Genomic DNA, 113,339 nt, shown 5'->3' with positions numbered 1-113,339 from the left:
AGATCCGGCGGGCTCCCAAGGTGCTGCTGCACGATCACCTCGACGGCGGGCTCCGCGCCGAGACGATCGTCGAGCTGGCCAGGGAGACAGGCTACGGCCGGCTGCCCACCGACGACCCGGACAACCTGCGCCAGTGGTTCGAGGAGGCGTCCGATTCGGGCTCGCTCGAACGCTACCTGGAGACGTTCGACCACACGGTCGGCGTCATGCAGACCCGTGAGTCGCTCGTGCGCGTGGCCGCGGAATGCGCCGAGGACCTCGCCGACGACGGCGTCGTCTACGCCGAGGTACGCTTCGCGCCCGAGCAGCACACCACCACAGGGCTGAGCCTCGACCAGGTGGTCGAGGCGGTGCTGGAAGGTTTCGAGCAGGGCTCGCGGGGACGCGCGGTCCGGGTCGGCACGCTGCTGACGGCCATGCGGCACCAGGCCCGCTCCAGGGAGATCGCCGAGCTGGCGGTGCGCTACCGCGACGGCGGCGTGGTGGGGTTCGACATCGCGGGGGCCGAGGCCGGCTACCCGCCCACCAGGCACCTGGACGCCTTCGAATACCTGCAGCGGGAGAACGCCCACTTCACCATCCACGCCGGAGAGGCGTTCGGGCTGCCGTCGATCTGGCAGGCCATCCAGTGGTGCGGCGCCGACCGGCTCGGGCACGGGGTGCGCATCATCGACGACATCTCCGTGGCCGGCGACGGGACGGCCAAGCTGGGGCGGCTGGCGGCGTACGTTCGCGACAAGCGCATCCCGCTGGAGATGTGCCCCACCTCCAACCTGCAGACCGGCGCCGCCGCCTCGATCGCCGAGCACCCGATCGGGCTGCTGCGGCGGCTGCACTTCCGGGTCACGGTCAACACCGACAACCGGCTGATGAGCTCGACCAGCCAGTCGCTGGAGTTCCACAAGCTGGTCGAGGCGTTCGGCTACGACTGGGACGACCTGCAGTGGTTCACGGTCAACGCGATGAAGTCGGCGTTCATCCCGTTCGACGAGCGGCTGGCGCTGATCAACGGCGTGATCAAGCCGGGCTTCGCCCAGATCAAGTGGCAGCAGTGAAGCAGGTCTACCGCTCCCGATTCGCGTACGTGATGGCGTGGGTGTGGCTGGTGTTCGTCGCGTTCAACGTCTGGGACCTGATCGCCCGCTTCAACGGCAGGCCCTCGCTGGTGGCGCTGGCCGTGCTCGGGGCGCTGACGGCGATCGTGTACGCGGTCGCCCTGCGCCCCGCCACCGTGTTCACCGAGGCGGGGTTGCTGGGCCGCAACCCGTTCCGTACCACGTTGTTGCCGTGGGCCTCGATCGAGGACGTCACGGTGTCGCACGCCATCAACGTGCACTACGGCGAGGAGCAGGTGCTGCGGTTGTGGACGCCGATGAGCAGCGCGCGGGAGCGGGCCAAGGCGCAGCGGCGCGGCACGCCCAGGCAGGAGCGGGGCCGCTTCCGGACCGAGCCGACGGTGACGCGGGGCGAGCAGGCGGCGCTGGAGGCGTTCGCGGGCAAGACGCACGCCGACTATGTGGGCGAGCAGATCCGCGACCGCGCGGAGTCGGCCAGGCGCCGTGACGAGGAGGCGACGCCGGCCCGGGTGAGCTGGTCCTACGACTCGATCGCGGTGCTGGCGGTCGCGGTGGCGCTGGTGATCGCGGCGCTCGTCATCGCCTAGAGGCCCATGTTCGGCATCGGAGACTTCGCCAGGCTGGGGCTGGTGTCGGTACGCATGCTCCGCCACTACGACGCCATCGGCCTGCTGCGGCCCGCCCACGTGGACCCGGTCACCGGCTACCGCTCCTACCAGGCGGAACAGCTCTCCAGGCTGAACCGGATCGTCGCCATCAAGGACCTCGGATTCACGCTGGAGCAGGTCGGGGCCATCCTCGACGAGCAGGTCGGCACGCAGGAGCTGCACGGCATGGTACGCCTGCGCCGCGCCCAGCTCGAAGCTCAGATCAACGCCGACCTGGCCAGGCTGCGCAGCGTCGAGGCCCGGCTGCGGACGATCGAGACGGAGGGGCGGATGCGCACGGCCGAGGTCGTGCTGAAGAAGGTGGATCCGGTCAGGGTCGCCCAGCTCTCCGCCAGGGCGGCCAGCTACGAGAGCCGGGACATCGAGCCGGTCATCGTGCCCCTGTTCGACGAGATCTGCCGGCGGGTGGAGGCCGCCTCCGTACGGATCACCGGACCGGGCCTGGCCCACTACCTGCCGGACGACGACGGCGCGGTCATCGTGCACGCCTGCCTGCCGGTGAACGTGCCGCCCGGCGGTCACGGCCTCGATGGCGGCCTCGATGGCGGCTTCGATGGCGGCTTCGACGTGGTGGACCTGCCCGCCATCGAGACCGCCGCCACGATCATCCACCGCGGCCCGATGATGGCGGTCGGCTCCACGTTCCAGGCGCTGGCCCACTGGATCGAGGAGAACGGCTACCGCTCCAGCACCCTGGCCAGGGAGATCTCCCTGCACGTGCCGGTGAACCACGACGAATGGGTGACCGAGTTGCAGATCGAGGTGGTCCCGTGCTGAACGCGGAAACCGATGGGCCCGCCCTGGGCTCCGAGGCGGACCTGGAACGGCACAGGATCGAGCTGACCGGCTACTGCTACCGCATGCTGGGCTCCGGCTTCGAGGCCGAGGACGCGGTGCAGGAGACGTTCGTACGGGCGTGGCGGACCTACGACCCGGCCAGGGGGCCGCTGCGGCCGTGGTTGTTCCACCTGGCCACCAACATCTGCGTGGACATGCTCAGGGGCCCGCAGCGCCGCGCCCGCGCCATGGACCTGAGCCCCGCCGTCGTCCCCGGGGCCGCGCTGGGAGCGCCGCTCCCGGAGAGCCACTGGGTCCAGCCCGTCCCTGACGCCCGCGTACTGGACCCCGCCGACCTGGCGGTGACGAGGGAGACGGTACGGCTGGCGTTCGTGGCCGCCCTGCAACACCTGCCGCCCCGGCAGCGGGCCGTGCTCATCCTGCGCGACGTGCTGAAGTGGAGCGCCGCCGAGACCGCCGCCCTCCTGGCCACCACGGTCACCTCGGTCAACAGCATCCTGCAACGCGCCAGATCCCGGCTGCCCGCCACCGCACCCCTGGACGCGGAGGTGGACGAGAAGCTGCTGGCCCGCTATGTCACCGCGTTCGAGAGCTACGACGTGGACACGCTGGTGTCGCTGCTGCACGAGGACGCGACGTCCTCCATGCCGCCGTTCACGTGGTGGCTGCGTGGCCGCGCCGACATCCGCGCGGTGCTGCTCGGCGCCGCCCCCGACGCGGCGTGCAGCGGCGCCCGCCTGGTCCCGACCCGGGCCAACGGCTGTCCGGCGTTCGGCCAGTACTCCAGCGACGGCGAGCCGTTCGCCCTGGTCGTGCTGGAGGTCTCCGGAGGCGTGATCGTGGGGGAGACCACCTATCTCGACCCCGGACTGTTCCCGATCTTCGGATTGCCGATGAGTTTCGAGGCCGAGATCCGTACCACGGGGTGAAGGAGGAAACAGAACATGCCACAGATCGTCGAGTTCCCCGAGCGTCCGTACGTCGGGGTGCGCCGTACCATCACCATGACCACCTTCGGGCTGGTCGCGGACCGCATCGGAGAGATCATCGGCTGGCTGGCCGAACGCGGCCAGGCCCCGGCAGGAGCGCCGTTCCTGCGCTACGAGACCATTGACATGGCCAACGACCGGCTGGTGGTGCAGGCGGGGGTGCCGGTGGCCGAACCGATGGCGGCCGAGGGCGACCTCTTCGCCGACACGTTGCCCGCCGGCCGCTACGCCGCCACCACCCACCACGGCCACCCCGACGGCCTGTTCGAGGTCATCACGCAACTGCTGAAGTGGGGCGAGGAGCAGGGCCTGACCTTCGACAGAACCGACAAGGACGGGACCGAGCACTGGGGCTGCCGCCTTGAGCTCTTCATGACGGACCCGCGCGCCGAACCCGACATGAACAACTGGGACACCGACCTGCAGTTCCGCCTGGCCTGACACCATCCTGAGCCAGGGGGCCGGCCCTCTGGCTCAGCGCCAGACGTCGATCAACTGCTCAGGAGTGACGTGCGTGACGCCTCCCACCTTGCAACCACTGCGGGACACCGCATAGAGCGGCGTGGAGGTGTCCGCTCCCGGCATTTGTGACTGGTGGACGATCAGCTCACGTAGATCATGGTCGTCGAACGGCCGATTCTCCAGCCACTTCACAGATCCGACGAACGTGATCTTCTTCGCGACGGGTTCCCGATCGGCTCCGATCAGGTCGATCTCGGGGTTGTTCGTCCTCGTCCAATAGCCGCCGATCGCCCCGGTCTCCTCTGGCAGGCCGTCCATTCGGCGAAGCGACTCGTGAACCAGGGGTTCGACGGCTGTTCCTCGCCATGAGGTCCACGAGTTGCGGATCCGCTCCAGCACCTTGTCCCCGCGGTCGCGCTCGATCTCGGTCAGGCGGGACCCGATGAACGAAATCCAGAACCGTAGATGCGAGTCGATCACCCGATAGCGCGATTCTCGCGAAGGACGCGTCGACAAGGGGCGGTCCAAGGCGATCAGGCGTTTCTCGAGGAGGAGTTGAAGCGCACGATTCATCGTCGCACGTGGGATCCCCTGGGTCGCGCCCGCGATATTGGAGTGTGTGCGCTGTCCCGACCCGATGGCGTTGAGCACCTGATGGGCGTGGGCTTCCGGCGGAAACTCGGCGTTGATCGCACGCTCGCCGCTGACGATCAGAGCGGACAACGGGTCACGGATGGCCTGCTTCAGATAGGCCGGGAGGGAGGCTCCCTTGGGCCACTCCTCGCAGATCATCGGCAATCCGCCCGAGACCAGGTGCGCGTCGAACGCCTCCGCCGGGGCCAGATCGAGCGCTTGGGCCAGGTCGTACGGCGTGAGGGGATTGACCACGAAGTCGGCGGCTCGCTGGTAGAAGGGGCGGCCGTAGGTGTTGATCGCTTCCATCATGGACAGATCCGAGCCAATGAGCAGGAGCAGGACCGGCCGTCTGGAGAACTCCTTGTCGAACAGCTTCTGCAGCACCGCCTCCAGCGTGGGATCCGCCTTGACCAGGTAGGGCAGTTCGTCGATGACCACGATGCTGGGGGAGTTTTCGGGGAGGGCCCGTGCCAGCAGGGAAAGTGCCTCGTGCCACGACTCCGGCTGCTTGTCGTCAAAGACGGATGCGCCGGGAAGGTTCGAAGAACGCGCTTCCTCTGTGAATATGCGCAGCTCAGTGCTGAGCGTCAGACCCGTGGCCGCGTAAAACACGTGCGGTGCTTGCGTCTGCCGGATGAACTCCTCCGCCAGCCGGGATTTCCCTACCCGACGACGTCCCCTTATGAGGAGTGCACGCCCCGGACGGTCGAACCGGCGGCGACTCGTCTTCTCCAGCACGCGCCCGAGAATCGCCAGCTCTCGCCGCCTGCCGATGAACGGTTCCATCACGCCTCCAAGTTGGTCTCAGCAATGAGACTAACCTGTGCTGATGGTATCGTGGGACGAAATTAGCGATCTCAGTTGTGGATTAGTCTCACGGGTGAGACCTTCAGAGGCCACGCGACCAACCGTGGGCAGCCCAACTCTGGGCGTCTCACGATGTGGCCGAGCCTCGCATGAACGCCAGATCCTCCCCCCACCCATCCAGCTCATCCCCATGCCCAGCAGCACGAGCGTGTGGCTCCAGGTCGTTCAGCAGCCTCCGGACAGACGCTGGGGCCTCGGGGGAGACGGCGGAGGTGAGAAGGGGCAGCAGGTGGTCGTGGGCCCACAGCGGGTGGCTCAAGGGGTGCCGCCGCAACTCCCACGCCAGGTACTTGTTGTACGGCCGCACCCGCCCATGCAGCGCGAACACATACGTCAGGTAGTACGGAACCGCCTCGGAACCGTCCAGCAGCGCACCCAGGTCGTTGCCGTCCGTCCGCGTCCCGGCGCGGCGCGGCCAGGGCGCCGTCGGCGACGATCAGGTAGACGTCGTGGTCGGAGTGGGCGGTGGCGGCGCCCTCGCGGGCCTGGGAGCCACTGAGCACCACCCCGAGCACGTTCGGGTCGGCCTGGACCCGGGGCAGGAAGTCCTCGAAGGTCTCCGTCAGAGCTCCAGCCGGGCGGTCAGGTCCGCCTTGATGGCGGCCAGCCGGTCCTCGGCGTGAGCCCTGGCCTCGGCGGGGGTGCCCGTCACCGGGACGACGACCTCCAGGTAGCACTTCAGCTTGGGCTCGGTGCCGGACGGGCGGACCACCACGCGGGCGTCCCGCTCCAGGACGTACCGCAGGCCGTCGGTGGGCGGCAGGCCGCCGTCGCCGCGCGCCAGGTCGTCCAGCCGCTCCACGGCCAGGCCCCCGAGCTCCTGCGGCGGGGTGGCGCGCAGGCGGGTCATGGCGGCGTCGATGAGGGACAGGTCGGCCACCCGGAAGGCGAGTTGCGACGTCGCGTGCAGGCCGTAGCGGCGGGCCTGGTCGTCCAGCAGGTCCAGCAGCGTACGGCCGTCGCGCTTGGCCGCGGCGGCGATGCCGGCCACCGTCAGCGCCGCGCCGATCCCGTCCTTGTCCTTGACGGGCAGGCCCGCGTCCGAGCCGACGCTGTAGCCGATGGCCTCCTCGTAGCCGAACACCAGCCCCTCGCCCGCCTTCATGATCCACTTGAAGCCGGTCAGCGTCTCGCCGTACCGGACGCCGTGCGCCCGGGCGATCTTGCCGAGCAGGGTGGCGGAGACGATCGAGGTGGCGACCATGCGGTCGCCGGTGGTGTGCGTGATCACGTGCTCGGCCAGCAGGCCGCCGAGCTCGTCGCCGGTCAGCATGCGTACGCCGCCGCCCGGCAGCGGCACCCCCACCGCGCACCTGTCGGCGTCGGGGTCGTTGGCCAGCACCAGGTCCGACCCCAGCTTGGCGGCCAGGGCGGCGGCCAGATCCATCGCCCCCGGCTCCTCCGGGTTCGGGAAGGCCACCGTGGGGAAATCGGGGTCGGGGTTGCGCTGCTCCTCGACCGCCATCGGGCTCTCGAAGCCGGCGGCCAGGAAGGCGCCGGTGAGCGTGGCCGCGCCCACCCCATGGAGCGGGGTGTAGGCCACGCGCAGGTCGCGGGCGTCGCCCAGGGGCAGGGAGAGCACCGCGTCGATGTAGTCGTCGACGATGCCCTCGCCCAACTCGGTCAGGGTGCCCGGGGCGTTCAGCGGCAGTTCGTCCACGCGGCCCACCGCGTCGATGGCGGCCGAGATCTCGCTGTCGAGCGGCGGCACGATCTGCGACCCGTCGCTCCAGTAGACCTTGTAGCCGTTGTCGCGCGGCGGGTTGTGGCTGGCGGTGACCGTCACCCCGGCGTCGGCGTCCAGGTGGCGTACGGCGAAGGCCAGCACCGGCGTGGGCAGCGGGGCCGGCAGGAGCGAGGCGTGCAGGCCCGCGCCGGTCAGCACGGCCGCCGTGTCGCGGGCGAACACGTCGGACTTGTGCCTGGCGTCGTAGCCGATGACCACGTGCTTGCCGGGCCCGAGCACCGCGGCCAGGCCGGCGGCGGCACGCATGACGGTGACCCGGTTCATCCGGTTCGGCCCCGCGCCCAGCTCGCCGCGCAGGCCCGCCGTACCGAACTCCAGCTTGGCGCCGAAGCGGTCCTCCAGCGCGGCCAGATCCTCCGCCTCGATCAGCGCGGACAACTCGGTACGCGTGTCAGGGTCGGGATCCTGCGCCAGCCAGCGCCGGGCCTCCTCAACGAGGCTCACAGCCGGTCCACGATCTTGGCCAGCAGCTCGCCCATCCGCGCGGCGGTGGACCTGCCCACCTCCAGGACCTCCTCATGGTTGAGCGGCTCACCGGACAGGCCCGCCCCCGGGTTGGTGACCAGGGAGATGCCGAGCACCTCCAGATCCGCCTCGCGGGCGGCGATGGCCTCCAGCACCGTGGACATGCCCACCATGTCACCGCCCAGCGTGCGCAACATCCTGATCTCGGCGGGCGTCTCGTAGGTCGGGCCCCTGAAGGCCACGTAGACGCCCTCGGCCAGCGCCGGGTCCACCTCGCGGACCAGGTCGCGCAGGCGGCGCGAGTACACCTCGGTGAGGTCGATGAACGTGGTGCCGGTGATCGGGTTGGCGCCGGTCAGGTTGATGTGGTCGCTGATCAGGACCGGGTCGCCGACGTCCTGGGTCTCGGGCCGCAGGCCGCCGGCCGCGTTGGTGAGCACGATCGTGCCCACGCCCGCCGCCGCGGCCGTGCGAACGCCGTGCACGACCGCGTCCACGCCGAGGCCCTCGTACAGGTGCGTACGCCCGAGGAAGATCAGCACGTGCCGGCCCGCGGCCGTGCGCACGACGCGGATCTTGCCGCCGTGCCCGGCCACGGCGGGCGCGCGGAAGCCGGGCAGATCGGTGAACCCGATCTCCCGCACCGTCTCGCCGAGCGTGTCGGCGGCGGGCACCCACCCCGACCCCATGACGAGAGCCACGTCGAAGGTGTCGAGGCCGGCGGCTTCGCGCAGCGCCGCGGCGGCCTCACGGGCCAGGGTGTATGCGTTGTCGGTCACGGTTCAGTAGTTTAGGAGCAGCCTGTCCAGCACTCGCACCCCGAACTGCAGCGCGTCCACCGGCACCCGCTCGTCCACGCCGTGGAACATCGCGGCGAAGTCCATGTCGGCGGGCAGGCGCAGCGGCACGAAACCGAACCCGCGCACGCCCAGGTCGGCGAAGAAGGTCTTGTTGTCGGTGCCGCCCGACATGCAGTACGGGATCGCCCGCGCCGCCGGGTCCTCCTCCTTCAGCGCCGCGATCATCGAGTCCACCAGGGCCCCGTCGAACGTGGTCTCCAGCGCGATGTCGTGGTGCACGAACTCGCGCCGAACCTTCGGCCCGAGCAGCCCGTCCACGGTCTTGAAGAACTCCTCCTCGAACCCCGGCAGGAAGCGCCCGTCCACCACGGCCGTGGCCTGGCCGGGGATGACGTTCGACTTGTAGCCGGCGGCGAGCTGGGTCGGGTTGGTGGTGTTGCTCAGCGTCGCGCCGACGAAGCGCACCAGGGGGCCGATCTTGTCCAGGATCGGCTGGGGGTCGTTCTCGTCGAACGGGATCCCGAAGGAGTCGGCCACCTCGGTGAGGAAGCGGCGCACGGTGGGCGTGTACGTCAGGGGCCAGTCGTGCTCGCCGATCCTGGCCACCGCCCTGGCGACCTCGGTGACGGCGTTGTCGCCGTTCAGCATCGAGCCGTGCCCGGCCGTGCCGTCGGCGATCAGCTTCATCCAGGCCAGGCCCTTCTGGGCCGTCTCGATCAGGTAGAGCCGCAGCGACGGGTCCACCTCCAGCGAGTAGCCGCCGACCTCGCTGATCGCCTCGGTGACGCCCTCGAACAGCTCGGGATGGTTGGCGGTGAGGTACTTGGCGCCGTACACGCCGCCCGCCTCCTCGTCGGCCAGCCAGGCGAAGACGAGGTCGCGCTTCGGCCTGCGCCCGTCGCGCTTGAGCTGGCGCAGCACGGCCAGCATCATCGCGTCCATGTCCTTCATGTCCACCGCGCCGCGACCCCAGATGTAGCCGTCGCGCACCTCGCCGGCGAACGGGTCCACCGTCCAGTCGGCGGCGTTGGCCGGTACGACGTCCAGGTGGCCGTGGACGAGCAGCGCGGGCAGGGACGGGTCGGTGCCCTCGACCCGCGTGATCACGTTGCCGCGGCCCGGCTCGCTCTCGATGTAGGTGGAGTCGATGCCGACCTCGGCCAGCCTGGCCATGACGACCTCGGCCGCGGCCCGTTCACCGGGGCCGCTGCCGTCCCCGTAGTTGCTGCTGTCGACGCGGATGAGCTCCACGCACAGGTCGGCGACTTCTTGCTCGGCAGGGGTCATGGCGTCAGGGGTCGTGGCGTCAGGGGTCATGGCGTTGTCTCCCAATAGTGGTCCAATGTGAGCAGTCCGGACTTGTGGAGGTGCCCGCGCTTGTAGGCGCGGGTGATCAGGGTGAGGTCGACGTCGGTGATCTCGTCGTACCGGCCGACGACGCCGGTCATGAAACGGTAGAGGGCCGCCTCGTGCGCCGCCACCACCTGCACGATCAGGGAGTGTGTGCCCGTGGTGGCGGCGCAGTAACGGACGTTGGGGTGCGCGGCCAGTTGCTGGCCGACCAGGTCGAGGCCGTGGGGGCGGACCTTCAGCCAGAGCATGGCCTCGACCTCCAGGCCGAGCAGTGCGGGCTCCGCCTCGGCCCGGGGCAGGATCAGCCGCCGCTCGATGAGCGAGGTGACGCGCCTGCGCGCGGTCGGCACGGAGATGTCCAGCCGCTCGGCGACCGCCGTGAAGGCGATCCGGCCGTCGGCGGCGAGCAACTCGGCGATCTCCTGTTCCAGCGGCGACAGCCCCTCCTCATCAAGCGGGCTCTCATGTGGCGGGTGCGGGCTCAGTCCGGCCACCTCACGCTCGGTCAGGTACGGAGCGTGCCACTCGGCCACTGTCCTGAACGTGTGCAGCACGACCTGGGTCTGCGTCTGCAACACCCCGTCGATGTCGGAGACCTGCGAGGACAGGATGTGGTGCAGCTCCTCGCGCGAGGGGGACACCAGCTCGCAGCCGAGGTCGGCGGCGCCGGTCAGCGAGTAGACCGAGCGCGTGTCGGGCCGCTCGGCCAGCGCCTTGGCCACCTGCGCGGCCGTACCGGGGCGTACCTGGACGTGCAGGTGCATCGGCCGGCCGTGCCCGGTGCGCAGGTCGTCGTAGATGGCCGTGACCCGCACGATCCCCTCGGCGATCAGCCGCTGCAGCCGCCGCGCGACGGTGCGCTCGTGCTCACCCACGGCACGCCCGATCTCGCCCCACGAGGCGCGCGGGCTGACTTGCAGCGCGGCGACGAGCCGCCGGTCGAGAACGTCCACCTGCACCCGTTTCAGTGTCGGGATCGTAAATATTGCCCCGAATATTTGACTGTTTCGGTCTTCCGACTGCACAGTAAGCCATTACCGCTCTTGTCAGCAAAGGAGCCCTCGTGGCGACCTCCCCTGTTGCTCACTCCCCTCTCGGCATCCCCAAAAGCCGCGTCCGCCAGCTCATGGCGGCCAGCATCGGCAACGTGGTCGAGTGGTACGACTGGTACGCATATAGCGCTCTGGCGACATTCTTCTCCGTGCAGATCTTCCCGCCCAGCGCCGACGACCCGCTCCTGCCGCTGCTGAGCGCCTTCGGCATCTTCGCGGTGGGCTTCTTCATGCGCCCGCTCGGCGGTCTGCTGGTCGGCGCGTTCGCCGACAGGTACGGCCGCAAGTCCGCCATGACCTTCACCATCATCCTGATGGGCGTGGGCTCGCTGCTCGTCGGCCTGACCCCCACCTACGCGGCCGTAGGCGTGCTCGCGCCGATCATGCTCACCCTGGCCAGGCTCATCCAGGGCCTGTCGGTCGGCGGCGAGTTCGCCGCCGCGACCACCTTCCTCGTGGAGTCGGCCCCCAAGGGCCGCCGTGGCCTCTTCTCGAGTTTCCAGTACGTCAGCACCACCATCGGCCAGCTCATCGCCACCGGCATGGCGGCGCTGCTGGCCACGATGCTCATCCACGCCGACATGAACTCCTGGGGCTGGCGCATCCCGTTCTTCGTGGGCGCCGTGCTCAGCCTGGTGGGCCTGTGGATCCGCAAGGGCGCCGACGAGACCTCGGCCGTGGCGGAGGAGATCCAGCGAGGTGAGACGAAGCGGCCAGGGCTGTTCGAGTTCCTCAGGAGTTATCCGAGGTCGGCGGCCACGATCGTGGGCATCACGGTGGCCGGAACGGTCGCATACTACACCTGGACCACGTTCCTGCCCACGTACGCGAACATCACCGTGGGCTTCGACAAGGCGCAGGCGCTCCAGATCGGCACCATCTCGCTGCTGTTCTTCATGATCCTGCAGCCACTGGCCGGCATGTTGTCGGACCGGGTGGGGCGCAAGCCGCTGCTGATCGCGTTCGGGCTCGGGTTCCTCATCCTGCCGGTGCCGCTGCTCGGCATGCTCACCGACGCGTACTGGAGCCTGCTGGTCGTGCAGCTCATCGGCATGGTGTTCCTCAGCGGGTTCACCTCGATCTCGGCGGCGGTCAACTCCGAGCTGTTCCCGACCCGGGTGCGGGCGGCGGGGGCCGGCTTCCCGTACTCGCTGACCGTGGCGCTCTTCGGCGGCACCGCGCCGCTGATCGGCACCGCGCTGCAGGAGGCGAAGAACCCGGGGCTCTTCCCGTGGTACATGTCCGCGCTGGCGCTGGTCTCCACGCTCGTCTACATCTTCGTGCTCAGGGAGACCAAGGACCAGCCGCTGCGCTAACCGCCGTACGAGGTGCAGGGGCGTTCCCGCAACTCCTTGACGTAGTCGTCGGGGGCGCCCGCGCGCTCGGCCGCCTCGGCCAGGCTGCCCAGGTAGCGGGCCGAGGGCAGGCCGCCCTCGTAGCCGTCGAGCACGTAGAACCAGGCCACGACCTCGCCCTCCAGCGTCTGCACCCGCATCCGCACCTTGTGGTAGGCGCCGCGCACCGCGCCCTCCCACTGGTCGAGCGAGTTCTCCTCCCAGTCGGGCACGTCGTAGAGGACCACGAACACGTGCTCGTCGGGGTCCTCGACGATCGTGGCGACCGCGCCCTCCCACGCCAGGTCCATGCCCCCGAACGTCAGCCGCCAGCCGGGCAGCCAGCCCATGCCCCAGATGGGTGAGTGGGGGGCACGCATGGCCATCTGCTCCGGGTCCATGTTCGTGCCGTACGCGCCGTAGAGCTTGAGGTCACTCGGCTTCCCCGCACGATCCGAAGTCCATGCCACGATCCACCCCTCTCGCCGGGTGCCACAGTGTCATCAGCTACCCGCGCCATCCTGCCACGCTGAACCGCCGCGCCGGTCCATCGGATCGAGGAGGGGGCGGGTCGTGTCACATGCTCGCGCCGGTACGGCCGACGGCCCCGTTGTCACTTCGTCCGGGCGGTGCGGGACAATGGGACATGTGACGAGGATCGTGATCATCGGTGGCGGACCAGGCGGCTACGAGGCGGCGCTGGTGGCCGCCCAGCTAGGCGCGCAAGTCACGATGGTCGAACAGGACGGCCCAGGCGGAGCCTGCGTGCTGACCGACTGCGTGCCCTCCAAGACGCTGATCGCGACCTCCGTACGTAAGCAGGCCCTGCTCGACGCCCCCTCGCTGGGCGTGTCGTTCACCGGCGGGCCCGACGGTGACGCCGGTGTGGTCGGAGTGGACCTGCCGCTGGTCAACAAGCGGGTCAAGGAGCTGGCGCAGGCGCAGTCCGCCGACATCGCGACGCGGGTCGAGGCCGAGGGCGTGGAGATCATCAAGGCGCGCGGGCGGCTGGTGGATCCGCAGGTGGTCAGGGCAGGAGACCGTATGCTCCAGGCCGACGTGGTGCTGGTGGCCACCGGGGCGACGCCGCGCGTGTTGCCGGGCGCCGAGCCCGACGGGGAGCGCATTCTCACCTGGCGCCAGCTTTACGACCTTGAGGAACTGCCCGAGCATCTGATCGTGGTGGGTTCGGGGGTGACGGGGGCGGAGTTCGCCGGGGCCTACCGCTCGCTCGGTTCGGAGGTCACGCTGGTCTCCAGCCGCGACCGGATGATGCCCAACGAGGACGCCGACGGCGCCGAGGTGCTGGAAGAGGTCTACCGGCGGCGCGGGATGAACGTCATGGGCCGCTCCAGGGCCGCCTCCGTCAAGCGCACGCCCGACGGGGTGGTCGTCACGCTGGAGGACGGCCGCACGGCCGAGGGCTCGCACGCGCTGATGACCGTGGGCATGATCCCCAACACCTCCGGCATCGGCCTGGAGGAGGCCGGCGTCCAGCTCGACCGTGGCGGGTTCGTCAAGGTCGACAAGGTCTCCCGTACGTCGGCGCCCGGCGTGTACGCGGCCGGCGACTGCACGGGCGTGCTGATGCTGGCCTCCGTGGCCGCCATGCAGGGCCGGATCGCGGTGTGGCACGCCCTGGGCGAGGCCGTACAGCCGCTGCGGCTGGCCACCGTGGCCTCCAACATCTTCACCGACCCCGAGATCGCGGCGGTGGGCGTGGCCCAGCGCGCCATCGAGGCGGGCGAGATCGAGGCCAACGTGGTCAAACTGCCGCTGGCCACCAACGCGCGGGCCAAGATGCAGGGCTTCAACGACGGCTTCGTGAAACTGTTCTGCCGCCCGCACACCGGCATCGTCCTGGGCGGCGTCGTGGTGGCCCCCCGCTCCTCCGAACTCATCCTGGCCGTGTCGGTGGCGGTACAGCAACGACTGACCGTAGACCAGCTCGCCCACACCTTCGCGGTCTACCCGTCCCTTTCGGGCTCGATCACCGAGGCCGCCCGCCGTCTCATGCAGCCCGGGGTGTCGATCTAGCTCCTCAGCCGATCCGGCGGGTCGGCCTTAGCTTCTCAGCCGGTCCGGCGGACGGCTGCCCCGTCGGCGGGAGATGGAAGCCGCGTTCTGAAGCGGCTTCTGTTCGGCATGCGCCGGCCACACCCGCATCGCAGCCCTTTTCGATCACGGAGAAGTCGATCTCTCCGGTGGCGACCATCTCACGCATGCGGTCAATGGCCGCTCGCCTTCGCGGGCCTCGGTCTGTCATGACGGCGACTCTCTCACAACCCACACCGGCGGGAGGCCGGTTCCGCTCCCATGCGGCTTGGCGGTTCAACGGTTGACCTTTGTTGGTATGGACACCAAACTAAGTCACGAGTTGCCCCGGCCGTCCATAAGGAGCTTCCATGCCCTATCGCCCGCCGCTGGTCGCGCACGAGTACTTCGTCGCCGACCCGCCCGAACTGCCGGTGCGCGTACCCGGTGAGGGTGGTCTGTCGGCGATCACCTCCGCCGAGCTGGTCGCGGCCGATGCCGCCGAGGTGATGCTGAAGGCGGTCACCTCGGCGGAGGAGACGCTCGTCGTGCAGGTGGGCGTGGCCGGCGAGGGCGTGATCAGGGTCCGGCTGTCGGAGGACGCGACGGCCAGGCCGCGTTCGGAGGGGGCCATCTCGCTGGTGTCGCCCCGGGCGTACCAGGGGGCGCGGGCCGAGGTCGGGACCGACGGGACGATCGTGATCGACGCGGGCTCGTTGCGGGCCGAGATCGCTCTTGCGCCGTGGCACCTGCGTTTCACCGATCCCGCAGGGACGACGCTGGTCGAGCAGGACCGGGGGCACACCGACATCAGCGGCCGGCTGCGTACGCTGCCGTTCGGCCGTTCAAGCGCGGGCGGTACGCCCGTGGCCTATCACGAGAGCTTCACCGCCGCCCCCGACGAGGCGTTCTCCGGCTTCGGCGAGTCCTTCACCCGGCTGGACAAGCGCGGCCAGCGGCCGGTCATGTGGAACTTCGACGCCTTCGGGGCCGAGTCGCAGCGCGCCTACAAGAACGTTCCGCTGTACCTGTCGAGCAGGGGTTACGGCGTGCTGGTCGACAGCGGCGCGCCCACGGAGTTCGACGTGTGCCAGTCCACGCACAGCGTCGTGCAGATCGTGGTGCCCGACGACGTGATGGACTACTACGTGATCGCCGGGCCGACGCCGTCGGAGGTCCTGGACCGTTACGACCTGCTGACCTGCCGCCCCTCGCTGCCGCCCAAGTGGGCGTTCGGCACGTGGATCTCCTCCGGGTTCTGCGTGGACAACCAGGAGCGGGTGCTGGCCAGGGCGCGCACGATCAGGGAGCGCGGCATCCCGTGCGACGTGCTGCACCTGGACACCTACTGGCAGGCCGACGGGCACTGGTCGGAGATGCGCTGGGACCCCGCCAACTTCCCCGATCCGGACGCCATGCTGGCCGAGCTGGCGGGGATGGGCTTCAAGGTCTGCCTGTGGATGAATCCGTATATTTCCCACCTTAGCCCGACCTTCCGCGAAGCCTCCGAAGCCGGATATTTCCTGAAAAATCAGGCGGGGCAGGTGTACGTCGCCGACTGCTGGCACGGGTCGTTCCCGGCCTGCGGGATCGTCGACTTCACCAACCCGGCGGCCGTCGAGTGGTTCAAGGGGCTGCTGCGCCCGCTGCTGCGGCAGGGCGTGGCCGTCTTCAAGACCGACTTCGCCGAGGGCGTGCCCGCCGACGCCGTGGCCTGCAACGGCATGTCCGGCGCCGACCTGCACAACGTCTACACCCTGCTGTTCAACGACGCCGTGGCCGAGGTCACCCGCGAGGCGCACGGGCACAACCTGGTCTGGGCGCGCTCGTCGTACCTGGGAGGACAGCGCCACAGCGCCCAGTGGGGCGGCGACACCTACACCAGCTACCCGGCCATGGGCAGCACGATCAGGGGCGGGCTCGCGCACGGCCTGTCGGGGGTGCCGTTCTGGAGCCACGACGCCGGCGGCTTCACCGGACGCCCGTCCGACGACCTGTACGTGCGCTGGACCCAGTTCGGCGCGCTGTCCCCGCTGCTGCGCCTGCACGGCACCACCACCCGCGAGCCGTGGGAGTTCCCCGAGGTCGAGGAGCAGGCCGTGGCGGCGCTCAAGCTGCGCTACCGGCTGATGCCCTACATCTACTCGGCGGCCGTGGAGGCCGCGCGCACCGGCGCGCCGATGATGCGCGCCATGTGCGTGGACTTCCCCGACGACCCGGTGGCCTGGCAGGCCGACCTGCAGTACCTGCTCGGCCGCGACCTGCTCGTGGCCCCCATGACCGCGCCCGAGGGCACCCGGCAGGTGTACCTGCCGCGCGGCCGCTGGGTGGACTACTGGACGGCCGAAGTGCTCGAAGGCTCCCGTTACGTCACGGTCGCCAAGCCGCTCGACCAGATCCCCCTCTTCGTACGGCACGGCGCGCTCATCCCCGTCGCGCGGCAACACGACACGGTGGACGTACCGGCCGAGATCACTCTCGTCGCCTTCGGGGGCGGCGACGGGACAGCGGAAATCCACGATGCGGACGGCGTCACGATCGCCGTCGCCACCAGGGACGGCGCGGAACTGCGCGTCGCCGTCACCGGCCCGAAGCGCGTCACCGGAGTCGAGATCGCCCCGGTGACCGGAGCTCCCACGCGGGCCGTCATTCTGTAACACCGTTCACTGGACTCGGTGATTCTCAGTGATTCACTCATTGCTGAATGAAGGTCCCCGTCTTGCCCGGTCGCCCGGTGCGGGGTTGACGCTTCACGGCCACCAGCCCCGCCGGGCGGGGTCTTACGGTCGGCTCCACGTCCGTTTTCCGTCTCCGGGCCACTCCCGGGGACGCATTGAACAAGGGACGCAAGATCATGCATCGTGTTGCGATCACGATCGATCACAGCTCGCAGGTGAGCGTGCGTGCCGACAGGGGCGGCTTGTCTATCGCCGCCCCGCATTGCGTGGCTCACGGTGCGGGCTCGGCCGGGGGCGGGATCGAGTGCGTGCCGGTTTAGCTGAAGGACTCGCATCATCACCCCTTGCCCTTCCCTTGCTAACACTTGGTGCATAGAACGCTACCGCATGTAGCACAAGTCGAGCGGTTGAAAGCCCCCTGGAGGGATCATGGTGAAGTTGAGAGGCGCGGCGGTGCTGGCCGCCGCCGCGCTCGCCCTGTCGGCCTGCGGCTCCGGCGGAGGCGCAGAGCCCAGCCCGGGCGGCACCGAGCCGCGCGTGCTGAAGTTGTGGCACTACGAGACGGCCGACAGCGCCATGGGCAAGGCGTGGGCCGAGGCGATCAAGAAGTTCGAGGCGTCGCACCCGAACGTGACCGTCAAGTTCGAGGAGAAGGGCTTCGAACAGATCCAGAAGACGGCCAGCATGGTGCTGAACTCCAATGAGGCGCCCGACATCATGGAGTACAACAAGGGCAACGCCACCGCCGGGCTGCTGTCCAAGCAGGGGCTGCTCGCCGACCTGAGCGAGGAGACGACCAAGCGGGGCTGGGACAAGCTGCTGCCCGGCGGCCTGCAGACCACCGCCAAGTACGACGACCGGGGCGTCATGGGCGCCGGCAAGTGGTTCGGCATCCCCAACTACGGCGAATTCGTCATGGTCTATTACAACAAGGAGCTGTTCGACAAGCACAAGGTCGAGGTGCCGGCCACGTTCGAGGAGCTCACGGCCGCGATGGACACCTTCGTCAAGGCCGGCGTGACGCCCCTGGCGAACGCCGGCGCCGAGTACCCGGCGCAGCAGATCTTCTACCAGCTCGCGCTCACCAAGGCGCAGAAGCCGTGGCTGGAGGCGTTCCAGTCCTACAAGGGCAAGGTCGACTTCAAGGGCCCCGAGTTCACCTACGGCGCCGACACCTTCACCGACTGGGTGAAGAAGGGCTACATCGACAAGAACTCCTCGGGGCTCAAGGCCGAGGACATGGGCGTGGCGTTCATGAACGGCAAGTTCCCCATGCTGATCAGCGGAAGCTGGTGGTACGGCCGCTTCGCCTCCGAGATCAAGGACTTCGAGTGGGGCCACTTCCTGTTCCCCGGCGCCACCATGTCGCCCGGTTCCAGCGGCAACCTCTGGGTCGTGCCCGAGAAGTCGGAGAACAAGGACCTGGCCTACGACTTCATCGACATCACGATGAGCAAGGACATCCAGAACCTGCTCGGCAACTCCGGCGGCGTACCCGTGGCGGCCGACCCGGCCGCGATCACCGACGCCAAGAGCAAGGAGCTCATCGAGTCCTTCAACAAGCTCACCGCCGCCGACGGCCTGGCCTTCTACCCCGACTGGCCGGCGCCGGGCTACTACGACGTGCTGGTGGCCGGGGTCCAGGAGCTCATCAACGGCAGCAAGACCTCCGCCCAGGTGCTGGAGGAGATCGCCAAGCCGTACGAGGACAACCTCGCAGACATCGGTAACTAGATGAGAGTTCGCACGAGGGGATACTGGCTCTACCTGATCCCCAGCCTGCTGTTGTTCCTGGCCGTCATCGTCGTGCCGTTCCTGATGAACGTCGGCGTGAGCTTCACCCGCTGGTCCGGGGTGGGCACGCCCAGGTGGATCGGCTTCGACAACTACACCAGGCTGCTGGAGGACGAGCGGTTCTGGGAGTCCTTCCAGCACAACGTGGGCCTGATCGTGGCCATGGCCGTCGTGCCGACCGCGATCGGGCTGGTGCTGGCGGCGGCTCTGTTCGACTACATCGGCAAACGTTTCGGCACCCGTACGGCCTCGGCGCTGCGCGCGATGTACTACCTGCCGCAGGTCCTGCCCGTGGCGGTGGCCGGTGTGGTGTGGGGCTGGATGTTGCACCCGTCGTACGGCGCCGTCAACCAGATCTTCGGCCTGGACCTCGACTGGCTCGGCGACCCCGACCTGGCCCTGGCCACGGTCATGGGGGTGATGGTCTGGTTCCAGCTCGGCTACCCGGTCGTGATCTTCATGGCCGGGTTGCAGCGCGTGGACCCGTCCTACTACGAGGCCGCCGAGATCGACGGGGCCTCGTGGTGGCGCAAGTTCTGGCACATCACGATCCCGCAGATCCGGCCGGAGATCTTCGTGGTGCTGCTGACGTGCACGATCGCCGCGCTGAAGGTGTTCGGGCCGATCTTCGTGCTGACCCGCGGAGGGCCCGGGAACGCGACCATGGTGCCGTCGTACTTCTCGTATCTGAACTTCTTCCAGAAGAGCAACGTCGGGTACGGCTCCGCGATCGCCACGGTGCTGGCGCTGATCATCGTCGTGGTGACGTTCCTCTTCCTGCGTGTCCAGGAGCGTGAGTCATGAGGGGCCCGGGACGCTGGGCGGTGTTGTTCGCGCTCGTCGTGCTGGCCGTGGTGATGATCTTCCCGTTCCTGATCGTGGCGATGAACGCGATCAAGTCGCCGGCCGAGTACAGCTCGCAGGGGCCGCTGAGCCTGCCCGACGGGCTCTACCTCCAGGGGATCATCGACTTCTGGAACCGGGTCCAGTTCGGCACCAAGCTCTGGAACAGCCTGCTCATCAGCGCGTCGGTGTCGGTGCTGGCGGTCGTGTTGTCGGTGCTCAACGCGTACGCGCTGGGGATCGGCAGGGTGAAGGGCCGGTTGTGGATCCTGGTGTTGTTCCTGGTGGCCAACACGCTGCCGCAGGAGGCGCTGGCCTATCCGCTGTACTACCTGGCCAAGGCCGTGGACCTGTACGACACCCAGCTCGCGGTGATCATCGTGATGACCGCGATCCAGGCGGCGTTCGGCACGTACCTGCTGAGCGCGGTGCTGGGCCAGTTCCCGAAGGAGATCCTGGAGGCGGCGGCGATCGACGGGGCGGGGCGGCTGCGCCAGCTCTGGCGGATCGTGGTGCCGATCAGCCGGCCCACGCTCAACGTGTTGCTGATCTTCTTCTTCATCTGGACCTGGAACGAGTTCTTCCTTCCGCTGATCTTCCTGATCTCGAACGACACCCAGACGGTGCCCGTCGCGCTCGGTGTGCTGCAGGGGCAGAGGTACATGGACGCCACCATGTCCAGCGCCTCGGCCCTGCTCGGCATCGTGCCGGCGGTCGCCTTCTTCCTGATCTTCCAGCGCACGCTGACCCGAGGTGTGACGGTCGGCGCCATCAAGTGATGGAGACCTCCTAAGATGCGAAAAATCCCGTTATTAGCCACCCTTCTGCTGGGCGCCTCGCTGCTTGCCGCGCCCGCTCAGGCTGCCGAGACCTATCCGTTCCAGAACCCGGCCCTGCCCCTGGACCAGCGGGTCAACGACCTGCTCGGCCGGCTCACGCTGGATGAGAAGCTGGGCCTGCTGCACCAGTCGCAGCCGGCCATCCCGCGCCTGGGCATCGCCTACCACAAGAACGGCACCGAGGCCCTGCACGGCGTCGCCTGGTCCAACCACCTCAACGACAACTGGAACCAGAAGTTCGCGAGCGGCACCGTGTTCCCGCAGGCCGTGGGCCTGGCCAGCACCTGGGACCCGGAGCTGATCAAGAAGGTCGGCTCGGCCGTCGGCGACGAGGCGCGCGGCTACAACGCCACCGACCCCGTGTTGTGGGGGCTGCAGGTGTGGGCGCCCGTGGTGGACCTGCTGCGCGATCCCCGCGCGGGCCGCAATGAGGAGGGCTACTCCGAGGACCCGCTGCTGACCGGCGCCATCTCCACGGCGTACGGCAAGGGGTTGCAGGGTGAGGACCCGTTCTACCTGAAGACCGCGCCCGTGCTGAAGCACTACCTGGCCTACAACAACGAGACCAACCGCAGCCTGACCTCCTCCAACCTGACGCCCAAGCTCAAGCACGAGTACTACGAGCCGGCGTTCAAGTCGGCGATCTCGGCCGACGCGGCGACCGGGGTGATGGCGTCGTACAACCTGGTCAACGGGCGGCCGAACCACGTCAACCCGGACCTGAACGACGCCGTGCGGTCGTGGACCGACAAGACGCTCTACAACCCGAGCGACGCGTGGGGGCCGCACGCGCTCACCGACCTGGAGCGCTACTACGACAACAAGCCCGAGGCGTTCGCCGCCGTGCTGGAGGCCGGGCTCGACAGCTTCACGATCGACAACAGCGACATCAGCGTGATGGTCACCAACCTCAAGGCCGCGCTCGACCAGGGCCGGCTCACCGTGGCGGACGTGGACAAGTCGGTACGCAGCGTGTTGTCGATCCGTACCCGGCTGGGGCACTTCGACCCGGACGGCGGGCCGTACAAGAAGATCACCGCCGATGTGATCAACAGCGCGGCGAACAAGCGGCTCAACCGCGACACCGCCGGGAAGGCGGCGGTGCTGCTGCGGAACTCCGGCGTGTTGCCGCTGGCCAAGCCCAAGTCGGCGGCCGTGGTCGGGCCGCTGTCGGACAAGCTCTACCGGGACTGGTACTCCGGGCAGCTGCCGTACCAGGTGACGCCGCTGGACGGGATCAAGGAGCGGGTGCCCGGCGTCACCACCGGTGAGGGGCTGGAGCGGATCGCGCTCAAGCACCTGGACTCCGGCAAGTACATCACCGCCACCGGTACCGGCGCCGACGACAACGCGACGCTCACCGACACCGCGCCCACCGCGGCCTCGCAGTGGAACCTGACCGACTGGACCGGCGGCGTCTCCACGCTGCGCAACGCGGGCAACGGCAGGCTGCTGGGCGGCGACTGGCGCTCGCTCGACACCGACGACGCCGAGCCCGACGGCTGGTACGTCTCCCAGCAGTTCGCCCTGGAGCGGCAGTCCGACGGCGCCTATCTGCTGAGGTACGCCGGTTACGAGACCGTCGAGAGCTGGTTCGCCCTGCCCGACGCGTACGTGGGCGTCACCGCCGAAGGCACGCTCGGCCTGGTGCCCAAGGCGCAGGCGGCCAAGTTCGGCAAGGAGGTCGTCTCCGACGGCGTCGCCGAGGCAGCCGCGCAGGCCGCCAAGGCCGAGGTCGCGGTCGTCGTGGTCGGCAGCCACCCGTTCGTGGCCGGGCGCGAGTTCCACGACCGCGAGAACCTGCGGCTCGGGGCGGGTCAGCAGCGGCTGATCGAGGCCGTGCGCAAGGCCAACCCCCGCACGGTGGTGGTCCTGGAGACCAGCTACCCGGTCATCGTGGACGCGCCGACGCTGCTGTGGACCACGCACGCGGGCGCGGAGACCGGCCACGCCATCGCCGACGTGCTGTTCGGCCAGGTCAACCCGGGCGGCCGGCTCACCCAGACCTGGCCGGCCAGTGACGATCTGCCGAGCCTGCTGGACTACGACCTGGTCAAGACCGGGATGACGTACCTGTACGGCAAGGACAAGCCGCTCTACGCCTTCGGCCACGGCCTGAGCTACACCACCTTCGGCTACCAGGGCCTGCGCGTGCAGGGTGACCGGGTGAGCGTGAAGGTCACCAACACCGGCAAGGTCAGGGGCGACGAGGTCGTCCAGCTCTACACCCACCAGCGCGAGTCCCGCTTCGAGCAGCCGGTCAAGCAGCTGCGCGGCTTCCAGCGGGTCACGCTGAACCCGGGCGAGTCGCGCACGGTGAGCTTCCCCCTTCGCAAGGCGGACCTGGCCGTCTGGGACCACACCCGGAGCAAGTGGGTCGTGGAGAGCGCCACCCACGACGTGCTCGTCGGCGCGGCCTCCGACCGGATCAGGCAGAGCACGACGCTGCGCGTGTCCGGCGAGCGGGTCCCCGTGCGCGACCTGGCCGGGACCACCCGGGCGATGGACTTCGACGACTACTCGGGCGTCGCCTTCGCCGACGAGAGCAAGGCGGGCGGCGAGGTCGTCGAGGGCTCGGCGGGCGACTGGCTGTCCTTCACCGGCGCCTCCTGGGGCTCCCGCCTGACGGCCGCCGTGTCGTCGGTGGGCGGCGGCTCGTTCGAGGTGCGGCGCGGCTCCCCGACCGGCGCGCTGCTCGCGACCGTGCAGGTGCCCGCCACCGGCGGGATCTACCAGTACGCCACCGTGAACGCGACGGCCAAGGCGGGCACCGGCAGCCTTTACCTGGTCTTCAAGGGCGACCTGCGGATCAAGGACTTCCGGCTGGCGCGTTGACTCTATCTGGATAGCTGTGTTATCTAGTTCTTAGGTAGTGCAGCTATCCAATGGAGTGTTCATGACTGTGGTCGTTCTGCTGGTCGCCACCCTGGCGTTCCGGCTGCTCGGAATGTTCGGCGTGCGCCGGTTCGGCACGTGGCGGGTGAGTGCGGCTCACGGGCTCGCGGTCATGCTGGTCATGACCGCGAGTGCCCACTTCGTGCCGGGCGATGTGACGTTCATGCCGAACTATGAGGACATGGTGGAGATGGTTCCGCCCTTTGTGCCGTTCGCCGGCTTCGTGGTGTACCTGACGGGCGTGCTGGAGTTGGCCGGAGCCGTCGGGCTGGTGCTGGAGCGCACCCGCAGGGCCGCGGGGCTCTGCCTGGCGCTGCTCTTCGTGCTCATGCTCCCGGCGAACGTGTACGCCGCCATGGCCGACCTCACGCTGGCCTCGCCCCTCTGGCAGCGCATCCCGGAGCAGGTCCTGTACATAGCGATCGCCGTCTGGGCTGCGGGTTTCCTGGGTGCCACCCGCTCCGATCGGGAGCTAGTCCACCAGCCTTAATTCGTTGTGCGTCCAAACTATTGACCACTGTCGCGGGCGTGTGTGAGCCTTCTGTGTGAAAGCTCATGCGCGAAGGCGCGGCGACGGTCAGGGTCGGTGCATTCTGCTCGTGCATGGCGGTGTTCTGACGCCTTTGGGGCGCCTTCCGGCGTGCCTGGAAAGGAAGAGCCGCGCATGCGAAGAAGATTATTCGTCATGCTCACGATCGCCGCCGTCCTGCTGGTGGCGGCGGTCGTGCGGATGTCGCCGGTATCGGCGGTGGCCTCGGATCCGTACGCGTACAAGAACGTGCGGATCGACGGCGGGGGATTCGTCCCCGGCATCATCTTCAACCAGACCGAGCGCAACCTCATCTACGCCCGCACCGACATCGGCGGCGCGTACCGGTGGAACCAGTCCACCAAGTCCTGGACCCCCCTGCTCGACTGGGTGGGCTGGGACAAGTGGGGCTACAACGGCGTGCTCAGCATGGCCACCGACCCCGTGCAGACCAATCGGGTGTACGCGGCCGTCGGCATGTACACGAACTCCTGGGACCCCAACAACGGGGCCATCCTGCGCTCGACGGACAAGGGCGACACCTGGCAGGTCACGGCGCTGCCGTTCAAGGTGGGCGGCAACATGCCGGGCCGCGGTATGGGCGAGGCACTGTCGGTCGACCCGAACGACAACCGCATCCTCTACTTCGGCGCACCCAACGGCAACGGCCTGTGGCGCAGCACCGACTACGGCGCTACCTGGTCGAAGGTGGCGAGCTTCCCCAACCCCGGCAACTACGCCCAGGACCCCAGCGACCCCAACGGCTACCTGAGCCACCGTCCCGGCGTGGTGTGGGTGACCTACGACAAGCGCACCGGCACCGCCGGCACCTCCACCAAGACCATCTACGTGGGCGTCGCCGACAAGGAGAACACGGTCTACCGCACCACCGACGGCGGCGCCACCTGGTCGCGGCTGGCCGGGCAGCCCACCGGCTACATCGCGCACAAGGGCGTGCTGGACACCGTCAACGGCTACCTCTACCTGGCCACCAGCGACACGGGCGGGCCGTACGACGGGGCCAAGGGCGACGTGTGGCGCTACGCCACCGCGACCGGCACCTGGACCCAGATCAGCCCCGTACCGTCCTCCAGCGCCGACGACTACTTCGGCTACAGCGGCCTGACCATCGACCGCCAGGACCCGTCCACGATCATGGTGGCCACGCAGATCTCGTGGTGGCCGGACGTCATCTTCTTCCGCTCCACCGACTCCGGCGCGACCTGGACCCGCGTGTGGGACTTCACCTCCTACCCCAACCGCAGCTTCCGCTACACGATGAACGTGAGCGAGAACCCGTGGCTGACCTTCGGCACCAACCCGCAGCCGCCCGAGGTCACCCCCAAGCTCGGCTGGATGACCGAGTCGCTGGAGATCGACCCGTTCGACTCCAACAGGATGATGTACGGCACCGGCGCCACGATCTACGGCACCGAGAACCTGACTCAATGGGACGCGGGCAGCCAGTTCACGATCAGGCCGATGGCCAAGGGCCTGGAGGAGACCGCCGTTCTCGACCTGATCAGCCCGCCCAGCGGCGCGCCCCTGGTCAGCGGCCTGGGTGACATCGCCGGCTTCCGGCACACCAATCTGGACGCCGTACCGTCGATGATGTTCACCCAGCCCAACTTCACCTCCACCACCAGCCTCGACTACGCCGAGAAGTCGCCGTCCATCATGGTCAGGGCGGGCAACTTCACCGACGCCGACCGCCCGAACGACAGCCACGTGGCCTTCTCCACCGACGGCGGCGCGAACTGGTTCCAGGGCAGCGAGCCCGGCGGCGTCAACGAGGGCGGCACGGTCGCCGCGGCGGCCGACGGCTCCCGCTTCGTCTGGGCCCCCAAGGGCGTCACCCCCGTCTACTCCGTCGGCTACGGCAACTCCTGGCAGACCGCCTCCGGCCTGCCCACCGACGCGATCGTCGAGTCGGACCGGGTCAACCCGCAGAAGTTCTACGGCCTCAGCGGCGGCCGCCTCTACCTCAGCACGAACGGCGGCGCCACCTTCACCGCCACCGCGGCGACCGGCCTGCCGGCCACCGGCAAGTTCAAGGCCGTGCCCGGCGTCGAGGGCGACCTGTGGGTCGCGGGCGAGGGCGGCATGTGGCGTTCCACCAACAGCGGCGCCTCCTTCACCAAGCTGTCCGGGATCACGAAGTCCGTGAACGTCGGCTTCGGCAAGGCGGCGCCGGGCGGCAACTACATGGCGGTCTACGCGGTCGCCACGATCGACGGCATCACCGGCCTCTACCGCTCCGACAACGGCGGCTCGGCCTGGGTGCGCATCAACGACGACAAGCACCAGTGGGGGAACATGGGCGAGGCGCTGACCGGCGACCCGCGCGTGTACGGCCGCGTCTACCTGGGCACCAACGGCCGCGGCATCATCTACGGCGACCGCACCGGCCCACCCGTCACGGTCACCCCCACCGTGACCCCGACCGTCACCCCCACCGTGACCCCGACCGTCACCCCCACGGTCACCCCCACCGTGACCCCCACCGTGACCCCCACTGCGGGCACCGGTTGCCAGGCCACCTACAAGCCGGGCAACTCCTGGCCCGGCGGCTTCCAGGCCGAGGTCTCGGTCAAGAACTCCGGCACCTCCTCGATCACCGGCTGGAAGGTGACCTGGACCTGGCCCGGTGACCAGAAGATCACCACAATCTGGAGCGCCACCCAGACACAGACCGGCACGAACGTGACCGCCGTCAACGTCGGCTACAACGGCAACCTGGCCGCCGGCGCCACGACGTCGTTCGGCTTCAACGGCAGCTACACCGGCACCAACACCCCACCCGCCACCCTCACCTGCACCCCGGCGTAAGAGGCTTGGGGGAGCGCGCTGCCCGCGGCTGGGAGCTCCGGGCAGCGCCTCTCCCGGGTGATTGCGGGTAGCTGCCCGTACATGCACACACTGGTCAAGAGCCTGATCGCGGGCGCGGCAGGAACCAGCGCCCTCAACATAGCCACATATCTCGACATGGCCATCCGGGCACGCGGCGCCAGCAGCACCCCGCAGCAGGCCGTGGAGAAACTGACCGGCCTGACGGACGTGAGCCTCGGGGAGGGCGAGCAGGCGGAGCACCGCAAGGAGGCGCTGGGCTCACTCCTCGGCTACGCCACGGGCGCGGGCGCGGCCCTCTGCTACGGCCTGCTGTCTTCGGGCCGGCACCCGTCGTGGCCCGTGGGAGTGTCGGCGCTGACGGCACTCGCCATGACCGGCTCCAACGCCCCACTGACCGCCCTCGGGGTCACGAACCCGCGCGAATGGCCGCCTTCGTCATGGGTCTCGGACGTCATTCCACACCTGGCGTACGGGATCACGGCGTATGTCGCCTACGAGCTGCTCCGGCCTTGACACGGGACCCTGGTGGGCGAAGCGTGACGCACACACACGCCTCACCCCGGGAGGCCGGCTGCCATGGCCGTACACGAGATTCGCGTCAACCCCACCCTCCCTCTCCACGACGAACCCGGCACCGGCCACAACCGCTGGCACCCGGACATCCCGCCCATCGTCCGCTGCGAGCCGGGCGACGAGGTGATCCTGCAGACCAGGGACGCCTTCGACGGCCAGATGGGCCCGAACGCCACCCTCAAGACCGTCGAAGCCCCCGACCTCGACGTCGTCCACCCGCTCACCGGCCCCGTCCATGTGGACGGCGCCCAGCCCGGCGACCTGCTGGAGATCGAGATCCTGGAGGTCGTGCCGGACGACTACGGCTACACCGTCCAGGTGCCCGGCTTCGGTTTCCTGCGCGACGTCTTCCCCGAGCCGTTCATCGTCCGCTGGCGGCTCGCGGACGGCTGGGCCGTCTCCGACGACCTCCCGGGCGTACGCATCCCCGCGGCCCCCTTCATGGGCACGATCGGCCTGTCACCCGGCCACGCCTCGCTGGCCAGGATCGCGGCCCGGGAACAGGCGGCCCTGGAACGCGGCGGCTTCGTCCTGCCACCATCCCCCGGCGGCGCGGTCCCCGCCACGGCCGGCACCACCGGCCTGCGCACGATCCCTCCCCGCGAACAGGCCGGCAACGTGGACATCAAGCAACTCGGCGCGGGCACCCACCTGTACGTGCCGGTGGACACCCCGGGCGCACTGTTCTCGGCCGGCGACGCCCACTTCGCGCAGGGCGACTGCGAGGCATGCGGCACGGCGATCGAGATGAACGCGACCCTGCGGGTCCGCTTCACCCTCCACCCCGGCGAGGCGGCGGCCAAGCGCATCAGAGGCCCCCGGTTCGCCCGCTCGGACTACTGGGTGGCCCCGCAGTACGCGGCCCCGCGCAGCTTCTACGCCACGACCGGAATGTCGGTGAGCAGGGACGGAGAGGTCGCGGCCGAGAACGCCACACTGGCCGCCCGCAACGCCCTGCTGGAGATGATCGACCACCTGGGGGAGCGGGGGTGGAGCGCGCAGCAGGCGTACACAATCTGCAGCGTCGCGGTGGACCTCAAGCTGAGCCAACTCGTGGACGTGCCCAGCTTCCTGGTCTCGGCCTTCCTCCCGGAGGACATCTTCACGGACTGAGACACGGCATGGGAGCACCGCCGGGATCCCAGGCACGCAGAAACTCCTCCTGGAGCGAGACGTCGACCAGCTCGATCCGCAGGCCGATGGCGGGCATGCGGTGGTAGGCCCACGGGCGACCGTACGGACGGGCGTCGAAGTCCAGCGCGTACCCCTGCTCGACGAGCCGCCGCGAGCACGCCCCGATCCCGTCCGCCCAGAACCCGAGATGATCGCAACGCGCCTCGGGCCCCGGCTCCCACGGACTGCCCTGGGGCGCCTCGATCAGCTCGGTGTAGAGCGGGCCGTGTCGCGAGAACACGATGCGGTAGTCCCAGTCACCGAGCCTGCCTTCGCGCACGGGGTTCCACTCGGTGCCCGCGGCTCGCGTGAGGTCCCGCATGGCCCACTCGATGTCGGGAACGACAAAGCCCACGTGGTACGGAGCAGCCGCCGGAATACCGATGTTCGCTGAGCTCATCGATCAAGGCTATGGGCATATGCACTTGACACGATGACAAGATAATAGTGTCATCAAAGCATGTTGTATCGTACTCCGAAGTTGGATGCCGCCGACCTGCGAACGCTCGAAGAGGTCGGGCAGATGCGGCATGATCTCCGCCTGCATGTACGTCCGCAGGCCCGGTGGACGAAGCAACTGCGGAGAAGCCTCACCGCGAGGGCGATCGTCGGTTCCAACACGATCGAGGGGTACGCGGCGTCCGTCGACGACGTTGAGGCGCTCATGGCCGGCGAAGAGCCCCTGCACTCCAGCGACAGTACGCGGCGGGAGTTGGAGGGTTACCAGCGGGCCATGACGTACATCCAGAGCCTGTCCGACGCCGGCGACGGGTTCAGCTACGACCTTGGCCTGTTGAACGGGCTGCACTTCATGATTCAGGAGCATCACCCGGACAAACGTCCCGGGCGGTTTCGTCAAGGCCCGGTCTATGTCACCAGCCCCGACGACCCTGCCGTCGCCGCCTACACCGGGCCGGATCCAGAGTCGGTGCCGCGCCTCATGGATGAACTGGCCGAGTGGCTCAATGAGGGTGACCTGGACTGCCCGGTGCACGTCCGCGCCTCGATGGCGCATCTGAACCTGGTGAAGATCCACCCATGGGCCGACGGCAACGGCCGGATGTCCCGGGCGCTGTCCACCCTGGTGTTCGCGCGTGAGGCGGCGATCCCCGCCGAGTTTTCCTCGATTGAGGAGTGGCTCGGCAGGGGGCAGAACACGTACGCGTACTACCAGGTCCTGGAAGAGGTCGGCGGTCCTGAGTGGAGCCCTGAACGCGACACCCATCCCTGGATCCGGTTCTGCCTGCGCGCTCACCACATCCAGGCGCAACAGGCGAAGCGTCGGGTCGATCTGCTGAGCCGCGCCTGGACCGAGTTGTCGAGCGCCATGGAAGACGCCGGGCTCGATGAGCGCACCGTCTTCGCGCTGCTGCCGGCTTTCTGGAACTCGCGCGTCCGCCGTACGGTCTACCAGCAGGACGCGGAGCTGAGTTCGCAGCAGGCCGTGCGAGACATTCGCGAACTGTGCCGTTTGGGGTGGCTTTCGCCTCAGGGGCGGGCAAGAGGGCGCTATTACGTGGCAGGTCCCGCCATGCGGCCCGTGCTTGACGCGGTTCAGCAGTCCTCGAAGCCTTATGCGGACCCTTATCGCTGAGTTCGGTCACCGATCCGTGCCGCCGCGTCCCCCACCTGATCCCAGTCGATGGCCTCGATGCGTTCGAGGTTCTGCTCGCCCCACTCGCCGAGCGGTCCCATGACGGTGTTGAGTGAGACGCCGAACTCGGTGAGCGAATACTCCACCTTCGGCGGGACCTGGTGGTAGACCTCGCGATGCAGCAGCCCGGTGCTCTCCATCTCGCGCAACTGCAGGATCAGCACTCGCTCGCTGATGCCGGGAACGGCGCGCCGCAACTCCCCGAAACGCAGCGGGCCGTCCTGCAACGCGAACAGGATCAGCCCCTTCCACTTGCCGCCCATGACGGCGATGGCGGCGTCGAGGCCGCAGGTGAACTTCCTTTCGCCCATGCGCTCACACTGACATTTATGTAAGTACCCGTCAAAATAGTAGGTACTTGAGAAGTTGTTCGTACTGGCTCCAGCATGGATCGGGCGGCGCCGCACCGATCCCACTACGTACGACGAACTTGGAGCAATCGCACATGACCGGCAAACACCCGGTGACCGTCATCGGACTGGGCTCGATGGGCACCGCTCTGGCGGGAGCCTTCGTCAGGGCAGGCCACCCGACCACCGTCTGGAACAGGACCCCCGCCAAGGCCGTACCTCTCGTCGCCCTGGGTGCCGAGCACGCTGACACCGTCGAGCGGGCGGTGATGGCCGGGCCGCTGATCATCACCTGCCTGACCACGTTCGATGACACCATGCGGGCTCTCGCACCCGCCGTCACGGCTCTGCGCGGACGGGCTCTCATCACTCTGAACAGCGGCTCGCCGGCGGGCGCCCGCGAGACGTCCGCCTGGGCGCTCGGCCACTGCGCCCGCTTCCTCGCCGGTGCGGTCAAGAACGTGCCCTCGGCCGTGGGCGCGCCGGACACCCTGCTCTACTACAGCGGTGACAGGGCCGTCTTCGACGAGCACGAGACCACTCTGAAAGTGCTGGGCGGCGACACCGTTCACCTCGGCGACGAGCCCGACCTGGCCGCCCTGTACGAGATGGCGGTGGGCGCCACCCTGCTGCCCGCCCTCGTCGGTTTCTTCCAGGGTGCGGCCGCGATCCAGGCGCGCGGGCTGGAGGTGAGCAGCATGGTGCGGTTCAGCGGCAAGTGGCTGGACATGATCAAGTCGCTGCTGCCGATCTACGCCAAGGAGATCGACACCGGCGACTACTCCGACGCCGCCTCCTCCGTGAACCTCTTCCTGGCTGGCGCGGCCCACGATGAGGAGCTGAGCCGGGAGACGAACGTGGACTCGTCCTGGCTCGAACCGCTTCACGACCTGGTACGGCGGGCGGTCGAGGCCGGCCACGGCGACCACAGCATCGCGGCCCTCACCGAGGTACTCAGAACCGCCCCGGCGGTCCGACAGCCCTGAGCGATGCGGGGGTCGGTGGCGAAAAACCTGGCGACGCCGATCGTCGTTCTCGCCATAATGGCCGACGTGGAGGAGGTCGGGGAGATCACTGAAGTCGCTGATGTCGCTGAGGTCGCTGAGGTGCAAGTCGTCGTCGCGCACAATGAGCGCGCGACCCTGCGCGTCGGCGACGTGTTCCTGAAGGTCGACGCCGATCAGACGCGTACCGAGGTAGAGGTCGCGGCGATGGCCATGGCGCCGATTCCGACTCCTGAGGTGCTGTGGCACAAGCCGCCCGCGCTCGCGCTCGCCGCCGTTCCGGGCACGGCACTCGGCCGCCTCGGCGAGCCGTCGAAAGCGTCGCCGGCGGCGTGGGCCGCGGCGGGCGCCGCCGTACGGAAGCTGCACGACGCGCCACTGCCGCCATGGCCCGGCCGGAACCTCGACGGGATCGCCTCGGAACTCGACAACGAATGCGAGTGGCTGGTCACGAACGGCGTTCTTCCCGCAGATCTGGTCACGCGCAACCGCCAGGTCGCCGAGGCCGCGCTCCGGCCGTGGACGCCGGTGTTCGCGCACGGCGACCTGCAGATCACCCACGTGTTCGTCGAGGGTGACGAGGTCACCGGCGTGATCGACTGGTCGGAGGCGGGCCAGGGCGATGCCCTGTTCGACCTGGCCATCTTGACGCTCGGACACGAGGAGCGCCTTGACGACGTCGTCGCCGGCTACGGCGCCGACGTCGATCTCGACGTGATCCGCGGGTGGTGGTCGTTGCGCAGCCTGTCGGCGACCCGCTGGCTGATCGAGCACGGCTTCGACCCGTTCCTGCCGGGCTGCGAGGTCGATGTGCTGAGAGCCCGGATGTGAGGCCGTACGAGTCTGACGGCACACCGCCGCACAGGTCAGCTGGCGCTCTTCAGCTCGCCAGCAGTTCATCGATCGTTTTTACGCCGCGCTCCAGCACCGCGGCGTAGATGTCCGTACCACCGATCGTGTCCGGATAGTTCGGGCACTCGTGCTTCAACCGCAGGATCGTCAGGCGCTGCTCCTCGCTCGCCGCACGCAACCGCAGCGCCTCGGGGACGTGCGGCCGCTCGACGACATGCAGCCAGAACGTCAGGTCGACCTTCCAGCTACCGTTGACGTGCAGCACGGCGTAGAAGCGTTCGTCGGTGAGTCGCGAGGTCGGTCGGCGGTCGCCGCGCTCGTCGCGGAAGTCCGCGGTGAGCAACTCGACGCGTTCGGAGAGGGTCGCCAAGCCGGTGATTACGTGGGCGGCGGTGGCGTCCGGGGCGTCGAACATGACGTCGAGGTCGCGGAGAATCATCAGGCCTGACAGCGCGCTGCCGATCACCTGGGCGCGCCAGGGAAACGCGGTCCGAAGGTCGAGTCGGCCGAGGAGTCGGTCAGCTTCGGCCTGCAGGGCCCGGGCGTGTTCGGCCAGCGACATTGCCTGAATGTAGGAGACAGTCAACGAGCGGTACCAGTGGTTTTCCGGGCGATCATATGGCTTGTCCCAGGCACACGAGGCGTGGAAATGGCAGACTGTGACTATGCGGACACCACGAGCGAGGTATTTCAACACCACTGGGCCGTGCGATCCGCGACGCCACTACATGTTGCCCTCCACGCAGCGGCTCCCCGATGCACAGGCGCTCATAGATATGGAGCGCTACTTCGTGCTGCACGCGCCTCGGCAGACCGGCAAGACGACTGCGCTGGACACCCTGGCGTCCGAGTTGACCGCCGAAGGCGACGTCGCCGCTCTGTCGTTCTCCTGTGAGAGCGCCAAGGTGGCCGGCGACGACTACGGCGCCGCGGAGTCGCTCCTGCTGGAGTCCCTCCGCGACGCCGCGAAGTGGTCGGGGTGGCCGGAGGAACTGCTGCCGCCGGATCCCTGGCCGCAGTCCACTCCCGGCAGCAGACTCCGTGCGGCGCTGCGCGAGTGGTGCCACCGCTGCCCTCGCCGCGTGGTGCTGTTCATGGACGAGATCGACGCCCTGCAGGGCAACAGCCTGGTCAGCATCCTCAGTCAGCTCCGCGACGGTCACAACGCGCGGCATAAGGGGCGTCCGTTCCCCGCGTCCGTGGTCCTGTGCGGGTTGCGCGACCTGCGTGACTACAAGGTCGCTTCAGGCGGGAGCTCCGACCGGTCAAATCCTGCCAGCCCGTTCAACATCGTCGCCAAGTCGCTGCGCCTGGGCGACTTCACCGCCGACCAGATCGCCGACCTGTACGACCAGCACACCCAGGCGACCGGCCAGGAGTTCAGCAAGGACGCGGTGGACCGGGTCTTCGAGCTGACCCAGGGACAACCATGGCTGGTCAACTCCCTCGCCAACGAGATCGTCTGCGAAATGGGGCTGAGCGGCACCATCAACACCACTCAGGTGGATGAGGCCAAGGAGCGGCTGATCCGGGCGCGTGCCACTCATTTGGACGCCCTAGTGGCCCGGCTGCACGAGCCCCGGGTCAAGCGGGTGATCGAACCGATCGTGGCCGGTGCGTCTCCGGGCTTGGACGCCGCCTTCGATGACGCCGTCTTCTACGTCCGCGACCTGGGCCTCATACGTGGAACCAGGGATCTGGAGATCGCCAACCCGATCTATCGGGAAGTCCTGCTGCGGGTGCTGGGCGACCGCACGGAGCGGTTCGTACGCGCCGACCCGCACAGCTTCGTGCTGCCGGACGGCCGTTTCGACCTGCCGGGGATGCTGGAGGAGTTCGTCGTGTTCTGGCGCGAGCACGGCGAGGTGCTCATCCAGCAGGAGGGCTACCACGAGGCCGCCTGCCAGATCATCCTCATGGCCTTCCTGCACCGCCTGGTCAACGGCGGAGGCCAGCTCGACCGCGAGTACGCCGCCGGCACCAAACGCCTGGACGTCCTGGTCCGCTGGCCATACACCGGCCCCGAAGGCGAACGACTGATGCAACGCGAGGCCATGGAGCTGAAGGTCTGGCGGGCGGGCGAGAACGACCCGACGCCCGACGGCCTTGTCCAGCTCGACCGGTACCTCGACCGCCTCACCCTCAGCACCGGCGCACTGGTGGTCTTCGACCGGCGCCCCGAGGCACCACCCTGGGGAGAACGGGGCGCCTTCGAGCAGACGACCACACCGTCCGGTCGCCAGGTCACTGTCCTGCGAGTGTGATGCGCGTATTGCCAGCCAGCCCACCCGGTAACCGGGCAACGGGTGGGGGAGGCTGGTCAGCCTTTGATGGCGCCGACTATTACGCCCTTGGTGAAGTGGCGCTGGACCAGGGGGTAGAGGATCAGGGCGGGGATTACGGCGATTACCACGATTGCCATTTTGATGGCGAGGGTGGGGGGTGCGTCGCCGGTTACGCCGGCTGTGGCTGCTGGTAGGGGGTTGGAGTCTACGACGTACTGGCGGAGGATCAGGGCCAAGGGCCATTTGCGGGTGTCGTCGATGTAGAGCATGGCGTTGAACCAGGCGTTCCAGTAGCCGACGGCGTAGAACATCGCCACTACGGCCGTTACCGCCTTTGACATGGGCAGCACTATGCGGAACAGGATGCGGAATTCGCCGGCGCCGTCGATGCGGGCGCTGTCCAGGATTTCGGCGGGGATGCTCATGAAGAACGAGCGCAGCACCACCACGTTGAACGCCGATACGGCCGTCGGCAGGATCAGCGACCAGTACGAGTCCTTCAGGCCCAGCCCGCTGACCATGAGGTAGACGGGGATGATGCCGGGGAAGAAGACGAACATCAGGAGCACGCTGAACAGCAGTGGCCGGTGCAGGAACGAGCCGGGGCGTGAGAGTGAGTACGCGCCCAGGATGCTCACTCCGGCGCTGAGCAGGGTGCCCACGATGGTTACGCCGGTGCTGACCAGGACGGCTCGGCTGACGACCGTGTCGGAGAAAATCTGGCGGTACGCCTCGAACGTGATCCCGTCGGGCACCAGCACGAGCCCGCCCGCCGCGTTCACCGTGGCCGAAGAGCTCAGGCTGGTCAGCAGGATCGTGTAGAGGGGGCCGAGCACGGCCACCAGGATCAGCGTGACCAGCGCGCCCTTACCGAACTGGCCGGCCGGGTGGGGGCGTTCCTCCCAGGGGGCGAGCCGGGCCGGACCGCGGCGGCCTCTCGATGTCAGGGTGGTCATGGGTTCGGTACGCCCCCTTTGCGACGTGGGCGGGGGAGCCTGGATGTCAGGGTTGTCATGATCTCGAATACACCCCTCGCTCGCCGAACGCGTGCGCCACCCGGTTGGCCGCGACAATGAGCAGCAACCCCACCAGGCCCTTGAACAACCCGGCCGCCGCCCCGTACCCGAGGTCCCCGGTGCGGATCCCCGACCAGTACACGAACGTGTCGAACACCTCCGAAGCCTCGCTGCCGACGGCGCTGCGTTGCAGCATGAACTGCTCGAAACCGACGTTCAACGCGTCGCCCAGGCGCAGGATCAGCAGGAGCACGATCACGGGGCGCAGGCCGGGCAGGGTGATGTGCCACATGCGGCGCCAGCGGCGGGCGCCGTCCACGGCGGCGGCCTCGTACAGGTTCGGGTCGATGGTGCTGAGTGCGGCCAGGAAGATGATCGCGCCCCAGCCGGCGTCCTTCCAGATGGTCTGTGAGGTGATCAGCAGGATGAACGTGTCGGAGTTCGTCATCCAGTCGACGCCCTCGTAGCCGTTCTGCCGCAGAATCTGCGCCAGCAGGCCCGCGCCGCCGAACATCTGCTGGAAGATGGCGACGACCAGCACCCAGGAGAAGAAGAACGGCATGTAGACCACGCCCTGCACGAACGCCCTCAGCCTGGCCGAGGCGATGCTGTTGAGCAGCAGCGCCAGCATGATCGGCACGGGGAAGTAGAAGACGAGCTGGAAGGCGGTGATCGACAGGGTGTTGGTGATGGCCCGGATGAACTGCGGGTCCTCGAAGAGCAGCGCGAAGTTGGTGAAGCCGATGATCGGGCTGCCGAGGATGCCGTCGGTGTAGGGGTTGTAGTCCTGGAAGGCGATCACGTTGCCGAGCGCCGGGATCCACCAGAAGCCCGCGACGACCAGCAACATCGGCAGGTTCATCACCAGCAGCGGCCAGTCCCTGCGGAGTTTGTCCCGCCAGGTCGGTTCTTGCACGGTCGTCTTGCTTGACAGGGGCGCGGCGGGCCGTCGTTTTGTGGTTACGGTGCCCACGCCGGGCCCTTCGGCCGCGTCCCCGGCAAGTCCTTCGGCAGGCTGCTCATCGCTTCCACGGACACCGCCTCACAGCCTGCCGTTCTCACGTGCGACCTTCATGTAGAACTCGCGCGCCTCGTTCCCGCCCCCGTCCTGCCACTCCTTGACGATCTTGGCCCACTCGGAGACAGGCCGCTTGCCGCGGAAGATCTCCTGCATCTTGTCCTCGGTGGGCTTGGCCAGCCCGGCCATCTTGGCGGGCCGCTCCACGCGGATGCCGACGAACGGGTCGACCTCAAGGATCTTGGACGCCTTGGTCTGCCAGTCGTACTGGGCCTGGACAAGCCCCTCGTACTGGCTCATCGAGTTGGCGTTGGGCCGGCCCGACAGGAACAGATAGGTGGGCGCGACCTCCTTGCGCCCCAGCGCGGTCTGCTTGACCTTGCCGTCCTCGACCGTGTAGTGCTTGCCCTCGACGCCGTTGTAGCACAGCTCGTACTCCTGGGTGCCGAACGGCCCCGACGCCCAGTTGGACAGCGCGAGCAGTTCGCGGGTACGGGCGTCGCCGAGCCCCTTCTTGATGAAGACGAACATGCTGGCCGGCTCGTTGCGCCACATGATGGGCGTGCCGCCCGCCTTGGCCGGGTACGGATCGACGATCTGCATGTCGAACTTCGGGTTGTCGGGCTGGAAACGGCCCAGGTTCTCGTGCCAGGCGCCGAGACCGTCGCGATAGATGATCATCTCGCCGCTGCCGAAGATGCCCTTGTTGTCGGCGTCCTGGTTGGCCACGACGTCCGGATGCACGTACTTGGCCTCGAAGAGCTTGGTCATGGCCTCGATCGCGGCCATCCACTCCTCGGTCTCGTACTTGTAGACGAGGGTGCCGTCGCTCTTCTTACGCCATTCGCGCGGCGCGCCGAACGCCCGCTGGAGCTCCTGCTCCATACCCCCGCCGAACGCCCAGCGCTTGTTCTTGGCGTCGGTGATCGCCTTGCCGAGCGTGAGCAGGTCGTCGGCGCTCTTGGGGTGCTGCAGGCCGAGCGTCTCCAGGATGTCCTGGCGGACGAACGTCGCGAACGGGTACGGGTCGTTCTGCCAGGGGATGCCCTGCAGGATGTTGCCGAAGACGCCGTACTGCCAGGCGGCGGTGTCGTAGTTGGCCAGCAGCGGGAACTCCTTGGCCTTGTCCCCCGCCAGGTAGGGCGACAGGTCGGCGAAGAGCTTGTTGGCCGCCTCGGTGAAGCGGCCGATCTTGATCAGCTCCCACTCGGGGACCATCACGATCTCGGGCACGTCGCCGCTGGCCAGGACGGTGCTGAGCTTCTGGCCGTAGGTGTTGCCGTCGCTGATGTTGAAGCGTACGACGCCGCCGAGGCGCTCGTTGACCGTCTCGTAGTAGGAGTTGTCACCCAGGCCGGGCGGCACCGTGCCCCACAGCGGCGTCATCGCGGTCACCTCCTTGCCGCTGGTGAGCGGCTTGGTGGTGACGGCCTGCACCATCTGGGCGGGGCGGGTCAGGAATCCGGGCTGGACGAACTCGCTGCCGGGCAGGTCGGGCTTGAGCCCGGGGATCTCGAACGGGATTCTCGTGGGCACCAGGCCCTTGAGCTTGTCGGCCGCCACGGCCGTGCCCTTGGACACCTGTTTCTTCTCGGCGCAGCCCGCTACCAGGACGCTCGCGCCGACCAGGCCGAGGAACCCGCGGCGAGTCGTGGACGATGGCATGGCTCGCTCCCTTTCTCCGAGTGGGACGGCCGCGGCGAAGGGCGCGACCCCCGCTGGACCGCTGGACGCGGCCTCTCTACAATTAGTTGGTATTCCGACCAAACAAATTAGTAGACTGTAGCAGTACCCACAAGTGAGCGCGGTGGTCACAGGTTGGTGAAGGGAGCCCGGGATGCGGCATGCTGGGGTCATCTCATGGCGGGAACGGGGCTGATATTGATCACTTCTACGACCGGCCCTCAGCCGGCCGACTTCGCCGACGTACGGGCCACCAACCTCGCGGTGGTCCTGCGGTTCGTACGCGAACACGCTCCGTGCTCGCGGGCCGACATCGCCGCCTCCACCGGGCTGAACAAGGCGACGGTGTCCAGCCTGGTCGCCGACCTCATCGACCGCCGGCTGGTGCGCGAGACCGGGCTGACGGAGAACCGGGTCGGCAGGCCGGCCACGATGCTCGTCCTCGACGGCTCCCCGTACGCGGCCATCGGGGTGGAGATCAGCGTGGACACCGTGTCGGCCGTGGCCACGGACCTGGCGGGGCAGCGGCTGCTGACCTGGCGGCGCTCGTTCTCCGGCGGTGAGTCTGTCAACCAGGGGGTGGCCGGCGTCGGCGCGATCGTGCGGCGGGTGGTCAGCCGGATGGCCAAGGAGGAGCGCCAGGTGCTGGGGCTCGCCGTGGCCGTGCCGGGGCTGATCGACGTGCAGGGCACCGTACGCATCGCGCCCAACCTGGGCTGGCACGACGCCGACATCGGCGGCGACTTGGCCAAGGCGCTGCGCGACCCCGGCTTCCCCATCCAGGTCGACAACGACGCCAACCTCGCGGCCCTGGCCGAGCAGCGCTTCGGCGCGTACGCGGGCGCCTCCGATTTGGTCTATCTCAGCGGCGAGATCGGCGTGGGCGCCGGCGTCATCCTCGACGGGCGGCTGCGCAGAGGCGGGCGCGGCCACAGCGGCGAGATCGGCCATGTCCAGCTCGACCCCGACGGGCCCGCCTGCCGTTGTGGCCGGCGCGGCTGCGTGGAGGCCATGGCGGGGATCGGCGCGGTGTTGCGCAAGGACCTGTCGCCGGCCGAGATCCAGATCGAGATCGAGGAGGTCGTGCGCCTGGCCCGCGCGGACGACGCGGAGGTGCTGGCCACGCTCGAATCGGTGGGCAGGAGCCTCGGCAAGGGTGTGTCGATCCTGGCGAACCTGCTCAACCCCGAGGTGGTGATCCTCGGCGGTTATTACGTCCCGCTGGCACCGTGGTTGTTGCCCGCCGTACGCGAGGAGATGGCCTCCAGGGTCGTCGCCTCGGACGCCGGCGGTTGCGAGGTCGTGGCCTCGACGCTGGGTCACGACGCGGCCGCGCTGGGGGGTGCGGCGCGGGTGCTCGACTCGGTGGACTCGGGAAGATTGCCGGGAGGATTGTCGCGAATCCCTTGACCTTGGTCACGCGGAAGTGCACCCTTCAGTCAACCCACCGAAATGTCCGCGTAACTTCCCCAGGCCGGTCGTCGAAGCGCTTCGACACTCTCAGAGGGATGACCATGGAACAACCCCCCTTCCGCGACCCAGCGGCCCCGCTTCGAGACCGGATCGACGATCTGCTGGCCAGGCTCACCCTTGATGAGAAGGTGGGCCTGCTGCACCAGTACCAGGCGCCGGTCGAGCGGCTGGGGCTCGGCGCCTTCCGTACGGGCACCGAGGCGCTGCACGGCCTGGCCTGGCTCGGTCCCGCCACCGTCTTTCCCCAGGCCATCGGGCTCGCCTCGGCCTGGGACCGCGACCTGCTGCGCCGGGTGGGCGCGGCGGTCAGCGACGAGGTGCTGGCCATGCACCACAAGGATCCGGCGGGCGCGGGGCTCAACGTGTGGGCGCCCGTGGTCAACCCGCTGCGCGACCCCAGGTGGGGGCGGAACGAGGAGGGCTACTCCGAAGATCCGTGGCTCACCTCGGTCATGGCCACCGCCTATGCGCAGGGACTCAGTGGGAGCGCTCCCGCAGGTGGGAGCGCTCCCATCATGCTGAAGACCGCGCCTACGCTCAAGCACTTCCTGGCCTACAACAACGAGACCGATCGGTGCACGACCTCCAGCAACCTGCCGCCCAGGGTGCTGCACGAGTACGAGCTGCCGGCCTTTCGCGGGCCCATCGAACAGGGCGCGGCGGTGGCCGTGATGCCGTCGTACAACCTGGTCAACGGCCGTCCGGCGCACCTCAGCCCGCTGATCGGCCAGGTGTTGCGGGCTTGGGCACCGGACGAACTGCTGGTGGTCAGCGACGCGTACGCGCCGGGCAACCTCACGAGTCTGCAGGGATACCACGACACGCTGCCCGAGGCGTACGCGCACGCGGTCAGGGCCGGGCTCGACAGCTTCACCCAGGACGACGACCGCGCCGAGACCACCCTCGGCCACCTGCGCGAAGCCCTCGCCCGTGGCCTGCTGGCCGAGGAGGACGTGGACCAGGCCGTACGGCACACGTTGTCGATCCGGTTCCGGCTGGGCGAGTTCGACCCGGCGACGCCGTACGACGACATCAACGACGGCGTGGTCAACTGCCCGGAGCACCAGGCGCTGGCCAGGGAGGCGGCGCGGCGCTCGTTCGTGTTGCTGGAGAACGACGGCCTGCTGCCGCTCACGGACGTCACCAAGATCGCGGTGATCGGCCAGCTCGGCGACGCGCTGATGGAGGACTGGTACAGCGGCACCCTGCCCTACGCCGTCACCGCCCGCGCGGGGCTGGCCGAGCGGTGCGAGACGGTGTTCTGCGAGGCCGTGGACCGGGTGACGCTGACCGCCGACGCGGGCCCCGTCGTCGCCGACGCGGCGGGCGGGCCGCTCAAAGCGGGCACCGCCGTCGCGGATCCGGGGCTGTTCGACCTGTTCGACTGGGGCGGCGGCGCGTACGCGCTGCGTGCCGTGGCCACCGGCCGCTTCGTGTCGGTGGACGGCGTTACCCTGGTGAACGACCAGCCGGGACCCAACGGGTGGGAGGTGCGCCAGACGTTCCGGATGGAGGAGCGACCGCGCGGCACGCTCGCCCTGCGCCACATCGCGACCGGCTGTTACGTCGGCGCGGGCGAGGACGGCGTGTTGCGCCTGGTGGACGACGCCGACCAGGCCGCCTGGCTGGCCATGGAGGTGGTCACCGGCGGCGCTGACGAGGCCGCCCGCCTGGCCGGGGAGGCCGACGTGGCGGTCGTGGTGGTCGGCGACCATCCGCTGGTCAACGGCCGCGAGACCGAGGACCGCATGACCCTGGGGCTGGCTCCCGCCCAGGACGCGGTGGTGCGCGCCGTGCGCAAGGCGAACCCGCGTACGGTCATGGTCATCTCCAGCGGCTACCCGCTCACCTGGACCGAGGGCGAGCTGCCCGCGGTGGTGTGGTCGGCGCACGGCGGCCAGGAGTACGGCCACGCCCTGGCCGAGGTGCTGTTCGGCGACGCCGACCCCGAGGGCCGCCTCACCCAGACCTGGTACCGCTCCGAGCAGGAGCTGCCCGACCTGCTCGACTACGACATCATCGCCTCCGACGCCACCTACCAGTACTTCCGCGGCGTCCCCCTGCACCCCTTCGGCCACGGCCTCAGCTACACCACCTTCGACTACGCCGACCTGCGCGTACGGCTGGCGGACGGCGTCCTGCACGCCGAGGCCACGATCACCAACACTGGCCCCCGCCCCGGCGTCGAGGTCGTGCAGTTCTACACCCATCAGCAGCGCTCCCGCGTCAAGCAGCCGCTGCGCCGCCTGCGCGGATTCGAGAAGGTGCGGCTGGAGCCGGGCGAGAGCCGGGTGGTCGAGCTCCGCCTGCCCGTCTCCGAGCTGGCCTTCTGGGACGTCACCAGGAGCAGGTTCGCCGTGGAGAGCGCGCCGCACCGGCTCATGGTCGGCCGCAGCGCCACCGACCTGCGCCTGAGCGCCCGCTTCGAGGTCGAGGGCGAGGTCATTCCGGCCCAGTCGGGGCTGCTGCGCGCGGCCGACCACGACGAGTACGACGCGATCACGTTCGTGGACGAGACCAGGGTGGACGGCGACGCCGTGCGCTCCGACGCCGAGGGCGCCTGGATCCTGTTCCGCCAGGTGGATCTGACCGGCGGCGCGACCTGCGTGGCCGAGGCGGGCAGCACGGAGGGCGGCATGGTGACCATCCGCCGCGGCGACCCGCTCTACGGGCCGGCGCTGGCCACGTTCCCCGTGCCCAGGACCGACCGGTACGACTATCACTCCGTCACGGCGGCCCTCACCGACGCCGAAGGGGTGCACGATCTGTATGTGGTGTTCGAGAACGAGGGCGTGACACTGGTCCGCATCGACTTCGGCGCCGGGGCTTGCCGGATCGACGACGGAGCGAAGACTCGCCGGATCGACGACGGTGCGAAGACCCGCCGGATCGATTTCGGAGCTGGGGCTTGAGCGGGCGGACGGTCACGATCGCGCAGGTCGCCAAGCACGCGGGCGTGGCCGTGAGCACGGTCTCGTACGTGCTCAGCGGCAAGCGCACGATCTCGGCCGACACCAGGCGGCGGGTGCTCGACAGCATCAGCGCGCTCGGCTACCACCCGCACGCCGGCGCCCGCGCCCTGGCCAGCAAGCGCTCCAACGTGATCGCGCTGGTGCTGCCGCTGCGCGCGGGCATGCACGTGCCGGTGCTGATGCGCTTCGCCAGCTCCGTCGTCACGGCCGCCCGCCGATTCGACCACGACGTGCTGCTGCTGACCGCCGACGAGGGCACCGAGGGCATCCTGCGGGTGGCCGCGAGCGCGCTGGTGGACGCCCTGGTGCTGATGGACGTGGAGCTGGACGACCGGCGGGTGCCGCTGCTGCGGGAGCTGGCCGAGCCGAGCGTGCTGATCGGCTTCCCCGCTGAGCCGGCCGGGCTGACCTGCGTGGACCTCGACTTCGCCGCGGCGGGCGCGCGCTGCGTGGAGCACTTGGCCGAGCGCGGGCACGAGGAGATCGCGCTGCTCGGGGCGCCGTCGGTGGTGTACGACCGGGGCACCGGCTTCGCCACCCGTACCAGGGAGGGCTTCGTGGCCGCGCTCGACGACCACGGGCTCAAGGGGGTCGCGCTGCCGTGCGAGGAGACGTTCGACGAGGCGTACGAGACCCTGCGTGACCTGCTACTCGACCGCCCCGGCCTGTCGGGTCTGGTCGTGCACAACGAGGCCGCGGTGGGTCACGTGCTGGCCGCGCTGCGCCAGCTCGACCGCCGGGTGCCGCACGACATGGCCGTGGTGGCGATCTGCCCCGACGACGTTGCCGAGCGGGCCAGCCCGCCGCTCACCTCCGTGCTGATCCCGGCCGAGGAGGTCGGCAGGGAGGCGGTGCGGCTGGTCATGGACAAACTGGAGGGCCGTACGGTGCCCGATTCGACGCTTCTGACGCCCCTTCTGGCGGTACGCGCCAGCACCTGACCCGTACACCATCCGGACCCCAAAGTTTGCGGAAGGTAATCAGCCGCAAGCAGCCTGTGTGTCAAATCTGCCGGGTTTTTAGCTGTATGGGGTTCCTTGTCCGCTTTATCAGGGCAGGCTCGCGAGATAGCGAGGGAGGTATTCAGTATGAGCACGTCTGTGCAACCGGCGGGACCGGCGGCAACCGCCCAGGGGGGCGGCGGAGGCCCTTCTGGCCTGGCCGACGTCATCGACACGATCCTCGACAAGGGTCTCGTGATCGACGCCTACGTCCGGGTGTCGCTGGTCGGGATCGAGATTCTGACCATCGACGTACGCGTCGTCATCGCCAGCGTCGACACCTACCTGCGCTTCGCCGAGGCCGCGAACCGGCTGGACATGTCCAAGAGCGAGAAGGGCCTGCCCGAGGTCATCGAGAACGCCAAGGGCGTACCGAGCCAGGACAAGACCAGGGAGGTCGTCCAGGGCGTCGTGGAGGCGGCCGGCGACACGCTCGCGGAGCTCACCGGGAAGAAGTCCGACCCCGTCGCCGAGGCGGCCGAGGCGGACGAGCCCGAGTACTCCGTCGAGCGGGAGGAGCGGCCCCAGCGGGCCCCCGCCGGTAAGAGGCCCCGGCCGAAGCGAGAGGGAGAGTAACCGCCATGGGACGTTCAACGAAGGCCGCCGGAGCCTCCGTGCCCGAGCAGGCCAGCCGCCAGCGCCAGAACCTGGGCTGCTACGTCTACGGGATCGTGCCCGCCGGTACCAAACTGGCGAAGGGCCAGGGCGGACTGGGCGACCCGGCGGGCAAGGTCAGGCTCATCAAGCACGGTGAGATCGCGGCCCTCGTCAGCGACGTGAACGTGGACCAGCCCCTGGGCAGGCCCGGGGACCTCATGGCGCACCAGGAACTGCTCGACGCCGTCGCCGCCAAGGGCCCGGTGCTGCCGTTCCGGTTCGGCGGGGTGTTGTCCGACTCGGACGCCGTCACGGAAGAGCTGCTCACCCCGCACCACGACGACTTCCGCGCCGCGCTGAACGAGCTCGAAGGTCTGGCGGAGTACGTGGTCAAGGGACGTTACGCCGAGGGGGCCGTACTCGCCGAGATCCTGGCGGAGAGCCCGGAGGCGGCGGCCCTGCGCGACGCCCTCCAAGGGCGGTCGGAGGACGCGACGCGCAACGAGCGGATCAGGCTGGGCGAGATCATCACGGCCTCCGTCGAGGCCAAGCGCGACATGGACACCCGCCTGTTCCTCGACGGCATGACCGGGCACTTCGTCCAGGCGTCCCTGCGGGAGCCGAGCCACGAATGGGACGCCGTGCACGTCGCCCTGCTCGCCAAGACCGACGATCAGCAGGGACTGGAACAGGCGCTGCGCAAGTTCGGCGAGCGTTGGGAGGGCCGCGTGAACCTGCGGCTGCTCGGACCGATGGCGCCGTACGACTTCGTCATCGCCCAGTCGTAGGAGGTGTTACCCATGGGCCTGGTGAGCACGATCTTCACTTGGCCGATGTTGCCGGTGAAAGGGCTGATCCGGCTCGCCGAGATGATCCAGGAGCAGGCCGAGCGGGAACTGCACAATCCCGCGGCCGTACGCCGGCGCCTTGAGGCGATCGAGGAGGCCAGGCAGGCCGGGGAGATCTCGGAAGAGGAAGAGCGCGCGGCCGTCGAACAGATCATGAAACAGGTGACCGGATGACCACACCCAGGCGCTCCGCCACGGCCGAGCGCGGCACGGTCAGACGCCACGGGGACAGGCCCGCCAGGAAGGCGGGCCCTGCCCGGAGCGAACGGCTGACCGCGGTGACGGCAGGCGGGGTCGGCCTGCGGCACATCGCCGAACTCACCACGAAGGAGGCCGAGGGCATCACCTCGGTCGAACCGCAGGACGACGGCTGGCTGATCAACGTCGAGGTCGTCGAGGACCGCCGGATCCCCTCATCGGGCGACATCCTGGCCATCTACCAGGTAAAGATCGACAAAGAGGGCGGCTTGCAGTCGTATCGGCGGATACGGCGATACAGGCGGTCCAACGGCGACAACGGTGAGGCTTTCTGACATGGACAGAGTCGTATCGTCCGGCGGCTCCCCGTATGGCGGGGGCATGAGCAATCGCGAGCCCGCCAACCTCGGAGACATCCTGGAGCGCGTGCTCGACAGGGGCGTGGTGATCGCCGGAGACATCCGGGTGAACCTGCTGGACATCGAGCTGCTGACGATCAAGCTGCGGCTGCTGATCGCCTCCGTGGACACGGCCAGGGAACTGGGCATCGACTGGTGGGAACGCGACCCGTTCCTGTCGGGGCGGGACCGCGAGCTGGTGGAGGAGAACCGCCGCCTGCGCCGCCGCCTGTCCGCCGTCGAGGGGCGTGCCGTGGAAGGGCATCCCGTCGAGGGGCGTGGCGTCGAGGGGCGGGAGGAGGTCGGTGGCTGATCTGACCTACCTGTACGCGGTGGCCCGCGATCCGCTTCCGTCCTGCCCGCCCGGGATCCTGGGCGGTGGTGTTCGTACGGTGGCTCATGCCGGGCTCGTCGCGTACGTGAGCACGGTGCCGCCTGAGCGGTTCGGCGAGGAGCCGTTGCGGCGGTCGCTTGAGGACATGGACTGGCTGGCTGAGACGGCTCGCGCGCATCACCGCGTCGTTGACTTCGTGGCTGCGGCGACCACTACCGCTCCGGTGCGGCTTGTCACGGTTTACGAGGACGATGGCCAGGTGGTGGAGCTGCTGTCGCGTCGCGGCAACGCCTTCCAGGAGATGCTCGCCAACATCACGGGGCGCCACGAGTGGGGCGTCAAGGCCTACGCGACCACCCCCGCCGCACCAACCTCAGACGAGAGCGCCGCGTCCGGCCCGGGTTCGGGCGAGGGCGCCGCGTCTGAGCCAGGGTTGGGGTCGGGTGAGGATGCCGTATCTGGGACACACGATGGACGACGGGCCGCCGCGCCGCAGATGAACGAGCGGGCCGCGACTTCGGGGGCGGGCGAGAAGTGCGCCGGTCGGCAGGGGGCGCGTGATGGGCATGCCGGTCGGTCGAGGTCGGAGGGCGGCCATGCCGTCGGTGCGACCCGGCCGGGGACCGCGTACCTGCACCGGCGTCGGGCCGGGCTGCGCGGCCGGGAGCAGGCCAGGCGGCAGGCACTCCAGCGCGCCGACCACATCCACCGCGCGTTGTGCGCCCTGGCCGCCGCCGGTCACCGCCACCGCGCCCAGGACCCGCGCCTGTCGGGCCGCGACGACGTGATGCTGCTGAACGGCGCGTACCTGGTGGACGAGGCCAGAGCCGACGAGTTCGCCGAGCTGGCGGGCACCCTCGGCGGCGACGGCGTCGAGATCAGGCTGACCGGCCCATGGGCGCCGTACTCGTTCACGGTCATGGAACCGGCGTGACAGGGGACAGAGCCGCCGATACGGGGCCACCCGCCGGAATGAGAGAGGATGCGGCGACTCACGAGGGGCGGCGAGCTGGCGTGCGGCACGACGCGGCGACCCATGTAGAGCCGCGAGTCGGCGCGAGGCACGACGTGCTGGGGGGCCAGGACGTGCTGGCCCATGAGGGCCTGCGAGTCGGTGCGGGCCACGACGTGCCGGCCGGCGAGGGGTTGCGAACCGGGAGCGAGCACGACATGTCGGCCCATGAAGGGCTGCGAACCCGGGGCAGGCGCGACGTGGTGGCCTGCGAGGGGTTGCCGCCGGAGCGTGTCGCCCTCGTGGACCTGCTGGACAGGCTGCTGGCCGGAGGCGTGGTGGTGACCGGCGACCTGGTGTTGTCCATCGCCGACATCGACCTCGTGAAAATCTCGCTGCGCACCCTGATCGTGTCGGTGGACGAACTGGAGGGGAACCACTAGATGGACGCCCCGATCCGGCGAATCGCCGCCGACCCCGAGACGGTCGAGCGCGACCTGACCAAGCTCGTTCTCACCATCGTGGAGCTCGTACGGCAACTCGTGGAACGCCAGTGCGTACGCCGCATGGACGAGGGCAACCTGACCGACGAGCAGATCGAGACGCTCGGAGTCACCCTGATGCGCCTGGAGGAGGCGATGGGCGACCTGTGCGAGCGCTTCGACCTCACCCCCGACGACCTCAACCTCGACCTCGGCCCCCTGGGTACGCTCCTGCCCACGAACTGACCCCCACGGGCACGCCGGTGTCCACGGCCCGGATGACGGGCGCCGCCACCTCGGGCCCCGCCCCACCGTACAGCTCGATGAGCTGCAGTTCACCGGCCATCTTCCCGGCCACCTCGGCCGCCGCGGCGGCGTCGGGCACCGCCACGAAGGTCGTCCTGCCGCCATCGTCCCTCTCCCGCACGATCCGGTCGACCTCGGGATCGGCTCCTTCGTGCAGAACCACGAACGCCTCCGACAACACCTCCCCGGCCTCGAACCGCGCTTTGTACGCCGCCACCGAGGTCAGCGACTCGAACCCGTAGTAGATCGCACCGACCTCGGCCTTCCCGGCCGCCACCCGGCTGGCCTCGGCATGCCAGACCGCGCCGAACGCGCCGCACAACTCGATGCGATCGACCCCCTCACCGACCAGCCGCGTCACCAGATCCACCATCTGGGCGGGCTCGGCGACCGCGCGTACCCGGGTGTGCCCGTGCCCATTGCGCACACTCAGTACGTCGGCCCGCGAATCCGCGTCGGCCTCCTCGTAAATGATCACTCTGTTCTTCGTCATGCCTCCAGCGTGCAACCTCAACTAAACTTGACGTCAAGCCTCCCTCGTCGCCAGCCCGGGATAGTCGAGCACCAGCCCGGACCCGTCGTACACCAGCCGGCACGCCACCCCGAAAACCGGCGCGGCGTAGTCGTAACCCCGGTCGGCGACACGCTCGTACTGCTGGTCGAGCCGCTCGACCCGCAGGTCGCCCACCCGTACGAAGGCCGCCGGCGCGGACGCCCCGGCCCCCATCGCGAGCCGCAGCCGGTGCACGGGAAAGGTGTTGGTCATCGCCGAGGACTCCAGATCGACGTCCAGGCAGCCGTCCAGGCCCGGCGTCGGCGCGCCGTCCACCCGCCAGCCGCCCTGGCCGTCGGCCTCCAGCAGCGTGTGACGAGTGCCCGCCGCCGACCGGCACGTGACGCTGGCGCGGCGCGTGGCCCAGGCGGTGTCCACGTCGATGCTGTAGTCGACGGCCCAGGTCAGCCCGGCCTCGACCGCCGTCGTACACCCCTCTAAGCGATGCCCGTCCGCCCCCGGGAAGAAGTAGGCGACCTCGAAGCCCGTGCGTGCGTCTTGATGCCGCCAGGCGGCGGTCACGGGAAGGGGTGCGAAGGCCATGCAGGCATCCTGGCAGGCGCGACCGACAATCCCGGGCGGAGACCCTCGGGAGGGCTCGCCTAGCATCGGACGGATGGGGTCGCGGGATCGGGTGGAGGTGTTCGAGGAGCAGCGGGCACGGCTGTTCGGGCTGGCCTACCGGCTGCTCGGGTCCGCGGCCGAGGCGGAGGACATGGTGCAGGACACGTACCTGCGCTGGAGCGAAGCAGGGCCCGTCGAGGTGCCGGCGGCCTGGCTGGCCAAGGTCCTGACGAACCTCTGCCTGAGCCGGCTCGCCTCGGCCCGCGTGCGGCGGGAGAGCTACGTGGGGCCGTGGTTGCCGGAGCCGGTCCTCACCGCCGACGGCGCGCTCGGCCCGCTGGAGACCGCCGAGCAGCGCGAATCGGTGTCGCTGGGGCTGCTCGTGCTGCTGGAACGGCTGAGCCCGAGGGAGCGGGCGGTGTTCGTGCTGCGGGAGGCGTTCGGGTACGGCCACGCGGAGATCGGCGAGATCCTCGGCATCGAGGAGTCGCACTCGCGCCAGATCCACCGCCGCGCCAGGGTGCACGTCGGCGAGCCGCGCAAACGCTTCGACAGCGACCGCGAGCAACATCGGCGCATCGTCGCCGGCTTCCTCGCGGCCACCATGAACGGCGACGTCGCCACGCTCGAACGGCTGCTCGCCGCCGACGTGGCGGCCTGGGCGGACGGCGGCGGCACCACTGCGGCGCGGCGGCCCGTACGCGGGCGGGAGATGGTGGCGCGATACCTCCGGGGCCTCAGCGGACGCCCAGAAGCCGTGGGCGTGTCCATCGAGGTCGCCGAGGTCAACGGCGAGCCCGCGGTGCTGGTTCACGACCCGTCCGGTGACGCGCTGCTGGCGATCATCGCCGTGGAGATCGAAAACGGCCAGGTCGTCGCAGTCCGTACCATCGTGAACCCGGACAAGCTCGCCTACGCCACCGCCCAGCTCATGTGATCGGCGTCACGGCCCGCCGCTGTCACGGAACGTCCCGCTCGCTGGTTCAAGTGGGGACTCGACAGGACGGAGGAACCATGACGGACCACATCGTGGTGCTGGGAGCCGGGTACGCCGGGCTCGGGGCGGCCAAGCGGGCGGCCAAGAAACTGGGGCTTTCGGCAGCAGGGCGTCCCGGTGCGCAAGGGGCCGGTGTGCAACGGGCCGGTGTGCAACGGGCCGGTGTGCAGCGGGCCGGGGCGCGGGTGACGCTGGTCAACGCGGCCGACCGGTTCGTGGAGCGGGTGCGGCTGCATCAGGTCGCGGCCGGGGACCGGCTGTCCGGGCCGCCGCTGGCGGAGCTGCTCGCGGGGACCGGGATCGAGCTGGTGGTGGCCAAGGTGGTGGAAGTGGACGCGGCGGGGCGTACGGTACGGCTGGACGCGGCGCCGTACACGCTGGACTACGACGTGCTGGTCTATGCCCTGGGGAGTTGTTCGGAGCTGGATGCCGTGCCGGGGGTGCGCGAGCACGCGTACCCGCTGGCCACCGCAGAGGAGGCGGTCCTGCTGCGCGAGCGGGTGGCGCGGGCGGGAGCCGGTCCGGTGACCGTGGTCGGTGGCGGGCTGACGGGGATCGAGGTCGCGGCCGAGCTCGCCACCGTACGCCCGGAACTGCGCGTGGAACTGCTGGTGGGCGGGCGCGTCGGCCCGGGACTGTCCCCCAGGGCCCGCCGCTACCTGCACCGGACGTTCGCCCGCATGGGAGTCTCCGTACGGGAACACGCGCAGGTCGCCAAGGTCGGCCCGGACAGCGTACTGCTGGCGGGTGGGGAGGAGTCGCCCGCCGGAACCGTGGTCTGGACGGCCGGTTTCCGCGTTCCCGGGCTGGCCGCGGCGGCGGGCCTGGCCACCGACGGGCACGGCCGCATGCTGGTGGACCGGTCGTTGCGCTCGGTGTCACACCCCGAGGTGTTCGGCGTCGGCGACGCGGCCGTGGTGGACCGGCGCGACCGCTCGAACCGGATGTGCTGCCAGACGGCGCTGCCCCTGGGCCTGTACGCGGGCGAGGCGGTCGCCGACCTGGTGACCGGCCGCGAACCGCGCCGGGCCAGGTTCGGCTACGTCTGGCACAACATCAGCCTGGGCCGCCGCGACGGCCTCGTCCAGTTCACCCGCGCCGACGACAGCTCGATCGACGCCATCATGACCGGCCGCCCCTCGGCCGCGCTCAAGGAGTCCATCATCCGCGGCACCGTCTCGGTGATGCGCCACGCGGGCTGATCAAACCTCCGGCAGATGCCACGGCAGGATGACAGGGGAGGCCGGGAGATCCCCGGCGGCGAGCCGCGCCACCAGCGGCCCGAGCTCCCTCGGCACCACGGGCTCCTCGGCGGGCCCGGCCAGCTCCGCCGGCGTCCACCACTGGAACCGGTCGGTCGTCTCCCGCTCCTCCTCATCCATCCCCGAGGTGTCCACCGTCAGCCCGGCCACGCGCAACATGAAGTAGGAGTCGCGGGAGAAGAACCGCCGCCCGCCCTGCCTCCAGCCGCCCTCGCTGGTCGCCACCACCGGCCCGAGCACCTCGGGGGCCACGGCGTGCCCCAGTTCCTCCCGCAACTCCCTGGCCGCGGCCTGCCGCGCGCTCTCACCCGGGTCGATGCCCCCGCCCGGCGTGAACCAGGCGTACGGCTGGTCGTCCACCTGCACCAGCCGTCCCCGGTAGAGCAGGACCCGGTCGGCGGGGTCGATCAGCAGGACCCGGGCGGTCTCCCGCGCGATCACGCCGTCATCTCCGCGGTGATGGCCCAGCGCTCATGGTCCCGCCAGGCGCCGTTGATGTACTGGAAATTGGGTGAGAAGCCTTCGCGCTGGAAGCCGACGCGCTTGATCAGGTTGAGGGAGGCGGTGTTGGCGGGCTGGATGTTGGCCTCCAGGCGGTGCAGCTCCATCTCGCCGAACGCGTACCCGACCAGCAGCCCCAGACCCTCGGTCATGTACCCGCGGCCGGTCGTGGAGGCGTAGGCGGAGTAACCGATGATCGCGCTCTGGTGCGTGCCGCGGACGATGTTGTTGACGTTGACCCGGCCGACGATCGCGCCGGTGTCACGCAGGCAGATCAGGAACCCTTCGTGCAGCGGGCCGTCGAACCTGCCCATGTACCGCTCGAAGTCCTCGTACGTGGCGATGGGGGCGCCGGGCATCCACTGGGCGTGCAGCTCCGCGCTCTGCTCGTACAGCGGCGCGAGCTCCTCGTAGTCCCCCAGGCTGAGGTAACGGATGGCCACCCGCGGCCCTTCGGCAAGATTCATCACGCCGGACATTCTGCTGGCCATCCGTCACAGCGCCACGCTCGCCCGTCCCATTCGACGGTGAACGGCGTCGCGTACGGCAACGGCGCACCCCAGACCCGGCCACCCAGCCCGCACAGCGCGTGCAACCCGGTGGTCAGGCTGGCGACATGCCCGACCACGGCGACCGTCTCACCGGGGTGACCCCTCGCGATCGAGGTGAGCGCGGCGCTGACGCGAGCGGTCACCGCATGCCCGTCCTCACCGTCCGCCACCGCCTCGCCCAGCTCGCCGTCCACGATCCACGACCGCAGCACCTCGGCCGTACGCCTGCGAACCGCCGCACTCCTGGCCCCCTCCGCCTTCCCCAGCCCCACCTCCACCATCCCGGGAAGAAGCACCACGCGGTCGTCGAGGCCGAGCGTGCGGGCGACGATCTCGGCGGTCTGCCGGGCCCGGACGGCGGTGCTGGCATACACCCGCCCAACTCCTTCGCCCCGCAACCGCAGCCCGGACTCCTCGGCCTGCGCCCGCCCGCGCCCCGTCAGCTCCGCCATGGGCAGCGCCCCCGCGACACCACCCACCCCGTTCTCGGACTCCGCGTGCCGCAAGCACAGTAAGCGAACCGTCATACGGCAGACCCTAAGCGATCATGCTCGCGAGGTGACGCGCTGAGCGAGAACGCTCAAACCTTCCTGACGACGATCGAGTCGGGAACCAGCTTCTCGAGGTCGTCCACATCCGAGGTGAAGACGGTGACCTGCCCCTTCTGTCGTCGCGCGATGACGGCGAGCACCGCGTCGATCGTATACTTGTGCCCGTGCAGCTCGGCGTCGGCAAGGAGCCGGCGGGCCTGACGGGCCTCGTCCTTGCCGATGCCGGTGACATCGAGCCGGGAAAGCACCCAGTCCCAGCGCTGCTCGGTGATCCTTCCGTCATATGCCTCGACCACTGTCATCGGAGACGTCACCACCTCCGCCTGCCCCCGTGCCGCGAGGTCGAGTAGAGCGATCATCCTCCTGTCGCCCCGCACGGCCAGGGACAGGGCCTGGCAGTCGAGTACGAAGATCCTCAGCGGCGGCTGCCTCTGCTCACCGCTCCGCTTGCTCACGCGGCCTGCCCGCCGTCATGCTTCTTGTCGGCCTTCTTGCCGGCCTTCTTGTCGGCGCGGCGGCGCTCGTGTTCGGCGTCGAGGTCCTCCAGCTCCGCGAGCGCACCGGCGCGCTCCTCGTCGGTGACCGGGCCGTACTCTTCCTCCAGCCAGTTCACCAGGTCCAGCAGCCGGTCCCGGTCGCGCTTGAAGCGCAACGCCTCGGCGACATATGCCGACAGGCCCCGCTCGGCCGCATCCCCGCGGATCTCGTCGAGAAGTTCCTCAGGGATCGTCACCGTGATTTTCTTCGTCGCCATACTGGTCACCATACTTCAGGTGTTGTTCTCCTTACCATGGTCTTTCATGCGGCACAGCCGATCAGCTGAGGGCGAGCAGTTGGTGGAAGGCGGCGTTCAGGGTGGCGTCCGTGTCGGGGCCGGCTGGTTCCCGTGTGCGCCAGGCGACGAACCCGTCCGGTCGGATCAGCACCGCCCCGTTCTCGCCGATCCCGAACGTCCGTGCCGCCTCCTTCTCCCGATCGACCAGGTACGCGCCCTCGCCCGGCGGGAGGCCGTCGGCCAGCAGGTATGAAGTGAGCGGTACCCCATCCCGCCGAGCAACGAGGTCGGCGGCGTCGGTCCACGCGGCGCCGCCTGGGCCGGCCACCAGCACGAGTCCGTCGGCCCACAGGTCCACCGTGGAGACCTGCTTGCCGTTCCGCTCCAGCCACACGTGCGCGGCCCGGCTGCCGGGGCCGCCGCCGGGCCGGTGCGGGTCCTCGATGAGGTCGCCGGGGCCGTACCGGTAGCCGAAGGTCACCGCGAGCACGTCGAGCAGTTCGATCTCCGCCACCTCGGGTGGCAGGGCGGCGCCGAACCACTCCCGGCCCGTGGCCAGCGCCTGGTCCACGGTCAGTCGCGCGATCGGCCGCCGTTCGGCGTCGTAGGTGTCGAGGAGGGTGGGGGCCGCCCAGCCGCGCAGCACGTAGGCGAGCTTCCAGGCGAGGTTCGCGGCGTCCTGGATGCCGGTGTTGGCCCCGTACGCGCCCGACGGCGGCATGACGTGCGCCGCGTCCCCCGCCAGGAACACGCGCCCGGCCCGGAACGTGTCGGCCACGGCGGCGGTGCTCTCCCACGGAGAGACGTCCAGCGGCTCCACCGCCAGATCAGGGATGCCCGCTGCGGCCCTGGCCAGCTCAACGCACCTGTCCGGGGTGAACTGCGCGGCGCTCTCGCCCGCTTCCGGCCGATACTCGACGTTCAGCGAGAGCTTGTCGCCGACAACACGGACCATTCCTGAAAAATCGGGATTGTTTACCTGGCAGATGGCGAAGCGTCTGTCACGCAACGCGTCCTGCAGATCGGCCCGCACCATGATGCCGACGACGTGCTCCAGCACGCCGACCCCGCCGCGCCCGATGCCCAGCGTCGCCCGGACCGAACTGCCCGCCCCGTCCGCCGCGACCAGGTAGTCGGCCCGCACGGTCGTGCGCACGCCGGAGGCCCGGTCGGCCAGCACCGCGCAGACCCCGTCGGGGCCGTCCTCGAACGACTCCACCTCCACGCCGAACCGCAGGTCCGCGCCCAGCTTCTCGGCGTGCTCGCGCAGTACCGGCTCAAGCACGTCCTGGGACAGGACCGCGTCCGCGCAGGGGCTGAGGTCGGAGAAATCCGCCTGGGCGCCGCGGGCGTTGGGCGGGGCGAGCCACTGGTGGTTGGGGCTGGTCAGGCTCTCGGCCCAGAGCAGCCCGGTGCCGCTCAGCGCCCACGGCCCGGCCGCGCGCACCGCCTGCTCCACCCCGGCCGCCCGGAAGAACTCCATGGTACGGGCGTTGTAGCCGGGTGTACGCGGGTGGATGGACGTGCCGGGATGGCGCTCGGCCAGCACCACGTCAACGCCGTGCCGGCGCAGGAACAGGGCGGCCGACAGGCCGACCAGGCTGCCGCCGATGATCAGCACCTGGGTGCGTTCTCGTGACATGTCATCACTCCAATGACTCGAAGGCCGTCAGTAGCCGGCGGAGGTCCCTGGCGAGGTGGTCGTCGGCGCCTTCGGGCAGGGGCGGGCGTTCCACCATGCCGAGCACGAGATAGATGATCAGCGTCGCCGTGCCGTCCGCGTCGAGATCGGCGCGCACCCGCCCGTCGCGCTGCCCGCCGCGCAGCCAGTCGGCGATGGTGCCGTGCCAGTCCGTGTGCCAGGTGAGAAGCAGGGCCCGCAACGACTCGTCCTCGCGGGAGGCCCAGATCATCTCGTTGAGCAGCCGGAAGTGCCCCGGATCCGCGTCGGCGTGCCGGGCCAGCCCGTCGATCATCGTCGTCAGTGCCGCCAGGCCGTCGTCCCAGTCGGCGTCCAGCCGCAGCGGGGTGAGCATCTGTTGCCGGATCGTGTGCTCCAGCACGGCCTTGACCAGGTCGTTCTTGGTGGGGAAGTAGTAGTGCAGGGTCGCGACGGTGATGCCGGCCTCGGCGGCGACGTCCCGCGTACGGACCCCTTCGAGGCCGGAGCGCACCATGGCGCGGTAGCCCGCGGCGATCAGCCGATCGCGGCGTTCCTCCGCTCGTGGTCCTGGTTTGGCTCGCTTGACCGTCATGTGCCGCCGTCCTCGCTTTCTATCACTTGATAGAAAGTTAGCCGGAAGCTCGGAGCGGAGTCAATCAAATGATAGAAAAGTGGGCATGCTCATCGTCGTCGGCGGTCTCCCCGCGTCGGGCAAGACCACGCTGTCCCGCCTGCTGGCCAGCCACCTGGGCGCGGTACACGTGCGGATCGACACCATCGAACAGGCCATCGTCCGCTCCGGCCTGGCCCGCCAGCCCCTCGGCCCGGCCGGCTACATGGTCGGTTACGCCCTCGCAGGAGACCATCTCCGGCAGGGGCTGACGGTGATCGCGGAGTCGGTGAACCCGCTGACGGTCACCCGTGACGCGTGGCGGGAGACGGGGGAGAAGGCAGGTGTGCCGGTCGCCGAGGTGGAGGTGGTCTGCACCGACCCGGCCGAGCACCGGCGCCGCGTGACGACGCGCGTCCTCGACATCCCGGATCTGCGGCCGCCGGATTGGCAGCAGGTCGTCGATCGCGAGTACGAGCCCTGGGACCGCGACCACATCGTCATCGACACCGCCGGCCGGGCGCCGGAGGATTGCCTCGCGACCCTCCTCCGAGAGCTGACCCTGTAGCCGGCCCGCCTTCGGTTCGTTCCTGCCCGCGCCGAGCTGACTGACAGTTCCATCTTTTTGTGACGGATGCGTCGGAAGGGACGTTCGAGGCATGATGGTCATCGCAGGCATGCCGCGACGATCTTCAGGGAGCAGAGTCGATGACCATCCTCGAAATCCGTTACCAAGCGATCGAGGATTGCGCGGGAGCCGCACGGGGGGTGGTCAAGGAGCTGACGTACTCTGGCCAGCAGATCGACACCTCGGACCTGGGAGAGCTGGTCGGAGGGCTGACCGGATCCGACGCCTTCGGGCAGTTGCCAAAAGCCACGGATCTGGCCGAAGCTGTCAACTCGGTCGAGACGGCGCTCGGCCGCGAGTTCGAGGCCGCCCGTGGCAAGATCGAAGAGGTCGCCGGAGCATTGGACCAGGTGGAGAAGAACGTTCGCGCGGCAAACAAGGCCAGCACGGTGCCCGCGTAATGAACGAGAGCATGTTCTACGCCATCCTGCAGCAGATCGAAAGCGCCAGCCCCAGCGCGATCCGCGCCTTCGCCACCCGGTGGACATCGGCCGCGGAGAAGGCGGGTGGTGGGGCCGGTCGGCTCAATACGGCTGTCGGCAACGTCGACAGTGGCTGGAACGGGGACTCGGCCCAGGCGTTCGTCACCTACATGGGCCAGTACCACAAGGCGGGGCTCAAGCTTAAAGACGCGCTGACCAGCGTCTCGACGGCGCTCAACGACGTGGCCGGGACCGTGGAGACGGTGCAGGGCAAGTTCGCCACCATGCGCACAGAGGTGCAGGGGCTCACGGGACAGGACCGCACCAAGAAGATCCTGGAAGAACTCCTCCCCAAGGCCATGGACCTCGAAGGCCAGGTGAACAAGTCCGTGGCCACCGCCTTGAACACCATCAAGGAGCAGGTGGACAGCCATATGTCGGGCTTCGGGAAGATCGAGGCTCCCAGCAAACAGTCGTGGCAGCCATCGGACGGCCAGTCCGTCGGTTGGACGCCGGTCACCACGACGCCAACGGCACTCCAGAGCGGAAACGGGGGCAACCCCGGCGCTTCTCCCGCGTCGTACAACGGTGGCGGGGGCGATGGCCCGGGCCCGGCCGCAGGTGGCGGAGCTCCGCCGACGCCCCTGACATTCGCGCCGGGAACCGCCACAGGGGACAAGATCGTCGAGGCCGCGCGCACACACATCGGCAAGCCGTACGTCTGGGGCGCCAACGGGCCGAGCGCCTTCGACTGCAGCGGTCTCGTCTACTACGTGCTCAACCAGGCGGGCATCAAGATCGACGACACGACCGCCGCCGGATACCAGGCGACCGGCCAGCCGGTCTCGAATCCGCAGCCGGGCGACATGGTCTTCTTCGGCCAGCCCGCCAGCCACGTCGGCGTCTACATCGGCGACGGCAAGATGATCCACGCGCCCCGCCCGGGGTCCGACGTCGTAGAGGCGTCCGTGGCGGCCGACGGCCGATCCGTCAGCTACCGCCGCTTCACCGCCTGACACCCGCCACCCGTCCGGGGCGTGAACGGCGGCCCCGAGATCCCTGGCCCGCGCGCGCTGCGCCGCTTCATGCATGCCGTGCGGCTCGTGCGAAGACGGCGAGATCACCGAGGGCGTTGAACTCCGACGCGTCGGCACGTGGCTGGTCACATCGGGGCGGGGTTAGGCTCCCGGCCCGGGTCTTCGGTGTTCACCGCGGAGGAGGGCACTCCGAAGATCCGGTCGAAGGCCCAGTTGTAGGCGAAGGTGTAGAACGGCACGTACACGATGAACACCAGGTCGAGCAGGAAAGCCTGGAGCAGGGTGATCTCCAGCCACCAGGCGATGAGCGGGATGAGGGCGCAGACCAGGGTCGCCTGGAAGCCGACCGCGTGCAGCAAACGCCGGAACAAGGTGCGCGTGCGGTCGCGCCGGCGCCGTTCCCACGCCTCGAACAGGTAGGTGTAGGCGAGGTTCCACACCGTGGCCACGATGGTGATCGTGAGGGTCAGCGGACCAGTGGTGGCGGGCGAGGCGCCTGTCAGGAGGGCCATCACCGTGGTTCCCACGGCCATCCCGAGTCCCTCGTATCCGCCCACGTAGACCAGCTTGCGCTTGACGCCCTGCACCTCATCGCTCCTGTTTCGTCCGGCGGCGGGCATCAGCTAACTTCAGAGCGGTTGATGTGAAAAGTCGGATTCTTTCAGGAAAGCTGATAAGTAGATGGCTCTTTCCAGCGACGGCATCGAACTGTTCCTGGCCGTGGTGGACCACGGGTCCTTCTCAGGGGCGGCCCGCGCGCTGCGCCGGGTCCCGTCCGCCGTGAGCATGGGCATCGCCAACATCGAGGCCGAACTCGGATATCCCCTGTTCGACCGCTCCCGGCGCGAGGCGGTGCCCACCCCGCGCGCGCTGGCCCTCCTGCCGCACGCCAGGTCCATCGCCAGCAGACTGCTCCTGCTCCAGGTTCACGCCCAGGAACTGGGGCGGGATCTGGAAAGCGCCCTCACGGTGGCGGTCGCCGCGGGGACGGACGACCGCCGCCTGCTGGATGCCGTGGCCGAGGTCGGCGGCCGGCATCCGCTGCTGCGCGTGAACCTCGTCCGCGCGCCTCAGGACGAGGCCCGCGCCATGCTCCACGACGGCCGCGTCGATCTGGCGCTGGCGACCGGCTCCGAGCGGGTGGACCGGGAGGAGGCCCTGGCCAGGGTGGATGAGGAGATGTTCGTGGCGGTCGCGTCGGCCACCGCGGACACCTACGGGCTCTCGACCGGCCTGCGGCGGCTGGAGGATCTCAGTTCGAGCCGCCAGATCGTGGTGGCCGGGCCCGGAGATGAACTGACCGAACGGCGCCTGCTGGTGTCCGACGCCCGCTGGCACGTGGACACCGTCGAAGCCGCCTGCGGACTCGTCGAGCGCGGCGCGGGATGGGCCAACCTTCCGCTGAGCGCCGTACGCCCCCGTGCGGCGGCCGGGAAACTGCGCGTCCTGGAGTTCGACAACCTTGAGAACGGCGTTTCCATGCCCGTCCTGCTCATCTGGCTGCGCAGGAATCCGCTGCGCCGGGCCGCCGCCGAGATCATCGAGCTCATGCGCCCAGCCCTCGTCGCACCCGCGGATTGAAATCGACCTACGCGATCCGGTACGGGATTCAAACGGGCGGCGTGGCGAGTCTGCCGCGCCCGCCGGGTGACGGTCGTCGAGTGGCCACTCCATTGCGGCCAATCGCTCTGTACTCGTACGATCACCGTAAGCAATCGGTGAGGCAAGGGAGTGTCATGGGCGGGAAGCACGACGGCGGCAAGAAGAAGGATGAGCCGTTCAAGCCGGGCGAGCCGAACCCGGACGGGCGGCCCGGCGGCGGCCGGCATGGCGGCGGAGGCGGCGACGCGGGCGACGCCGGCGACGGCAAGGGCAAGGACGGCGGCGGCAAGTGACCGGCAGCGCAGCCGGGACCGAGGCGCTGATCGACGAGATCAGCGCCATCGTTCCGTGCAAGGCCCCGGTGCGGGCCGCGATGCGGGCCGTCCCTCGCGAGGAGTTCGTGCCGGCGCGCGGGTTGGCCGTCTTCGAGGACGGCGGCCCCCGCCTCATCGACCGCGAGCAGGCGCGGGCCGATTGGCTGAGCACGGTCTACAGCGACACCAGCATCGTCACCCAGCTTGATGACGGCGCCACCGAACTGAGCAAGGGCGTCGGCGACTACACGTCGTCGGCGTCGGCGCCCAGCACCGTGGCCAGTCTCCTGCACCGGCTGGACGTCGAAGCAGGTCACCATGTCCTGGAGGTCGGCACGGGCACCGGCTGGACGGCGGCCCTGCTGTCGCACCTGGTCGGCCAGCACGGCATGGTCACGTCGATAGAGGTGGACCAGGCGGTGGCGGCGCAGGCGTCCAAGAACCTGGCCGCCGTCGGCGTGCAGGCGAACCTGGTCACCGGTGACGGTGCCGAAGGCTACCCTCAGGCGGTGCCGTACGACCGCGTCCAGGCCACGTGCGGCATCAGAAACGTGCCGTACCCGTGGATCGAGCAGGCCCGGCCCGGCGCGGTGATCGTGATGCCGTACTGCCCCGGATTCGGCGACGGCCACGAGCTGCGTCTGGTCGTGACCTCGGACGGTGTGGCGCATGGCCGGTTCCCTGGCTACGCGAGCTACATGCTGATGCGTGCCCAGCGGCCCCTTACCGACGAGGCGGCCCGCAGCCCCGACGAAAAGCACTGGAAGACCACCCGGGTCGATCCCCGTACGGTCGCTTTCGCCTCACCCGGGGCGCACCTGGTCATCACGGCGTTGACCGGGCTGACGTCCGCGGAAGCGGCCGATCGGGATGAGGACGGCGAGCTGCATCGATTGTGGCTGTCCGATCCAGCCGTCCCGCACTCGTGGGGAACGGTGCAATGGCGGCCCGGCGCCGATGAATATGAGGTGTACCAGGTGGGTGACCGGCCTCTGTGGGACGAGGTGACGGAAGCCTATTTCCGGTGGGTGGCGTGGGGCGAGCCCGGCCGGAGCAGGTTCGGCATGACCGTCACCCGTGAAGGGCAACGGATCTGGCTGGATACGCCTGACAACCTGATCTGATCCCGGGCCTGGCCCGGCGCATGCTGTAAGCCCTCGTCCCCGAACGTCGGTGGTCTGTTACCCGGCGGGCGACGGTAAACGTAACGCAGCAAAAAGCCCCAGACCACCACTGTGATGGTGATCTGGGGCCTCGCTTGCCGTTCGGACTCGGGGCCCGGGACGGGTTTACCAGTCGCCGCCGCCGAAGTCTCCGCCACCGAAGTCGCCGCCGCCGCCGAAGTCGCCCCAGCCGCCGCCGGCGTCGCCGCCGCCCATGTCGCCGCCGCCGTCCGCGTAACCCTCCGCGTAGCCGGCGCCGTAACCGCCCATGCCCCAGCCGCCGCTGAGCATGCTGCCCATCATGGTGCCGATGAACATGCCGGTCATGATGTCGCCGAAGCCGCCGTAGTAGCCGTAGGCGTAAGGCTGGTAGGCAGGGCCCGCGTCGTAGTAGGGCCTGCGCTCGCCGTTGACCATGACCTCGCGCATCTGCGGGTCGAAGCCGCGCTCCACGGCCTCGGCGTCGCTCTTGCAGGCGGGCACGTCGCGCACCGCGCCGTTGGGCGGGGCCCAGCGGACGTCGCGGACGGACGGGCCGTGCTGCGGGTTGAAGAAGCAGGGCGCGCGCCGCTCGGGCACGGGCTCCTTGTTGACCTTGGCCTTCACGACGGCCAGCGAGTAGCGGCCGTCCTCCAGGGTGCCGGTGACCTCGCGCACCTGGTCGGCGCGCTCGACGGCGTTGAGCTGCGTCTTGGCCTTCTCGTAGGAGTCGAGCGCCGCCTGCCACTCCTCGATGTGGCCGCCGCCCTGGCCTTCCAGCGTCACGTCGACGTCGAGAGCGGTGATCTCCTCACCGAACTTGGTGACGTCCTCCTCCACGGTCTGCTTGACCGCGGCCAGGTCCTTGGCGTCCTGGATGGCCTTCTTCTTCTTTTTGTTGCTGGAGTAGAGGAAGTAGCCGCCACCGCCGACCACGACCAGCGCGCCGAGGGCGATCAGCGCGGCGGTGCCGCCCGCGCCCGGGTTGGCCTGGCTGTCAGGGGTGAGCGCGGACCTCTTGCCCGCGACGGCCATGTCCACGCGGTTGGAGAAGTCCTTCATGACGGCCACGACGTCGCCAGGGTTGGCGTTGACCGCGAGAGTGGTCAGTTCGGCGGCCACGCCGGACCGCTTGATGGAGCTCGATGCCGCGAACAGGTTCGTGCCGTCGATGACGGCGACCGTCACCCGCGGGCGGCCCGCGTCCTTCAAAGCGGTGCCGAGCTGGTTCATGTAGGGCGCAATGCTGGAGTTGTCCACCGTGCCGTCGGGCAGAGCCACAGCGTAGATCTTGCTGTCCGCGCCCTTCAGCGCGTCATTGATCTCGCTCTGCTGGTCCGATGACAACGTGGCGCCGGACGCCACATAAAGCGGGGCCTTCTTCCATTCGGACACCACCGTGTTGGCATCCGGGGGAGCCGCCGCGTGAGCGGCAGGGGACAGCGCAAGAACGACGATTAGACCGGCGATCAGAGCCGCGATCGCGGCCCCTGCTCGGCGCAGCGAATGGGTCATTGGCAGCAAGCCTCCTTCGCCCAAGAGGACGAATGGGCGGTCGGCAAAGTTCCTCAATGGGCACGCTACCTGTCCGGAGACGCCCAGGCGCACATCGTGGCGCAAGAGCTGCCATCGGTTGTGCGCGGGAGCGGTCGGCTGCCGGTAAAGGGGCTGTCACGCGAGGTGCAAGCCCCCTTCTCACGTGTCCTTGATCTCGCAGATGGTCGCGCCGGACGTGACCGTCTGCCCGACCGCCGCCGTCAGCCCCGTGATGGTGCCTGACTTGTGCGCGGCCAGCGGCTGTTCCATCTTCATGGCCTCCAGTACGACGACCGTGTCGCCCTCGTTCACCGCGTCGCCGTCGGCGGCCACGACCTTGACGATCGTGCCCTGCATCGGGCTGACCAGGGCGTCCCCGCCGGCCACGGACTGTTTCGCCTTGCCGCCGGTCCGCCTGGGCGCCTTGTTCGCGGCGGGCGTAGCGACGGAACCGCCCAGGCCGGCCGGCAGGACGACCTCCAGCCGCTTGCCCCCGACCTCCACCGTCACCGTCTCACGCGCGGGAGCCTCCGAGGAGGAGGCGTCCTCCCCGTCGTACGGAGGCACCGGGTTGTCCCACTCCGTCTCGATCCACCGCGTGTGTACGGAGAACGGCGCCCCGGCGAAGGCCGGATCGGCGACCACGGCCCGGTGGAACGGCAACACGGTGGGCATCCCGGTGATCTCGAACTCGGCCAGCGCCCGCCGAGAGCGCTCCAGCGCCTCCTGGCGCGTCCGACCGGTCACGATCAGCTTGGCCACCAGCGAGTCGAACGTCCCGGGAACCGTCATGCCCGCCTCGTACCCGGCGTCCAGCCGCACCCCGGGCCCCGACGGCGGGCGCAGGGTGGTCAGCGTGCCGGGGGCGGGCAGGAAGTTGCGCCCGGCGTCCTCGGCGTTGATCCGGAACTCGATCGAATGGCCGCGCAGCACGGGATCGCCGTAGCCCAGCGGCTCGCCGTCGGCGATTCTGAACATCTCCCGTACGAGGTCGATCCCCGAGACCTCCTCGGTGACCGGGTGCTCGACCTGCAGCCGGGTGTTGACCTCCAGGAAGGAGATCGTGCCGTCCTGGCCGACGAGGAACTCGCAGGTGCCCGCCCCGACGTAGCCGGCCTCCTTGAGGATGGCCTTGGAGCCGGCGTACAGGATCTCCATCTGCTCGGGGGACAGGAACGGCGCGGGCGCCTCCTCCACCAGCTTCTGGTGGCGGCGCTGCAGCGAGCAGTCCCGGGTGCTGACGACGACCACGTTGCCCTCGCGGTCGGCCAGGCACTGCGTCTCGACGTGGCGGGGGCGGTCGAGATAGCGCTCCACGAAGCACTCGCCGCGCCCGAACGCGGCCACCGCCTCGCGCACGGCCGACTCGTACAGCTCGGCGACCTCTTCGAGGCGGCGGGCGACCTTGATGCCGCGCCCGCCGCCGCCGTACGCGGCCTTGATCGCGATCGGCAGCCCGTGCTCCTCGGCGAACGCCACCACCTCGGCCGCGTCCGCCACCGGGTCCTTGGTGCCCGCGACCAGCGGCGCGCCCACCTTCTGGGCGATGTGCCTGGCCCGCACCTTGTCGCCGAGCGCGGCGATGGCGGCCGGCGGCGGGCCGATCCAGGTCAGGCCCGCGTCGAGGACGGCCTGGGCGAAGTCGGCGTTCTCGGCCAGGAAGCCGTAGCCGGGGTGCACGGCGTCGGCGCCGGAGCGGCGCGCGATGTCGAGCAGCTTGCCTATGTCGAGGTAGGTCTCGGCCGGGGACTGCCCGCCCAGCGCGTACGCCTCGTCGGCGAGTCTGGCGTGCAGGGCGTCGAGGTCCTGGTCGGCGTAGACCGCCACGCTGCCGATCCCGGCGTCCTGGCACGCGCGGGCCACCCGTACGGCGATCTCGCCGCGATTGGCGATCAGAACCTTTCGCACCTGCCTGTGTCCTTCCCTCAAGGGTTCAGCGGCCCAGGTACGCGCCGCCGTTCACATGTAGTACTTGCCCGGTGACGTGCCCGGCACCGGGTGAGGCCAGAAAGAGAACAGTATCCGCCACGTCGGCGGGACTGCCGGGGCGGCCGTTGCGGGTGTTCTCCACCCGCGCCTTGACGCCCTCCTCGGTCAGGCGGCCCCTGAAGAACTCGGTGTCCACGACGAGGCCGGGGGAGACGACGTTCGCGGTGATGCCGCGGGGGCCGAGTTCGGCGGCCAGGTCGGCGCTCCAGGATTCCATGGCGGCCTTGGCGGCGCCGTACGAGCCGGAGCCCGTGCCGCGCGCGGCGATGGAGCCGATCGAGACGACCCGGCCGCCGTCGGCGAGGCGCGGGGTCAGCGCGGTCGTCATGAGCACGGCGGACATGAGGTTGGCGTTGAGGTTGGCCCACCACGCCTCGGCCACGTCCATCAGGTCGGCCGGCTGCCTGCGGTCCAGGTTGGTGTTGCCGCCGGCGTTGTTGACCAGCACGTCCACCCGTTCCGGCAGGCTGTCGAGCGCCTCGCGCACGGCTACGGGGCTGGCGGCGTTGAAGGCCACGGAGGAGGCGCCCAGCCTGGCGGCGGCCTCGTCCAGCACCTGCTCGCGGCGGCCGGTGATCGTGACGTGGTCGCCGAGCGAGACGAAGGCCGCGGCGATCGCGTAGCCGATGCCCGTCCCGCCCCCGGTCACCACCACCTCGCGCATGAGCCCCCCAGGTGATCCGAACGATCCTCGGGTAGACCATAGCCGCTCGGCATAACGGCGGCGACGCCCGGTGGGCCTTCCCTAGTGTGAGGGCGCTTTCACAGGTTCCAGGAGGTAGACCATGGGTCAGAGCATGCTCGGCGGCAACCCGCAGGAAATGACGCAGATGTCCGCCCAGTTCAAGCAGCAGTCAGAAGCGCTGCGCAACACGACGACCGCGCTGGACCGCGAGGCCGCCAAGGTCGGCACGGCGTGGACCGGTACCGGCGCGACGCGTTTCCAGCAGGCATGGCAGAACTACCGTACGGCCTTCCATCGCATGACCGAGGAGCTGAACGAGGCTGCCCGGGTCATCGACACCTACCGGCAGAACATCGAGTCCGCCACGCAGTGATCAAGGGAACGGGGCCCTGGCGATCGCTGGGGCTTCTTCCGTCGAGGCGCCGGGCGGACTCGACCCAGGTGACGCGGTCTTGAGGGGATTCCGAGCAAATTGTCGGTTAACTTGTCAAAGTGGTAGGCCGGAACACCTGATGCGTATGTGACCTATGCGGTTAAATGTCCTCTAATCATGACGCTAGGCCGCAAAGGACTGTCTCGGTGGAAGAGGACTCCTCCCAACCTCAGCGGATCGGGGGCCACGAGGTCACCGGCCAGCTGGCCGAAGGGCCGCGCGGGCCGGTCCTGCTCGCTCGCGAGTCCGACGACGCGCCCCCGGTGGTCATCAAGACGCTGACCGCCGACCCGGGTTTCGTGGACAGGCTCAAGAGTCTCGCCGACGTGTCCGGCTCGCACCTGGCCCGTACCCTCGACGCCGGTGTCGATGACGGCACGGCGTACGTGATCAGGGAGTACGTCGAGGGCCGCTCGCTCGCCGACGCCGTCGCGGCCGACGGCCCGCTGACCGGCGACGCGCTGGAGCGGGTCGCCGTGGACACGCTGACCGCGCTGACCGCCGTCCACCTGGCCGGGTTCGCGCACGGCGGCCTCACGCCGTGCAACGTGATTCTGACCGGCGAGGGACTGCGGGTCACCGACATCGGGCTCGGCCATCCGGTCGGCGAGATCGGCTTCCGGGCGCCCGAGCGGCTCAACGGGCAGCCGTACGGGCCGCACGCCGACGTCTTCGCCTGGGCCGCCACCGTGGTGTTCGCCGCCACGGGGGCCGCGCCGTTCCGGCACGAGAAGCAGAGCGTGCTGAACGAGGAGCCCGACGTCGCCGCGGTGCCCGAACCGCTGCGGCAGGTGGTGCTGGACGGGCTGGCCAAGGACGCGGCGCGGCGGCCGACGACGTACATGGCGCTGCTGAAGCTGCTCGGCCACTCCGGCGACTCCCTGCCCGCGATGCAGGAGGCGCCGGTCGAGCAGCCCACGGTGGTGGAGGGTGTGCCGCCGCAGGCCGGCGGGCCGTCGGGGCCGGGAGCTCAGGTGCCGCCCGGGATCCTGCCGATCCAGTTGCCGATCGCGGGCGCTCAGATGCCCCAGATGCCGCCTCCGCAGCCGGCCATGGGCGCTCCCGCGGCCCCGACGCCACCGTCTCCCCAGCCCGGTCCGATGGGACCCGGTCCGATGGGTCCGGTTCCGGTGGGGCCGGGGGCGATGGGGGCCGCGTCGGAAGCCGAGATGTGGGGGCCTCCGCCCGGCCCGGACCAACAGCCGTCCTGGGGACCTCCGCCCGGTCCCGGCCCGCAGCAGAACGCCTCTTGGGGGCCTCCGCCCGGTCCTGGCCCGCAGCAGAACGCCTCTTGGGGGCCTCAGCCCGGCCAAGGACCGCAGCAAGCTCAGCCCGGCCAAGGGCCGCCGCAGGGCCCGAACATGGGACATCCGCCCCACGTCGTGCCCGGCCAGGACGGAGCACGGCAGCACAAGCCGTTCCCCATCGGCCTCGTGGCGGGCATGACCGCCGTCGTGCTCCTGGCGGGCCTCGGCCTGTGGGGCGCGAACCAGTACTCCGACACGGTCAACTTCTCGCCGATCGCCGCGGCGACGACGCAGGCGGCCCCCCAGCAGCAGGGGGACGCCTCCTCCGCGCTGGGCAGCGACAACACGGGCGCGGGCGTCCCCACGCAGGCGCAGGGCGAGGTGACCGCCCCGTGGGCGACTTCGCCCGGCCAGCAGAACAACGAGGTCGGCCCGATGACGCTGCCGACCGACGACCCGGCGACCACGGCGGGCGAGTTCACGACGGTGCCCACGCCGCCCACCCCCGCGCCGGTTCCGACGCAGCCGGTGCCGGTCGTCCCCACCGCGCAGCCCACGGTCACGGTGAGCCAGAAGGCTCGGGCCACACCCACGAAGAAGCCGGAGCGTACGAAGAAGCCCGAGCCCACGGTCACGGTGACCAAGACGTCGGAGCCCACCAAGACGCCCCAGCCGACGCCGACGAAGACCACGCAGGAGCCGGAGCCGACGCCGACGAAGACGACCGCTAAGCCGAAGCCGACTCCGACGCCGACCAAGACCACGGAGAAGCCCAAGCCGACGCCGACCAAGACGAGCGCGCCTCCCGTGAAGAACCCCTACTCCGCGACCCAGGTGTGCGGTGGAGGCTTCTCGGTCCAGCGGTCTAGCTCGTTCGAGGGCGGCACCACGTACCAGCTCTGGAACAACAGCACGAGCCAGAACTGCGTGGTCACCATCAAGTCGGGTGCGAACGTCGGCAAGAAGACCCCGGTCAGCGCGACGCTTGAGGTGCAGGGCGGCAGCAGCAAGACCGACTCCGGCAACTTCGACTACTACGCGGGCCCGGTCAAGCTGACCGCCAAGGGCAAGTGCGTTCGTTACTCCGGCAGCGCCGGTTCGGGGAACACGAGCGAAGGATGGGCGAATTGCGGCTAGTGTTCGCCACCCGCCCGGCTCCACGGGGACGCGGGCTCGCCTGCGTCCTCCTGGCGAGCCTGCTCACTCTGGGCGCCGCCGCGGCCCCCGCGGCGGCGGCCCCCAAGGAGTGCAAGCCCAAGAAGGGCACGATGCAGCTGCCGGCCAGCGAGCCGTGGGCGCAGAAGCGGCTCGACATCAAGAGCGCCTGGCAGCTGACCAGGGGCGCGGGGGTGAAGGTGGCCGTGATCGACAGCGGCGCCGACTACCACCCGCAGGTCCAGATCACCAAGATCATCGACGAGACGCACGAGGGACACCGCGGCGACTGCGTGGGCCACGGCACGGCCGTCTCGGGCATCATCGGCGCCCGTCACCTGTCCGGTGTGCCCTTCCACGGAGTCGCGCCGGAAGCCTCGATCGTCATGGTCAAGCAGAGCAACGGCTCCGAAGGTGACATCAACAAGCTCATCAGCGGCATCAACGACGCGATCGCGGAGAAGCCCGACGTCATCAACATCTCCGTGCGGGCCGCCGACCACTCCCAGCTCAGAGCGGCCGTGCAGCGGGCGCTGGCCGCCGACATCGTGGTGGTCGCCGCCGCGGGGAACGTGACCGGCCCCGACGACCAGGACGTGCCCGCCTATCCGGCGGCCTACGAGGGCGTGCTGGCCGTGGGTGCGGCCACGCCCGACGGCAGGCGCGCCGACTCCTCCAACGCCGCCACGCCGGTCGGCGTGCTCGGCCCCGGCACCGACATCACCGCCCCCTGGACCGGCCGCGCCTACATGCGCGGCCTTGAGGGCACAAGCTTCGCATCGCCGTACGTGGCAGGCACCGCCGCCCTGGTCCGGGCCCGTTTCCCGCATCTCGACCAGGAGCAGGTACGGCGGCGCATCATCGGCACCGCCGACGGCCCCGCCGGAGCGGGCACCGGGACGGGCATGGTCAACCCGCTGCTCGCGCTGACGGCCGTGATGCCGTACGAGAACGGCAGCGCGCCCGTGGTCGCCGAGCGGCCCCCCAGCGCGCTGCCGGCCACGGCCATCGCCAAGGTGCCGCCGCGTGACGAGGGCGCGATCGGCATCGCCATGGGGATGGGGACCGGAGTGATGATGACGATCATGTTGGCCGGTGCGCTCGCGCTGCTCATCCCGCTGGGCCGGCGCAGGGGATGGCGGCCGGGAAACGCGGTCTCAAGATCGTAGGCCGGCGATGTGTCAATAAAGATCGAAATTACTGATTCATTTGTGACAGATGATGCATAACTTCGCATTGAACATCAATGCTTGAAGGGACAGAGATGCACCCCCTGCAGCCCGGTGATCCGGCGAAGCTGGGCGCGTACGACCTCACGGGACGCCTGACCGAGGGGCCGCGCGGCGTGGCCTATCTCGGCAAGGAATCCGACGACGCGCCGATTCGCGTGATCAAGTTGTTGCCTCCCGTTTCTGATGCCCGAGAGGACGACATCGCCCGGCTCACCGGTGCGCAGCGCGTCTCGAGTTCGTATGTCGCCAGGACGCTGGACACCGGCGAACACGGGGACCGGCTGTACGTCGTGCGCGAGCACGTACTCGGCCACAGTCTCGCCGAGGTCGTGAGCCATGACGGCCCGCTGGACGCCGACGCCCTCGAACGGGTGGCGGTGGGCACGCTCACCGCGCTGACCGCCGTGCACCTGGCCGGGGTCACGCATCGCGGGCTGACCCCGAACAACATCATCATGGGCGCCGAGGGTCCCCGGATCACCGACCTCGATCTCGGCGACCCCGTCGGCGAGCCGGCCTACCGTTCGCCGGAGCAGTTGCAGGGGCTGTCCTACGGCCCGTACGCCGACGTGTACTCCTGGGCCGCGACGATGGTGTTCGCGGCCACCGGCCGGCCGCCGTTCGGCCAGGACGACGAGGCGGGGGCGGCCGGGGAGCCCGACGTGGGCGATCTGGCCGAGCCGCTGCGCCGAGTGGTGCTGTCGGCCCTGGCCAAGGACGTCGGGCAGCGGCCAACCACGTACATGGCGCTGCTGCAACTCCTCGGGGACAAGAGCGGCGCGGCCGCCGGGGCCGTCGCCCGGAAATCGTCCTCGCAGCCGGGGGCCACGATCGTGGGCGTGCCCGTCGCGGGCACGCCGGCGCAGGGGATGCCGGCCGCCGATGAGGCGACCGTGAACTGGGCGCAGTTCGCGCGCGGGCTGTCCGTGCCCGCGCAGCAGGCCTGGCAGCCGCCCGCCACGCTTGAGGGGGCGCAGGGCCCCGGGCCTGCCCAGATGCAGGGCCCGCCACCGGTTCCGCCGGCGCAGGGAATGTCGCCGATCCAGGACCCGCCGCCGATGTACGGCCCGCCCCCGGCGCAGGCGGCGCCGATGGAGGGTGTGACGCTGCCGCCGGCCGCCCCCATGTGGCAGGCGCCGGCCGACCAGGCCCCGCATCAGTCGCCCGTGGTCGGGCAGACCGTGTCGGACCGCCCGGCCCGCAAGTTCCCCATGGGCCTGGCCGCCGCGGTCGGCGCGCTGGCGCTGCTGTCCGCGGCGGGGTTGTGGGGCGCGGGTCAGTACGCCGCCACGCAGAAGTTCGAGGTCGTGGCGGCCGCGGCGGAGACCTCGGCCCCGAGCACCGCGCAGGAGGGCGGCGGAAACGGGGCGGGCGTCCAGCAGCCGGTCCAGAGCCAGCCCCAGCAGAGCCAGGCCGAGGTGACCGTGCCGTGGGGGCAGACGTCCGGCACCGACACCAAGGACGTGGGCCCGATGGAGCTGCCGAAGGAGTGGACCTCGCAGCCGCCCACGCCACCCGAGTTCAGCACGGTGCCGTCGCCGGCGCCCACCACTCTCGCGCCCGTCGCGCCGCCGACGGTGACCGCGGCGCCGACCGTCACAGTGCCGCAGCCCACCACCCAGGCCACGGTGACCGTGACGCCCACGCCCACCCCGCCGGAGCGCGAGCACGTGAGCGTGCTCGGCGGGACCGAACCTCCGCCGACCCCCACCCCGTCGGCCTCCTCCAGCGGCGAGGGGAGCCCCGGCCCCACGGTCACGGTGACCGTGACTCCGTCGGATGATCCGTTCGACCCGCAGCAGCCGGACAGCCCGGAGCCGACGCAGGAGCCCTCCAATCCTGCGCCGCCGGACCAGAACGGCGGCAGCAGCCACACGTCGGCCCGGATCTGCGGGCCGGGGTACACCATGGCCGATTCCCGGCGGTTCGCGAGCGGCGGGATCTTCCTGCTCGTCAACCGTGAGAGCGCCATGGCCTGCGCGGTCACGCTGAAGGGCGTGGAGCTGGGCAAGAAGACCGGCGTGAGCGTGCAGATCGGCACGGGGGGCGGTGCCCCGCAGCAGATGAATGTCGCGCACGAGTTCTACGCGGGACCGGTCAGGGTTTCTCTCAAGGGCGGCAAGTGCGTCCAGTACTCCGGCAGCGTCGGCTCCACCGGAACCCAGGGCTCCAAGTGCTTCTGACGACGAGCTGAAACGAGCGAACCCCCCGCACATCGCGGGGGGTTTCGTTTTTGCGCGGGTTGCGCCCGCGGTCCACTTTGTGTGGGTTGCGCCCGCGATCCACGCGCAGGCCAGGCCGGAAGGCCGGTCTCACATGGGCAGGCCGTTCATCAGTTCGTCCTTGGCCGCCGAGGCGGCCTCCTCGGCCTGGGCGACGGCGGCCGTGATCTCATCGGCGAGGCGGCGCGCGTCCAGCCGCTTCCTGCTCATCGGATGGATCTCCAGCTCGATCAGGGTGCCGAGCGCGTCGGTCCTGGCCACGATGCGGCCGTCGTCGGCCCGGCCGACGAACTGGCGCGCGCTCCACTCGGCCGCCTTCTCCTCGGCCCGCCTGCCCGCGGCCACGATGGCCTCCAGGCGGTCCATCAGCTCCTGCATCTCCGACGACGACACGGCTCAGCCCTCCCGCAGCACGCGCTGGATGTGCGGCGCCAGCGGGTCGCCGCCCGGCACGGCCGGGTCGGTGCCGGCCAGGCTCTCGGTGATCTCGGTCAAGCGGTCGCCCATCGCGGCCTTGGCCGCGCCGATGGCCTCTTTGACCGCCGCCGCCAGCTCGACGTGGTCGAGGCCGTCCAGCTTGCGCGAGTCGATGTTCAGGCGGAGCAGCCTGCCCTCGCCGGAGACCGTGGCGGTGACGACACCGCGGGCGTCGGCGCCGTCCATGCGTTCGCGGGCCAGCTCGTCCATCGTGGCGCTCAGCGTGGTGGTCCAGGCGCTGATCTCGCGTACGAGGCCGGCGACGTCGCCCTCCCTGCCCTGGAGGAAGGCGTTGATCTCTCTCACACGGTCCCCTTCGGCTGCCAGTTGCCCTTGTCCTCGATCTTGTCCGTGAGGTTGAGGTCACGTTGGCCCTGCTCCGGCTTACCGGAGTTGTAGAAGGCCCCCAGCAGGTCGTTGAGCTTCAGCTCCAGCTTGTTCAGCTCGCCTTCGTTGGTGACGTAGATGTCGGCGAACTGCTTGAGCAGGTTGCCGAGCGCACCGCTGAAGACGCCGATATAGGTCCACAGCGCCGCCCGCCCGACGGGGTGCGCGCTCATGCCGGCCAGGGCCTTGAAGATGGGCGCCGAGCCGGCGTAGAGGCCGAGCACCGACGCGTCGTACTCGGCGACCTCCTTGAACTGCGACTGCATCGCGCCGCTCATGTCGTCGCTGACCTTGCCGAGCTGGCTGAACAGGCCGTTGACGTTGAATCGGATGTACTGCTGGAGCGTCTCCGCCGCGTCGCCCTTCCAGTTCTCGGTGACGTTGCCGAAGTAACCTCGCCACAGGTTGGACCTGTTGCCCTCCAGTGAGCCCGACATCTCCTTCCAGGTGTCGCGCCTGGCGGAGAAGAGGAACGGGTTGCCCAGGTTGAGCGTGGCGGCCACGTCCAGGGCGAGCGCGCCCGCGCCGAGCCCGGACATCGTCATCGCCTGGCGGGTGGGCTGGCGAAGGACGTTCATCTGCCCGATCAGACGCCGGTAGAAGCCCGGGTCGGTACGCGCCTTGACCGGCGTCACCTGGACGGTGTTGGTCACCGCGCCGCTCTTGTTGGTCAGGAAGAGCTGCTGCGAGCCCGTCGGGGTGGTGCTCTGGCCGGGCAGGATGAGCTTCGGCGGCTGGTTGGAGGGGGTCGACATCGAGATCCTTGTCAGTTCGGACGCTCGGCGGCCCGGTAGTTCTGCGCCGCCTTGGTCACCTTGTCGCTGTCTGCCTTGAGAACGTTCTGCAGGATGCCCGCGCTGTCCTTCCAGGTGTCGGAGATGCGGTTGAAGCGGCTCACGAACATCAGGCCGACGATGGGCACACCTGCGAGGGGAGCCAGGTCCATGCCGTCGAACCGGGGGGTGTGCTCCTTGAGCTGGCTCACGCCCTGGGCGGTGCCGCTCATGGTCCCGGCGAACCGGTCGATGGAGCCGGCCTGCATCTCATACCCGGAACGGTTCTTGCCGCCGCCGCTAGGACCTCCGTTGCCGGGGTTCTTGGGTGTGGACGGGCTGGGGTTCCCCGTGGGCCGCATCGTCGGCGGCAGGCACACCGGTGGCGGGCACTTGGGCGTGTGCGGGCACGGGCTGACCACCGTCTCCGTCACCGTCGGCCGGGGAGTGGGCGAGGTCGTCGGAGGAGTAGGGCTCGTGGACGGCGTCGGCGTCGTGCTGGGCGGAGGCGTCGTGCTGGGCGGAGGCGTGGTGCTGGGCGGAGGCGTGGAGCTGGGCGTAGGCGTGGGCGTCGGTGTTGCACTGGGCGTCGGGCTGGCCGTCGTGCTGGGAACCGGCGAAGAGGACGGGTTCGACACCCAACATTTTTATCACCGGAACCGCCATTAAGTCGCCTTTTGGGCCCCTTATGGTGCTATGCGAAATAATTCATTTTCTCGTCACTTATAGTTTACTTTTTGCTAATAAGGCCGATATGGGCCGCCGCTTTCCAGCGAGGAGATGCCCGGGTGGTTGCTGAGGTTCCCGTACCGGTTGTAGGTGTACAGGACCCCGGCGATGATGTTGTCCACCGGCTCCCGGATCTGCCCGTACCCGGGCAGGGCGTTCGCGGTGAACGTGGGCGGGATGGTCTGCATCAGGCCCTGGGACGGCACACCGTTCCTGGCGTTGATGTCCGAGTTGTTGATGGCGTTGGGATTGCCACCGGACTCGTGGTGGATGATCGTCCAGATGCGCTGGATGTCCTGGGGGTCGTTCGGGTTCAGGTCGCTCACGTTCAGGCCGCGCTTCTTCAGGTGCTCGGCCATCTCAGGAGACTTGATGATGGTGAGCGCCTCCTTGATCCACTGCACGACCTGTTCCTTGGGCGCCGGGATGTTGCCGTACGACGACGGCGCGCCCGCACCGCCGCCCGCCGCGCCTGGGCCACCACCCGGATTGCCGCCGGGCGCGCTGCCGCCGCCGTTGGCGGAGGAGAGAGAGGTGGGGTCGGCCCTCGTGATCTTCCGCCAGTCGACCTTCTTGTCGCCGGGGTCGAAGTCGGCCCCGCCCGCGTGGGGAATGCTCTTGAAGAAGCGGAAACCGTCGCCGAGCCGTTCGTCGATGGTGCTCTTGGCCGTGGTGAGCGCCTTCTCGGCGTTGCTCACCTGGGTGTTGGCGTCGGAGAGCGCGTTGGGGTACTTCTCCCGCACGTGCTTGTCCACCTCCGCCGCGGAGACGCCGGAGTTGTTCTTCTCATGGTCGCTCGCCGCGGTCTGCGCGGCGGTCTGCAGCCTGTCGATGGTGTTGAAGGCCGTCTCCAGGGCGCCGGCGGCCGTGTCCAGCGCCGTGGCGCAGGCGGAGAGCGCCCCCTGCAGGCCGGTCCCCGCCTTGGGATAGGCGGCCATGTAGGTGGAGAAGGCCGTCGCGGACCCGCCCTGCCAGAGCCTGCCCACCTCGGTGACGTGCTTGGGCAGGCGGTTCGTCGAGGTGGAGACGTGGTCGCCGGCCGTACGCAGGCTGGTGGCGAGCTTGCGGACCTCCGCCGGGTTGCCGCGGACCTTCTCCTTCAGCGCCGCGAGTTCCTCGACGAGGCTCATCCGCCGGAGCCCTTCTCCGCGCCGCGGAAGTTGGCGGCCACCGTGCTGAGCGCCTCCTCGACGCTCTTCATGCGGCTGTGCCCGTGCGAGAACTCCGCGGTGACCGAGTCCCAGACGGCGTCGACCTTCTTGGCCAGGGCGCCCGCGCCTTCGATCTTGCCGAAGATGTCCCCGCTGACGTCGCCCTTCGGCGCCGAGCTCTTGGTGCCCTCGAAGGCGTCGTCGAGGACGAACATGTTCCGCACTTTGTAGGCTTCCTGTCGGCAGTCCTCAATTGCCTGGACGTGCACATCAACGAAGCTCATGAAACTCCCTGACCAATCGCGGAAAAGTGCGCGATAACGGAGCATAGTGGACAGCGTTGTCGCCGAGGAAGGCGCACACTCCCGGGAGGCGGCACGTTATGACGGCTCCGTGAACGCGGTCTGAATCAGGCGTGAGCCGACCCTCCTGTCGACGTAGAAGCCCCGGCCGACCGGCAGCGGCTGCGGGCGCACGTTGCCGAACAGCGGGCCCTCCTCCTTGTTGCCCGACATGATCAGCGCCGGGCTGGCCATCTCCTTCATGCGCTGCACGACCTGGTCGTACATGGCGCGGCTGGCACCGCCGCTCTGCCGGGCCAGGATCAGGTGCAGGCCGATGTCGCGGGCCTGCGGAACCAGGTCGGCCAGCGGCGCCAGCGGATTGTTGGAGGTGGCCACCAGGTCGTAGTCGTCCACGACGATGTAGAGGTCGGAGCCCTGCCACCAGCTCCGCTCCCGCAACTGCTCCGGCGTCAGGTCGGCCGGGGGCAGGCGCTTGAGCAGGGCCGAGCGGGCGTCCGCGATCAGCTGGGTCGCCGCGGTGCTGGAGGCGGCATAACCGATGCGGTGATCGGTCACCGCCGTGTCCAGCAGCGCGCGCCGGTAGTCGATCACGATCATCATGGCCTCTTGCGGCGTCTTCCTGGCGACCACGCCCTCCATGATCAGCTTGAGCACGTTGGACTTGCCGCTCTCGGTGTCGCCGAACGCGATGAAGTGCGGGTCGGTCTCGAAGTCGAGCGCGACCGCCGCCAGCGACTCCTCGTCGATGCCGAGCGCGATCCGGTTCGGGCCCGTCTGCTGCGGCCCCGGCAGCGCGGCGACCGGCAGCAACGAGGGCAGCAGCCGTACGGGCGGCGCGGGCGGTCCCTGCCACGACTGCCGCGCGATCTCCACCATCGACCGCACCCCGTCCGCCACGTCGTCGGCCCCGGACAGCCCGTCGATGCGCGGCAGCGCGGCGAGGAAGTGCAGGCCGTCCCTGGTCAGGCCGCGTCCCGGCACGCCTTCCGGCACGGCGAGCTGCGCCTTCCTGCCGACCTCCGACTCGTAGGAGTCACCCAGCTTGAGCTCGATCCTGGCGCCGAACAGGTCCCTGATGCTGGCCCGGAACTCCGACCACTTGTTGGTCGAGGCCACCACGTGAATGCCGTAACCCAGGCCGCGCGCCGCCAGATCGGTGATCACGCTCTCCAGGCTCTCGAACTCCTGCCTGATCGTCAGCCAGCCGTCCACGACCAGGAAGACATCCCCCCAGCCGTCGCTCTGCACGCTGCCGTCGGCGACCATGCGCCGGTAGGTCGCGATCGAGTCGATGCCGTGCGCCGCGAAGCTCTGCTCCCGCTGGCGCAGCACCCCGCCCACCTCGGCCACGGTCCTGCGTACCCGCTCCGCGTCGAGCCTGGTGGCGACGCCGCCCACGTGCGGCAGGCCCTCCAGCGCGGCCAGGCCGCCGCCGCCGAAGTCGAGGCAGTAGAACTGCACCTCGCGTGGCGTGTGGGTGAGCGCCATGCTGGTGACGATGGCGCGCAGCGCGTTGCTCTTGCCGCTCTGCGGCCCGCCCGCCACGCCGATGTGGCCCGCCGCCCCGGACACATCCAGCCAGTACGGGTCCCGGCGCTGCTCGAACGGCTTGTCGATGATCCCGATGACGGCGTGCAGCCGCCCCCTGCCCTCCCAGCCCGGCGTGGACAGGCCGAGCTCCGGCGTGGCCGACAGCGGCGGCAGCAGGTGCGCCAGCGTGGGCGGCTCGCCGAGCGGGGGCAGCCAGATGCGGTGCGCGGAGGGACCGTGCCCGGTCAGGCGGCGTACCACGATGTCGAGCAGGCTCTCCTGGTTGGCCCGCTCGTTCACCTGCGAGATCTCCGCCTCCTTGGGCGGTTGCGGCACCACGGGGAGCGGGACGTAGGCGGGGCCGTACTCGACGATCTCGCTCGGCAGCGAGTTGCCGTCGTCGGAGCTGGCGCGGCGGGAGTCCGGCTGGTAGGGGCCAGACACGTACGCGGCCTTGAACCTCGTCATGCCGCTGGTCTCGAACTTCAGGTAGCCGTTGCCCGGCGCGGACGGCAGCTCGTACGCGTCCGCCACCCCCAGCACCACCCGGCTCTCCATGGCCGAGAACGTGCGCAGGCCGATCCGGTAGGACAGGTGCGTGTCCAGGCCGCGCAGCCGCCCCTCCTCCAGCCGCTGCGAGGCCAGCAGCAGGTGCACGCCGAGCGAACGGCCCAGCCGCCCGATCATCACGAACAGGTCGATGAACTCCGGCTTGGCCGACAGCAGCTCGCTGAACTCGTCCAGCACCACGAACAGCGTCGGCATCGGCGCGAGCTCGGCCCCCTGCTCCCTGGCCCGCTCGTAGTCGCGCAGCGAGGCGTAGTTGCCCGCCGCGCGCAGCAGCTCCTGACGGCGCACCATCTCGCCGTGCAGCGCGTCGTGCATGCGGTCGACCAGCGGAAGCTCGTCCTCCAGGTTGGTGATGACCGCCGAGACGTGGGTGAGGGAGTCGAGGCCGAGGAAGGTCGCGCCACCCTTGAAGTCGACCAGGACGAAGTTGAGGATCTCCGACGAGTGCGTCACGGCCAGGCCGAGCACCAGCGTGCGGAGCAACTCGCTCTTGCCGGAGCCGGTGGCCCCGATCAGCAGCCCGTGCGGCCCCATGCCGCCCTGCGCGGACTCCTTGATGTCCAGCTCCACGAACCGCCCGTCGGCCCCGAGCCCGATCGGCACCCGCAGCCTGTTACGCCCGGCCCGCGGACGCCAGACGACCGCGGGATCCAGGCTCAGCGGGTCGCTGATGCCCAGCAGGTCGGTGAGCGTGGTGTTCAGCGACAGCACGTCCTCGGACTCGCCGCCGGCGGCGGCCGAGGCCCGCAACGGCGCGAGCTGCCTGGCCAGGCCCTCCGCCTGCAGGTAGTCGAGCCCGTCGGGATCGCCGAGCCGGGTCCTGTGCTCCTTGCCCGCGTGGTCGATCTTCACCATGTGGAAGCCGTCCGGCCGGATGTCCAGCCGCAACATGCCGTTCTCCTCCACGTCGGCGGTCGAGCCGGACAGGTCGATCACCGTCACGCCCTGGATGGCGTCGCTGCCGAGCTGCGAGTCGTGCGAGACGTAGCCGCCGTCCACGATCAGCACGTGGTACGGCAGCGAGTCGGCGGGGGAGCCGGGACGGAAGCGGGCACGTTCCTTGAGCTCGTCGCCGACCAGCCGGTCCAGCTCGCTCAGGTTCTCCGTCATCAGCCGGACCTGGCCCGCCGCGTCCACCTCGTCCGGATGCAGCGCGTGCGGCAGCCACTTGACCCACTCCCAGTGCGGCATCCCCTCCGCGCCGGCGCACACCATGATCCGCAGGTCGTCCGGCGAGTGGAACACGGTCAGCTGGGCGATCATGGCGCGCACCAGCTTGCGCGTCGTCGCCGGGTCGCCGTTCAGCCTGATCCTGGCGAACGAGCCGAGCGCCACGGCCACGGGCAGCTTGGAGACGGTCGAGTGCGCCCTGATGAACCTGCGCAGCGCGCCGGCCGACAGCGCGTCCAGGTCCTCCACCGGCTTGGAGTCCGGCGGGATGATCTGGATGGCCAGCTTCTGGACGCCGGTGCCGAGCCGTACGGTGGCGAAGTCCTCGTCGCGCGGGCGGCGCTCCCACAACCGCGGGCCCATCGCCACCCACCACAGGCCGTCCGGCTCGGGGTTTCCCCACTCAAGGGCCTCGCGCTGCTGCTTGGCGGCGCGCCTGGCCCGCTTGCGCACCTGGTCCAGATAGCGGAAGTAATCGCGGCGGGCGCCGTTGAGCTTGTACTTTCGTTCACCGGCCTGGCGGCCCACCTGGCCGAGCGTCATGCCCAGCATGGACAGCGCGAACAGGCCGCTGGAGACGTACATGATGGGGTTCGCGTTGCCGTAGGAGGTGAACATCAGGGCCATCGCGGCCGCGCCCGCCACCATGGGGAGGTAGGTCAGCACGAGCATGAGGCCCTGCCCCTGGACCTCGGGAATCTCCGGCGGGGATTCGAGGAGAACCTCGCCGCGCGGGGGTTTGGGGCCGGGACGGCGCTCGGGGCGGCGTACAACGACGATGCTCATCGAGACGTTCCTACCAGAAGAGACCAGATATGTTCTGTGGTGTCCAAGCGTAGCTTGGGGACGGAGAGTTAGAAGTTGGGACAGATTGTTCAGGGGCCTCCGCCCGGACCGCCCCCGATACAGGGCCCCTACCACGGTCCGCCTCCGATGCACGGTCCGATGCAGGGCCCGATGCAGGGGCCCGGTTTCCCGGGACCCCCCGGTATGCCGCCGCCACAGGGGCCTTTCCAGCAGAGCGCGCTGCCGCAGGTGCCCATGCCGCTGCCCGCGCAGTGCCATGTGACCATCGTCGGGCCGCGCCGCAGGGCCGACCTGGCGCTGCCCGCCGACATTCCGCTGCCGAACGTGCTGCCCGGCCTCCTGCGCGCGCTGGGCGAGGTGGGCGGCGACGCCGCGTCCGCTCCCGGCTGGACGCTCCAGCGGCCCGGCGGCGCCCCGCTGGACCTGGGGCAGAGCCTCGGCGCGCTCGGCGTGCTGGACGGTGAGATCCTCTACCTCCGGCCGCGCGAGGCCGCGCTTCCGCCCGCCCTGTACGACGACGTGGCCGACGTGGTCGCCACCGGCGTGCGCGGCGGACGCGGCGTGTGGTCGGCCGCGCACACCAGGATCGTGGGCGCCAGCGGCGCGATGGGCCTGCTGGTGCTGGGCGCGTTCGGCCTGGCCCTGTCGGGCATGCCGGGACTGACCATCATGATCGTCGCCGGGCTGCTGGCGCTGCTGCTGGTCGTCACGGGCACGCTGCTGTCGCGGGCGGTCGGCGACTCCATGGCGGGGGCGCTGATCGGGCACGCGGCGTTGCCGTACGGGTTCGTGACGGGCCTGTACGCGCCCGGGATGGCGGCGGGCATCGGCGCGCCCCAGGTGCTGGGGGCGCTGGCCTGCACCGCTCTCGTGGCGGCCATCTGCGGCACGCTGGTCTCCGACGGTGTGCCCGGCTTCCTCGGCGTGGCCGGGGTCTCCACGGTCGGCGGGATCTGCGCGGCCGTCGTCATGGTGTGGGGAACCTCACCCGCCGGGGTGGCCGCGATGGCCGTCGCGCTGTTGGTGGCCTTCAGCCCGCTGGTGCCGACGCTGTCGTTCAAGCTGGCCAAGGTGCCGCTGCCGGCGATGCCGACCACGGCCGAGGAACTGCGCGGCGACAACCAGCGACTGGACGCCCCGGCCATCCAGGAGCGGACCAAGGTCGCGCAGCGCTACGCGCTCGGCATGATCATCATGCTCACGCTGTCGGCGCTGCTGACGCAGGTGCTGCTGGTGCTCGACGACTACTGGGTGTCGGAGGTCATGACGGCGTCCCTGTCGCTCACCCTGATCCTGCGGGCCCGGGTCTTCCGTGGCATGGGACAGCGGCTCTGGCTCATCGGCACCGGCCTGGCCGGATTCGCCATGCTCGCGCTGTCGCTGGTCGATCAGGGCGGGATCGTCGGGTCGATGGCCGTGGCCATCGCCGTGTTGTGGGTGGCGCTGATGAGCGTGGGCATCGGGGTTTGGCTGGCGACGGGCAAGCCCTCGCCGTTCTGGGGGCGCGCGGCCGACATCCTGGACGTCGCGCTGATGGTGCAGCTCTTCCCGCTCGCGCTGGGAGTGCTGGAGGTCTACACGTGGGTGCGCGGGTTGTCGGGATAGGAGAGGTTATGCAGGAGTTCGGCGATTTCGCCAACATCGATGTCGACAAGCTCATCAAGGGCATGGACCAGCAGGTCGAGCAGATGGAGGAGTTCCAGCGGGTGCTCGGCTCGATCGTCGGCACCGCCCAGGACGAGGACGGCTTCGTCACCATCGAGTACGGGAACGAAGGAGTGCGCGAGCTGGAGCTGCATCCGAAGGCGATGCGGCTGTCCTCCGGCGAGCTGGCCGAGCTGATCAAGGCGATCCTGGCCGAGGCCACGGAGGACTTCCAGAAGCGCATGTACGAGGCCGCGGGTACCGTCTTCGGCGACGAGGACAACCCGATGCAGCTCATGAAGGATCCGGACGCGGCGATCGCCAAGGTCAAGCAGGCTGAGGCGGTATACGACCGCGCGTTCGAGGATGTGATGGGCGAACTCGACCAGATTCGCCGAAGGATGGACCTCTGACGCGTGCCGCTGACCCTGCCAGCTTCCAGGAGTCAGCGGACTCCTGGGGCCTCTACCAGCGGATTTGTTGAAACTTCATCATTTCGCGACGGATCCGTAATTTGGGGTTAGTGGGAAACTTGGGGCGTTTGGTGGCTACGATGCCTTTTATGTTGTTCGCCAGGGTGACCGGTTCCCTATCCAGGGTGACCGTCCGCCCTGGCAGCTAGGCCATCTCGACATGGAGGTCCAGTGGCACTGTACGGGGCCAGTCCTACTCAACTCACGACCGCGGCAGGGTACTGCGAGACGACCGCGCAGCACATCGAGGGCATGCGGCAGCGAGTGCAGACGATCAAGACCCAGCTCACCACCCAGGGGTGGAAGGGCGGTGCTTCGCAGAAGTTCGCTCAGGCGCTCGACGCGTGGGACATCGACTTCAAGGCCGTCATCAAGATCCTTGAGGACATCCACGACCGGCTGAACATGGGTGCCGGTGTCTACCGCAACGCCGCCGACGAGAACATGCAGCTCGCCGGCCGGGCCACCGCCGCCGGCTCCAACGCCGTCGACTCCGCTATCAACCGCTGACCTGGACGGAGCACCACATCATGGGTATGCCTGCCGAGGACCACACTTACGTCCGTTTCGGTTCGATGGACGAGGCCTTCGAGGACCTCAAGGCCGTCGTCACGGAGCTCGACCGGGTCACCGACCAGCTCTACGCCGACATCAAGAAGGAGCTCGGGCCGAGCTGGGAAGGCGAGGCTCAGACTTACTTCGACCAGAAGAAGAACGAGTGGAACGCCCTCGAGGTGCAGATGGGCCAGGAGCTCTTCAACGCCGCGTCGGCGGTCAACGTCGCCAACGGCAATTACCAGAGCGCCGAGCGCCGCAACATCGGTATCTGGTCGGACTGACCCATCTCGCCCATCCTTTCGGTCATCGCCGGGGCGCGATGGCCGAAAGCTCTGTTCGCTAAGGGTAAGGCATGAGCTACGACGGTGCTCGGGAGAACTCGCCATCCGGCATGCGCGCGGTCGCGGAGGAGCTGAGAGCTTCCCACGGGGCCATGACGGGCAAGGGTGAGCGGCCGAACGGCAATGTCAACCAGATCTACACGGGCAACGAGGTCTCCACGGCGCAGATCGGCACCTGGCCGGATGCCGCCGCCCTCGCCGCCGCAGTGGGATCGAACAACGCGGGCGCGCAGCTCGCCATGGTGTACAACCAATTCATCACGGCCTACCAGGATGTCGTCAAGGCGGTCGAGGCGAGCGCCGACAGCCACGACAAGGCGCGCCGGACCAACGAGGGCGGCGCCTGATGGCCAAGCATGGGCACATCGACATCAAGAACGGCAATGCGCCTCAGGGTACGCAACCCTCCGAGGGCATAGACGTGATCAAGAAGTGGCTCACGAGCGCCGATCCGCTCATGGTCGATGGCGCCGGGATGACGTTCACCAACGCGGGAAGCAAGGTCGAGCAGGCGGTCAGTGCTCTCCAGACGCACAAAGCGAAGATCGTGGAGGTCTGGAAGGGGCCGGACGCCGAACTGGCCGCCGGAGCGCTTGACCAACTGGAGAAGACCGGCAACGAGCTGAAAAAGGTCTTTCAGGACATGGGCTCCGCGCTGCAGACCTACGCGATAAGCCTCACGGCGGCGCAGACCGCGGTCGAGAAGATACCTCCGGACCTTACGAACTACGAGCACACGCCATACCAGTCCACCGAGGATACGCGCGCTCAAAAGGTGCTCGGCGATCTCAACCAGAAGATCGTCGCGGTCTACGCGAGCATCCCCACCTCTTTCAGCTACACCCTGCCCACCGTCGCAGCCGACGGCGGTCCCCCCACCACCAGGTCACCCAACTACCCCACGGGCTCGGAGACGAATCCCGCCGCCTGGTACGGGTCGGGCAGTGACGGCGGCGGGTCCAACGGCAACGGTTCCGGTGGCTCCGGCAACGGGTCGACCGGCAACGGCAGCAGTCCCGGCAACCCCGGTGGATCGAATCCCGGCGGCTCCAACCCGGGTGGCTCCGATCCGAACAACCCGGGCGGCTCCGATCCGAACAACCCCGGCGGTTCGGATCCGAACAACCCCGGCACGCCCGACCCCGAAACGCCGACCACCCCGCCTTCGACCCAGGACCCCGGCCAGCCGCAGACGCCCGCCCCGGGCGATGACGACGGCACGGTGCCCTCGGTCATCGGCGACCAGGACCGTACGACCACCGACGGCACGGATCGCACCGACCCGAACCAGACGGACATGGCGAGCTACCAGCCCCCGGTGCTGACCACGCCGACCACCGCGGTGCCGCCCACCACGTTCACCCCGACGCCCAGCTTCTCCACCCCCACGGCGCCGGTTCCCGGTTCGCCCGGCATCCCCTCGGTCATCGGCTCGCCGGGCGTCGGCGGGCCGGGCGCGCAGAACGCGCTCGCCGCGGCTCGCGCGGGCAGCGGGATGACGCCTGGCGGCATGCCGTTCATGCCGTTCATGGGGGCCGGCGGGGCAGGTGCCGGTGAGTACGGGGACATGGAGCGGAACACGTACATGCCGGAGGACTCGAGCTCATGGGGCTGCGGCAATGAGACGACGGACCCGGTGATCGGATGACCAACAACGGCTCGAACCCCGCGGACCTCGGCGGCTACGCCGGGCTCGCGGGGTCGGGCTTCTCCTATGGCGAGGGCGAGCTCAAGAACTCCGGGCACAAGTTCGATGAGCAGGCCGGCAAGCTCGGGACGCTCAAAGGGCACTCGAACGAGTTGCACGTGGGCTTCCCGCACTTCGGCGTAGTCGCCTGGGGTCTTCACAGCGCGCACAACAACGCGATCCAGAGCCGGGAGAGCGCGTTGCAGAGGGCGGAGGCCGCGCTCAAGACCTGGAAGGAAGGGCTCGCGGCGGCCGACGCCAACTATAAAAAGGCCGACGAACTGCCTCAGATGCCGCAGGCGCCGTCCGTCGACACTCCGGGCATGCCCAAAATGCCCGGTGCGGGCGACATCCCCAACGTGAAGACCCCCGAGATTCCCAACACGGGCATGCCCGACACCGGCGATCTGGGGCTGCCCAAGACCCCGGGCACCGACCTCCCCGGCAGCGATCTCCCCGGCACCGACCTCCCCGGCACCGACGTGCCGGGAACGGACGTGCCGGGAACGGACGTGCCGGGAACGGACGTGCCCGGTGTGAACACCCCGGAGGTGCCGGACGCGAACATGCCCGAGACGCCGAACGTGGACGTGCCGACGACCGATCCGGCCGACATGAAGGTCCCGTCCATCGACCAGGCGCTCAACGACCCGTCGAAGACCGACCTGTCGCAGTACCAGCCCACCACCCCGTCGCTGAACACCCCGTCGCTGAACACCAACGTGCCGACCACGGACCCGTCCCTGCAGAACCCGCGCCTGAACACCCCGAACACAGTGGGCGGTCCCGTCGTCGGCACCGGGACGGGCGTCGGCGCCCCCAACGCCGGCCTGCCGAACGCCAACGCGGCCGGACTGCGCGGCGCGGCGGGTGCGGGCGGCATGCCGATGATGCCCATGATGCCGATGGGCGCCGGCGCGGGCGGCGACCAGGAACGCGATCGGGAGAAGACCGTGGGGTTGTCGGAGGACGAGGGTGTCTGGATGGGCGATGAGGAAATCGCGCCGCAGGTGATCGGACTGGAGGAGATATGAGCGCGTACAAAGAGGCGTACATGGCCTCCGCCGCCGCGGCCGCGGGCCTGTCGTTCGCCATTCAGTCCCGCTGGGCCTACTACGCCGCCGCCGCTCTGGCGACCGTGGTCAGCAACCCGGATGACATGGACAAGGCCGTGGGGAAATGGCGTGAGACCAATGCGAGCATCGCCACGCTGAACACGGACCTGGACAAGCTGAAGACGGACCTCCAGGACAAGGGCGAGTGGCAGGGACAGGCGTCCGACACCTTCGCCGCCACCCACAAGACCTACAAGCAGTCGCTCGATGAGCTCGGAAGAGCCAACGCCGGCGCCGGCGACGCCGTCGAGCAGCATTCGACCCTGGCCAAGTGGGGCCTCGTCCCGGCCGGCGCCGTGGTCACCCTCATGGGGGTCGCGGCGGCGACGAGGCTGGCAGGCAACCTGACGGGGCCTTGGGGGAAGGCGGCCGCGCTCATCTTCGACAAGCTCGTCGGCACGGCCACGCTTCAGGTGACCAAGCAGATGGTCAAGAAGTTCGGCATCGCCTCCGCCGTCGTCGGAGGTCTCATGTACACCGTCATGCAGATGTCGGAGTCGTCGGGCAAGGCGTTCCCGGGGGCGAAGGCCGTGCCGGCGGACCTCAACACGGGTGGCGGTCTCAAGTACCAGTTCCCGCAGCTCGAATACCAAGAGGGCATGGGCCTGACGCAGAAGGTCGACACGGAGGGCATGACGAACATGCCCAAGGGCGGCGGGATTCTGGGAATTTAGCCGTACCGCGTCGGCTCCGGTCCACCCGTTGTTCTCCCGGAGTTAAGACGATTCTCCTGACACCCGGGAGGAGATTGGGTTGGATGTGGCGGTAATTCGTGATCTATCGCCGCCACTTTCACGGGAAGGGTGCCTGTGGACCCTGAGCGATCCGACGGTCGGCTGCGGATCGGCCGCTACACCGTCGTCGCGACGGTCGGTGAAGGGCCGCGTGGCACCGTCTACCTCGGGCAGGACGGTTCGTCCGCGCCGCGCGCGATCAAGCTGCTGGCGCCGGACGCGGATGTCGTGCAGCGTCTGGAGTCGCTGCGGCGGGTGTCGGGCTCCCATGTGTCGCGGGTACTGGACGCGGGCGTGTGGGAGGGGCGGCCGTACCTGGTCAGGGAGCAGGCGCTGGGGCACAGCCTCGCCGAGATCGTCGCCGTGGACGGGCCGCTGGCGGGGGACGAGCTGGAGCGGGTCGCGTTCGGCGTCCTGACGGCGCTGACCTCGATCCATCTGAAGGGTCTGACGCACGGCGGGCTCACCCCGAGCAACGTCATCCTGACCGCGGAGGGCCCCAAGGTCACCGACATGGCGGTCGGAGCGCCCGTGGGCGAGGTCGGCTACCGCGCGCCGGAGCAGCTTGCGGTGGGCGCGTGCGGTGCGTACTCGGACCTCTTCTCGTGGGCGGCGGTCGTCGTGTTCGCGGGCACCGGGCGACCGCCGTTCGGCCAGGACGCCCAGGCCGTGCTGCACGGCCCGCCGGACCTGGGCGACCTGCCGGAGCCGCTGCGCGGCCTCGTGGCCACGGCACTCGCCAAGGCGTCAGAGCAGCGGCCATCGGCGCAGGCGGCGCTGCTCCGCCTGCTCGGCGAGGAGGACAAACCGCCCCCGCCCCCAGCACCCCACCAGCCCCCGACAGCCCACCAGCCTTCCGCACCCCAACCGTCCCCACAATCCCACCAGTCCTCCGCACCCCACCCGTCTTCGGCAGCCCACTCCGTTCCACCAGGGCCTGCGGACAGTGCGCGGTCCTGGGGGCCGCCCGCGACGCCTGAGGCGGCGGTGCGGTCGTCGCCCGATCAGGCGGACGAGGGCACGCCCGCCCGTTCCTTCCCGGTCGGGCTGGTCGCGGTCATGGGGGCCGTCGTGCTCCTGTCCGGGCTGGGACTCTGGGGAGCCAGCCGGTACGCCGGCACGGCGCCCGCCCTGCGGCCCGCGGCGGCCGACGCGGGCAATGTCTCACCAATACCCTCGCAGGGGGCACACTCCCGGCAGCCGGACCTGGCCGTCCCCTGGGCGAGCGCATCCGAGCCGGGGGACACGACGATGCCGTTCGAGCTCCCGACCGAGCAGACGGCGGCCCCGGTGCCGGAGCTGAGCACCGTGCCCACGCCGGCCCCGCCACCGGTGCCGAGCCAGCCGGTCCCGCAGCCCACCACGACGGTCACCAGGCAACCGACCGCCACGCCGACCCGCTCCGCCGCCGCCAAGGAGCAGGAGCCGAAGAAGCCCACGCCGACGAAGACCGTCACGGCCACCGCGAAGCCGGAGCCCACCCCGAGCACCCCCGCGCCCTCCAGGACCGCTCCGGAGATCTCTCCCGGCGGCGGGTCCAAGGACATCCGGACGAACTACGCCTGGGCCAAGGGTTCGGTGTCCTGGAACGGGAAGGAGGCCACCGCGAGCGGGCAACTGCACGACACCCCGCAGCGCGAGTCCCGGTCGTGGGTGCGGATCGCGTACAAGATCTATGTCTCAGGGGCATGGAAGACGCGCTACGCCCAGCCTGACCCGCAGGTCAATGCCGGGAACGGGCAGTACGCCGGCATCTCGTTCTCGATGAGCGGGCCGATCAAGGACGTGCAGTGGGATCTGTGCTCCGAGCGGGAGGGCAAGTCGTACTGCACCGGGTGGAGCTGAGCGTCACTGCGCCTGTTGTTGTTGCTGCTGGCGCAGGGGCTGGGCGTCCTGGATCGGTGTCCTGGCGGCCGCCGGGTCCAGGGCGGGACCGTCGGGGATCAGCCGCAGCAGGTGGGCGGGCACCGGCGCGACGTCCTTGGCGTCGTACCCCAGCTTGGCCACGATCTCCCCGGAAGCCAGCTGGAACCGCTTGCCCTGGTCGGTGATCAGCGAGTACTGCTGCACCGCCGACAGTTGCCCGTCACCGGGCAGGGTTCCGGCCAGCACCGCGCCGCCGGGCGGCAGCAGCACCTGGTCGACCTTGTCGGGGCCGGCGCTCGCCGGGGGCGTCGGGATCCGGATCCTGCTGCCCGTGGTCAGGTTGGCGCTGGTCGAGCCCTTCAGGGTGTCGGAGTACACCGCGCAGAGCGGGGCCGACACGCCGGGCACGCGGAAGCGCGGCATGGTGGCGGGCAGTCCCTGCTTCTGCAGGTTGCGCTTGGACACCTTGGTCGCGTTGGCGCTCGCCGCGTCGATCTCCGTCTCGCGTACCGGCTGCTTGCCGTAGGCGGCCTTGCTGCCCGGGTCCTGCAGCAACATCATCGCCTGCGTGTGGCTGATGGGCGCCAGGCCGTCGGTGAGCAGCACGTACCAGCGATCGCCCCCGCCCGTCATGGAGGGCACCTTGTAGACGCGTCCTGCCTTGGCCGCCCCGCCGCCGGGGGCGGCGGCCTTCTTGCCGCGCTGCGGGACCCACGGAGGGGAGAAGTCCACGCCGGCGGGGATGGCGTTGACCCACGAGGCGGGCACGCGGCGCGGCTCCTGGTCGGTGAGCCGGTCCACGTGCGGCGCCCGCATGCGCCGGTTGGACCACAACACCCAGTCCTGCTGCCCGTCGTTGACGACCAGCGCGTCGGTGCCGACGGGTGTGCCGCCGAGGTCGGTGCCCGCCACGAGCGAGACGAACGCCTTGCGTACGCCGGTGGCATCGGCCCCCTCGACCACGCACGCCGACCACGGCGCCTTGACCAGCCGCTCCCGCTTGGGCAACGAGTCGGGCGCGCCCTGGATGCCGACCTTGTGCCCGCGGTTGAAGCCGGCCAGCGACTCCGCCGACACCGTTCTGACCTTGATGTCCTGGGCGTCGAGCATCAGCCGGGCGGAGACGTAGTTCGCCACCGGCTGCAGCGACCCGCTCTGCTGGTTGTAGACGTAGGAGGCGCCGGTCTCCTCCTCGATCAGCAGCTGACCGGCGTCTGTCAGCTTCGTGGCGTTACCCGGCTTGAGCAGACCCCAGATCCCGAACGCCGCCACGATCAGCACGCCGATGATGATTCCGGCGAACGTGGCCACGTTGTGCCGCCGCATGGGGGACTCCGGCAGATCGGGCTCCCCCTGCAGCAGAGCCAGTCCCAGGCGTTGCGTCATGAATCGATGCGCCTGATAGAGGTCCTTCTGGGTCTGCATATCGGCATATGTTACGCATGTTGACTATGAGTCTTCTGTACGGCTAAGAAACATTCCACTAAGCTCCTTGACCGAGTGCCAAGGGGGAAGATCCATATGGGAACGCAACCGCCTCCGGGTTGGCCGGGGCTGCAGGCCGAGCGGGACGCCGTCACGTACGACGCGAAGAAGATCGAGACCATCGCCGGGGAACTGCGCGACGCGCTCAAACCCCTTGAGACGATGAGCTACGGCAACCCGGGCTCGATTCACGACTTCAACGCGGCAGGCTACACGATCCAGACCTTCACCGACCACCTGAAGACCGTGGAGCGCTGGGGAGGCGGCCACGACTTCGCCGCGCAGCTGATGGGCAGCCACAAGTCGCTCCATGAGATCTATCAGGAGGTCGTGACCAAGCTGAACATCGCGATCTCCCTTGTGGACGCCGGAGCCGGCAACTACAAGGTGACGGACACGGCCAACCTCGGGGGGAGCTGATCGGCATGGGGAAGCCGGCCAAGGAAGAAACGTACATGCTCAAGCCCTCCTGCCCGTCCTGGGACGTCGACACGGGGGGCCGCAGCGTCGAGGAGCTCGTGACCTTCTTCAACGGTCTCGATGCCACCCAGGGTGTCTCGAAGGCGGCGACCTCCTACGAGGAAGCCAGGAAAGCGATCATCAAGGCCCAGGGCGAGATCAAAACCCAGGCCATCGCGCTTGAGAAGGTCTGGGAGGGCGAGGCCTCGGTCGAGGCGCAGACGGCGCTCGGCATCCTGCACGTCACGATGGGCAGGCTGGTCGAGGCGATGGAGCCGATGCACCAGGCCATGGACGGCCTCACCGAAGTGGTGAAACATCACAAGGCGTTCATGCAGGACGGCTCCAAGGGCATTCTGAGCACGTGGCACGGCGGTGGCAGCAACTCCTCCTGGAACGACAGCATCCCGGACATCTACAGCACCTACAAGGGCTACTACAAGCAGGGTGCCGTGGCGGGGACGGGCGATGCCGTCGAGAACAACGCCGACCACGACTTCGGCTCGCCGGACGAACTGGCCGGGCTGCACCTGCAGACGTTCGGCCAGGACCTCCAGGCGGTCTACGCGAGGATGCCGAACTCGATCGAAACCGCGATACCGGACATCAAGCCCGCGGAGCCCACGATCGAGAAGCCGCCGCCGGTGAACTACCCCACTCCCAACGCCGACGTCAGGCAGCCGTACTCGGGCAGCCCCTACACGCCGACCAGCGGCTCGCCGCAGACGCCGAACTTCGACGGCAGCATCCCGAACACCGACGGGCCGTCGTACACGCCGCCCAACTCGACGAACCCGGACACCCCGCCGGTGAACCAGCCCGGCACGCCTTCGCCGAACACCCCGGGCACGCCTTCCCCCAACACTCCCGGGACGCCGGACCCCAACCAGCCGACCAACCCGAACGGCCAGACCCCCACGGTGCCCGGCACCACGAACCCGGGTCAGGACCCGAACAACCCGGCGGCCAACGTCCCCAAGACGAGCCTCCAGGACTACCAGCCCTCCACGAACCTGCCCAACGTCGGCAACCCGCCCAACAGCACGCCGAACTACAACACCCTCAACACCCCGCAGACGCAGTACTCACCCAACACGCCCAGTGGCCCGGCGACGTTCGGCGGCACCACCGGCGGGGTGGGCGGTTCCCTGGCCACCCCGGCGGCGGCGAACGCCGGCACGCGCGGGGCCAACGGCATGGGCGGCATGCCCTTCATGCCGATGGGCATGGGCGCCGGGGCGGGAGCCCAGGGGGAGCAGGACCGGGAGTCGACCACCTGGCTGCACGAGGACGACGACGTCTGGGGCGGGGACACCGATTCGGTGGTGAACAGCAAGATCGGGTAACGGTCACGACTCGGGCAGGGCCGCCTGGACGGGGGTGACGGCGCCGGTCGTCACCAGCAGGCCGCGGCCCTGCGGCCCGCCGACCATGCCGCGCGGCAGACGGATCGTGAACAGGTCTCCGTCCGTCTGCCCCTGCACGGCCAGCAGCAGCCCGGTACGCGACTTGCGCGCCTCGGCCACGAACCCCCGGTAGGCCACGGCCAGGTCACCCGTCGCACCGGCGACCAGCAGGCCGTGGTCGCCGTCCCGGCCGGTGCGGATCACCTCCTCCAGCGCGGTGCCCAGCGGGCCGTCCGCGTTGACCAGTTCGGCGTCGTCCACCAGCACGACGTAGTGATGCAGGTCGGCGACCAGCTCCGGCAGGTCCGTGGCGTCGCCGTTCAGCACGGCCAGCGCCCCGTCCAGGTCCCGCAGCGGGCTGCGCCTGGGGGTGACGGCGATGACCGGCGTGCCCTGGGCGATCAGCGACCGGGCGGCGGTCATGAGCGTCGAGGACCGCCCGGAGCGGGACGGCCCCGCGATCACCGCCCCCGGCCCCTGCGACTGCAGGTCGAGCCCCAGGGGCGCCAGCGAGTCGCCGCCCGCGCCGATCATCGCCCACAGCGGTGAGGGCGGTGCGAACTCCGGTTCGAGCGCCATCGTCTGGGCGGCGGTGATGCGCATCGGCAACGCGTCCACCCGCAGCGGCGGCGCCCCCTCCCAGCGCCACGGCCCCCTGCCGACGCCCAGCGCGTGCGACTGCCTCGGCCCGGCCGTGTCGATACCGTCGGTACGGGCCAGCGACTGCAGCGCCGCCACCTGCGCCGGACCGGCGGGATCGGCGTCCAGCAGCGCGATCTGGTGCTCCACGATGCCGTGCTCGCCCATGGACAGCGCCCGGCCCGGCGGCATCGACGCGGGCAGCCCCTTCAGCGGGAAGCCCGCCAGCCCGTAGTCGGCGCCGTCCGACAACCGCAGCAGCAGGCGATCGTCGAAGACCGTCGAGACCTGGCCGAGCAGCCCGGACCGATCGCTGCTGATCACCCCCCTGAGCCCCACCGCCGGACCTTCCCGCAACAACTGCAGCACCGCCTCGATCAGCCGCCCGTAGTCGTAGCCCTCGAACGCGGCCACGAAGCCCTCCCAGCGGTCGAGCATGAACACCAGCCAGGGCAGCCGGTTGCCCGCCTGCCGGTATTCGGCCAGCGACGCGTGCCCGGCCTCGGCGAGCAACTGCTGGCGTCTGCCGATCTCCGCGCGCAGGCGGGTCAGCAGCCGTTCGGTCCTGTCGAGCTGATCTCGGGTCACCACGGCCCCGCAGTGCGGCATCGCCATCAGCGGCAGCAGCGCGCCGGAGCCGCAGTCCACGGCGTGGAGTTGCACGTCCTGCGGGGAGGCGTGGGCCGCGATGGAGCCCGCGATCGTGCGCAGCGCCGTCGAACGCCCGCTGCGCGCGGCGCCGGCGACGAGCAGATGCCCGCCGTGCGCCACGTCGAGCGCCAGCGGATGCCGGTCCTGCGCCCACGGCCGGTCCGTGACGCCGAACGGCAGCGGCGCGACCTCCTCGAAATCGCGCCCTTCCCAACGTTCCTCCGGCAGGTCCAGGACGAGTCGGGCGGGCAGCGGGTCCAGCCACGGGCTCGGCTGGATCGGGACGTCGGCCAGCCGGGCGGCGTCGATGAGCGCGTCGGCGACGAGGGTGAGGTCCGTGGTCGTGGAGTCCTCCTCCTCCGGCTGCGGAGGCGGCGGCAGCGGCTTGGCCAGCGAACGCCAGTCCACCTCCTGCACGCGCAGGTTCCCGCCGCCGGGACCGGCCGTGGTCCTGGCGGGGCCGCGTCCCCCGACCCTGGCGGTCTGCACGGCGACCGGCGCCCCCGCCCCCGAGCGCACGTAACACCGCCCGGGAGTGGACTTCGAGATGTGCGCCGCGTCGGGCGTGTCGATGACGTCGGCCGACTCGGCGGGCTCGGTCACCCGCAACGCGATCCGCAGCGAGGTGTTGGCCTGGATGTCGGCCGTCACCACGCCGGCCGGCCGCTGGGTGGCCAGGATCAGGTGGATGCCCAGCGACCGGCCCCTGCGCGCGATGTCCACCAGCCCCGTCACGAAGTCGGGCAACTCGGCCACCAGCGCGGCGAACTCGTCGATGATCAGCACCAGCCGGGGCAGCCCCGGCCCCGTGTAGTCGTCGATGTCCTTGGCCCCCGCCTCCAGCAGCAGCCGCTCCCGCCGCCGGATCTCGGCCGCCAGCGAGTCCAGGGCCCGCTGCGTCAGGTGCCCGTCCAGGTCGCTGACCATGCCGACCGTGTGCGGCAGGCGTACACACTCCTTGAAGGCGGCCCCGCCCTTGTAGTCGATCAGCACGAACGTGAGCTGGTCGGGCCGGTTGGCCACCGCCAGCGAGCAGATCAGCGTCTGCAGCAGCTCCGACTTGCCCGCGCCCGTGGTGCCGGCGATCAGCCCGTGCGGGCCGTCGAACTTGAGATCCACCGTGAACGGCCCGTCGGGGCCGACGCCGATCAGCGCCTCGGTGCTGCCCTGGTCGTCCCACTGGGCGGCCAGCGCCGCCCCGGAGGGCGCGGTCATGCCCATGAGGTCGAGCAGTCGCGCCGCGCCGGGGAGGTTGCCGCCCGGATCGTCCCTGCTCACGTCGCGGATCGGGGCCAGGGCCCTGGCCAGGCGGTCGCACCAGGTGGGGGAGACGAGGTCGCCGAGCACGGGGCCGATGGCGTCCAGGCCGCCGCCGCGCAGGTTGACCAGGCCGTCGGCGCCGCACGCGGCCACCGTCTGGCACTCCTCCGGCAGCAGGCGCTGGTCGTCGTCGATGGCCAGCGTGAACACCCCGGAACGCGGGCCCTGGCGCAGCACCTGCGGCATGTTGGGCAGGCCGCGCAGGATCTGGGCGCCGTCGAGGATCACCAGGACGTCGTAGGGCCGTACGTCGTAGGTGGAGAACGAGGGCTTCTCCGGCCCGCCCAGGTCGTCCCAGCCGGTGGGGACCTTGCCCAGCTCGGGGATGGCGGTGTTCTGGCGTTCGTCGATGAGCGCGGCCAGCTCCGCGACCCGGCGGGCGGCCGAGTCGGGGTCGGCGCCCACCAGCGCCACGCACTCCTCGCCCGCGCGCGGCGCGCAGTGCGGCAACCAGCGCAGCCAGCCCCAGCTCCGCTCGGCGTCGGGGTGCGCGGAGACCACCACGATGGCCAGGTCGCGCGGGCTGTGCAGGGTCGCCGCCTGGGAGATGAGCCAGCTCGTCAGGCTGACCGCGTACGGGCGGGGCCCCGTCACGCCGGCCACCCCCAGCCGCCGCATGGGCAGCGCCACCGGCACGGAACGGCAGATCGGCGGGTCGATGGGCCCGCCCTGCTCCTCCGACAGGTCCAGGTCGGCGGGCAGGTCGGCGAGCCCGACCCGCAGCCGCAACACGTCGGTGTCGTGGATCCGGCGCTCCCACAGCCGCCTGCGCGGCCCCGTGGCGGTGAGCAGCACCTGGGCCGGGTCAGGCGTGTCCTCCCTGCGGACCGCCTCGTCGGCGACGCGGGCCCGTTCGACGTCCTCGTCGTAGGCGCGCAGCCGCTCCTGGTGCTCCTTGACGGCCTTCCTGTGCTGCTTCTTGCCGTGGCGGCGGTCGCTCCACCACTGGCCGATCATGATGACCGGCGTCATGAGGGCGACGAGCAGGTAGTACCACTGCTTGAGCGCTATCGCCAGCGTGAACCCGAGCACGGCGGGCAGGCACGCGGCCAGCAGTTGCAGCCGCATCCCCTCGTTCCTGGTCGGCTCCTTGGGCCTGACGAACCTGCGCTCGGGATCGGGCCGCCGCAGCCTGGGCGGCCGGTTGTAGGCGACGCCGCCCTCGCCGCGCGGCGCCAGGTGCGCGTCCCTCGGCTCGATCGAGGTCAGCACGAACACCGAGCAGCCGCAGGTCAGCACGGCCTGGTCGGTCCACTCGACCGGCTCGGTGAGCGGCTTGCCGTCCAGTTCGGGCACCTCGCCGTAGCCGGCCGCCTGCTCCGCCGCCGCCCGCTCGGCCGTGCGCGCCGTGAGCTCGGCGACCTCGTCGGCCCATCGTCCCTTGAGCTTGAGCCTGGGCGTCTCGTCCGGCGGCAGCCACGCCCGCTCGACGGTGATGACCTCCGGCGTCACCCGTACGGTCACCGCCTCGGGAGCCAGCGCCCGATCGTCGGCCGCCACCGCGCACCTGGGGTCGGAGCCGATGACGTGCGCGCCCAGCCCCAGCCGGTGCACCGCGCCCGCGGCGGGCCCGCCCACCACCCGCACCTCGGCGACCCCGCCGGGCTCCTGGACGATGGTGGCCCTGGACAACCGGCCGTCGAGCGTGACCGTGTCGCCGTCGCGCAGCACGGCGGTGACCGGGGCCTGCGGGTCGAGCGGCCGCCCGTCCCGCCACAGGACGGGCGGCCCCGTGCCGGCCCGCGCCGGCCCGGCCCCGGACCGCTCGGGCTGACGCGGCCGGGGCACGTGCGGGCCTGATCCGCCGGGCCGGGCCGGTCCGTACGGCGCCCGGGACTTGGGCAGCCGCACGACCTCCGCCAGCGGGCCATGATCGCTGAGCGCGGCGCACAACTTCGCGACCGTGGCGCCGTCGTCGCCATCGATCACGACGTCACGATCGCCCTGCCCGCCGAGCACGGTGAGCATGATCCGCATGGTGCCGTCTCCTCGGTCGACTTCGGGCACGACTTCGGGCGCCAAAGTAGCGCCAGTGACGCGGCCGGGTGCGCCGGTTGACGGCAATGGCATGGGGGAGCGCCGTATCTCGGACAAATACGTTGAGGGGTGGTAATGGAGGGGCCAAAGATAATGGAGTGACATCTAGTCGGAAAAATGGTTGTACGTCAACTCGGTAGAAACAATAGGCATAGATTATTTCCGCTTGACATCATGCCACCTGCGAAACAAGCATGGGTCCTCGAATTTCGCCCACTGCGCCGCAGAAATCCCCACATAATGGCGTGAATTCCGTTATTTGCTTCGGGAGCCCCCACCCATGAGGACCAGTGAAAAGCCTGCCGTGAACGCGGCGGCGGGGTTGTCCGGCCCGGCCTCGCGAAAGCTCCCCGTGCCACCCAGGGAACGCAAGCCGGCCCTGGCCGCGCTCGCCGTCCTGCTCATCCTGGGCGGCGCGCTGGCCACGACCCTGCTCCTGCTGAACAGCGGCGACCGCGTCTCCGCCATCCGCGTCACCCAGCAGATCGGCGCGGGCCAGAAGTTCAGCCCGCAGGCGCTGGAAGAAGTGAAGATCGCCGACACCGGCGTCGAATTCGTCTCCTGGTCGCAGCGCGAGCAGGTGCTCAACAGCTTCGCGGCCGTCACCATCCTGCCCGGCACCCTGCTGACGAACCGGATGGGCGTGCGCGTCAGCAGCGAGCTGGGCGAGGGAAAGGCCACCGTCGGGCTGGCGCTCAAGCCGGGGCAAATGCCCGCGGGAGTGTCGGCCGGTGACCGGGTGCAGATCATTTTCGTACCGGCGCGTACCAGCCAGGGAGAAAGCCGCGTGCTGGCCGCCAGCGCGCTCGTCTTCTCCGTGGGCGACAGATCCAGAACCGGGAATTCCGGTCAGATCACCGTGGTCGTGGAGGCTCCGGCGGCGCCGGAGATCGTGACCGCCGCCTCCAGCGGAGAGATCGCGGTGGCCGAGCTCCCGGGGGCACGCTGACGTGGCGCTGATCGTACTGGCCGCCGACAAGGGCGCGCCGGGTGTGACCACCGCCGCCACGGCACTGGCGGCGGTCTGGCCGCGTCCCGTGCTGCTGGCCGAATGCGACCCGGCCGGCGGTGACCTGGCCTACCGGCTGCCCGCCGCGGGCGGCGGCGTGCTCAACCCCGGCAAGGGGCTGCTCACGCTGGGCGCCACCGCGCGGCGCGGGCTGGAGGCGGCGCAGCTCCACCAGCACACCCAGAAGATCGTCGGCGGGCTCGACGTGCTGGTCGGGCTCACGCACGGCGAGCAGGCGGCCGGGCTCACCTGGCTCTGGGGACCGCTGGGCAGATCGCTGGCCGCCCTCCCGAACGCCGACGTGATCGCCGACTGCGGCCGGCTCGGCGCCCACCCGCAACTCGCCGACCTCATGGCCGAGGCCGAGCAGGTCGTGCTGCTCACCAGGGCCACCCTCGACCACGTGGCCCACCTGCGCGAACGCCTGCAGATCAGCAAGGCCCACGGCGTCGCCGTGATCGCCGACCCGCGCAACTACCGCGCCTCCATCGAGGACGTACGCAGGATCGTCGGCCCCGTCGTCCAGTTCGTGCACGGCCTGGCCTACGACCCCAAGGGCGCCGAACTGCTGCGCGGCCAGTGGGGCGGCCGGCTGGACCGTTCGCTGCTCATCCGCACCGCCCGCGACCTGGCGGCGAGGCTGGTGAGCCACCGATGATCGACCACTCCCTCGTCAAGCGGTTCCGCCAGGAGGTCGGCGACCGCCTGGCCCACCAGCGCCGCCTCGACCAGGCCGGCGGGTTGCCGCCGATGACCTCCGAGGACGAGCGCCAGTTCGCCAGGGCGCTGATCTCCCAGGTGCTGGAGGAGCACGCCCGCAGCGAGATCGGCCTGGGCCGTACCCCGCCCACCGTGGAGGAGGAAGAGGCGCTCGCGGCCGGCATCCACGCGGCGCTGTTCGGGGTGGGCCGGCTGCAACCCCTGCTCGACGACGCCCAGGTCGAGAACATCGACATCAACGGCTGCGACCGGGTGTTCGTGAGCTACGCCGACGGCCAGGAGCTCACCCAGGACCCGGTCGCCGACTCCGACGACGAGCTGATCGAGCTCATCCAGGTGCTGGCGGCCTACTCGGGGTTGTCGAGCAGGCCGTTCGACACCGCCAACCCCCAACTCGACCTGCGCCTGCCCGACGGCTCGCGGCTGAGCGCGGTCATGGACGTCACGGTCAGGCCGGCCGTGTCGATCCGCCGCGCCCGCCTGGGCAAGGTGTTCCTGGCCGACCTCGCGGGCAACGGCACGATCAGCCCGGACATACGGCGCTTCCTGAAGGCCGCCGTCGCCGCCCGCAAGAACATCATGATCGCCGGCTCCACGAACGCCGGGAAGACCACCCTGCTGCGCGCCCTGGCCAACGAGATCCCGCCAGGCGAACGCCTCATCACCGTCGAGCGCGCCCTTGAGATCGGCCTCGACCAGTTCCCCGAGCTGCACCCCAACGTGGTCGCCTTCGAGCAGCGCCTGCCCAACTCCGAGGGGCAGGGCGAGATCTCCATGGCCGAGCTCGTACGGCGCTCGCTGCGCATGAACCCCAGCCGCGTCATCGTCGGCGAGGTGCTCGGCGACGAGATCGTCACCATGCTGAACGCGATGACCCAGGGCAACGACGGCTCCCTGTCGACCATCCACGCCAACTCCAGCATGGAGGTCTTCAACCGCATCTCGACCTACGCGCTACAGGCCAGCGAGCGCCTGCCGATCGACGCGACCCACATGCTCATCGCGGGCGCCATCGACTTCGTGGTCTTCATCGAGAAGCGCAACGACTACCACGTGGGCGGCTCGTTGCGCCGCTACGTCTCCAGCATCCGCGAGGTCAACGGCTGCGACGGCCGCGTCCTGTCCAGCGAGGTGTTCGTGCCGGGGCCCGACGGCGGCGCCGTGCCGCACGCGCCGGTCTCCTGCATGGAGGAGCTGAGCGTCCACGGCTACTCCCCAGGGGGATGGTGAGGCGGATGCCGATCACGATCGAACCGCTGGCACTGCTGGCCGGCGCGGCGGCGGGCGGCGGCCTGTTCCTTCTCTTCATCTCCCTGTACGGCCTGCGCCCCCGCCCGTCCCGGCCCAAGCGCCAGCTGGTCAGGTTCATGACCACCCGCGCCGCCGTGGCTGCGGTGGCCGCCGGACTGGTCCTGGTCATCACCCAGTGGCCGGTCATGGCGGTGGGCACGGTGTTGCTCGTGTTCGCCTGGCGCGGGCTGGCCGGCGGGGCCGCCGAGGAGCGGGCCGCCATGCACCGCCTGGAAGGGCTGGCCGCCTGGACGGAGTCGCTGCGGGACACGATCGCCGGCGCCGCCGGGCTCGAACAGGCCATCCCGTCGTCCATCAGGGCCGCCGCGCCCATGCTCAGGCCGCACCTGCGGGCCCTGATCGACCGGCTGCACACCAGGATGGCGCTGCCGGACGCGCTGGCCCGCTTCGCCGACGAGCTCGACGACCCGTCGGCCGATCTCGTGGTGGCCGCGCTCATCCTCAACTCCAAGCTGCGCGGTCCCGGGCTGCGCGACGTGCTGGGCGCGCTGGCCGTCTCGGCCCGCGAGGAGCTCGACATGCGCCGGCGCGTCGAGGCCGAGCGCCGCTCCACCAGGCGCAGCGTGCAGATCGTGGTCATCACGGCGCTGGTGTTCGCCGGGGCGCTCGTGTTGTTCAACCCCGAGTACGTCAAGGAGTACGAGGGTCCCCTCGGTCAGGCGGTGCTGGTGGTCGTGGCGGGGTTGTTCGGGGCCGGGTTCGCCTGGATGCGACGGCTGGCCAGATTCGACAAGCCCACGCGGCTGCTCATGGGAGGGGGCGGCGGCGATGGCTGAGAGGCACTTTGTCGCGGCGGCGATGGCTGAAAGGTCTGTCGTGGCGGGAGGGGGTGGCGGGGATGGTTGAGGGTGCGCTGGCGGGTGGGGTGCTGGGGCTGGGGTTGTTCGTCCTGTTGCGGGCGCTTTTCCCGGCCCGTCCCGGGCTGGTGGCGCGGTTGCTCGCGCTCGACGCCGTACGCGAGGACACCGGCGCCCCCCGCATCCAGCTCCTGCTACCCGACGAGGAGGTCGGCGCGTTCCGTCGCGGCCTCGGCGCCCGGCTGGCCCGCCTGTACGGCGCCCGCGGCTGGGAGGTCAGGACCGTCAAGGCGGACCTGGCCCTGGTCGGCCGCTCGTTCGAGGCGTTCCTCGCCACGAAGGTGCTGCTGGCGGCCAGCGGCCTGCTGGCCTTCCCGCTGCTGCTGGGCTGGCTGGTGCTCATGGGCTGGGGCGCGTCCCCCGCCATCCCGTTCTGGAGCGCCGTACTGGTGGCCATCGTCTTCTTCTTCCTGCCCGATCTGCAGGTCAAGAAGGACGCGGCGGCCAAGCGGCGCGACTTCCGGCACGTCGTCGGGGCCTTCCTCGACCTCGTCTCCATGAACCTGGCCGGCGGCCGAGGCGTCCCCGAGGCGCTGCTGATGGCCGTCTCGGTCAGCGGCGAACAGCCCAACTGGGCGATGGCCCGCATCCGGGACGCCCTGCGCGGGGCCAGGATCGTCGGCATCACCCCGTGGCAGGCGCTCGGCCAGCTCGGCGAGGAGATCAACGTCGATGAGCTGCGCGACCTGTCCGCCGCGCTCGGCCTGGTGGCCGACGACGGCGCCAAGGTACGCGCCTCGCTCACGGCCAGGGCGGCCACGCTGCGCCGCCGCGAGCTGGCCGAGATCGAGGGCAGGGCGGGCGAACGTTCGCAGTCGATGCTCGTGGCGCAGCTCCTGCTCTGCGCCGGTTTCGTGATTTTCCTTAGTTATCCCGCCGCCATGAAGATGTTGGGGGTCTGATGAACCATCCCTGGATCGTGTACCTCAGCGCGTACCTGGGCGTGCGCGTGCACCACGCCCGCACGGCGCCCACCAGGGGCGCATCCGCCGTCGAGTGGGTGATCATCACGGCGATCATCGCCGGGGTGGCGCTCGGACTGGCCACCTTGATCAGAACCCTGGTCGAGCAGCAGCAGAGCGAGCTGCAACAGAACTTCGGTGATGGCGGTGGTGGTGGCGGCGCCCCCGTCGAAGCTCCGTGACGATCAAGCCGTCACGGGACGCGGGAGCCCGGCCGCGACGGGCGGCGGGAATCCGGTGGCGACGGGACGCGGGAGCCCGGCCGCCACAGGATGCCGCGGTCCGGCCGCGACCGGGTGAGCGCGGTGTGACGGTGATCGAGCTGGCTCTGCTCATGCCGGTCATCCTCGCGACCGTGCTGCTCATCGTGCAGGTCGCCCTCTGGTTCCACGCGCGTGAGGTGGCCGAGGCGGCGGCCAGGGAGGGTGCCCGCGTGGCCAGGGCCGCGCCGTTCGACTCGGGCGCCTGGCCGGGGGAGGCCACCGGGAAGGCCACCGAGATCGTCCGGGCCATCGGGCCCCGGCTGTTGCAGGGCGCCACCGCCACGACGTCGGAGAAGGAGCCCGACGAACGATTCGTCACGGTGACCGGCAGCGCCGTACAGGTGATCCCGTTCCTGCCCGACCTCGCCTTCACCATCAACGCCACCTCCGGCGGCCCGGTCGAGTGCTTCAGGCCCGACAACGGCGGCGAGGACTGCGCATGAGCGGACGGAGAGGTGAACGGGGGTCCATGGCGGTGGAGACCGTCATGCTGGCCCCGGTCTTCCTGCTGTTCCTCATGTTCCTGGCCGGGGCCGGGGTGCTGGTGGAGTCGCAGGGACGGGTCAACGGGGCGGCCCGTGACGCCGCGCGCGCGGCCTCCGTACAGCGCTCGCTCGACGCCGCCGAGGCCGCCGCCGAAGGACTCACCACCGGCGCGTTGGAGGGACGCTGCCAGTCCTCGGCGGTGTCGCTGGACGGGTCCGAGTGGGAGCAGGGCGGTCAGGTGCAGGCCGAGGTGACGTGCGAGCTGGACCTCGCCTTCCTCGGCTTCGGCGGCACCAAGCAGCTCAGGGGGACGGCCGTGGTGCCGATCGAGCAGTTCAGGAGGATCGAATGAGGACCGGCGAGCGCGGTTCCATGTCGGTGTTCACCGTGCTGTTCTCCCTGGTCGTGTTCCTGCTGGCCGGGCTGCTGGTGGACGGCGGGTCGGCGATCAACGCCCGGCTGCGGGCGGCGGACGTGGCCGAGCAGGCCGCGCGGGCCGGCGCCGACGAGCTCGACGTGGATCTCTTACGCCGGACGGGGGAGACACGGCTGCTCGGGGAGGCCCAGGTGTGCGCCAGGGCCGACGAGATCGTCGCGGCGCAGGGCGACGACACCGTGACCTCTGGTCAGTGCACGGTCGGCCAGGGGCAGACGCAGGTGACCGTCACCGTGTCGGTCCGGTGGGAGGCGTTCTTCCTCGCCGCGATCGGCTTCCCCGGCTCCGAGACGACCGGCCAGGCCACCGCCGCTCCCGAGGCGAGATGACCGGCACGCCCTCTTGGACGGGCTGCGAACTGAGATAGACCGATTCCCGCCACTCGATGGATGCGGGACGCGCGAGAAACGACGCTGGACCGGGGAAAGGAGAGGCGATGCCGACGCGAGAGCCGCCGCGATCACACGGGCGTCACGTGCCCGTACGTCCCGTGCGCGTTCCTGCCAGACGGGGCGCCGGGGACGTGCTCGCCGGGATCGGGGCGCTGATCGTGCTGGTGGCGCTGGTGGGCGGCGTGCCGTACGCGCTGCTGAGCTACGTCGGGCCGCCCGTCGCGCCCGAGCTGACCAACCCCGCCGTGCTCACCGGCCGCGTCGGCCCGAGCACGATCATGGCGGTGCTCCAGCTGCTGGTGTGGCTGGCCTGGCTCCAGCTCTTCCTGTGCGTGCTGGTCGAGGTGTACGCCGGGGTCCGCCGCGTCGGCATGCCCGCCCGCGTACCGCTCTCCGGCGGCATGCAGTTCCTGGCCAACAAGCTGGTCTCGGCCGTGTTGCTGCTGTTCACGGCGGGGGCGATGGTGGTGCCGCTGGTGAAGCTGGCGCCCACGCCCGCAGCCCCGCCGGTGACGGCGGTCGCGTACTCCGCCCCGATTGTCGAGCACACGCTGGAGACCGCCAAGACCAAGAAGGTGTACGTGGTGCAGCCCCCGCACGGGCGGCACCACGAGAGCCTGTGGGAGATCGCGGAGAAGTGCCTGGGGGACGGCCGCCGCTATCCCGAGATCTACCGGCTCAACCAGGCCAAGGAGCAGCCGGACGGCACCCGGCTGAGGATGGCCGACCTGATCAGGCCCGGCTGGGTGCTCGACATGCCGGAGGACGCCAAGCACGTGCACATCGTGCCCGCCGACCAGCCCCGCACGCAGACGTTGCGCGAGCATCCCGGCCGGGCGCACGTGGACGGGGGCGCCAAGGCGCAGGAGAAGAAGGGCGAGGCCAAAGACCTGGAGACGCCCGGCAAGGACCGGGAGACGCCGGGCAGGAAGGGCGAGTCGCAACACCGCCAGCCGCCCCAGCAGGATCAGGCGGATCAGCAGCCCACGGCGAGCGAGGCCCAGGGCGGCGAGCTGATGCCGTACCTCGCCGCCGCCTCCCTGGCCGCCGCCGGTTTACTGCTCGTGCTGGCCAGGCGGCGGCACGAGCAGCTCTGGCGGCGCGTGTTCGGGCGCAGGATCGTCCGGCCGCGCGACGACGCCGCGCAGGCCGAGGTCGCGCTCCGGCTGGGCGGCGACGCGCCCGGCGCCCGCGTGCTGGACGTCGGGCTGCGCATGCTCGGCGCCGAACTGGCCGCGCAACACCGGACGCCGCCCACCGTGTACGGCGCCCATCTGTCGGCCCGCAATCTCGACCTGTGGATCCATCCGCCGGACGACGCCCCGCCCGCCCCGTGGACGGCCACGGACGGAGGCCAGATCTGGCGGCTGCCCGCCCACGAGGGCCGCCTGCTCCCAGACCCCACACCCGCACCCCGCACGGGCCGATCGCCGTACGCGAACGACTCGGGCAGCCACGCCCGGCCATACTCCGGGGAACGGCCGTACTCCGCAGAACGGCTCAACTCCGGGGAACGGCCGTACTCCGCAGAACGGCTCAACTCCGGGGAACAGCCGAACCAGGGAGAACGGCCATATGTCGGAGGGCATGCGCGGCCGGTCGGAGCGCCGTACCCGGGGCTGGTCTCCATCGGCACGGACGCCAGCGGACGCGTGCTCATCGACCTGGAGGCGGCGCAGGGCCTGATCAACGTACGCGGCCCGCAGACCACCGCCGCCCTGGCCGCCCTCGCCGTCGAGCTGGCCACGAACCGCTGGTCCGACAACATGCGCATCACACTCGTCGGCTTCGGCCAGGAGCTGACCGCCATCGCGCCGGCCCGCATCAGGGCGATCGGCAGCCTGGCGGAGGTGCTGCCGGAACTGGAGGCGGGCGCGGCCCCGCGCAGGGAGGTGTTGACCGGGCGCATCACCGGCAGCCCGCGCAGCGCCCACTACCTGCTGTCCGCGGTGGCGCCCAGCCACGAGGAGGCCCGCCGCCTGGCGCTGCTGGCCCGCCGGGACACCGCCGGCTACGTGCTGGCGGGCGAGGTCCCGCACGCCACCTGGACGCTGGAGATCGGCGAGGACGGCAAGGCCAGGATCGCCGAGCTGGGCTTCGAGGTGGACGCCCAACTCCTGCCCCGCCGCCACTACCGCGCGCTGGTCGAGCTGTTCCGCACCGCCTCCCGGCTCGACGGCGAGGCCATCCCCGAGGCCGAGCCGCTGGAAGGGGTGCAGCCGCCCACGGTCGAGATCCGCATACTCGGCCCCGTCGAGATCGCCGGCCTGCCCACGCTGGAGGAGGGCAGGACGGAGCTGGCCACCGAACTGCTGGTGTACCTGGCCACGCACGTGGGCGGCGTGCATCCCGTGGTGCTCGGCGGCGTGTTGTGGCCGCGCGGCGTGCAGGACATGGTCAGGGACGCCACGATCGCCAGGGTCGCCGAATGGCTGGGGCCCCGGCACCTGCTCACCGACGAGGCGGGCCGGCTCAGGCTGGGGCCCGAGGTGCGTACGGACTGGGTGTTGTTCCGCGAGCTCGTACGCCGCTCACAGGTGGACCCCACGGCCAGGGCCGTCCTCCTGGAGAAGGCGCTCGGCCTGGTCAGAGGCCCGCTGCTGGCCGGGTGCAGGCCCGGCAGGTACGCCTGGCTGGCGGCCGACGACCTGGAGTACGACGTGAGCGCGGCCGTGGCCGACACCGCGCACCAGCTCTGCGAGATCCGGCTCGCCAACGGCCAGCCCGACGCCGCGGTGGCCGCCGTACGGGCGGCACTGCTGCTGGCGACCGACGACGAGGCCCTCTGGCGCGACCTGCTGCGGGCCACACACGCGACGGAGGACACCGTACGCCTGCGCGCCGTCGTGGAGGGGCTGGTCCGCCGGGCGGCCTCGCATCCGTACGGAGGCGGGATGGCCCCCGAGACCGAGGCGTTGATCGAGGAACTGCTGCCCACGTGGCGCATGCATGTGGTGAGGGAGTCGTCGGCATGAGACGTGCGGCAACGATGCTGAGCCTGCTGCTGGTGGTGGGTTGCGGGGCGGCGGCCGAGCGGCCGTACCAACCGGAGGAGGCTCCGCCGGCGGCGGACACCACGCGAGCCTTCCCCACGGACGCCGCCGAGCAACCCTCGGAAGGCCCCGAGACGGTACGGATCGCCGACGGCCTGCGGGCCCGAATCGAGTGGCCCGCGACCCCGGACCCCCTGCTCAAGGTCATGGTCGACCAGTACGTCGGCACCCGCAAGGCCGTGGCGGAGGGGCGGCGCGTCTACAAGGAGGGCCTCGAACTCGACGCGGCCGTCCAGGCGAGCGACTGGGTGGCCTCCTTCGCCGACGAACGGTTGACGATGCGCGGCGTCGGCCGGCTGTACAACCTGCGGGTCAGCGCGCGGGTGGGCAAGGGCGCCCAGCTCAACGCCTGCGTGGACGAGTCGGGCATCCGGATGGTCTCCTCCCGCACGGGCAAGGCCGTCAGCCCCCAGCCCGCCTGGCTGCGCACCCCTTACGGCCAGAGCGTGGCCGCCCGCCGCGGCGACGACGGGGTGTGGCGCATCAGAACCTACGTCGATTCCAGAGAGAGATGCACCCGTTGACATCCTCCCCTCGTGAACGAGGAGGATTCCCACGGTCGCCCGTGAGAGTTCCTGTTTCATCGCCGGTTGCCCATCCGAGAGGACTCTCGTTGAGGTCTTACACCAGCTCCACAGGCGTTTCAGCTCTCCGCCAGCCCGGCGGCGAGCACGTTCTTGGCCGCATTCACATCCCGGTCATGGGCCGCGCCGCAGGCACAGGTCCACTCCCGGATGTTCAGCGGCATCCGCTCGTGCAGGGCTCCGCACGCCGAGCACAGCTTGCTGGAGGGGAACCAGCGGTCCACGGCCACCAGTGTGCGCCCGTACCACTGGGCCTTGTACTCCAGCATGGAGCGCATCTCGCGCCAGCTCGCATCCGAGATGGCGCGGGCGAGCGAGTGGTTCTTGACCATGTTGCGGACGGTCAGGTCTTCCACGGCGATCACTTGGTTCTCGCGAACAAGCCGTGTGGTGACCTTGTGCAGGTGATCCTTTCTGCGGTCGGTGATCCGGGCGTGAACGCGGGCCACCTTCAGCCGGGCCTTGGCCCGGTTGTTCGACCCCTTCTCTTTGCGGGCGAGCGCCCGCTGAGCCCTGGCCAGGCGTCGCCGATCCCGACGCTCCTGCTTCGGGTTGACGATCTTCTCCCCGGTGGGCAGAGTGGCCAGCGCGGTGATCCCGGCATCGATCCCGACGTTCGCCGCGACCGGCGGCAGAGGACTGATCTTCTCCTCGACCAGCAGGGACACGAACCACCGACCGGCCGCGTCCTTCGACACCGTGACAGTGGACGGCTGCGCGCCCTCGGGCAGCGGACGCGACCACACGATCGCCAGAGGAGCGTCCATCTTCGCCAGCGTCAATCGGCCGTCGCGCCATCGGAACGCCGAGCGCGTGTACTCGGCCGACGCCGCCGCCTTCTTCCTGCTCTTGAACACGGGGTACTGGGCGCGCTTGGCGAAGAAGTTCGCGAACCCCGCCTGCAGATGGCGCAGTGCCTGCTGCAGTGGCACGGACGACACCTCGAACAGGAAGTCGAACTCGCCGCTGCGTTTCCACTGCGTCAGCAACGCGGAGGACTCCACGTAGGAGACGCGACGCCCTTCCACGGCGTAGGCGCGAATGCGTACTTCGAGTGCCTTGTTGTAGACGAGGCGGACGCAGCCGAACGTGCGGGCCAGCTCGCGGGCCTGCTCGGGGGTCGGGTGGAAGCGGTACTTGTAGGCCCGCTTCACGATCTGCGCCAGGCCTCACATGCTGCCACAGGATCATCTGAGGCTCGTATGGAAGTTCGATACTGCGGTCCGTTCGGCGGCGAATCGCCTGTCCCTGTATTGCTCCGCAGAGGTCCGATTCCTCCCCCGCCTGAAGGCGGGGGTTTCCCCGGAGGTATCTGATGAAGACTTGGCTGGCGGCATTACTCGTCGCACCGCTCCTGCTCGCCCCCGACCCGGGCCCGGGCGGCGAGACGTCCCAGGAGAAGATCCAGTCCGGCAACACGGCGGGCTGGCAGGGCAAGCACACCAACATCGTCGTCTCCGGCGACGTGAGAGGCGGCAGGGGCGACGGCTACCGCATCCCGAGCCCGTGCTGGTACGAGCCCGGCCCCACCCCGGAGGAGATGCTGCGCCAGCGCGACACGGGTCGCGACGCGGCCAACCGCGCCCGCATCGACGAGGAGGGGCACCAGGCGTTCATCCAGCAGTTCAAGGACAAGCTCGGCGAGGACGGGCGCTGGTGGCTGCCCGGGTTGAACGAGGCCGACCCGAACGGCGTGGCCTGCTGGACCAACCTCGAACAGTTCATCTTCGTCCCGAACGGCACCACGCCGCCCTCCGGCCTCACGATCGAGCAACTCGCACAGATCGCCAGGGCCGCGCTGACCGTGCCTGAGCCCACCATCGAGCTGAACCCCGACGCCAAGAGCTACGTCAACCTGCCCACCTGGGTATGGCTGGAGGGCATCGGCCAGCCGCGCCGTACCGTCACGGCGGAGCTTCCCGGCGTCATGAGCGTGACCATCGTCGCGACCCTCCAGGAAATCAAGATCGACCCTGGTACGTCGTCCGATCGGGCCGAGGTGACCGTGAGCGGGTGTGGGGCGGCCGGCAAGCCTTACACCAAGAGCGGGGAGTTCACGTGCGGGGTGCGCTATCTGCGCTCGTCGATCGACCGGCCGGGCGAGAAGTACACCCTCACCGTCTCCACCGTCTGGCCGGTCACCATCCAGGGCCAAGGCGCGGCGGTCCCGTTCCAGTTCGACCCCGTGCAGTCGGAGACCACCCGGGAGGTTCCGGTGGGCGAGATCCAGAGCAACGTGCGACCTTGACGGGTCAGGGCTGGTGCGGCGGAGCGCCGTGCCAGCCCTGTGGCTTCGATCAGGCGAACAGCTCTTCGACGCTGTCGGCGGTGACGGCCTTGCGGACCCAGGACTCCAGGACGTCCGTGTCGGTGCACTCGACGATGCGGGTCCGCGCTTCGTCGGTGACCTGAACGCCGCGTGCTTCCAGGAACAGGACGATGGCTGTTGCCTCGCCCTTCGCCTCGCCTTTCGCCTGGCCTTTCGCCTCGCCGAACTCGACGCACTCGCGGACGAACGGGTGGAAGAGGACGTCCTCCACGGTGGGAAGAGCCATGCCGTACTCCTTGAAGAACTTGGTGACGTCGAGGGTGGGCTGCAGCATGATTACCAACTCAGAATAACCTGGCAGCCCTTCCTTCCGTAGCGCTCCGGCCTGGAAGAACGTGCTGAGGATCCGCCTTCCTTCGGCGGTCGTCGGATCGCCGTGCACGATGGCTGAGAGCGCGGCGAGTTCGGGATCGGCGAGGGCCTGCTGGACATCGGTCACCCTGGGCACATCGCCGGTCGCTGCGACGACCGGCGACAGCACCCATCCGGGGTGCCCCATATGGATGGGCTTCTTGCAGTCCATCGCAGTCTTGTCGTCCTCGCAGAAGACGAGAAGCACCACGGGACACTTCTGAATTGCCCGAAGCGTCGCCATGTAGACCGGCCAGGACCAGACCTTGTCTTCGTCGTACTTCCGCTGCACTTCCAGCACCACGGCGCGCACCGGTTCGTTGTCCCGGAAAAGGACGACGACCGAGTCGGCCCGGTACTCGGTCGGGCGGCAGTAGGTGAAGTCGGCGGCGCTCAGTCGTGCCTCGTCGAAGGAGGGCACGGTGACGCCCACTTCGTTCAGCAGCGTCGTGACGAGGGATGGGCGATTGCGTATGAGTTCGATGAGGTATTCGTGTTCCAGAGTTACTGGCATGCCGAACACATTACCGAACGCTGTCATGCCATTACAGAGAGTTGACCGTTCCTCCGTTTTCGTGGGCAAGAAGCCACTCTTTTACCGGTACGCCGTAGTAATACCCGCCATATCCCCCACCCGAAGGCAGCACCCGATGACACGGGACGAACGGCGCGATCAGGTTCTGTGCGCAGGCGGAGCCCGCCGCCCTGGCCGCCGTTCGAGGCATGCCGGCACGCGAGGCCAGTTCCGCGTACGACACGGTGGTCCCGGCCTTGACCTCGCGCAACACCTCGTGCAGCCGCTTGCGCGTCGGCGTGCCGGGCTGTGAGACCGGGACGGCGTCCAGTGCGTCCAGGTCGCCGGCGAAGTAGGCGCGGGTGGCCTCCGCCGCGATGCCGAGGTCCTCGACGATCTCCAGGCCCTCCGCCTGCAACGCGGGCGTGAGGCGGACGAACATCTCCTTGGGCTCGGCCGTGAAGCCGGCCGCCACCAGCACCCCCTCGCGGGTCAGCAGGGCCAGCGGGAGGCCCACGGGCGTCGGTACGAGCTGTGCTGCGATCATGAAGAGCTCCAGAGGTGCAGGGCGGCGTACGCCCGCCACGGGCGCCACCGCTCGATGTGGTCCTGGGGAATGCCCAGGGCGGCCATGCGCTTGTCCAGCACCAGGTCGCCCGTGGGCCACGCGTCGGGGTCGCGCAGCGCCCGCAGCGCGATGTAGCCGGCCGTCCACGGCCCGATGCCGCGTACCTCCAGCAGTTCCGCCACCGCCTCCGCCGGATCCTGCGCGCCGTCCAGGTCGATGCGGCCCTCGACCAGGCGGGCGGCCAGGTCCTTGAGCGTGTCGATCCGGCGGTTGGTCAGGCCGAGGCCGGTCAGGTCGGTGTCCAGCAGCAGGTCGGGGGCGGGGAAGAGGCCGCCGGGCGCGGCGGTCCTGGCGACAATGCGGCCGAGCAGCGTACGGGCTCCTGCCACCGAGATCTGCTGGCCCACGACCGCGCGCACGGCCAGCTCGAACCCGTCGAACGCCCCCGGCACCCGCAGCCCCGGCCGCGCCGCCACCAGCGGGGCTAGCGAGGTCTGGCCGAGGATGTCCGAGATGGCCTGCGGGTCCGCGTCCAGGTCGAGCAGGCGGCGGCAGCGGGCCACGACGCGGGCGAGCTGCCGCGTGTCGTCCATGGCCACGTCCAGCGCGATGTGGTCTTTGGCGGGGGTGAGAGTGATCGTGCCGCCTTGCACGGCTCTCGTGTACGACGTGTGATCCGCCACCTCAAGTCCGGGAATCGCCCGGGAGGTGAGGAAGGCGAAGACTCCGGCCACGTCGTACGGTTCGCGCCGGTGCAGCCGCAGCCTGAGCGTGACCGGCCCGGCGGCCATGCCACTCATGTCAGCCCCTGGTGAAGCCGTGTCGCCGGTGGCGCGGACCGGGCCCGTGCCGTTCGACGGCCGGGTCGCGGCGGCCGTTCGCGTCGCCTTCGGTACAACAGCGGCGGCCGTTCGCGTCGCCTTCGGTCCGACGGCGGCGGCCGTTCGTGCTGCCTTCGGTCCGACCGTGGCGCGTAGTTCGCTCGGTGTGAAGCCGTACGTCTCCCGCATCGTCGCGTTGAACTGCCGCACGCTCCCGAACCCGGACGCGAACGCCACCTCAGTAACCGGCAGCCCCGTCTCCGTCAGCAGTTGCTTGGCCAGCAGCAGCCGCTTCGTCCGAGCCACCGCCAGCGGCCCGACGCCCAGTTCGGCCACGAACAGCCGGTGCAGGTGCCGCTCGGTGATGTGCAGCCGCCTGGCCAGCCCGGCGACGCCCTGCTCGTCGGCCGCGCCGTCGTCGATGAGCCGCAGTGCCCGCCCGACGAGGTCACCACGCAGGTCCCAGCCGGGATCGCCGGGGGACAACTCGGGGCGGCAGCGCTTGCAGGGGCGGAAGCCGGCGGCCTCGGCCGATGCCGCGTGCCGGTAGAAGCGCACGTTGCGGGACGCGGGGGTGCGGGCGGGGCAGATCGGACGGCAGTAGATGCGCGTCGTCGTCACCGCCGTGTAGAAACGCCCGTCGAACCGGGCGTCCCTAGAGGAAACCGCCCGGTAGCAGGAGTCGAAGTCCAGTTCCAGTGGCGACATGCTTCCGACAGTATGCGCTCCCCAAGGGTGCTGACTGGCGGAAATCGGACGCTGACATCAGGGCCGCCGCACAGACCCAGAAGGGTCGGCACAACGGCCCGGACAGCACCGGACGCGTTACTTGGACGAGACGCCCACCCCCAGGTCGAACTCCCGGTAGACCCGAGCCCAGAACCCGTCACGCAACCACACCCGCGCCTCCGGGTAAGGCCGCAACGAGTGCCCGAGCTCCTTCTCCGCCTCGATCAGCAGCTCGGTGTCGATCACGGTCGGCAGGATCGGGCCGGGCAGCAGGTCACGGATGTTGTCGCGGCCACGGGTGAGGATCCACTTCTGCGCGACGTGCTCGCCCACGTCCTCCACGCGCGGCCTGCTGGGCCCGAGCTTGGCGACCTGCCCGGGTTTGACGTGCGGTTTGACGGGAGCACGCCCGGCGAACACCTGGGCGGGCGACGGGGCGGCGGCGGGTGGGGTGACCGGAACGGGTTGCGGTGCACGACTGAAAAAGGGTCTTAGAAAATCGGCGCTGATCACTTCGACGGTGTCGGACTCCCACACCAGGCGCTCGGCCTGGTTGGTGCCGTAAGGCGGTTCGACGCCCCACAGATGGATGCGCACGCCGTAGGCCTGCGCCGCCTCGACCGCCGGAACCATGTCCTCATCGCCCGCCAGCAGGATCGTGTCGGTGACCGCGTGATGCCTGGCCAGTGCCTCCAGATCGCTCCGGATCTGCGCGTCCACGCCCTTCTGCTGGCCACGGGCGTTCAGGTTGCCAAGTCGCACCTTGACCCACGGAAGCTGAGCGATGACCCGCTGGTCGACGGTAGGCACGCGATCACGGGCTGCGTCATACCAATAGATCCGCAGAAGTTCGCCCGAAATACGTTCCTCTGCATGTTTCTGTAGACTCTGGATGAGCTCATCGGCGGCCACCCGATATTCCTTGCGCTCCTTCGCGGCGAGCAGCACTTCACCTGCCGCCGCGTACAGATAACCGACATCCACTAGGACGGCGTACTTGGCTGCCACAGGATGCGGCATGAGGTCTGGGATGGCCATGTCGTCCTCCAGGCCGCGGTGTTAGTTGATCGGCTGACTATATACGCCTACTTTCTCTAGATAGTCCCAACTCCCGGGGAACTTGACACCCGATTCGCAGGATCTATCTAGGGTAGTGCGCTCATCCGCCATGCCGACTTCCCCGGCGCGACAGGCTTACGCATACCTCTAGCCGGGTTTCGCCATGTTTGGCTTCGTGGTGCGGGAGGGGTCTCAGGTACGGCCGGTGGGTTCTGCCTTGCCACCAGGACAGTCGTCAACGCGGCGATCTCCTCGGGCGTGGCATCGCCGCGGACAATTCGCAGATGCGCCGTCATAGCGGAATGTTCCCGTGCTTCTTGGGCGGGAGCGTGGCCCGCTTGTTCCGCAGCGCCCGCAGCGCTCTGACGATCTGGGGACGTGTTTCGGACGGCCGGATCACGGCGTCCACATAGCCGCGTTCGGCCGCGATGTACGGGTTGGCCAGCGTGTCCTCGTACTCGGTGACGAGCTTGGCGCGCTCGGACTCCGGGTCGTCGGCGGCGGCCAGCCTGCGCCGGTGCAGGATGTTGACCGCGCCCTGTGCGCCCATGACCGCGATCTGGGCGGTGGGCCAGGCCAGGTTGACGTCCGCGCCGAGGTGCTTGGAGCCCATGACGTCGTACGCGCCGCCGTACGCCTTACGCGTGATCACCGTGATCAGCGGGACGGTCGCCTCGGCGTAGGCGTACAGGAGCTTGGCGCCGCGGCGGATGATTCCGTTCCATTCCTGATCGGTCCCGGGAAGGAAACCCGGCACATCAACAAATGTCACGACGGGAATGTTGAACGCATCACATGTTCGAATAAATCGCGCAGCTTTCTCGGATGCGTTGATATCCAGACATCCGGCGAAATGCATGGGTTGGTTGGCCACGACGCCCACCGGCTGGCCGTCCACGCGGCCGTACCCGACCACGATGTTCGGCGCGAACAGCGCATGGACCTCCAGGAACTCGCCCTCGTCCAGCACGTGCTCGATCACCCGGTGCATGTCGTACGGCTGGTTCGGCGAGTCGGGGATCAGCTCGTCCA

110 protein-coding genes (2 of these 110 running past the window's edge) are annotated in these 113,339 nt (G+C 69.7%); 67 read left to right on the top strand and 43 right to left on the bottom strand.

Annotation, left to right across the window (positions count from 1 at the left end; genetic code table 11):
* The 5 genes in view from AB0I81_RS28355 to AB0I81_RS28335 are tightly spaced (at most 15 nt apart) and all read left to right on the top strand, a layout consistent with a single transcriptional unit that may run on beyond the window.
* Positions 1-1,055, top strand: partial view of an adenosine deaminase gene (locus AB0I81_RS28355; RefSeq protein WP_360662505.1) — the 3' portion only. It extends 19 nt beyond the left edge of the window; the window shows 1,055 of its 1,074 coding nt (coding positions 20-1,074); its start codon lies off the left edge, out of view; the stop codon is at positions 1,053-1,055.
* Complete coding sequence (locus tag AB0I81_RS28350) at positions 1,052-1,663, top strand: PH domain-containing protein (RefSeq protein ID WP_360662502.1); 612 nt, start codon at positions 1,052-1,054, stop codon at positions 1,661-1,663. The genes AB0I81_RS28355 and AB0I81_RS28350 overlap by 4 nt, the downstream gene beginning before the upstream one ends.
* 6 nt (positions 1,664-1,669) lie before the next feature.
* Positions 1,670-2,521 (top strand): MerR family transcriptional regulator, encoded by an 852-nt coding sequence (locus tag AB0I81_RS28345; RefSeq protein ID WP_360662499.1) that lies wholly within the window; start codon positions 1,670-1,672, stop codon positions 2,519-2,521.
* Positions 2,515-3,471: a sigma-70 family RNA polymerase sigma factor gene (locus AB0I81_RS28340; protein WP_360662496.1), complete on the top strand. Its 957-nt coding sequence runs from the start codon at positions 2,515-2,517 to the stop codon at positions 3,469-3,471. The genes AB0I81_RS28345 and AB0I81_RS28340 overlap by 7 nt, the downstream gene beginning before the upstream one ends.
* A gap of 15 nt (positions 3,472-3,486) precedes the next feature.
* A complete protein-coding gene (locus tag AB0I81_RS28335) occupies positions 3,487-3,972 on the top strand; it encodes a GyrI-like domain-containing protein (protein WP_360662493.1) in 486 nt (161 codons plus the stop codon).
* A gap of 33 nt (positions 3,973-4,005) precedes the next feature.
* Here AB0I81_RS28335 and AB0I81_RS28330 read toward each other — a convergent pair whose 3' ends face one another.
* The 6 genes from AB0I81_RS28330 to AB0I81_RS28305 form a co-directional block, all read right to left on the bottom strand.
* Positions 4,006-5,415, bottom strand: a complete 1,410-nt coding sequence (locus tag AB0I81_RS28330) for an ATP-binding protein (RefSeq protein WP_360662490.1) — start codon at positions 5,413-5,415, stop codon at positions 4,006-4,008.
* Between the two features lie 148 nt (positions 5,416-5,563).
* Entirely contained in the window at positions 5,564-5,824 is a 261-nt protein-coding gene (locus tag AB0I81_RS28325) for a hypothetical protein (RefSeq protein ID WP_360662487.1), read from the bottom strand.
* A 234-nt stretch (positions 5,825-6,058) separates the two neighbouring features.
* Positions 6,059-7,687 (bottom strand): phospho-sugar mutase, encoded by a 1,629-nt coding sequence (locus tag AB0I81_RS28320; RefSeq protein WP_360662484.1) that lies wholly within the window; start codon positions 7,685-7,687, stop codon positions 6,059-6,061.
* Entirely contained in the window at positions 7,684-8,487 is an 804-nt protein-coding gene (locus AB0I81_RS28315; RefSeq protein WP_360662481.1) for a purine-nucleoside phosphorylase, read from the bottom strand. The genes AB0I81_RS28320 and AB0I81_RS28315 overlap by 4 nt, the downstream gene beginning before the upstream one ends.
* Before the next feature lie 3 nt (positions 8,488-8,490).
* Positions 8,491-9,825: a M20/M25/M40 family metallo-hydrolase gene (locus tag AB0I81_RS28310; protein ID WP_360662478.1), complete on the bottom strand. Its 1,335-nt coding sequence runs from the start codon at positions 9,823-9,825 to the stop codon at positions 8,491-8,493.
* Complete coding sequence (locus AB0I81_RS28305) at positions 9,822-10,820, bottom strand: Lrp/AsnC family transcriptional regulator (RefSeq protein ID WP_360662475.1); 999 nt, start codon at positions 10,818-10,820, stop codon at positions 9,822-9,824. Before AB0I81_RS28305 ends, AB0I81_RS28310 begins: the two co-directional genes overlap by 4 nt.
* Before the next feature lie 104 nt (positions 10,821-10,924).
* On the opposite strand from AB0I81_RS28305, the gene AB0I81_RS28300 reads away from it, so the two are divergent.
* Complete coding sequence (locus tag AB0I81_RS28300) at positions 10,925-12,229, top strand: MFS transporter (RefSeq protein WP_360662473.1); 1,305 nt, start codon at positions 10,925-10,927, stop codon at positions 12,227-12,229.
* Here AB0I81_RS28300 and AB0I81_RS28295 read toward each other — a convergent pair.
* Positions 12,226-12,717, bottom strand: coding sequence for a gamma-glutamylcyclotransferase (locus AB0I81_RS28295; protein WP_360662470.1), 492 nt, complete (start codon positions 12,715-12,717; stop codon positions 12,226-12,228). The genes AB0I81_RS28300 and AB0I81_RS28295 overlap by 4 nt on opposite strands.
* Before the next feature lie 178 nt (positions 12,718-12,895).
* Between AB0I81_RS28295 and AB0I81_RS28290 the strand changes: the two genes are divergently transcribed.
* Entirely contained in the window at positions 12,896-14,284 is a 1,389-nt protein-coding gene (locus tag AB0I81_RS28290; RefSeq protein WP_360662467.1) for an NAD(P)H-quinone dehydrogenase, read from the top strand.
* A 4-nt stretch (positions 14,285-14,288) separates the two neighbouring features.
* On the opposite strand, the gene AB0I81_RS28285 is transcribed toward AB0I81_RS28290, so the two are convergent.
* Positions 14,289-14,471: a hypothetical protein gene (locus tag AB0I81_RS28285; RefSeq protein WP_360662464.1), complete on the bottom strand. Its 183-nt coding sequence runs from the start codon at positions 14,469-14,471 to the stop codon at positions 14,289-14,291.
* Between the two features lie 181 nt (positions 14,472-14,652).
* On the opposite strand from AB0I81_RS28285, the gene AB0I81_RS28280 reads away from it, so the two are divergent.
* From AB0I81_RS28280 to AB0I81_RS28240, 9 genes are all read left to right on the top strand, one after another.
* Positions 14,653-16,938 (top strand): TIM-barrel domain-containing protein, encoded by a 2,286-nt coding sequence (locus tag AB0I81_RS28280; RefSeq protein ID WP_360662461.1) that lies wholly within the window; start codon positions 14,653-14,655, stop codon positions 16,936-16,938.
* A 450-nt stretch (positions 16,939-17,388) separates the two neighbouring features.
* The gene (locus AB0I81_RS28275; protein WP_360662458.1) at positions 17,389-18,693 is read left to right on the top strand and encodes an extracellular solute-binding protein; all 1,305 of its coding nucleotides are present in this window, start codon (positions 17,389-17,391) and stop codon (positions 18,691-18,693) included.
* On the top strand, positions 18,694-19,557 hold the full coding sequence (locus tag AB0I81_RS28270) for a sugar ABC transporter permease (protein WP_360662455.1): 864 nt from the start codon (positions 18,694-18,696) through the stop codon (positions 19,555-19,557).
* The gene (locus tag AB0I81_RS28265) at positions 19,554-20,375 is read left to right on the top strand and encodes a carbohydrate ABC transporter permease (RefSeq protein WP_360662452.1); all 822 of its coding nucleotides are present in this window, start codon (positions 19,554-19,556) and stop codon (positions 20,373-20,375) included. The genes AB0I81_RS28270 and AB0I81_RS28265 overlap by 4 nt, the downstream gene beginning before the upstream one ends.
* A gap of 15 nt (positions 20,376-20,390) precedes the next feature.
* Positions 20,391-23,270: a glycoside hydrolase family 3 C-terminal domain-containing protein gene (locus AB0I81_RS28260; protein WP_360662449.1), complete on the top strand. Its 2,880-nt coding sequence runs from the start codon at positions 20,391-20,393 to the stop codon at positions 23,268-23,270.
* A 61-nt stretch (positions 23,271-23,331) separates the two neighbouring features.
* Entirely contained in the window at positions 23,332-23,820 is a 489-nt protein-coding gene (locus tag AB0I81_RS28255; RefSeq protein ID WP_360662447.1) for a hypothetical protein, read from the top strand.
* Positions 23,821-23,994: 174 nt separating this feature from the next.
* Positions 23,995-26,688: a cellulose binding domain-containing protein gene (locus tag AB0I81_RS28250; protein WP_360662445.1), complete on the top strand. Its 2,694-nt coding sequence runs from the start codon at positions 23,995-23,997 to the stop codon at positions 26,686-26,688.
* A gap of 81 nt (positions 26,689-26,769) precedes the next feature.
* A complete protein-coding gene (locus AB0I81_RS28245; protein WP_360662442.1) occupies positions 26,770-27,222 on the top strand; it encodes a hypothetical protein in 453 nt (150 codons plus the stop codon).
* A 63-nt stretch (positions 27,223-27,285) separates the two neighbouring features.
* Positions 27,286-28,395, top strand: coding sequence for an acetamidase/formamidase family protein (locus tag AB0I81_RS28240; RefSeq protein WP_360662439.1), 1,110 nt, complete (start codon positions 27,286-27,288; stop codon positions 28,393-28,395).
* Here the strand turns inward: AB0I81_RS28240 and AB0I81_RS28235 are convergent.
* The gene (locus AB0I81_RS28235) at positions 28,385-28,855 is read right to left on the bottom strand and encodes a VOC family protein (protein WP_360662437.1); all 471 of its coding nucleotides are present in this window, start codon (positions 28,853-28,855) and stop codon (positions 28,385-28,387) included. The two genes, AB0I81_RS28240 and AB0I81_RS28235, sit on opposite strands and share 11 nt — an antisense overlap.
* An 81-nt stretch (positions 28,856-28,936) precedes the next feature.
* On the opposite strand from AB0I81_RS28235, the gene AB0I81_RS28230 reads away from it, so the two are divergent.
* Positions 28,937-30,049: a Fic family protein gene (locus tag AB0I81_RS28230; protein ID WP_360662434.1), complete on the top strand. Its 1,113-nt coding sequence runs from the start codon at positions 28,937-28,939 to the stop codon at positions 30,047-30,049.
* Here the strand turns inward: AB0I81_RS28230 and AB0I81_RS28225 are convergent.
* Positions 30,040-30,420, bottom strand: coding sequence for a helix-turn-helix domain-containing protein (locus AB0I81_RS28225; protein ID WP_360662431.1), 381 nt, complete (start codon positions 30,418-30,420; stop codon positions 30,040-30,042). The genes AB0I81_RS28230 and AB0I81_RS28225 overlap by 10 nt on opposite strands.
* A gap of 134 nt (positions 30,421-30,554) precedes the next feature.
* Between AB0I81_RS28225 and AB0I81_RS28220 the strand changes: the two genes are divergently transcribed.
* Positions 30,555-31,445 (top strand): NAD(P)-binding domain-containing protein, encoded by an 891-nt coding sequence (locus AB0I81_RS28220; RefSeq protein WP_360662429.1) that lies wholly within the window; start codon positions 30,555-30,557, stop codon positions 31,443-31,445.
* Positions 31,446-31,502: 57 nt separating this feature from the next.
* On the top strand, positions 31,503-32,294 hold the full coding sequence (locus AB0I81_RS28215) for a phosphotransferase (RefSeq protein ID WP_360662426.1): 792 nt from the start codon (positions 31,503-31,505) through the stop codon (positions 32,292-32,294).
* Between the two features lie 49 nt (positions 32,295-32,343).
* Here AB0I81_RS28215 and AB0I81_RS28210 read toward each other — a convergent pair whose 3' ends face one another.
* Positions 32,344-32,877 (bottom strand): hypothetical protein, encoded by a 534-nt coding sequence (locus tag AB0I81_RS28210; RefSeq protein WP_360662423.1) that lies wholly within the window; start codon positions 32,875-32,877, stop codon positions 32,344-32,346.
* A 103-nt stretch (positions 32,878-32,980) separates the two neighbouring features.
* Between AB0I81_RS28210 and AB0I81_RS28205 the strand changes: the two genes are divergently transcribed.
* On the top strand, positions 32,981-34,579 hold the full coding sequence (locus tag AB0I81_RS28205) for an AAA family ATPase (RefSeq protein WP_360662420.1): 1,599 nt from the start codon (positions 32,981-32,983) through the stop codon (positions 34,577-34,579).
* Positions 34,580-34,635: 56 nt separating this feature from the next.
* Here the strand turns inward: AB0I81_RS28205 and AB0I81_RS28200 are convergent, their stop codons facing one another.
* From AB0I81_RS28200 to AB0I81_RS28190, 3 genes are all read right to left on the bottom strand, one after another.
* Positions 34,636-35,556, bottom strand: a complete 921-nt coding sequence (locus AB0I81_RS28200) for a carbohydrate ABC transporter permease (protein WP_360662416.1) — start codon at positions 35,554-35,556, stop codon at positions 34,636-34,638.
* Positions 35,557-35,611: 55 nt separating this feature from the next.
* Positions 35,612-36,478: an ABC transporter permease subunit gene (locus tag AB0I81_RS28195; RefSeq protein ID WP_360662794.1), complete on the bottom strand. Its 867-nt coding sequence runs from the start codon at positions 36,476-36,478 to the stop codon at positions 35,612-35,614.
* Between the two features lie 180 nt (positions 36,479-36,658).
* Positions 36,659-38,299, bottom strand: coding sequence for an extracellular solute-binding protein (locus tag AB0I81_RS28190; protein WP_360662413.1), 1,641 nt, complete (start codon positions 38,297-38,299; stop codon positions 36,659-36,661).
* A 216-nt stretch (positions 38,300-38,515) separates the two neighbouring features.
* On the opposite strand from AB0I81_RS28190, the gene AB0I81_RS28185 reads away from it, so the two are divergent.
* The 11 genes from AB0I81_RS28185 (at position 38,516) to AB0I81_RS28135 (ending at position 47,818) form a co-directional block, all read left to right on the top strand.
* Positions 38,516-39,727, top strand: a complete 1,212-nt coding sequence (locus tag AB0I81_RS28185) for an ROK family transcriptional regulator (RefSeq protein ID WP_360662410.1) — start codon at positions 38,516-38,518, stop codon at positions 39,725-39,727.
* A 98-nt stretch (positions 39,728-39,825) separates the two neighbouring features.
* Positions 39,826-42,702: a glycoside hydrolase family 3 C-terminal domain-containing protein gene (locus AB0I81_RS28180; RefSeq protein WP_360662407.1), complete on the top strand. Its 2,877-nt coding sequence runs from the start codon at positions 39,826-39,828 to the stop codon at positions 42,700-42,702.
* Positions 42,699-43,703, top strand: coding sequence for a LacI family DNA-binding transcriptional regulator (locus tag AB0I81_RS28175; protein ID WP_360662404.1), 1,005 nt, complete (start codon positions 42,699-42,701; stop codon positions 43,701-43,703). Before AB0I81_RS28180 ends, AB0I81_RS28175 begins: the two co-directional genes overlap by 4 nt.
* Positions 43,704-43,850: 147 nt before the next feature.
* On the top strand, positions 43,851-44,339 hold the full coding sequence (gene gvpJ, locus AB0I81_RS28170) for a gas vesicle protein GvpJ (protein WP_360662401.1): 489 nt from the start codon (positions 43,851-43,853) through the stop codon (positions 44,337-44,339).
* A gap of 5 nt (positions 44,340-44,344) precedes the next feature.
* A complete protein-coding gene (locus AB0I81_RS28165) occupies positions 44,345-45,148 on the top strand; it encodes a GvpL/GvpF family gas vesicle protein (protein WP_360662398.1) in 804 nt (267 codons plus the stop codon).
* Between the two features lie 12 nt (positions 45,149-45,160).
* The gene (locus AB0I81_RS28160; RefSeq protein ID WP_360662395.1) at positions 45,161-45,382 is read left to right on the top strand and encodes a gas vesicle protein GvpG; all 222 of its coding nucleotides are present in this window, start codon (positions 45,161-45,163) and stop codon (positions 45,380-45,382) included.
* Entirely contained in the window at positions 45,379-45,741 is a 363-nt protein-coding gene (gene gvpO, locus AB0I81_RS28155; RefSeq protein WP_360662393.1) for a gas vesicle protein GvpO, read from the top strand. Before AB0I81_RS28160 ends, gvpO begins: the two co-directional genes overlap by 4 nt.
* Before the next feature lie 46 nt (positions 45,742-45,787).
* A complete protein-coding gene (locus AB0I81_RS28150) occupies positions 45,788-46,117 on the top strand; it encodes a gas vesicle protein (protein ID WP_360662390.1) in 330 nt (109 codons plus the stop codon).
* Entirely contained in the window at positions 46,110-47,072 is a 963-nt protein-coding gene (locus tag AB0I81_RS28145) for a GvpL/GvpF family gas vesicle protein (protein WP_360662387.1), read from the top strand. Before AB0I81_RS28150 ends, AB0I81_RS28145 begins: the two co-directional genes overlap by 8 nt.
* 80 nt (positions 47,073-47,152) lie before the next feature.
* Positions 47,153-47,533 carry a gas vesicle protein gene (locus AB0I81_RS28140; RefSeq protein WP_360662385.1) on the top strand — a complete coding sequence of 127 codons (381 nt, stop codon included), beginning with the start codon at positions 47,153-47,155 and terminating at the stop codon, positions 47,531-47,533.
* A complete protein-coding gene (locus AB0I81_RS28135) occupies positions 47,534-47,818 on the top strand; it encodes a gas vesicle protein K (protein WP_360662383.1) in 285 nt (94 codons plus the stop codon). It begins immediately after the preceding gene.
* Here the strand turns inward: AB0I81_RS28135 and AB0I81_RS28130 are convergent.
* Together AB0I81_RS28130 and AB0I81_RS28125 are read right to left on the bottom strand one after the other, a co-directional pair.
* Positions 47,772-48,371: a DUF6506 family protein gene (locus AB0I81_RS28130; protein WP_360662381.1), complete on the bottom strand. Its 600-nt coding sequence runs from the start codon at positions 48,369-48,371 to the stop codon at positions 47,772-47,774. The two genes, AB0I81_RS28135 and AB0I81_RS28130, sit on opposite strands and share 47 nt — an antisense overlap.
* A 33-nt stretch (positions 48,372-48,404) precedes the next feature.
* A complete protein-coding gene (locus AB0I81_RS28125; protein ID WP_360662378.1) occupies positions 48,405-48,974 on the bottom strand; it encodes a putative glycolipid-binding domain-containing protein in 570 nt (189 codons plus the stop codon).
* A 73-nt stretch (positions 48,975-49,047) separates the two neighbouring features.
* Between AB0I81_RS28125 and sigJ the strand changes: the two genes are divergently transcribed.
* Together sigJ and AB0I81_RS28115 are read left to right on the top strand one after the other, a co-directional pair.
* On the top strand, positions 49,048-49,932 hold the full coding sequence (gene sigJ / locus AB0I81_RS28120) for an RNA polymerase sigma factor SigJ (RefSeq protein ID WP_360662375.1): 885 nt from the start codon (positions 49,048-49,050) through the stop codon (positions 49,930-49,932).
* Positions 49,933-50,009: 77 nt separating this feature from the next.
* Complete coding sequence (locus AB0I81_RS28115) at positions 50,010-51,194, top strand: FAD-dependent oxidoreductase (RefSeq protein ID WP_360662372.1); 1,185 nt, start codon at positions 50,010-50,012, stop codon at positions 51,192-51,194.
* Here AB0I81_RS28115 and AB0I81_RS28110 read toward each other — a convergent pair whose 3' ends face one another.
* From AB0I81_RS28110 to AB0I81_RS28080, 7 genes are all read right to left on the bottom strand, one after another.
* Positions 51,195-51,695, bottom strand: a complete 501-nt coding sequence (locus tag AB0I81_RS28110; protein ID WP_360662369.1) for an NUDIX domain-containing protein — start codon at positions 51,693-51,695, stop codon at positions 51,195-51,197.
* Positions 51,692-52,222: a GNAT family protein gene (locus AB0I81_RS28105; RefSeq protein ID WP_360662792.1), complete on the bottom strand. Its 531-nt coding sequence runs from the start codon at positions 52,220-52,222 to the stop codon at positions 51,692-51,694. Before AB0I81_RS28105 ends, AB0I81_RS28110 begins: the two co-directional genes overlap by 4 nt.
* On the bottom strand, positions 52,222-52,833 hold the full coding sequence (locus AB0I81_RS28100) for a histidine phosphatase family protein (RefSeq protein WP_360662366.1): 612 nt from the start codon (positions 52,831-52,833) through the stop codon (positions 52,222-52,224). The genes AB0I81_RS28105 and AB0I81_RS28100 overlap by 1 nt, the downstream gene beginning before the upstream one ends.
* A gap of 53 nt (positions 52,834-52,886) precedes the next feature.
* Complete coding sequence (locus AB0I81_RS28095; protein WP_360662362.1) at positions 52,887-53,312, bottom strand: hypothetical protein; 426 nt, start codon at positions 53,310-53,312, stop codon at positions 52,887-52,889.
* Complete coding sequence (locus AB0I81_RS28090) at positions 53,309-53,611, bottom strand: CopG family transcriptional regulator (RefSeq protein WP_360662360.1); 303 nt, start codon at positions 53,609-53,611, stop codon at positions 53,309-53,311. The genes AB0I81_RS28095 and AB0I81_RS28090 overlap by 4 nt, the downstream gene beginning before the upstream one ends.
* Before the next feature lie 61 nt (positions 53,612-53,672).
* A complete protein-coding gene (locus AB0I81_RS28085) occupies positions 53,673-55,274 on the bottom strand; it encodes an FAD-dependent monooxygenase (RefSeq protein ID WP_360662357.1) in 1,602 nt (533 codons plus the stop codon).
* A 4-nt stretch (positions 55,275-55,278) separates the two neighbouring features.
* A complete protein-coding gene (locus AB0I81_RS28080) occupies positions 55,279-55,887 on the bottom strand; it encodes a TetR/AcrR family transcriptional regulator (RefSeq protein WP_360662354.1) in 609 nt (202 codons plus the stop codon).
* A gap of 85 nt (positions 55,888-55,972) precedes the next feature.
* Here AB0I81_RS28080 and AB0I81_RS28075 point away from each other — a divergent pair, with 85 nt between their 5' ends.
* The 3 genes from AB0I81_RS28075 to AB0I81_RS28065 all read left to right on the top strand — a co-directional run bounded on the left by AB0I81_RS28075 (position 55,973) and on the right by AB0I81_RS28065 (position 57,971).
* Positions 55,973-56,473, top strand: coding sequence for an AAA family ATPase (locus AB0I81_RS28075; protein ID WP_360662351.1), 501 nt, complete (start codon positions 55,973-55,975; stop codon positions 56,471-56,473).
* Positions 56,474-56,613: 140 nt separating this feature from the next.
* Positions 56,614-56,934 (top strand): hypothetical protein, encoded by a 321-nt coding sequence (locus AB0I81_RS28070; RefSeq protein WP_360662348.1) that lies wholly within the window; start codon positions 56,614-56,616, stop codon positions 56,932-56,934.
* On the top strand, positions 56,934-57,971 hold the full coding sequence (locus AB0I81_RS28065; RefSeq protein ID WP_360662345.1) for an NlpC/P60 family protein: 1,038 nt from the start codon (positions 56,934-56,936) through the stop codon (positions 57,969-57,971). Before AB0I81_RS28070 ends, AB0I81_RS28065 begins: the two co-directional genes overlap by 1 nt.
* 146 nt (positions 57,972-58,117) lie before the next feature.
* On the opposite strand, the gene AB0I81_RS28060 is transcribed toward AB0I81_RS28065, so the two are convergent.
* Positions 58,118-58,579 (bottom strand): PACE efflux transporter, encoded by a 462-nt coding sequence (locus AB0I81_RS28060; RefSeq protein WP_360662342.1) that lies wholly within the window; start codon positions 58,577-58,579, stop codon positions 58,118-58,120.
* Positions 58,580-58,673: 94 nt separating this feature from the next.
* Between AB0I81_RS28060 and AB0I81_RS28055 the strand changes: the two genes are divergently transcribed.
* The 3 genes from AB0I81_RS28055 (at position 58,674) to AB0I81_RS28045 (ending at position 61,032) form a co-directional block, all read left to right on the top strand.
* A complete protein-coding gene (locus AB0I81_RS28055) occupies positions 58,674-59,573 on the top strand; it encodes a LysR family transcriptional regulator (protein ID WP_360662341.1) in 900 nt (299 codons plus the stop codon).
* 155 nt (positions 59,574-59,728) lie between these two features.
* Positions 59,729-59,887: a hypothetical protein gene (locus tag AB0I81_RS28050; RefSeq protein WP_360662338.1), complete on the top strand. Its 159-nt coding sequence runs from the start codon at positions 59,729-59,731 to the stop codon at positions 59,885-59,887.
* Positions 59,884-61,032: a methyltransferase domain-containing protein gene (locus AB0I81_RS28045; RefSeq protein ID WP_360662335.1), complete on the top strand. Its 1,149-nt coding sequence runs from the start codon at positions 59,884-59,886 to the stop codon at positions 61,030-61,032. Before AB0I81_RS28050 ends, AB0I81_RS28045 begins: the two co-directional genes overlap by 4 nt.
* 165 nt (positions 61,033-61,197) lie before the next feature.
* On the opposite strand, the gene AB0I81_RS28040 is transcribed toward AB0I81_RS28045, so the two are convergent.
* The 3 genes from AB0I81_RS28040 to AB0I81_RS28030 form a co-directional block, all read right to left on the bottom strand.
* A complete protein-coding gene (locus AB0I81_RS28040; RefSeq protein ID WP_360662332.1) occupies positions 61,198-62,565 on the bottom strand; it encodes a hypothetical protein in 1,368 nt (455 codons plus the stop codon).
* Between the two features lie 180 nt (positions 62,566-62,745).
* Positions 62,746-64,494, bottom strand: coding sequence for a biotin carboxylase N-terminal domain-containing protein (locus tag AB0I81_RS28035; protein ID WP_360662329.1), 1,749 nt, complete (start codon positions 64,492-64,494; stop codon positions 62,746-62,748).
* A 25-nt stretch (positions 64,495-64,519) separates the two neighbouring features.
* Positions 64,520-65,239, bottom strand: coding sequence for an SDR family oxidoreductase (locus AB0I81_RS28030; RefSeq protein ID WP_360662326.1), 720 nt, complete (start codon positions 65,237-65,239; stop codon positions 64,520-64,522).
* A gap of 121 nt (positions 65,240-65,360) precedes the next feature.
* On the opposite strand from AB0I81_RS28030, the gene AB0I81_RS28025 reads away from it, so the two are divergent.
* The 4 genes from AB0I81_RS28025 to AB0I81_RS28010 all read left to right on the top strand — a co-directional run bounded on the left by AB0I81_RS28025 (position 65,361) and on the right by AB0I81_RS28010 (position 71,510).
* On the top strand, positions 65,361-65,633 hold the full coding sequence (locus tag AB0I81_RS28025; RefSeq protein WP_360662323.1) for a WXG100 family type VII secretion target: 273 nt from the start codon (positions 65,361-65,363) through the stop codon (positions 65,631-65,633).
* A 206-nt stretch (positions 65,634-65,839) separates the two neighbouring features.
* Positions 65,840-68,077 (top strand): serine/threonine-protein kinase, encoded by a 2,238-nt coding sequence (locus AB0I81_RS28020; protein ID WP_360662320.1) that lies wholly within the window; start codon positions 65,840-65,842, stop codon positions 68,075-68,077.
* Positions 68,077-69,264 (top strand): S8 family serine peptidase, encoded by a 1,188-nt coding sequence (locus AB0I81_RS28015; protein ID WP_360662790.1) that lies wholly within the window; start codon positions 68,077-68,079, stop codon positions 69,262-69,264. The genes AB0I81_RS28020 and AB0I81_RS28015 overlap by 1 nt, the downstream gene beginning before the upstream one ends.
* A gap of 95 nt (positions 69,265-69,359) precedes the next feature.
* Complete coding sequence (locus tag AB0I81_RS28010) at positions 69,360-71,510, top strand: hypothetical protein (RefSeq protein WP_360662317.1); 2,151 nt, start codon at positions 69,360-69,362, stop codon at positions 71,508-71,510.
* Between the two features lie 129 nt (positions 71,511-71,639).
* Here AB0I81_RS28010 and AB0I81_RS28005 read toward each other — a convergent pair whose 3' ends face one another.
* The 4 genes from AB0I81_RS28005 to AB0I81_RS27990 are packed head-to-tail and all read right to left on the bottom strand — an operon-like array spanning position 71,640 to position 73,455.
* Complete coding sequence (locus AB0I81_RS28005) at positions 71,640-71,942, bottom strand: YbaB/EbfC family nucleoid-associated protein (protein WP_360662314.1); 303 nt, start codon at positions 71,940-71,942, stop codon at positions 71,640-71,642.
* Positions 71,943-71,945: 3 nt separating this feature from the next.
* Positions 71,946-72,332, bottom strand: coding sequence for a YbaB/EbfC family nucleoid-associated protein (locus tag AB0I81_RS28000; protein WP_360662311.1), 387 nt, complete (start codon positions 72,330-72,332; stop codon positions 71,946-71,948).
* Entirely contained in the window at positions 72,329-73,168 is an 840-nt protein-coding gene (locus AB0I81_RS27995; RefSeq protein WP_360662308.1) for a hypothetical protein, read from the bottom strand. The genes AB0I81_RS28000 and AB0I81_RS27995 overlap by 4 nt, the downstream gene beginning before the upstream one ends.
* Positions 73,169-73,179: 11 nt before the next feature.
* Positions 73,180-73,455: a hypothetical protein gene (locus AB0I81_RS27990; RefSeq protein WP_360662305.1), complete on the bottom strand. Its 276-nt coding sequence runs from the start codon at positions 73,453-73,455 to the stop codon at positions 73,180-73,182.
* 43 nt (positions 73,456-73,498) lie between these two features.
* On the opposite strand from AB0I81_RS27990, the gene AB0I81_RS27985 reads away from it, so the two are divergent.
* A complete protein-coding gene (locus tag AB0I81_RS27985; protein ID WP_360662303.1) occupies positions 73,499-73,855 on the top strand; it encodes a hypothetical protein in 357 nt (118 codons plus the stop codon).
* Positions 73,856-73,926: 71 nt separating this feature from the next.
* On the opposite strand, the gene AB0I81_RS27980 is transcribed toward AB0I81_RS27985, so the two are convergent.
* The 3 genes from AB0I81_RS27980 to eccCa all read right to left on the bottom strand — a co-directional run bounded on the left by AB0I81_RS27980 (position 73,927) and on the right by eccCa (position 79,427).
* Positions 73,927-75,045: a transglycosylase SLT domain-containing protein gene (locus tag AB0I81_RS27980; RefSeq protein ID WP_360662300.1), complete on the bottom strand. Its 1,119-nt coding sequence runs from the start codon at positions 75,043-75,045 to the stop codon at positions 73,927-73,929.
* A complete protein-coding gene (locus tag AB0I81_RS27975) occupies positions 75,042-75,350 on the bottom strand; it encodes a hypothetical protein (RefSeq protein ID WP_360662297.1) in 309 nt (102 codons plus the stop codon). The genes AB0I81_RS27980 and AB0I81_RS27975 overlap by 4 nt, the downstream gene beginning before the upstream one ends.
* A gap of 96 nt (positions 75,351-75,446) precedes the next feature.
* Positions 75,447-79,427, bottom strand: coding sequence for a type VII secretion protein EccCa (gene eccCa / locus AB0I81_RS27970; RefSeq protein WP_360662294.1), 3,981 nt, complete (start codon positions 79,425-79,427; stop codon positions 75,447-75,449).
* Between the two features lie 204 nt (positions 79,428-79,631).
* Here eccCa and eccD point away from each other — a divergent pair, with 204 nt between their 5' ends.
* The 9 genes from eccD to AB0I81_RS27925 all read left to right on the top strand — a co-directional run bounded on the left by eccD (position 79,632) and on the right by AB0I81_RS27925 (position 87,845).
* A complete protein-coding gene (eccD, locus tag AB0I81_RS27965) occupies positions 79,632-81,053 on the top strand; it encodes a type VII secretion integral membrane protein EccD (RefSeq protein ID WP_360662291.1) in 1,422 nt (473 codons plus the stop codon).
* An 8-nt stretch (positions 81,054-81,061) separates the two neighbouring features.
* On the top strand, positions 81,062-81,505 hold the full coding sequence (locus AB0I81_RS27960) for a YbaB/EbfC family nucleoid-associated protein (protein WP_360662288.1): 444 nt from the start codon (positions 81,062-81,064) through the stop codon (positions 81,503-81,505).
* A gap of 231 nt (positions 81,506-81,736) precedes the next feature.
* Positions 81,737-82,075: a WXG100 family type VII secretion target gene (locus AB0I81_RS27955; RefSeq protein ID WP_360662285.1), complete on the top strand. Its 339-nt coding sequence runs from the start codon at positions 81,737-81,739 to the stop codon at positions 82,073-82,075.
* Positions 82,076-82,095: 20 nt separating this feature from the next.
* Positions 82,096-82,404, top strand: a complete 309-nt coding sequence (locus AB0I81_RS27950) for a WXG100 family type VII secretion target (RefSeq protein WP_360662282.1) — start codon at positions 82,096-82,098, stop codon at positions 82,402-82,404.
* Positions 82,405-82,475: 71 nt separating this feature from the next.
* Positions 82,476-82,811 carry a hypothetical protein gene (locus AB0I81_RS27945; protein ID WP_360662279.1) on the top strand — a complete coding sequence of 112 codons (336 nt, stop codon included), beginning with the start codon at positions 82,476-82,478 and terminating at the stop codon, positions 82,809-82,811.
* Entirely contained in the window at positions 82,811-84,112 is a 1,302-nt protein-coding gene (locus AB0I81_RS27940) for a hypothetical protein (protein ID WP_360662276.1), read from the top strand. Before AB0I81_RS27945 ends, AB0I81_RS27940 begins: the two co-directional genes overlap by 1 nt.
* On the top strand, positions 84,109-85,185 hold the full coding sequence (locus AB0I81_RS27935) for a hypothetical protein (RefSeq protein WP_360662273.1): 1,077 nt from the start codon (positions 84,109-84,111) through the stop codon (positions 85,183-85,185). Before AB0I81_RS27940 ends, AB0I81_RS27935 begins: the two co-directional genes overlap by 4 nt.
* Positions 85,182-85,940, top strand: coding sequence for a WXG100 family type VII secretion target (locus tag AB0I81_RS27930; protein WP_360662271.1), 759 nt, complete (start codon positions 85,182-85,184; stop codon positions 85,938-85,940). Before AB0I81_RS27935 ends, AB0I81_RS27930 begins: the two co-directional genes overlap by 4 nt.
* Positions 85,941-86,075: 135 nt before the next feature.
* On the top strand, positions 86,076-87,845 hold the full coding sequence (locus AB0I81_RS27925; protein ID WP_360662268.1) for a hypothetical protein: 1,770 nt from the start codon (positions 86,076-86,078) through the stop codon (positions 87,843-87,845).
* Between the two features lie 3 nt (positions 87,846-87,848).
* Here the strand turns inward: AB0I81_RS27925 and eccB are convergent, their stop codons facing one another.
* On the bottom strand, positions 87,849-89,291 hold the full coding sequence (gene eccB / locus AB0I81_RS27920) for a type VII secretion protein EccB (RefSeq protein WP_360662265.1): 1,443 nt from the start codon (positions 89,289-89,291) through the stop codon (positions 87,849-87,851).
* A 96-nt stretch (positions 89,292-89,387) separates the two neighbouring features.
* Here eccB and AB0I81_RS27915 point away from each other — a divergent pair, with 96 nt between their 5' ends.
* A complete protein-coding gene (locus AB0I81_RS27915; RefSeq protein WP_360662262.1) occupies positions 89,388-89,771 on the top strand; it encodes a hypothetical protein in 384 nt (127 codons plus the stop codon).
* Positions 89,772-89,776: 5 nt separating this feature from the next.
* Positions 89,777-91,156, top strand: coding sequence for a hypothetical protein (locus tag AB0I81_RS27910; protein ID WP_360662259.1), 1,380 nt, complete (start codon positions 89,777-89,779; stop codon positions 91,154-91,156).
* Positions 91,157-91,159: 3 nt separating this feature from the next.
* Here AB0I81_RS27910 and AB0I81_RS27905 read toward each other — a convergent pair whose 3' ends face one another.
* Complete coding sequence (locus AB0I81_RS27905) at positions 91,160-95,803, bottom strand: FtsK/SpoIIIE domain-containing protein (protein WP_360662256.1); 4,644 nt, start codon at positions 95,801-95,803, stop codon at positions 91,160-91,162.
* A gap of 340 nt (positions 95,804-96,143) precedes the next feature.
* On the opposite strand from AB0I81_RS27905, the gene AB0I81_RS27900 reads away from it, so the two are divergent.
* The 11 genes from AB0I81_RS27900 (at position 96,144) to AB0I81_RS27850 (ending at position 105,876) form a co-directional block, all read left to right on the top strand.
* Positions 96,144-96,812 carry a hypothetical protein gene (locus AB0I81_RS27900; protein WP_360662254.1) on the top strand — a complete coding sequence of 223 codons (669 nt, stop codon included), beginning with the start codon at positions 96,144-96,146 and terminating at the stop codon, positions 96,810-96,812.
* Position 96,813: 1 nt separating this feature from the next.
* A complete protein-coding gene (locus AB0I81_RS27895) occupies positions 96,814-97,530 on the top strand; it encodes a hypothetical protein (protein ID WP_360662251.1) in 717 nt (238 codons plus the stop codon).
* Positions 97,527-98,822 carry an ATPase, T2SS/T4P/T4SS family gene (locus tag AB0I81_RS27890; protein WP_360662248.1) on the top strand — a complete coding sequence of 432 codons (1,296 nt, stop codon included), beginning with the start codon at positions 97,527-97,529 and terminating at the stop codon, positions 98,820-98,822. Before AB0I81_RS27895 ends, AB0I81_RS27890 begins: the two co-directional genes overlap by 4 nt.
* Before the next feature lie 5 nt (positions 98,823-98,827).
* Positions 98,828-99,679, top strand: a complete 852-nt coding sequence (locus AB0I81_RS27885) for a type II secretion system F family protein (RefSeq protein ID WP_360662245.1) — start codon at positions 98,828-98,830, stop codon at positions 99,677-99,679.
* A 62-nt stretch (positions 99,680-99,741) separates the two neighbouring features.
* Positions 99,742-100,662, top strand: a complete 921-nt coding sequence (locus AB0I81_RS27880; protein ID WP_360662243.1) for a type II secretion system F family protein — start codon at positions 99,742-99,744, stop codon at positions 100,660-100,662.
* Positions 100,662-100,904: a hypothetical protein gene (locus tag AB0I81_RS27875; RefSeq protein ID WP_360662240.1), complete on the top strand. Its 243-nt coding sequence runs from the start codon at positions 100,662-100,664 to the stop codon at positions 100,902-100,904. Before AB0I81_RS27880 ends, AB0I81_RS27875 begins: the two co-directional genes overlap by 1 nt.
* 131 nt (positions 100,905-101,035) lie before the next feature.
* Entirely contained in the window at positions 101,036-101,428 is a 393-nt protein-coding gene (locus tag AB0I81_RS27870) for a TadE/TadG family type IV pilus assembly protein (RefSeq protein WP_360662238.1), read from the top strand.
* A complete protein-coding gene (locus tag AB0I81_RS27865) occupies positions 101,425-101,823 on the top strand; it encodes a TadE/TadG family type IV pilus assembly protein (RefSeq protein ID WP_360662235.1) in 399 nt (132 codons plus the stop codon). The genes AB0I81_RS27870 and AB0I81_RS27865 overlap by 4 nt, the downstream gene beginning before the upstream one ends.
* Positions 101,820-102,236 carry a pilus assembly protein TadG-related protein gene (locus AB0I81_RS27860; RefSeq protein ID WP_360662232.1) on the top strand — a complete coding sequence of 139 codons (417 nt, stop codon included), beginning with the start codon at positions 101,820-101,822 and terminating at the stop codon, positions 102,234-102,236. The genes AB0I81_RS27865 and AB0I81_RS27860 overlap by 4 nt, the downstream gene beginning before the upstream one ends.
* Positions 102,237-102,343: 107 nt before the next feature.
* Complete coding sequence (locus tag AB0I81_RS27855; RefSeq protein ID WP_360662230.1) at positions 102,344-105,274, top strand: BTAD domain-containing putative transcriptional regulator; 2,931 nt, start codon at positions 102,344-102,346, stop codon at positions 105,272-105,274.
* A complete protein-coding gene (locus tag AB0I81_RS27850; RefSeq protein ID WP_360662227.1) occupies positions 105,271-105,876 on the top strand; it encodes a hypothetical protein in 606 nt (201 codons plus the stop codon). Before AB0I81_RS27855 ends, AB0I81_RS27850 begins: the two co-directional genes overlap by 4 nt.
* Before the next feature lie 119 nt (positions 105,877-105,995).
* On the opposite strand, the gene AB0I81_RS27845 is transcribed toward AB0I81_RS27850, so the two are convergent.
* Positions 105,996-107,090 carry an RNA-guided endonuclease TnpB family protein gene (locus tag AB0I81_RS27845; RefSeq protein ID WP_360662224.1) on the bottom strand — a complete coding sequence of 365 codons (1,095 nt, stop codon included), beginning with the start codon at positions 107,088-107,090 and terminating at the stop codon, positions 105,996-105,998.
* 161 nt (positions 107,091-107,251) lie between these two features.
* Here AB0I81_RS27845 and AB0I81_RS27840 point away from each other — a divergent pair, with 161 nt between their 5' ends.
* A complete protein-coding gene (locus AB0I81_RS27840) occupies positions 107,252-108,184 on the top strand; it encodes a hypothetical protein (RefSeq protein ID WP_360662222.1) in 933 nt (310 codons plus the stop codon).
* Between the two features lie 49 nt (positions 108,185-108,233).
* On the opposite strand, the gene AB0I81_RS27835 is transcribed toward AB0I81_RS27840, so the two are convergent.
* From AB0I81_RS27835 to AB0I81_RS27810, 6 genes are all read right to left on the bottom strand, one after another.
* The gene (locus AB0I81_RS27835) at positions 108,234-109,130 is read right to left on the bottom strand and encodes a hypothetical protein (protein WP_360662219.1); all 897 of its coding nucleotides are present in this window, start codon (positions 109,128-109,130) and stop codon (positions 108,234-108,236) included.
* Positions 109,131-109,161: 31 nt separating this feature from the next.
* Positions 109,162-109,677 (bottom strand): methylated-DNA--[protein]-cysteine S-methyltransferase, encoded by a 516-nt coding sequence (locus AB0I81_RS27830; RefSeq protein WP_360662216.1) that lies wholly within the window; start codon positions 109,675-109,677, stop codon positions 109,162-109,164.
* Positions 109,674-111,227, bottom strand: coding sequence for an AlkA N-terminal domain-containing protein (locus tag AB0I81_RS27825; protein ID WP_360662213.1), 1,554 nt, complete (start codon positions 111,225-111,227; stop codon positions 109,674-109,676). Before AB0I81_RS27825 ends, AB0I81_RS27830 begins: the two co-directional genes overlap by 4 nt.
* 117 nt (positions 111,228-111,344) lie before the next feature.
* On the bottom strand, positions 111,345-112,286 hold the full coding sequence (locus AB0I81_RS27820) for an NYN domain-containing protein (protein WP_360662210.1): 942 nt from the start codon (positions 112,284-112,286) through the stop codon (positions 111,345-111,347).
* A 107-nt stretch (positions 112,287-112,393) separates the two neighbouring features.
* Positions 112,394-112,603 carry an acyl-CoA carboxylase subunit epsilon gene (locus AB0I81_RS27815; RefSeq protein ID WP_360662207.1) on the bottom strand — a complete coding sequence of 70 codons (210 nt, stop codon included), beginning with the start codon at positions 112,601-112,603 and terminating at the stop codon, positions 112,394-112,396.
* Positions 112,600-113,339 carry the end of an acyl-CoA carboxylase subunit beta gene (locus AB0I81_RS27810; RefSeq protein ID WP_360662204.1) on the bottom strand. Its footprint extends 847 nt past the window's final position, so 740 of the gene's 1,587 nt are visible here — the last part of the coding sequence; its start codon lies beyond the right edge, outside the window — the gene reads right to left on this strand; its stop codon occupies positions 112,600-112,602. The genes AB0I81_RS27815 and AB0I81_RS27810 overlap by 4 nt, the downstream gene beginning before the upstream one ends.

It is taken from the genome of Nonomuraea sp. NPDC050404 (assembly GCF_040655495.1).
GTDB lineage: Bacteria > Actinomycetota > Actinomycetes > Streptosporangiales > Streptosporangiaceae > Nonomuraea.
The sequence above is the reverse complement of the archived record's forward strand: the minus strand, read 5'-3'. Positions and strand labels throughout refer to the sequence as shown.

Coding starts and splice junctions, on each gene's coding strand:
- AB0I81_RS28130 (WP_360662381.1), bottom strand. CDS start 48,371: ATGACGAAGAACAGAGTGATCATTTACGAGGAGGCCGACGCGGATTCG.
- AB0I81_RS28085 (WP_360662357.1), bottom strand. CDS start 55,274: ATGTCACGAGAACGCACCCAGGTGCTGATCATCGGCGGCAGCCTGGTC.
- AB0I81_RS27840 (WP_360662222.1), top strand. CDS start 107,252: ATGAAGACTTGGCTGGCGGCATTACTCGTCGCACCGCTCCTGCTCGCC.
- AB0I81_RS28280 (WP_360662461.1), top strand. CDS start 14,653: ATGCCCTATCGCCCGCCGCTGGTCGCGCACGAGTACTTCGTCGCCGAC.
- AB0I81_RS28260 (WP_360662449.1), top strand. CDS start 20,391: ATGCGAAAAATCCCGTTATTAGCCACCCTTCTGCTGGGCGCCTCGCTG.
- AB0I81_RS27820 (WP_360662210.1), bottom strand. CDS start 112,286: ATGGCCATCCCAGACCTCATGCCGCATCCTGTGGCAGCCAAGTACGCC.
- AB0I81_RS28030 (WP_360662326.1), bottom strand. CDS start 65,239: ATGCGCGAGGTGGTGGTGACCGGGGGCGGGACGGGCATCGGCTACGCG.
- AB0I81_RS28345 (WP_360662499.1), top strand. CDS start 1,670: ATGTTCGGCATCGGAGACTTCGCCAGGCTGGGGCTGGTGTCGGTACGC.
- AB0I81_RS27935 (WP_360662273.1), top strand. CDS start 84,109: ATGACCAACAACGGCTCGAACCCCGCGGACCTCGGCGGCTACGCCGGG.
- AB0I81_RS28105 (WP_360662792.1), bottom strand. CDS start 52,222: ATGAATCTTGCCGAAGGGCCGCGGGTGGCCATCCGTTACCTCAGCCTG.
- AB0I81_RS28255 (WP_360662447.1), top strand. CDS start 23,332: ATGACTGTGGTCGTTCTGCTGGTCGCCACCCTGGCGTTCCGGCTGCTC.
- AB0I81_RS28330 (WP_360662490.1), bottom strand. CDS start 5,415: ATGGAACCGTTCATCGGCAGGCGGCGAGAGCTGGCGATTCTCGGGCGC.
- AB0I81_RS28190 (WP_360662413.1), bottom strand. CDS start 38,299: ATGCCATCGTCCACGACTCGCCGCGGGTTCCTCGGCCTGGTCGGCGCG.
- eccB (WP_360662265.1), bottom strand. CDS start 89,291: ATGCAGACCCAGAAGGACCTCTATCAGGCGCATCGATTCATGACGCAA.
- AB0I81_RS28180 (WP_360662407.1), top strand. CDS start 39,826: ATGACCATGGAACAACCCCCCTTCCGCGACCCAGCGGCCCCGCTTCGA.
- AB0I81_RS27890 (WP_360662248.1), top strand. CDS start 97,527: ATGATCGACCACTCCCTCGTCAAGCGGTTCCGCCAGGAGGTCGGCGAC.
- AB0I81_RS27815 (WP_360662207.1), bottom strand. CDS start 112,603: ATGACGGCGCATCTGCGAATTGTCCGCGGCGATGCCACGCCCGAGGAG.
- AB0I81_RS28335 (WP_360662493.1), top strand. CDS start 3,487: ATGCCACAGATCGTCGAGTTCCCCGAGCGTCCGTACGTCGGGGTGCGC.
- AB0I81_RS27830 (WP_360662216.1), bottom strand. CDS start 109,677: ATGATCGCAGCACAGCTCGTACCGACGCCCGTGGGCCTCCCGCTGGCC.
- AB0I81_RS27960 (WP_360662288.1), top strand. CDS start 81,062: ATGCAGGAGTTCGGCGATTTCGCCAACATCGATGTCGACAAGCTCATC.
- AB0I81_RS27990 (WP_360662305.1), bottom strand. CDS start 73,455: ATGCAGGCCGGCTCCATCGACCGGTTCGCCGGGACCATGAGCGGCACC.
- AB0I81_RS28215 (WP_360662426.1), top strand. CDS start 31,503: ATGGCCGACGTGGAGGAGGTCGGGGAGATCACTGAAGTCGCTGATGTC.
- AB0I81_RS28225 (WP_360662431.1), bottom strand. CDS start 30,420: ATGGGCGAAAGGAAGTTCACCTGCGGCCTCGACGCCGCCATCGCCGTC.
- AB0I81_RS27825 (WP_360662213.1), bottom strand. CDS start 111,227: ATGTCGCCACTGGAACTGGACTTCGACTCCTGCTACCGGGCGGTTTCC.
- AB0I81_RS28025 (WP_360662323.1), top strand. CDS start 65,361: ATGGGTCAGAGCATGCTCGGCGGCAACCCGCAGGAAATGACGCAGATG.
- sigJ (WP_360662375.1), top strand. CDS start 49,048: ATGGGGTCGCGGGATCGGGTGGAGGTGTTCGAGGAGCAGCGGGCACGG.
- gvpJ (WP_360662401.1), top strand. CDS start 43,851: ATGAGCACGTCTGTGCAACCGGCGGGACCGGCGGCAACCGCCCAGGGG.
- AB0I81_RS28055 (WP_360662341.1), top strand. CDS start 58,674: ATGGCTCTTTCCAGCGACGGCATCGAACTGTTCCTGGCCGTGGTGGAC.
- AB0I81_RS27860 (WP_360662232.1), top strand. CDS start 101,820: ATGAGGACCGGCGAGCGCGGTTCCATGTCGGTGTTCACCGTGCTGTTC.
- eccD (WP_360662291.1), top strand. CDS start 79,632: ATGCCGCCGCCACAGGGGCCTTTCCAGCAGAGCGCGCTGCCGCAGGTG.
- AB0I81_RS27850 (WP_360662227.1), top strand. CDS start 105,271: ATGAGACGTGCGGCAACGATGCTGAGCCTGCTGCTGGTGGTGGGTTGC.
- AB0I81_RS27975 (WP_360662297.1), bottom strand. CDS start 75,350: ATGAGCTTCGTTGATGTGCACGTCCAGGCAATTGAGGACTGCCGACAG.
- eccCa (WP_360662294.1), bottom strand. CDS start 79,427: ATGAGCATCGTCGTTGTACGCCGCCCCGAGCGCCGTCCCGGCCCCAAA.
- AB0I81_RS27880 (WP_360662243.1), top strand. CDS start 99,742: ATGGTTGAGGGTGCGCTGGCGGGTGGGGTGCTGGGGCTGGGGTTGTTC.
- AB0I81_RS27980 (WP_360662300.1), bottom strand. CDS start 75,045: ATGAGCCTCGTCGAGGAACTCGCGGCGCTGAAGGAGAAGGTCCGCGGC.
- AB0I81_RS28080 (WP_360662354.1), bottom strand. CDS start 55,887: ATGACGGTCAAGCGAGCCAAACCAGGACCACGAGCGGAGGAACGCCGC.
- AB0I81_RS28135 (WP_360662383.1), top strand. CDS start 47,534: ATGGACGCCCCGATCCGGCGAATCGCCGCCGACCCCGAGACGGTCGAG.
- AB0I81_RS28090 (WP_360662360.1), bottom strand. CDS start 53,611: ATGGCGACGAAGAAAATCACGGTGACGATCCCTGAGGAACTTCTCGAC.
- AB0I81_RS27855 (WP_360662230.1), top strand. CDS start 102,344: ATGCCGACGCGAGAGCCGCCGCGATCACACGGGCGTCACGTGCCCGTA.
- AB0I81_RS28240 (WP_360662439.1), top strand. CDS start 27,286: ATGGCCGTACACGAGATTCGCGTCAACCCCACCCTCCCTCTCCACGAC.
- AB0I81_RS28235 (WP_360662437.1), bottom strand. CDS start 28,855: ATGAGCTCAGCGAACATCGGTATTCCGGCGGCTGCTCCGTACCACGTG.
- AB0I81_RS28050 (WP_360662338.1), top strand. CDS start 59,729: ATGGGCGGGAAGCACGACGGCGGCAAGAAGAAGGATGAGCCGTTCAAG.
- AB0I81_RS28070 (WP_360662348.1), top strand. CDS start 56,614: ATGACCATCCTCGAAATCCGTTACCAAGCGATCGAGGATTGCGCGGGA.
- AB0I81_RS28075 (WP_360662351.1), top strand. CDS start 55,973: ATGCTCATCGTCGTCGGCGGTCTCCCCGCGTCGGGCAAGACCACGCTG.
- AB0I81_RS28250 (WP_360662445.1), top strand. CDS start 23,995: ATGCGAAGAAGATTATTCGTCATGCTCACGATCGCCGCCGTCCTGCTG.
- AB0I81_RS27865 (WP_360662235.1), top strand. CDS start 101,425: ATGAGCGGACGGAGAGGTGAACGGGGGTCCATGGCGGTGGAGACCGTC.
- AB0I81_RS28100 (WP_360662366.1), bottom strand. CDS start 52,833: ATGACGGTTCGCTTACTGTGCTTGCGGCACGCGGAGTCCGAGAACGGG.
- AB0I81_RS27930 (WP_360662271.1), top strand. CDS start 85,182: ATGAGCGCGTACAAAGAGGCGTACATGGCCTCCGCCGCCGCGGCCGCG.
- AB0I81_RS28285 (WP_360662464.1), bottom strand. CDS start 14,471: ATGCGTGAGATGGTCGCCACCGGAGAGATCGACTTCTCCGTGATCGAA.
- AB0I81_RS28210 (WP_360662423.1), bottom strand. CDS start 32,877: ATGTCGCTGGCCGAACACGCCCGGGCCCTGCAGGCCGAAGCTGACCGA.
- AB0I81_RS28065 (WP_360662345.1), top strand. CDS start 56,934: ATGAACGAGAGCATGTTCTACGCCATCCTGCAGCAGATCGAAAGCGCC.
- AB0I81_RS28115 (WP_360662372.1), top strand. CDS start 50,010: ATGACGGACCACATCGTGGTGCTGGGAGCCGGGTACGCCGGGCTCGGG.
- gvpO (WP_360662393.1), top strand. CDS start 45,379: ATGACCACACCCAGGCGCTCCGCCACGGCCGAGCGCGGCACGGTCAGA.
- AB0I81_RS28310 (WP_360662478.1), bottom strand. CDS start 9,825: ATGACCCCTGACGCCACGACCCCTGACGCCATGACCCCTGCCGAGCAA.
- AB0I81_RS28195 (WP_360662794.1), bottom strand. CDS start 36,478: ATGAACCTGCCGATGTTGCTGGTCGTCGCGGGCTTCTGGTGGATCCCG.
- AB0I81_RS27910 (WP_360662259.1), top strand. CDS start 89,777: ATGGGGAAGCCGGCCAAGGAAGAAACGTACATGCTCAAGCCCTCCTGC.
- AB0I81_RS28165 (WP_360662398.1), top strand. CDS start 44,345: ATGGGACGTTCAACGAAGGCCGCCGGAGCCTCCGTGCCCGAGCAGGCC.
- AB0I81_RS27915 (WP_360662262.1), top strand. CDS start 89,388: ATGGGAACGCAACCGCCTCCGGGTTGGCCGGGGCTGCAGGCCGAGCGG.
- AB0I81_RS28220 (WP_360662429.1), top strand. CDS start 30,555: ATGACCGGCAAACACCCGGTGACCGTCATCGGACTGGGCTCGATGGGC.
- AB0I81_RS28040 (WP_360662332.1), bottom strand. CDS start 62,565: ATGACCCATTCGCTGCGCCGAGCAGGGGCCGCGATCGCGGCTCTGATC.
- AB0I81_RS28205 (WP_360662420.1), top strand. CDS start 32,981: ATGCGGACACCACGAGCGAGGTATTTCAACACCACTGGGCCGTGCGAT.
- AB0I81_RS27940 (WP_360662276.1), top strand. CDS start 82,811: ATGGCCAAGCATGGGCACATCGACATCAAGAACGGCAATGCGCCTCAG.
- AB0I81_RS28125 (WP_360662378.1), bottom strand. CDS start 48,974: ATGGCCTTCGCACCCCTTCCCGTGACCGCCGCCTGGCGGCATCAAGAC.
- AB0I81_RS28245 (WP_360662442.1), top strand. CDS start 26,770: ATGCACACACTGGTCAAGAGCCTGATCGCGGGCGCGGCAGGAACCAGC.
- AB0I81_RS27875 (WP_360662240.1), top strand. CDS start 100,662: ATGAACCATCCCTGGATCGTGTACCTCAGCGCGTACCTGGGCGTGCGC.
- AB0I81_RS27945 (WP_360662279.1), top strand. CDS start 82,476: ATGAGCTACGACGGTGCTCGGGAGAACTCGCCATCCGGCATGCGCGCG.
- AB0I81_RS27905 (WP_360662256.1), bottom strand. CDS start 95,803: ATGCGGATCATGCTCACCGTGCTCGGCGGGCAGGGCGATCGTGACGTC.
- AB0I81_RS28160 (WP_360662395.1), top strand. CDS start 45,161: ATGGGCCTGGTGAGCACGATCTTCACTTGGCCGATGTTGCCGGTGAAA.
- AB0I81_RS28275 (WP_360662458.1), top strand. CDS start 17,389: ATGGTGAAGTTGAGAGGCGCGGCGGTGCTGGCCGCCGCCGCGCTCGCC.
- AB0I81_RS27950 (WP_360662282.1), top strand. CDS start 82,096: ATGGGTATGCCTGCCGAGGACCACACTTACGTCCGTTTCGGTTCGATG.
- AB0I81_RS28200 (WP_360662416.1), bottom strand. CDS start 35,556: ATGACCACCCTGACATCGAGAGGCCGCCGCGGTCCGGCCCGGCTCGCC.
- AB0I81_RS27885 (WP_360662245.1), top strand. CDS start 98,828: ATGCCGATCACGATCGAACCGCTGGCACTGCTGGCCGGCGCGGCGGCG.
- AB0I81_RS27995 (WP_360662308.1), bottom strand. CDS start 73,168: ATGTCGACCCCCTCCAACCAGCCGCCGAAGCTCATCCTGCCCGGCCAG.
- AB0I81_RS28150 (WP_360662390.1), top strand. CDS start 45,788: ATGAGCAATCGCGAGCCCGCCAACCTCGGAGACATCCTGGAGCGCGTG.
- AB0I81_RS27835 (WP_360662219.1), bottom strand. CDS start 109,130: ATGCCAGTAACTCTGGAACACGAATACCTCATCGAACTCATACGCAAT.
- AB0I81_RS28010 (WP_360662317.1), top strand. CDS start 69,360: ATGCACCCCCTGCAGCCCGGTGATCCGGCGAAGCTGGGCGCGTACGAC.
- AB0I81_RS27900 (WP_360662254.1), top strand. CDS start 96,144: ATGAGGACCAGTGAAAAGCCTGCCGTGAACGCGGCGGCGGGGTTGTCC.
- AB0I81_RS28265 (WP_360662452.1), top strand. CDS start 19,554: ATGAGGGGCCCGGGACGCTGGGCGGTGTTGTTCGCGCTCGTCGTGCTG.
- AB0I81_RS28270 (WP_360662455.1), top strand. CDS start 18,694: ATGAGAGTTCGCACGAGGGGATACTGGCTCTACCTGATCCCCAGCCTG.